Raw genomic sequence first — 113379 nt, 5'->3', positions numbered from 1 at the left:
CGGAAATCCGGCCAGAAGCTTTAGCGGGCTCGACAATAGCCGAACAGCCCGCAAACACTGGCTCGAAACCGGATACGGGAGACTACTGAGTGGCTCGCATCACACTGAGACAATTGCTCGATCATGCCGCCGAATACGGTTATGGCGTGCCTGCCTTCAACATGAACAATATGGAACAGGGCCTCGCCATCATGGAGGCAGCCGAGGAGACCAAATCGCCGGTCATCCTGCAGGCGAGCCGCGGCGCGCGGGCCTACGCCAACGATGTCGTGCTGGCCAAGCTGATCGACGCGCTGGTCGAAATCCATCCTGATATCCCGGTCTGCATGCATCTCGACCATGGCAACAACGAAGCGACCTGCGTTACCGCAATCCAGTACGGCTTCACCTCGGTGATGATGGACGGATCGCTGAAGGAAGACGGCAAGACGCCGGCCGACTACGCCTATAATTCCGGTATCACCCGCCGCGTCGTCGATATGGCGCATTGGGGCGGCGTGTCGGTGGAGGGCGAGATCGGCGTTCTCGGATCGCTGGAGATGGGCGGCGGCGAACAGGAGGACGGCCATGGCGTCGAGGGCGTCATCAGCCACGATCAGCTGCTGACCGACCCGGTTCAGGCCGAACAGTTCGTGCGCGACACCCATGTCGATGCGCTGGCCGTCGCCATGGGCACCAGCCACGGCGCCTACAAGTTCAGCCGCAAGCCGGACGGCGCGGTGCTTGCCATGAACGTCATCGAGGAAATCCACCGCCGCTTGCCGAACATGCACCTCGTCATGCACGGCTCGTCCTCGGTGCCGGAGGAGCTGCAGGAGATCATCAACAAATATGGCGGCCAGATGAAGCCGACATGGGGGGTGCCGGTCGAGGAAATCCAGCGCGGCATCAAACATGGCGTGCGCAAAATCAATATCGATACCGACAACCGCATGGCGCTGACCGGCGCGATCCGCAAGGTGCTGACCGAGAACCCGAGCGAATTCGATCCACGCAAATATCTGACGCCGGCGATGGCCGCCATGCGGAAGCTGTGCAAGGAGCGTTTCGAGCAGTTCGGCACCGCCGGCAACGCTCCCAAGATCAAGCCGCTGCCGGTCTCGGAAATGGCCAAGCGCTACAAGTCGGGCAGTCTCGATCCGAAATTCGGCTGACATATTCCGGTTCTGAGCAGGAGCCGCGTCGGCACCTGCTCATCCCATCATGCTTTCGGCAAAAGACCGGCCCTGCCGGCCTCGATGAAGGGCGCCCAATAGTCGACCGATTCGCGGATCATGGCGACGACCTGGTGGTCGACGGGCTCGCGTTCGCGGAACGACAATTCGAGGCAGATCTCATTGTCGACGCCGCCGCCACGCCGAACAGTGTCCAGCAGCTTTTCGGGCGTGATGCGGCCGTCCTTGTTGTAGGCGGCAATGAACGGCCAATGGCCACCCTTGTTCATTGAGGATTGCTTGACGTGGATGATCGGCGATTCCTTTGGAAAGGCTTCGGCCCAGGCATAGGGGTCGATGTCGTCCGGATTGCTCGACGTCACGTCGCCATGGTCGATATCGACCATCATCTTGAGCGGGATCGCCATGCCGGCCGCATCGATCTCGCTCTGCAGCGTCCGGCAGCTTTCGATCGTATGGCCGAACTCGCGGCCGACCGACATCGGCTCCCAGAACAGGTAGGTCAAGCCGGCCGCTTTGGCGTGCTCGGCGACCGCGCGCCAGCATTCCAGCGCGATCTCGAAAAGCCGCGCGCGACGCTCGGGATCGTCATAGTCACGATGAGTGAAGATCGCGAATTGCGTGCCCATGCCGCGGGCGCCGAGCTCGGCCGAAATTTCGGCAAAGGTCTTGAACCAGTCGACATAATAGCGCCGCACGTCGGCATCGGGATGGCCGAAATGATTGAGCCGGCCGTAGGGGCCGGTCATCGCGGAGGTCACACGCACGCCGGTGCGGTTGAGAGCGGAGCGGAACAGGCGGATGAATTTGGCGATCGTCGCCGCCGGCCAACCGGGATTGACGAATTCATGCGTGAGCTGCACGTCGCGGATGCCGATGTCGTAGGCGATCGCATCGATCAGATCGTCCGGTTCGGCGAAACGATTGACCAGCGGGTTGGTGTTGAGGGACAGCGTAAAGGCCATCAGCCTGCCTTCGCCAGCCGGCTCGAGCACCAGTCTTCGAAGGCGGTTCTTTCTGCGGCGGACAGATGCAGTCCGTGTTTGGTGCGCCGTTCGAGAATATCGGCGGCCGTCTCGGCCCATTCATGCTCGAACAGGTAATTGGCTTCGCGCTCGAACAAATCCTTGCCGAAGCGCCGCCCCAGTTCAGCGAGCGAACCGGCCGCGCCGACCAGATCACGCGTCCTTGTGCCGTAGAGCCGGCCATAATGCTTGACCAGCGAGGCCGGCATCCAGGGATATTCGTGGCCGAGGTCACCGAGGAACTGCTCGAAATCGGCATTGGCGATATCGCCGCCTGGCAGATGTCCTTTCGAGGTCCACGGCTTGCCCATCTTCGGGAAGAACGGGGCGATGCGGTCGAGCGCGTGCTCGGCCAGCTTGCGGAAGGTGGTGATCTTGCCACCGAAGACGGAAAGCAGCGGCGCCTGTCCCGCCGCCACGTCGAGCTCGAAAATATAGTCGCGGGTGACCGCGCTCGGATTGTCGGCATTGTCGTCATAAAGCGGCCTGACGCCGGAAAACGAGTAGACGACGTCGCTGCGCGCAAGCTGGCGCTTGAAGTAGCGGTTGACCACCTTAATCAGGTAGTCGACCTCGCTGGCGTCGGCGGTCACGTCTTCCGGCCGCCCGTCATAAGGAATGTCGGTGGTGCCGATCAGCGCCAGATCGTTCTGGTAGGGATTGATGAAGATCACGCGCTTGTCGCTGTTCTGGACGAGATAGGCTTGCCGGCCTTCCCAGAATTTCGGCACGACGATGTGGCTGCCCTTGACCAGGCGCACGTTGCGCCTGGAATTCTGGCCAGCCACGCGGTTGATGATATCATTGACCCAGGGTCCGGCGGCGTTGACCAGCGCCCGTGCCCGAACCGTGGTCCTGACGCCGGTTCGACCGTCCCGCATTTCCACCGACCACAGGCCGTTTTCGCGGCGGGCGGCGGTGCAGGCAGTGCGGGTGAATATCCTGGTCCCACGCTCCGCGGCGTCGAGCGCGTTGATGACGACCAGGCGGGCGTCGTCGACCCAGCAGTCGGAATATTCGAAGCCGCGTTTGAAGCTGTCCTTGATCGGCGCGCCCTCGGGTGCGGTGCGCAGGTCAAGCGTGCGAGTGGCCGGCAGCCGCTTGCGGCCGCCAAGATGGTCGTAGAGGAACAGGCCGAGCCGGACCAGCCAGGCCGGCCGATCATCCGGGCTGTGCGGCAGCACGAAGCGCATCGGCCAGATGATGTGCGGTGCGGATTCCAGCAGCACCTCGCGCTCGATCAGCGCCTCGCGCACCAGGCGGAACTCGTAATATTCGAGATAGCGCAAACCGCCATGGACGAGCTTTCCTGATCTAGAACTGGTGCCTTCGGCGAGATCGTCTTTTTCGCAAAGAATGACCGACAGCCCCCGGCCTGCCGCATCGCGCGCGATGCCGGCGCCATTGACGCCGCCGCCGATGACGAAGAGGTCGACGATTTCGCTGTCACCGCTCATCTCGCTCTATGCCCTGTCGTCAGCATGGATTGGCCGGAGGCAGGCCGGCGATGAAGCGGCGCACTTCCTCGGCCGCCTGCTCGGCTGCGTAGGTCACGGTGCGTACCGACGCGCCGGCGATATGCGGCGTCAGCGTCACATTCGGGAGCTGCAGCAGCGGCCAGTCGACGGGCACCGGCTCGACGGCGAACGTCTCCAGCATGGCACTGCCGATCTGCCCCGAGACGAGCGCCTCGTAGAGTGCATCGTAGTCGACCAGCGGTCCGCGCGCGGTATTGACGAAGATCACGCCGGGCTTCATCCGGGCGATGGCGTCCTTGCCGATCAGGCCGCGCGTCTCCTCGGTGACCCGGGAATGCAGCGTGACCACATCGGAGCGCGACAAGAGATCGTCCAGCGCAACCAGCTCGACGCCGGCACTGCGATCCTCGGCGCTCAACTGCACATAGGGATCGGAGACCAGGATGCGGCAGCCGAATGCACGCAGCAGCCGAACCAGCCTGGTGCCGATATTGCCATAGCCGATGACGCCGACGGTCATCTCGTTGAGCTCGCGGCCGGTGCGGTCGGCGCGGTAGAGATCGCCGCGCCACTCGCCCTTGCGCAAGGCTTCGTGGCCGACGCGGATCAGCCGCGTCTCGGCGAGAATGGCGCCGATGGTGAACTCGGCCACCGCGCTGGCATTGCGACCGGGCACATTGACCACGGTGATGCCATGGGCCTTGGCGGCAGGCATGTCGATGTTGATCGGCCCGCCGCGCGACACCGCAACCAGCTTGAGCGTCGGCAGGCGCTGCATCATGGCTTCGGAGAGCGGCGCAAGCTGGGTGACGAAGATTTCGGCATCGCCGATGAAATCCACCACTTCGTCGGGATCGCCGAAATATTCCTTGATTTTGTCGAGGCCGAGCGCCGCATTGCCGAATTGCATCGGCTCGTCGGGCCATGCGGTCTCAATGGTGCGGATGTCGAGATTATCGCCGCAGGCCGCTTCGATTTTCTCGCGAAACACTTCCGGAAGCATGAAGCGGTCGCCGATGATCGCAATTTTGTTGGGCATGCTCTTCTCAATTCACGTCAGTTTGTCTGGATGCGGCCAGCGAACGCCAGACCGGCCGCAGCGCCTCATGCGCCAATGTGTAGGACGGAACAATCGCCTCGTAGGCAGCGGCAAGTTTTCGGTCGCTAGGTTCGGCCGCACGGAGCAAAGGCGTGACCCATTCACTGACGCAATCGTCCATTGATGCGTACTGGCCGACGCAGACCGCAGCAATCATCGCAGCGCCCGCAGCACCGGCCTCCTCGCGCTCGCTGGTGCGAATGTCGGCGCCGACCGCAGCACCCAGGATCTTGCGCAGAGCCGGGCTCCTGGCCGCTCCGCCGGTCAGGCGGATTTCCTTGGGCAGCGGCCCCATGGCGGCGTAGCAATCGCGTGCCGCGAAAGCCAGCCCCTCGAACACCGCACGAACCATGTCAGCATAGCCGTGCCTGGACGAAATGCCGACGAAGCCGGCCCTGGCATTGGCATCGACGAACGGCCCGCGCTCGCCCGCCTCCGAGACATAGGGCTGGTAGAGCAGCGACCCTGGCTCGGACGACGATATCCACTGGTCGACCAGCGCGATCATCTCGCCATTGGTCCGCGTGATACCTTGCGAGGCGAGAATGCCGGAGGCGAGGCCGAGAACCCAGTCGATGTTGAGCGTTGCCGCCATGTTCGACTGCATCTGCGCAAAGACGCCTGGCGCCGGCATCGTCATCGTGTAGCCGGTTGCAGCCTCGTTGAGCAGCACCTCGTCCGGCGTCTCGGCAAGCCGCATATGCATGCCCGTTGAGCCGATGATCGAGCAGCCGGACTTGCGCTCGCGATCGAACAGGCCGGCGCCGAGCGCGGTACAGGCGACATCGACATAGGCCAGAACGACCGGCGTGCCGGAGAGCAGTCCGGTCGCCTCTGCCGCTGCCGCCGACAGCCCTGTGCTTTGCCTGGTGCCATCGATGATGGGCGGCAGCAGATGCCTGAGATCAGTGACGCCGAGCACCTCAAGCACATCATCGCAATAGCCGCGCGTGCGGAAATCGCCGAAGGTGAAGGTGCCCTCGGACGGGTCGGTGGCGCGTTGGCCGGTCAACTTGAAATAGAGCCAGTCCTTGCAGTGGAACGCCGTCGCTGCATTGGCAAGCATCGCGGGCATGTGGCGCTTCATGAAGACGAACTGCGATCCCTGCTGGCAGGCAGCAAGCCCGCTGCCGGTCTTTTCGAAGCGCAGCCGGTCCTCGGGCCGCGCGCGGATCTCCTCGACGACCGCGGCAGCGCGCGCGTCGAGCCACAGCCAGCCCTTGGCCACCGGCTCACCATCCTTGTCGATCAGCCAGGTGCCGTCGCCTTGGCCGGTCACGGCAATGGCAATGGTCCGGCTGGCTAGGTCCGGCACCTTGTCGGCGAGTTGGCGCAAGGTCGTCGCGGTATCGGCCCAGGTGCGTGTCAGGTCCTGCTCGGCGCCGCCGCCCGGTAGTGTCTCGTATTTGTTGGGCAGCGCGGCGACCGCGATCTGCCTGCCCGCCGTGTCGAAGGCGACGGATTTGATGACAGACGTGCCGGCGTCGATGCCGATCAGCACATCCCGCATCAGGCAAGCTCCGTACCGTGCGAAATGGCGTTGCCGCTCGCCTGATCGAAGACGTGCAGGTTTTTCGGATCGATGCTGACCTTGATCGGCGCACCGAGCTCCAGGCGGGTCCGGTCATGCTCGACCAGAACCAGCGAACCGCCGGCGAAATCGGCGGCGATATGGGTCTGATCGCCAAGCCATTGATTGGCCGAAACGGTGGCCGGCACGCCATCCTTGGAGCGGCGGACAGCATAGGGCCTGACACCAATGACGACGCGCTGCCGGTTGAGCAATTCGTCGCGAACCGGGCCGCTGAAGGCATCCTTGTCGTAGTCGAGCGAAAGACCGTCGGGCAGCTTGAGATTGATCTTGCCGGCAGCCGTGCCGACATAGGCCTCGAAGACATTCATCGGCGGCTCGCCGATGAAGGTGCCGGTGAACAGGTTTGCCGGCCGCTCCTTGAGCCTGTCGGGCGTGTCGAACTGCTGCAGCACGCCGCCTTCCATGACAGCGATGCGGTCTGCCAGCGCGTTGGCCTCGGTCTGGTCGTGGGTGACCAGGATCGCGGTCAGGCCGCGCTCCTTGATGAAGTGCTTGATGCGGCCGCGCAGCACGGCGCGGAGCTGCGGCTCGAGCTGGCCCATCGGCTCGTCGAGCAGATGCAGGTCGGCTTTGCGGATCAGCGCCCGGCCAAGGCTGGCGCGCTGCTGCTGGCCGCCGGAGATCGAACTCGGATAGCGCTCGAGAATGTCCTCGATCTCGAGCAGCTTGGCGATGCTGGCAACTTTTGCATCGACCTCGCTCTTCGGCAGCCTGGCCGCCTTGAGGGCGAAGGCCATGTTCTCGCGCACGGTCAGCGGCGGATAGAGCGAATAGCCCTCGAACGCCATCGCCACGTTGCGCTTGACCGGCGGCAGTGTGTGCACCTTGCGGCCGGCAACCGAGATCGTGCCACGCGAGACCTCTTCGAAACCTGCGATCATGCGCAATGTCGAGGTCTTGCCGCAGCCGGACGAGCCGAGCAGCGCCACGATCTCGCCCTTGGCGATTTCCATCGTCAGGTTCTTGACGGCGTGCACGCCGCGGTCGATCGGACCGTAGAACTTGTCGACGCCTGAGAGGGTGATTGCGCTCGGGCTCATGCCGCTTCTCCGCTGCGCAAATTGACGACGTTTTTCGAGCCGATACGCTCGCCACGTGCCCGATCGAACAGCAGGGCGCTTTTGCTGTCGACGGCGATATGGGCCCTGCCCTCGGATTGGCCCGGTGTTCCGGACGGACGCGAGACCAGGATTTCACGGCCACGCACGGTGCGCACCAGGGTGACGATCTTCTCGTTGAGCGGCGTCTCAGCCTCGACCGTCACCGGGATGGCGCCGGGCGTGCCTTCATCAACAAACGCCAGAGCCTCCGGCCGCAGGCCGATCACGCAATCACGGCCGACCGCCGCCTCATGCGCGCCGGCAAGATGGACCTGGACGTTGGACAGGCCGACATAGATGCCCTTGGCGTCCCGCGACGGCTTGACGTCCAGAAGGTTGATGGTCGGGTCGCCGAACAGCCGGGCAATCTCGACATTGGCCGGCTCGCGATAGATCTGCTCGGGCGTGCCGAGCTGTTTGACGACGCCTTGCGACATCACCGCGATGCGGTCGCCGAGCGCCATCGCTTCCTTGTAGTCTTGGGTGACGTAGATGACGGTCGCGCCACGATCGGCGAGCAGCCTTGGCAGCTCGAGGCGCATTTCGAAGCGCAATTTGGCATCGACGTTGCGCAAGGGATCATCGAGCAGCAGCAGCGGCGGCGAGCCGACCAACGCGCGGGCAAGCGCGGTGCGTTGCTTCTGGCCGTTGGACAGCGCCCGCGGCTTGTGGCTGAGCACATGGCCGATTTTCAACAGCTTAGCGACGCTCTCGACGCCGGTCTTTATCGTGCCCTGCGATGAGTGCTTCGCCTGCAGAGGCGTGGCTATGTTGTCGAACGCCGTCATATGCGGGAACAGCGCGAAGTTCTGGAATGCCATGCCGACGCCGCGGAACTCGGCGTCGAGATCGGTTATGTCCTCGCCGCCGATGAGGATCTTTCCCTCGTCGGGGTCGATGACCCCGGCCACCAGCCGCAACAGCACCGTCTTGCCGGCGCCGGACGGTCCGAACAGGACCAGCGTTTCGCCGTCGGCGACGGTCAGCGACAGATTGTCGAGAACGGTCTGGCTTTTATAGCGCTTGACGATGTTTCGCAGTTCGAGGCTTGCCATCGGACTATCCTTTCACCGCGCCAAGCGACAGGCCTTCGACCAGATAGCGTTGCGCATAGAGCGCGAGCGCCAGGGTCGGCGTGATCGACAGCACGATCGCCGCCGAAATCTGGCCATACTGGATGCCGGAGGACGTGATGAAGGCGAGCGCGCCGACCGTCACCGGCTGCTTGTCGGCCGAGGCGAGCACCAGCGCAAAAACGAAATTGTTCCAGGCAAAGATAAAGGCGAGCAGGCCGGCAGCGGCAATGCCTGGGCCGGCGAGCGGCAGCGCGATCTTGCGGAAGGTAGCAAACCAGGAATGTCCGGCAATGCGGTAGGCGTATTCGATGTCGGCCGGTATATCCTCGAAATAGCCGCGCACGATCCACAGGATCAGCGGCAGGCAGATCAGCTGGTAGACCCAGATCAGCCCGATATAGGTATTGGCCAGCCCGAGCTTCTGGAAATAGAGGGTGAGCGGCAAAAGCACCAGCAGCGCCGGCGCGAAACGGAACGACAGCAGCGTGAAGGCAATGTCCTCCGAGCCGCGAAACTTATGCCGCGCAAACGCATAGGCGGCCGGCACGCCGAGCAGCAACGCGACGGCAACCGAGGTGACCGACAGGAAGACGGAATTCCAGAGATTGCGCATGAAGGCGATGTCGAGCGTGCCGGCCGCCGTCATCAGCTTGCCGGTGATCAAGGCGGTGTAGTTGGCGAGCGTCGGCTCGAAGACAAGCTGTGGCGGAATCCGCAGGATTGTCTCGTTGGTCTGGAATGACATCATCAGGATCCAGACGATCGGGAACATGAAGAAGATCACGACCAGCGCTAGGGCTATGCCGCGCAGGATGCGTTCGAGAAGGGAGGTATGTTCCATGCCAGCCTCCTATGCCTGGCCGCGGGCGCGTTCGCGCAGCCGCAGCCAGTTCTTGATGAAGATGTTCGAGAGGAAATAGGTGATCGCCCACAGGATGATCATCAGCGCCGCCGAGCGGCCGACATTGGTCGACTGGAAGAAGTTGAGATAGGCCTCGACCTGGAACACGGTCAGCGTGTCGCCCGGACCACCCTGGGTCATGGCGTAGATGATGTCGAACTGCTGGATGGAATCGAGCAGGCGGAACAATGTCGCCGTCAGGATATAGGGGGTTAGCATCGGCAGGGTGATGCGGAAGAACACGAAACTGCGCGGCACGCCGTCAAGTGCTGCCGCCTCGAAGGGCTGCGTCGGCAGGCTGCGCAGACCGGCAAGCAGCAGGATCATGATGAAGGGCGTGTAGACCCAGATGTCGACAAGCACGACGGTGAGCAGTGCCGTCGAGGGCGACGAGGCCCAGCGGAAATCCTGCAGCCCGATCAGGCTGGCGAGATAGCTGAGCACGCCAAAGCCGGGATTGGTCATCAGCTTCCACATCAGCGCGGCGAGCGCTGGCGCCGTCATCAGCGGCATCAACAGCATGATCGAGATGAAGTTGTTCAGCGTCGAGCGCTTTTGCAGCAGCATGGCGATGCCGAGACCGAGAAGCAACTCGAGCACGACGGTGATGCCGGCGTAGAGCAGCGACACCTGCAGCGTGTTCCAGAACTTCGGGTCGGTGAAGAACGAGATATAGTTGTCGCCCCAGTTGAATTGCCGCGCCCAAGGCTGGCTCAATCGGTAGCGCTGGAAAGAATAGACCACCGATGTGAAGAACGGGATCAGGATGCCGATGCAGACCAGCAAGGCCGGCAAGCTAAGGAGATAGGGCAGCACCCGCTTGCTGATCCTGAAGCCCGACGGCCTGTTTCTTTGTATTGTCGCCGCAGTCATCTGCTGCTCCGTCATTCTGTTGCTTCGCCGTCCCGGCCGCCCAAGGGAGCAAGGCGGCCGGTCGGGCGAGCAGGCGGTACCGCTCGGCACCGCGTCGCAAACGTATCACATCTCAAAGGCTGACCCGCGGACGGGCCAGCCTTGGCCGCGGCTTTAGCCGAGCCCGGCTTCCTTGAGCTGGCTGTTGATGCTCTCGGCCAACTTGTCGAGGCCTTCGTCGACCGGCACTTCCTTGGCCACCATCTTCTGCAGCGTCGCCGCCCATTCGGTGGTGAGATCGAAGAACAGCGGCTGCGGTGTGAACTTGATGCTGGCGCCCGGCGCCGAGACGTCGAACATCTCGACGTAGCCCGGATAGCTCTTGTTCAGCTTCTCGCGGAACATCTCGTCGTTCCAGACCGACTGACGAACCGGATTGACGAAGTCCATCTTGGTCGCACCGAACAATGCATGCTCGGGTCCGGATGCCCATTGCATGAAGTACCAGGTGGCGTCCTTGTCCTTCGAGAAGTTGGACATCGACAGCGACCAGATCCAGATATTGGGCGTCGGCGCCTTGGCGGCCGGGTTGGCCTTGAACGCCGAAAAGGCGAGCTTGCCGGCCATCTTGTTGTCGCCGCCATTCATGAAATAGCCGAGGATATCGGCGTCGAAAATCATCGCCGACGCACCTGCACCGAGATCGGTGCCGACCTGATACCAGGTGTAGGTCGACCAGTCCTTGGGGCCGCTCTCCTGGATCATCTGCACCCACTGCTTGTGGAAGGCCTTGGATTCGGCGGTGCTCATGGCGGCTGACAGCTTGCCGTCAGCCGAGACGTTCAGATCCTTCTGGTCGAAATTGGCGTAAGCCGACAGGAACCCCGGGTGGATCGTTGCCCAAGAGCGCGAGCCGCGCACGCCGATGCCGTAGACGCCGCCACCAACATCCTTGGTAAGCTTCGCCGCCGTAGCGACCATTTCATCCATATTGCCGGGAACGCTGACGCCGACCTTGTCGAACATGCCCTTGTTGTAGGTGATGTTGTTCTGCTCGAAACCCCACGGAATGCACCATTGCTTGGCGTCTTCCGAACCGAGCGCGCCGCCCGGCTGGCCGTTCCAGGCGCAAGAATTCTTGACGCCGGGCAGGAAGTCGTCCCAGGCATATTTCGGGTTGGTCTTGGCCGGATCCTTGATCCATTCGTTGAGATCGGTGATCCAGCCGGCCGGGCCGTAGGTCCAGGTCATGTAGGCGCCGGTCATGAAGGCATCGTATTCGGGCGAGCTGGCCGACAGCGCGGCGGTAACCTTGTCGAAATAGACGTCTTCGGGGAACACGTCATAGACGACTTCCATGCCGGTCAGCTTCTTGAAGTTGTCGAGGTTGGCAATCATCGCATCGGCGTAAGGATGCTTGTTGAGCAACAGCTTGATGGTCTTGCCCTTATGCGCCTGCCAGTCGAAATCAGCTGCCAGGGCGCGGGTCTGCCCGAAATTGAGCAGTGTACCGGCGGTGCTGGCGGCAAGGCCCATTGCACCGAGGCCCTTGATCAGCCCACGGCGGTCGACTTGTCCACGCAGGAATGCGTCGATGAGGTCTTTCTCTTTCTCATGCATTTCTCTTCTCCTCCACAGGGTAGTTTCAACGAAATGGTTGCCGGCTACCCGACCGGCGTCTGTTCCACGAGCGATCGCGCCGTCCGCTCGTCGGTTATCAAGCCTTTGAGATAGCGGCCCTCCAGCACTGACTTGATGGCGCGAACCTTCACCTTGCCGCCGGCGACGGCGACAATCCTGCGGTTGCTGATGTCTTCGCGCGCCAGTGCCAGCGCCCGGTCGGAAAGCGTCGTCGCAACGGCCTTTCCGGCATCGTCGAAGAAATGGCCGAGCAGTTCGCCGACGCCGCCATTGCGGCGGATCTCCTCCATCTCGCCCTTCTCGATCATACCGGTAGCGACAAGCGAGGCCTCACGTTCGGCGGTGCCGATGCCGGCGATGAGCAAGTCGGCGGACTTGGCGAGGTCGAAGACATCGCTGACGCCTTTCTGCCCGAGCAACACGGTTCGATCCTCGACCGTGTTGGCGAACATCGGTACGGGCATCACATAGGCTTCCGCACCAGTCCGCTCGGCGACGCGGTGGATGACGTCATGCGGATTGGCCGAGAACTTGCGCGTCAGGCCGCCAAGCAGCGAGACGAAACGGATCCTGCCGGCCGATATGCGCGGCAGATATTCCACGCAGGCGGCAAGCGTGCGGCCGTGGCCGACGCCGATCAGCGCCTCTTCGCCGCGTTCGATCTCGCGCTTGAGAAACTGCGCGCCGGCAATGCCGAGCGCCTTGAGCGGCAGGTCCTCGGCATCGAAGTCCGGGACCACCTCGCAATAGTCGAGGCCGTAACGGCCGGACAACTCGTCCTCGAGCTCCACGCATTCTGAGACTTCGCCGTCGATATAGACTTTGACCAGGCCTTCCTGATTGGCCTTGGTGATGAGGCGATGCGCCTTGAGGCTGGTCAGGCCGAGCCGCTTGGCGACTTCCGACTGGGTCAGGCCGCCGGCATAGTGAAGCCAGGCAGCGCGGGCTGCCATCCCGGTCTCGTCGTCGCGCAGCAGGCCGTTGCCAAAACCAACCATTTCCGCCCTTGATATTTTTATCAGTTGCTGCAAAATTTTTCACAAGGCGTCGCCGGAGTCAAGCAACCGCTGCGTTTAAATCTCCGTCCGGGAGCTTGCCGGCCCGGGGCCGAACAGGGCCGCGCGAACCACGGGCAAGAAGCAACACCGATCGCGCGCATTTAAAACGTTTGCAATTTCGCTTGGACTGATTACAAACGTTTCAAACTTCGTTCGAGAGGAACGATGCCGGGCCGCGTTACCACCCTCAAGGAACTAGCCGCACAGCTCGGCCTGTCGATCACCACCGTTTCGCGCGCCCTTGCCGGCCACGAGCAGATCGCATTGAAAACGCGCCAACGTGTCACCGAGGCCGCGCGCCAGGCCGGCTATGTGCCGAACACGGCAGCCCGCACGCTAGTCTCCGGCCGCAGCGGTTTTGTCGGCATGGTGCTGCCGATCCGCGGCCCCAATCTGGTCGATTCCTTCCTCGGCGAATTCGTCACCGGGCTCGGCGAAGGGTTGGTTTCGCACGGTTCCGACCTGATCCTGGCCGCAGCGGCGCAGGGCCAGTCGGAACTTTCCGTGCTTCGCCATGTTGTCGAATCCGGACGCGCCGATGGGGTCGTCGTCACCCGCATCGCCGAGGTCGACGAGCGGCTTACCTATCTGCGTCAACGCAATTTTCCGTTCGTCGCGCATGGCCGGCTGCTCGACGGTGACTTTGCCTATCATTGGCTCGATACCGATGGCGCGCACGCATTCGGCGAGGCCTTCGACATGCTCTACGATCTCGGACACCGCCATTTCGGCCTGGTGACGATTTCCGAGCCGATGACGTTTCGCCATCTCAGGCAGGATGGGCTCGCTGCCGCGATCGCCCGCCGAGGCGATCCGACGGTCAGGCTCGATGTGGCGACGGCACCGCGGTTCGATCGCGGTGCCCGCATCCAGGCAATCAACCGGCTACTGCACGCCACCGAGCGGCCGACGGCCATTGTCGCGCTGTTCGACGAGCTGGCGCTGACGGTGATGGAAGAGGCTGCCCGAGCCGGCCTTGCCATTCCTCGCGACCTTTCGGTGATCGGCTTCGACAACATAGCCGCCTCAGCCTATGCGCCGCCGGGGCTAACCACTTTCGACGCCTCGATCCGCCAGTGCGCGCGCGAGATCGGCGAGATGCTGCTGACCGTCATCGGCAACAGGCCGGACGCGCCACTGACGCGGCTGGTCCGGCCGACACTTGTCTCGCGGGCAAGCCATGGCCCGGCACCCACAAGACAGAACTGACGCCCGCTTCGCGGCGCAACCCAGGGAGGAAGATGACGATGAATGCTTTGCGGATATTGGCCGGCGCCGTGCTGGCGCTGTCGCTCGCTGCCGGCGCAGCGCAAGCCCAGCAGGTGTTGTTCTGGTCGACACAGGCGCGACCAGTGGAAGAGACACAGAAGATGCGCAGCGAAGTGCTGAAGGGGTTTGACGGCCAGGTCGACTATCAGGTCGCCGAGGACGGGCCCTGGCTCACCCGCCTTCAGGCCGAACTGCAGGCCGGCTCCGGCACCATAGGCGTGCTCGGCGGCCTGCACGGAGACTTCTCCACCGTCGGCGCGGACCTTGTCGATCTCTCTGGCGTCGATCTCGGTGGCGTCAAGGTCAACGAGACCTACAAGAAGCTCGGCATGCTCGGCACCGGCGAGCAGAAGTACCTGCCATGGATGCAGGCCACCTTTCTGATGGCGGCCAGCAAGCAGGCGCTGCAATATCTGCCGGCCGGCACCGATCTCAACACCATCACTTATGACCAACTGATCGAGTGGGGGAAAAACATCGCTGAAAAGACCGGTTCGCCCAAATTCGGTTTTCCGGCCGGCCCGAAAGGGCTGAAGCACCGTTTCTTCGAGGGTTTTCTCCTTCCATCGTATACCGGCTCGATGGTGACCAAGTTCCGCTCGGCGGAGGCCGAGACGGCGTGGAACAAGTTCAAGGAATTGTGGCAATACACCAACCCGAATTCGACCAACTATGCCTTCATGCAGGAGCCGCTGTTGACCGGCGAAGTCTGGGTGGCATTCGATCACGTGGCGCGCCTCGCCGACGCCTTCAACCAGAAACCCGATGACTTCGTCGCCTTCCCGGCGCCGGCCGGCCCGGCAGGCCGCGGCTACATGCCGGTGGTCGCCGGCGTCGCTATCCCGAAGACCTCGCTCGACATGGACAAGGCCAAGGCACTGGTCGCCTATATGCTGAAACCGGAAACCCAGATCGCGGCGCTCAAGGCGACAAACTTCTTCCCCATCGTCGACGTCAAGCTGCCCGACGACATGCCGGCCTCGGTGAAGGCCTTCAGCCCAGTGATCGCCACCATGACCGGAGCCCCGGATGCGCTGCCGGCGCTGCTGCCGATGGGACTTGGCGGCCTCGGCGGCAAGTTCAATCAGATCTACACCGACAGCTTCGAGCGCATCGTGCTCGGCGGCGAGGATGTGCACGGCGTGCTCGACGAACAGGCGACGGCGCTAAAGGCGATCATCGACCAGGCGAAAGCGCCGTGCTGGGCGCCCGACAAACCATCGCAAGGCGCCTGTCCCGTCGATTAAGAATCCTCCCCGGGCGTCCGGATTTCCAGCGCGCCGGGCGCCCACCCCTTTTGAAGCTTCGAATAGAGAGAGCTCCATGCACGGCAAGGCCCTGCCCTATCTGCTGCTGACGCCGGCGACGCTGTTCCTTTGCGTCTTCTTCCTCTATCCGTTTGCGCTGGTCGCCTTCGAGGCGTTCACCCGCGACGGCGGCTTTACGCTCGACAATTTCCGCACCATGACCAGCAGCTGGAAATTTCCGGTCACGGTTCGCAACACGCTGCTTCTCAGCGCCGTCGTCGTGCCCATCCAGCTGGTCATGGCGCTGCTGATGGCAACGATGGTGTCGCGACTTGCGGCCGGGCGCAGCGCCGCGCTTTATATCTTCGCTATTCCGCTCGGCATCTCCGATCTCGCCGCTGGGCTGATCTGGCTCGCCATCTTCGACCAGTCCGGCTTCCTCAACACCTTGCTCTCCAATCTCGGCGTCATCGACAGGCCGGTCATGTTCCTCGGCTACCAGAGCAAGCTGACGATCTTCATCGCCGTGGCGCTGGCCGAGATCTGGCGTGCGACCGCCATCATGATGGTCATTCTGGTCGCCGGCATGGGGCTCATCCCCCGGGAATATTACGAGGCGGCGGAGGTTTTTGGCGCTAGTCCGTGGAAGCGCTTCATCAAGATCACGCTGCCTCTGCTGCGCCCCAGCCTGCAGACGGCGATCATCCTGCGCGTCATCCTTGCCTTTGAGGTCTTTGCGGTGGTTGCAGCACTCGGCGGCACCAATCTGCCGGTGCTGATGGGCGAGACCTACAATTGGCAGTTCACGCTGCAGGACCGCAATGTCGCCGCCGCCATGGCGCTGTTCATCCTCGCCATATCGATCGGTTTCACGCTGTTCTTCCTGCGGGTGCTGCGTGTGCCGAAGGAGGCGCGGATATGAGCACGGTGGAGCTGTCGATCGCCGCGCCTGAGGCCCGCAAAGCCGGCAACTGGTTGCTGGTCGCCACCGTCATCCTGCTTTGCATCTGGGTGCTGCTGCCGATCTATCTGTTGATCGTCAACGCGCTGTCGTCGCCGGAAGAGGTGACCGCCTTTCCCAAGCGCTTCTTCCCGTCATTCGATTTCGGCAGCCTTTCTTTCTTCATCAATTTCGCCGGCGTCGCCAGGGCGCTGTGGAACTCCGTTCTCGTCGCCACGCTGACGATGCTCCTCTCGATCGGCTTCGGCGCACCCGCGGGCTACGCGCTGTCGCGCTTCGAATTCCCGGGCAAGGAAACGTTCCGTTTCCTCGTGCTGATGACCCGCGCCTTCCCACTGCCGCTGCTGGCGCTACCGCTGGCGGTGATGTTCATCCGCACCGGCCTCGACGACACCGCGATCGGGCTGGCGCTGGTCCACACCACGCTGGCGCTGCCATTCGCGGTGCTGATCACGTTCTCGCTCTTCTCCGGCATTCCAGTCGAGCTGGAGGAAGCGGCCTGGACGCTCGGCTGCACGAGATTGCAGGCATTCCGAAAAATCATTCTACCGCTGGCGCTGCCGGGCATCGCGGCGTCGGCGGTATTTGCCTTCACCATCTCCTGGAACGAAGTGTTTGCCGCCGCCGTGCTCACCATCGAGAACCGGACGCTGACCGCCTTCCTGCTGCAGAGCCTCGGCGAATCGCCGCTCTACCTCAAATTCGCCGGTGGCGCGGCACTGGTCATCCCGGCGCTGATCTTCATCTTCGCCGTTCGCAAATATCTGTTCGCCATGTGGGGGATCGCCAACCGATGACGCGCACAAAAGAGAACGCCGATGGCTGAGATCGCCATCAAGCAGGTCGCAAAACGTTTCGGTGGCTTCACCGCGCTGCATTCGATCGACCTGACCATCGCCGACCAGGAATTCATGGTGCTGCTTGGCGCCTCGGGTTGCGGCAAGACCACGCTGCTGAGGATCGTCGCCGGGCTGGAAACGCCAAGCCAGGGCGAGGTCTGGATCGGCGGCCGTCGCGTCGACCATCTGCCGCCGCGCGAACGCGGCATCGCCATGGTGTTCCAGAATTACGCCGTGTTTCCGCACCTGACCGTGTTCGAGAACATCGCCTTCGGGCTGCGCATGAAGAAGCTGCCGCAGCAGGAGGTCGAGGGGCGCGTCAACCGCACCGCGGAGCTCATGCACATCGAGCAGCTTTTGAAGCGCTATTCGGGCCAGCTTTCCGGCGGCCAGCGCCAGCGCGTGGCAGTCGCTCGGGCACTTGCGATGGAGCCGGACGTGATCCTGATGGACGAGCCGCTGTCGAACCTCGATGCGCTGCTGCGGCTCGAAATGCGCGCCGAGCTCAAGGGCGTGCTCGCCGCGTCCAAGACCACCACCATCTATGTCACTCACGATCAGGTCGAGGCGATGAGCCTCGCCGACCGCATCGCCGTCATGCATCAGGGCCATATCGTCCAGGCCGCCTCGCCGGTAGAGGTCTATCGCAATCCGGCCGCACGCTTCGTCGGCTCCTTCATCGGCAACCCGCCGATGAATTTCATCCTGGCGACGAAGGCGGCAGACGGCAGCTGGACCGTCGCCGGGCTGACGCTGCCCGGCCCCAAATCGGACAAGCAGACGATAGAATTCGCCATTCGCCCCGAGGATGTCGACACCGGCACCGAAGGGCTGCACGCCACCGTGCGCGTTGTCGAGCCGCTCGGACCGCACACGCTGGTCACCTGCGATGTCGAGGGCGGCCTGTTCCGCGCCATCCTCGAATCGAATGCCACGGTCGCCGTCGGCGATCACCTGCGGCTCTTGCCCAAACCCGACCGCATCCGCTGGTTCGACCCCGAAACCACCAACGCGCTTTGATCCAAACGCCCTTCGATCCTGAAAGTACGACCGCCCCCATGATATCTCTTGCTGTCGACGAAACCATCGCCCGCGCCGTAGAGGTGCTCAGGGAAAACGACCAAGGCACCTACACCATACCGACCAAGGGCCTCTACCCGTTCCAGTGGAACTGGGATTCCTGCCTGACCGCGCTCGGTCTTGCCCACTACGATGAGGCTCGAGCCTGGACCGAGATCGACACGCTGTTCGCCCACCAGTGGCCGGACGGCATGGTACCGCACATCGTCTTCCATGTCTGGAGCGACGGCTATTTCCCGGGACCGGAGGTCTGGCGGACGGACCGCCCGACCGCCACCTCGGGCATCACCCAGCCGGCGGTCGCCGGCTTTGCCGTGCGCCGCTTGTTTGACCAGGCCAAGGACAAGACGCTGGCGGCCGAGCGTGCCCGGGTGTTGCTGCCGAAAATCGATGCCTGGCACCGCTGGTTCTACGAAAACCGCGACCCGAACGGCGAAGGGCTGGTCGCCATAATCCACCCATGGGAGTCCGGTCGCGACAACTCGATCGACTGGGACGAGGCGTTTGAGCACGTGCCGACCGAAGGCGTCGAGCCCTACACCCGCCGCGACATCCTGCACGCCGATCCGGCGCATCGTCCAACCAAGGCACAGTATGACCGCTATATCTGGCTGCTGCAGCATTTCCGCGGGCTTGGCTGGGATAACGCCAGGCTGCACGATGCCTCGCCGTTCCAGGTCGTCGATCCCGGCTTCAATGCCATTCTGATCCGTTCCGCCGCCGATCTTGCCGATCTCGCCGAGGCACTTGGCGAAACCGAAATCGCAAAAGCCAACCGCGCCCGTGCCGAAAACGGGCTTTCGACGATGGAACGGCTGTGGAGCGACACACATAGCCAGTACATTTGTTTCGACCGAGTGGCCGGAAAGCACGTTGACAGCGCGTCGGTCGGCGGCATTCTGCCGGTGTTTTCGGCTATTCCGGAAAGCCGGGCAGCGGCCATCGCCGCAACGATCGAGCGCATCGCCGGCAAAGCGCGTTACATCGTCCCCTCGCACGATCCTGGCGATGCGCGCTTCGACGCCAAGCGCTACTGGCGCGGCCCGGTCTGGCTGGTGGTCAACTACATGATCGCTAATGGCCTTGCCGCCGCCGGCCACAGCCAAATCGCACAACGGATCACCCAGTCCAGTCTCGACCTGATCGCCGAGAGCGGCTTTGCCGAATATTACGATCCCCTCAGCGGCGAGCCGCTCGGCGGTAACCGTTTCACCTGGACCGCGGCAATGGTGATCGAGTTTTTGAAGGGTCGAGGCTGAAGGCCGGCCACGACTGGCAGTCCCGCGTGGGTTTGACAAACAGCAGTCCGTGTCTATCGTCTGCCTGTTACAGGAGCGGCGCATGACGACACCATCCGTGAGCGCTCTGTCCCCACTGACCGGCGAACTCCTGTCGCGGCTGGAGAAGCGGCTGGACCGGTCGGCGATCGTTTCGGCCGATGAGGCCGGGCCGCGTTACAGGGAAGACCCCGACGGCAAAGCCGGCGTATCGCCGGAGTTCGTGCTGCGTCCACGTACGGCCGGCGAGGTGTCGGACATACTTCGCCTGTGCAACGAGGCCGGACAGAGGCTTGTCATCCAGGGTGGCCGGACCGGGCTCGCCGGCGGCGCTCGCGTCCAACCCGGCGAAGCGGTGCTGTCGCTGGAGTGTATGACTTCCGTTGAAGCCCTCGACCGTGAAGCGGCGACCATCATCGCCGAGGCCGGCGCGCCGCTGCAAACGGTGCAGGAAGCCGCCGATGCGGCCGGCTTGCTGTTCGGCGTCGACATCGGAGCGCGCGGCGCGGCGACCGTCGGCGGTAATGTCGCCACCAATGCCGGCGGCATCCGCGTGCTGCGCTACGGCATGTACCGGGCGCAGGTGCTTGGCCTGGAAGCGGTGCTTGCCGACGGCGGCATCCTGACCTCGCTCAAGGGTTTGGCGAAGGACAATTCCGGCTATGACCTCAGCCAATTGTTCATCGGCAGTGAGGGCACGCTCGGCGTGGTCACCCGCGCATGCCTGCGGCTGCACCCGAAGCCGGCCACCGAGATCAACGCCTTCTGCGCGCTTGCTTCGCTCGACGCTGCAATCGCGCTGCTGGCGCTGCTCAGGCAGAAACTCGGGCCCTCGCTCTCGGCCTATGAGGTGAATTTCGCCCCGCTCTATGGCGCCATGATCGCCGGCATGGACGCGCCGGCGCCGCTGCCCGCGGGCTCGCCCGTCTATGTGCTTGCCGAGATACAGGGCAGCGAGCCCGACCGCGACGGCGAACGCTTTGCCGCGACGCTGATGCAGGCGGTCGAGGAGGGCGTGATCGACGACGTGGTCGTCTCGCAATCGCCGCGCGAATTCCGGGCGCTCTGGGCGGTGCGGGAGGAGGCCAACCGTTTCCTGTTTTCGATGGCAGGCCTGATTGGCGTCGATATCAGCATCCCACTGGCGAGAATGGCGACTTTCCTGGACGAAACAGAAGCCGCCATCAAGGCCGTCGACCCCGGCGCCGACATCTACGTCTTCGGCCATCTCGGCGATGGCAATCTGCATTACCAGATCCGCACGGTGGATCCGGCAGCCGCATACGGCACCGTCTACCGCGGTGTGGCCGCCGCCGGCGGCGGCGTTTCGGCCGAACATGGCATCGGCCTTGACAAGAAGGAGTGGCTGCATCTGGTGCGCAGCGATGCAGAGATTGCGGCCATGCGGCGCCTGAAAGCAGCCTTCGACCCGAACAACATCCTCAATGCCGGGCGCATCTTCGACCTTGCGACGGGCTGAAATCGAAGGCCGGTAGCGCTGGCCGGGTGCTGCCTCTATCTGGTCACGCCTTTCAATTTCGCATGCACCACCGCGATGCGGGCGGCGAGCGCGGCGTTGTTGCGGACCAGCGCGATGTTGGCCTTCAGGCTGCGGCCTTGCGAAAGCTCGTTGATGCGGGCGAGCAGAAACGGCGTCAGTTCCTTGCGCCCGATGCCGCGCTGCTCCGCTTCGGCTACCGCCGCTGCGATCGTGCCGTCGATGAATGCCGGATCGAGCGCGTCCGCTTCGGGGATAGGGTTGGCGACGAGAATGCCGGTGCCGGATTCCATCTCGTCATGCAGCAGCATGGCTCGCGCGATCTCGTCGGGGGTATCGAGGCGATGATCGGCCTTGAGCCCGCTGGAGCGGGTGTAGAAAGCCGGAAAATCATCACTCCCATAGGCGATCACCGGCACACGCTCGGTTTCCAGATATTCCAGCGTCTTCGCAATATCGAGGATCGACTTGACTCCGGCGCAGACGACAGTCGTGCCGGTTTGGCCGAGTTCGGTCAGGTCGGCCGAGATGTCGAAAGTCGCTTCGGCGCCGCGATGCACGCCGCCGACGCCGCCGGTCGCAAAAATGCCGATGCCGGCGAGTGCCGCGATCCGCATCGTCGCCGAGACGGTGGTTCCGGCCGAGCCGCCGTGCACCATGATGGCGGCGAGATCGCGCCCGGAAGCCTTGACCACGCCCTTTGCCGCTGCCAGCTCTTCCAGTTCACGGTCGTCGAGGCCAACCTTGATCTTGCCGGCGACCACCGCGATCGTGGCGGGCACAGCGCCGTTTTCACGCACCACGGTCTCGACACCACGAGCAGTCTCCAGATTGGCCGGATAGGGCATGCCGTGGGTGATGATCGTCGATTCCAGCGCCACCACCGCGCGGCCTTTATCAAGCGCAGCAGCGACTTCATCGTTCAAGTGGACAAGGGAAGGTTTCATATCATCTCGCTTTCAGGCAGGAATGCGGTACGTGCCGGCGGCAAGGAAGCGCGGCGACAGATCGGGGTGGACGCTCGATTCGCTCTCGGTGGTCAGCGTGGCGAGCAGCGCGCCGGTGCGCGCGGCATGAGCGACCGGATCACCCGAAAGCACCTTGTACAGAGTGCCGGCGATCATCGCGTCACCGGCGCCGGTGATGTCGACGGGCTGGGCCGGGACGGAGTGCATGGTCGTCACACCGCTCTCAGTCGCAACGGCAAATCCATGCGCGCCTGCGGTTACGATCACCGCGCTGGCGCCGGCCGCGCGCAGCGCTGCTGCTGCTTCCTCCGGCGTCAGCCGCTTGTCGGCATCCGTTATGCCGAGCATCGTATTGGCCTCGTCATGGTTGGTGAAAAGAAGGTCGATGCCGGTCAGGTCCTTCGGCGGCCGCGCTGATTTCGGCGACGAGACCGTGTCGACGGCGAGCTTGAAGCGCGCGCCCTGCTTGCGCGAGATCAGTGCTGCGATGGTCGAAGCCGGCAGATTGCAGTCGATGAACACCCATGTCGCCGAAGCCAGATGCGGCCAGAAGCGGTCGAGATAGGACGACGAAAACAGATCGAAGATCTCCATGTCGGCAATGCCGAGCACGAGATCATTGTTGCGGTCGAGGATCGCCGCATATTCGGCCGTCGGCCGTTCCGTGGTGGTGATGACCTGGCTGACATCAGCGCCAAGATCGCGCAGGTGCCGCACCAGCGAGCGGCCGGTTTCATCGTCGCCGACGATCGAGACGAAGCTTATGTCGACGCCGAGGCGGGCAAGGTTTTCGGCGACGTTGCGGGCGACCCCGCCGAAGCTGCGATAGCCGTCGACCGGGTTCGACGTCTCGAAAATCAGATCCTTCTTGGCGTGGTATTTGCGGTCGAGCACCGCGCCGCCGACGCAGACCATGCGCTTGGACGTCGGCAAGACGTAACCACGGCCGAGAATGTAGCCCTTGTTGACGAGTTGCACGATGTGGGCCGCGACCGTCGAGCGGGCGATGCCGAGCGCCGTTGCTATGTCCTGCTGGCCGGCGAACGGGTTCGCCGCAATGAGGTCGAGAACCGCTTGTTCCTGTGCTCCAAGGTCGTCCATTGTCCCGCCCGGCCGTCAAATTCGAGGCTGAACGCTTTCGCAACAACAGATGACATTGTCAACATCTGTTTTCGACCGAGTGTCGGCTACGGCACCAGCACCAATGCGCCTGTTGTCCGCCTGGCCTCAAGGTCGCGGTGAGCCTCGCCGGCGTCGGATAGGTTATAGCGCTTGGGCGCTTCGATCCTGACGACGCCCTGTCGCAGCGCGGCAAAGAAACGCTCGACGTGCGGGGCTAGTTTTTCCGGCGTGTCGGTGTAATGCGCATAGTTGGGACGCGATATGGTGATCGACTTCGATGCAAAGCGGCCGATGTCCCAATTGCCGATCGGCCCTGACGCCTGACCGAAACTGACGAGGTGACCGCGAATGCGGAGCGCCGCCAGCGAGCCGCCGAACGTATCCTGGCCGACCGCATCGTAGACCACATCGGCGCCGACGCCTCCCGTCAGCCGCGTGACGGCCTCAGTGAAATTCTCACGCGAGTAGACGATGACATGATGGGCACCGAGGCGTTCGACGATGCGCGCCTTGTCGTCGCTCGACACCGTTGCAATGACCGTTGCGCCGAGATGGCGTGCCCATTGCACCAGAAGCTGGCCGATGCCGCCGGCGCCGGCATGGACGAGAACGACGGAGCCCGGCTGCACCGCATGGATATCATGCAGCAAAAAACTCGCACTGATGCCCTTGAGCAGCCCCGCGGCCGCAATCTCGTCGGGAATATCGTCGGACAGGCGAACCAGCAGATCGGGCACCATGTTGCGCCGCTCGGTATAAGCGCCGACCGGCGGGCAGGCATAGGCGATGCGGTCGCCGACCGAGAAACCGGCAATCTCCGAACCGACCGCTTCGACGACGCCGGCCGCCTCCATGCCAGGCACGCCCGGTGGTTGCAAAAGGTCGAAATAGCCGGTGCGGCAATAGACGTCGATGAAGTTGACGCCGATCACAGTATGGCGGATCCGCACCTCGTTCGGCGCGGGCGGCGGCAAGCCGATCTCCTTCAGTTGCAGCACCTCCGGACCGCCATAGCGCTCGACCACAATAGCCCTGGTTGTTGCTGACTGGCCGAACGATGTTGTTGCGGAAGAGACCGGCGAAGGGATCAGCGGCGGGGCTGACGGAGGTGTCGGCGTTGGCGCTCTTGCCTGGGCAGGCTGAACCCTTCCTCGCAAAAGGCTGCGAATAGCCGCGAAGCCGGCCTGATAGATGCCTTCGGAGACGAGCTTGACCAGTTCCTCGCGGCGGTGCGTAGGTGGATGGAATTCGGAACGCCATTCCCAGAAGGTCGCGTTGCCGTCGGTCACCGGCTTCAGCTGGATCGATGCGACATAACCCATCAGCGGCAGCGGCGCTTCGAGCAGGCAATAGGCGAGCCGAAAGTCCTTGTCGGACAGCGCCAGCAGCTGTTCGCGCAACTCGCCGCCATCGGCCAGGCGGAAATGACGAACCGAACCGACCGCGTCGACCGGGTCGCCACCTTCGATTTCGCTGAACGAGATCGCCGGGTGCCAGCGTTCATGGCCGTTGAAATCGCGCAGAATCGACCAGACATCATCGATAGGCGCATCGATGATGGTGCTCTGGCGGACTTGAACCATCGCGGGAATGTCAGCGCCCGAAGCGCTGCTTGAGTGCGCTCAACGCCGCCTGGAAGACGCCGGTGCCGATCTGATGCATAAGTGCTGCTTCGCGCTCAGGCGCACAGTCGAACTCCGCCTGCCATTCGGCCAGAGTGAGATTGCCGTCGGTGATCGGCGTCAGCGACAGCGTGGCGATATAATTCTCCACCGCCATCGGGCTTTCCAGGATAGCGTAACTGCACGACAGATCGTAGTCGGACAGTGCCAGCAATCTTTCGCGAATCCGCCCGCCATCCCTGAGCACAAAATTTCGGATGCAGCCGATCTGGTCGGCCGGTGCGTTCTGTTCGACGCGGCTCTCCGCAACGAATGGCGCCCAGGCGGGAAGGCCATTGAAGTTGCGCACGATCTTCCAGACTTCCGCAGCCGGCGCAGGGATGACCGAGGACACATAGACCTTGGTCATGCCCCACCGCCGGTATCCAACGAGCGGCCGGTGCCGAGGCATCGCCACTCATTCGCACAGCACACCGCCCACCGGACCTGGTCAGCGGTCGCGGTCGTCATCGTCGTCCTTGCTGACCTTGCCTTTGCCTTTCTTGTCGCGGGTCAGGCTCGATATGTCCTTGGCATCGCGCAGCACGTCGGTCATGCGGCCGAGCGAGCCGCCCTCGATGCCGATCTCCTTCATCAGATTATCGATCATCGGCGCCTGGACCCGGTAGCGCAGCGCTGAATCGATCACCTCGTCGGTGACGTTGCGGTTGCCGCCCTGCCCGCCATTGATGCCGTCGACGTGCAGGATCTTGATGCCGTCGATTTTCTCCATCGGCTTGACGCTTTCGCGGATGATGCCTTCCATGTGGTCGAGCAACTTGCCGCGCAGGCGACCGGCACGAGCCTCGTTGGAGAGCAGATTGTCGGCCTCGTTGAGCTGACGATGGCCGGCGGCATCAACCTCGTAGCGCTGGGCCGCCGCAAGGGCGTGGATCTTCTCCGCCTCGGCCGCGGCAACAGCGGCGATCTTCTGCGCTTCGGCCAGGCTCTTGGCCGCCTTCATCTCGGCATCTGCGGCCGCGGTTATGCGCAAGGCCTCGCGCTCGGCCTCGCGAGCCGCACCGATCAAGTCGGTCAGCTTGCGGCGCTCGGCGATCTCTCGCTCGCGCGCCGTGAAGGCCTGCTCCTCAGCCTGGATGGCCTTGGCGCGCACCGCCTCGGATGCCGCGATAGCGGAGGAACGCTCCTGCGTCTTTTTGGCGATGTCGATGGCCTTCTGGATTTCGGCTATCTCGATCTTCTGGTCGCGCTCGACGCCGAGCTGGCGGATGTCGCGGTCCTTGATCAGCCGCGCCTCCTCGATGCCGCGCTCGGTGGTGATGCGAGCGCGCTCGACCTCTTCGCCGGCCGATATTTCGGCTTCCTCGAAAGCCTGGCGCTTGGCGATCTGCAGCGCCTCGAGGTGACGCTCGCGTGCAATCCTGACCTCGTCGATGGCACGCTCCTGGCCGATCCGCGCTGTTTCGGTCGCCTGGTTCTCGACAATTTCGGCGCGGCGCTTTTCCGCCTCGGCCCTGGTAACCTCCAATGCCTTTTCCGCCAGCGCGATCTGGCGTTCGAGTTCGGCGATTTCGAGGGCTTTCCTGCGCTCGATCTCGAGCTCGCTCTGCGTGCCTTCGCGTTCGATCCTGGCCTTTTCCAGGGCGAGCTCTAGCGCGATCTGCTCGCGCTCGGTCAGTTCGCGCATTTTCATTTCCGTCTCATCGAGGGCGCGGCGGCGCGCAATCTCGCGGCGCTGCGTGTCTTCCTCGCTCTTGATGCGCTCCTCGGTAATGTTGCGCTCCTGGTTGAGGCGCGATTTCTCGACGGCCTCGCGCGCCGACAGTTGCGCCTGCTCGGCCTCCTGGTCGCGGATCGCCCGCTCCCTGGCGAGTTCGGAGCGCTGCGAGGCGCGACGTATCTCGACCTCGCGCTCCTGCTCGAGGCGGGCGTATTCGGTGTCGCGGTCGATCTCCAGCACCTTGCGCTGGGTGTCGAGGTTCTGGTTGCGGATGTCGACCAGCGTGCGCTGCTCGATCTCGTTGCGCATCCTGCGGCGCGTCTCGATCGATTCCGTCAGTTGGGTGAGGCCTTCGGCGTCGAAGGCATTGGACGGATCGAAATATTCGAGGCTGGTCTGGTCGAGGTCGACGATGGCGACGCTTTCCAGCTCCAGCCCGTTGGCGGCGAGCGATTCCGAGGCAAGCTGCCGGACCCTGGCCGCATAGTCGCCGCGCAGCTCGTGCATCTCTTCCAGCGTCATCTGGGCGGCAACGGTGCGCATGGCACCGGCGAACTTGCCCTCCAGCAATTCGCGCAGGCTGTCGGGCTGCAGCGTGCGGCGCCCGAGCGTCTGGGCTGCGGCGGCGACCAGATCGCGGCCGGCGCCGACACGGACGAAGAACTCTGCGACCAGATCAACGCGCATGCGGTTCTTGGTGATCAGCGCAAAGGCATCCTCGCGGCGCACTTCGATGCGCAGGACGTTCATGTTGACCGGCGTGATCTCGTGCAGCACCGGAATGACGAAAGCGCCGCCGTTCACCACCACCTTCTCGCCCATGAAGCCGGTGCGCACGAATGCCGTCTCCTTGGTCGACCGGCGATAAAGCCATCGCAGTATGTAGACGGCGATCACCACGACGATCGCGGCAATGATTAGCCACAAAAGGAAAGCGCCCAAGGTCTGCGCGGCCATCTTTTCTACCCTCCCAAATAGAATGCGGTCAGCCACAGGCTACCGGCACCGATTTTACAATTGCGCGTGCTCGAAGCCATTATGCTCGCCTCTGCAGTTTCGGCGTGATCGCGCGGAACGCATTGACCGCCGCATCGACGAAGAGCGCGTCATTGATGTTCGCACCCACACGCTCGAGATGGCGCTGCGGCGTCTGGCGAACGGTCTTCTCGATCGCCTCGAACAGGGCGTGGTCGGCCTCCGGATCGTGAAACGGCTGGCCTGGTGCATCGAGCGTCGAGACACCGCCCTCCGGCAACAGGAACCGCACCGGGCCATTCATGGCATTGAGCCGCGCACCGATCCATTCGCCAAAGGCGCGGTTCTCGTCGCGGGTTGTCCGCATCAGCGTGACGTTCGGATTATGGATGACGAATTTGCGGCTTCGAAATTTCTCCGGCACGCTGTCGCGCGGGCCGAAATTGACCATGTCAAGCGCGCCGGTCGAGCCGACATAGGGCAAGCCGGTGCGGATTGCGGCGCCAAAGCGGTCTTCAGTCGCCGGAAAAACACCGCCGACGATCATGTCGGCCACTTCCGTCGTGGTCAGGTCGAGGAAGGCCGAGAGCAGCCGCGAATCGCCGAGCTTCTCCATTGCCCGCCCGCCGATGCCGGTGGCGTGGAAAACGAGACAGTCGTAGTCGGCCTCGAGCAGTCTGGTCACCGCCTGCACTGCTGGCGTTGTTACGCCGAACATGGTGATGCCGACTGCGGGGCGCGCCAGCTTGCGCCTGGCCTCCCAGGCTTCGGCATTGGGCAGCTGCGCGACCATGCCCGCCATCGCATACGCGGCGTTTGACAGCACCTGTTCGGTGATCGAATTCAACCCCTGAACGTCGGCGACCGAATGGAACATCATGATATCGGCACCGCCGACATATTTGGCGACGTCGCCGGCTGCCACGGTCGACACCATCAGTTTAGGGATGCCGACGGGCAGCACGCGCATGCCTGCTGTTGCCAGCGTGGTGCCGCCGGAGCCGCCGGCCGAGATGACGCCGCCAATGCGCGGCTCGCGCTCGATCCAGCGCGCGAAGGCTTCCGCCATAGCGCTCACCGAGCCGCCGCGATCATTGGTGAAAACGGCCGCCGATCCCCGCATATGCATTCCGGCTACCTGCATCGCAGGAACGTCGGCGCTCGACGGTTTTCCGGAGGTGGAGAGGTCGACGGTGCGAACCGGAATGCCGAGGGACTTCAGCCGGTCGGCGACGAACCGCAATTCCTTGCCCTTGGTATCGAAAGTGCCGGCGACGAGCACTGTTCTTCCAATGCGTTCGGCGAAAGGAATTGCAAAGACCTTCTTCAAATCGTCCTGTGGCGCGGCCCTCTCGATAGCCGCTTGCCGCATGGCCGTGACCGGCACGTTCCAGCGGTTGGGCAGTTCGGTGACCGGAAGGTAGGTTCCATTCTGGGTCATCGGTTCGGAACCGGTAGCCGTCCGGTCGATGCGGTAGACTTCAGCCAACTGGTCCTTCGCCTGTGCCGCGGCTGCCGGCGTGACGGACGTCTCGTCGGCATGGCGTCCGACACCAAGCAGCCGTTGCTGCAATTCCCGGTCTGCCGCGAGCGCTGCCGCGTCCATCAGCCGATTGATGCGGCCGTTGACCATGATGGCGATCTGGTTGGAAACCGCGGTCGCCACGCCGATATTCTGCTCGATGACGAGGATCGCCATCTCACTTTCCTCGGCCAAGGTGACCAGCATCCGCTCAACCTGGTCGACAATGATCGGCGCAAGGCCTTCGGTCGGCTCGTCCATGACCAGCAGCTTCGGGTCGCTGAGCAGGGCACGCGAGATCGCCAGCATCTGCTGTTCGCCGCCGGAGAGCTGCGAGCCGCCATTGGTGCGGCGCTCGGCGAGGCGCGGAAATGTCTGGTAGATGCGTTCGACGGTCCAACTCGCATCGCGCCGATTGCCGGCAGCGAGACGGAGATGCTCATCAACGCTCAGGCTTGGCCAGACGCGCCGCCCTTGCGGCACATAACCGACGCCGAGGCGATGGATCTCGTGCGGTTCGAGCGCAGTGATCTCGCGGCCGTCGACGCGGATCGAGCCGGAGCGCGCGCGCTTCAGGCCGACGATGGTGTTGCAGAGCGTCGACTTGCCCATGCCGTTGCGGCCGACCACCGACAGCACGCCGCTTTCCAGCGCCAGCGAGACGCCCTGAAGGGCATGGCTTTCGCCGTAATAGACCTGCAGATCCTCTATTTTGAGGATCGCCTTGCCTATTTTGCCGGAAGAGGCTGGGCCAGAAGGGAGCGTTCGGCCGAGGGGAACGGGGCGTTCAGCCATGCTTGCCCCCGAGATAGATCTCCTGGACCTCCGGGTCGGCCTCGATCTCTTGCGGCGTGCCTTCCTTGAACAGGCGGCCGTTGTGCATCATCGACACATATTCCGAAACGCGCAGCGCGACATCCAGATCGTGCTCGATGATAATATAGCCGATATGCTTGGGCAGCGCATTGAGGATCGCCACCAAGTCGCGGCGCTCGGTCGGCGACAGGCCGGCCGCCGGCTCGTCGAACAGGATGAAGCGTGGCGCGCCGGCCAGCGCCAGCGCGATCTCCAACTGCCGCTGCTGGCCATGGCTGAGTGTCGCCACCAGCAGGTCGCGATAGGCCTCGAGATGCACGACATTGAGGATCGATTCCGCCTGCACCATGTTGACGTCGGTGGCCTTTGGGCGGAGCAGCGAGAACCGTCGGCGTGAGACCCCGCGGCAAGCGAGAAAGATCGAGTCGAGAACCGACAAGCCTTTGAACAGCTGCGAGATCTGGTAGGTCCGCCGCAAGCCCCGCCGGATGCGTTCATGCGGCGGCAAGTCGGTGATGTCCTCGCCGAAGAAGCGGATGCGGCCAGCCGTCGGCAGGAAATCGCCGGTCACTGCATTGAACAGCGTGGTCTTGCCGGCGCCGTTAGAGCCGAGAACCGCGCGCCGCTCGCCAGCCGCGATCCTCATATCAATGCCGGAGAGCGCCACCAAAGCGCCGAAATGCCGCGCAACGCCATCGAGTTCCAGCGCAAAGGCGCCGGAGCTCTGGAGACGGTTTGCGGCAAGAGTTTCGGTCACGGGCGGATATACTCGCAAGCCACGCGGTTACGGGCAGCTCGGATTGTCGCGGCTGACAGCCCCAAGCTTGGTGAACTCGTCTTCGGGAATGCCCAGCGTCTGGTTGACCTGCGACACGACTTTGACGAGCTTGTTCAAAAGATTGCCGTCCGGCCCCTCGGTCACCTCGGTCAGGTAGATGTCGGCAACCGCGTTGCGGTTCTTGTCCAGTGACACCTTGCCGGTCGGCGTGTCGAAAGACAGTTTCGAGAGTGCGTCACGCAGTTTGGCGCCGCCATCGGAGACATCGCCGCCGACCTGTTCGAGACCGAGCAATGTCGCCTTCATGTTGACGTAATAGCCGTGGGCGAAGAGCGACGGCGAGGGAAAGGCACCTGGCTGCTTCTTGTAGGCTTCGACGAAAGTTTTCCAACTAGGCGCGTCGTTGGTGTCGGCGGTTGGTCCGGCGGAAGGCGTGCCGACCAGCACGTCGCGCAGCTTGCCCTTCGAGGTCAGCACCGTCTGGTCGACGGTGATCGAGCCACCAATCAAGGGGGCCGCGCCGCCGCTCTGCTGATACTGGGTCAGGAAGTTCACGGCGTCGGCGCCGCCAAGCGCGACGTAGATTGCATCGACGTCATCGGGAATGGCCGCGATAACCGACGAAAAATCCTTGTTGCCGATCGGCACCCAGGATTTGGACGGCACCTTGCCGCCTGCCTTGCAGAACTCGGCCATGAAGCCGAAGACCTGCGTATACGGGAAAGAATAGTCCTCGGCGACCGTAGCGACCCGCTTGTAGCCTTTGTCGTTGAAGGCATAAGTGCCGAGACCGGCCATCCACTGCGCGCCGTCGGTCGAGAAGCGGAAGAAGTTTTCCGCCGGATTGCGCAGCGTCGTGTCCTGCGCCGCCGAGGTGCCATTGATGAAGGTCACGGTCGGCTGGGTCTTGGCATAGTCCTTGACGGCGAGGCCCTCATCGCCCGAAAGCGGGCCGACCAAAACCTTGACACCATCCTGCTCGACCAGCTTGCGCGCAGCGCGCACGGCGCTATCAGGTGAAGCGTCGGACGAGCCTTTGACGATTTCGATCTTCTTGCCGGCAACCATGCCGCTGACCTCGTCGAGCGCCGTCTTCGCGCCACGCTCGCCGTCTTCGCCGAGCACCGTGAACGGTCCCTCGAAAGTGGCGAGCAGGCCGATCTTGATCGTGTCGTCGGCGGCTAGCGCCTGAGACGGAGCTGTCAGCCCGGTGGCAAGCGCCAGCGCAAGCAGTGTGCGTCGATGTATTCTCATTTTTTCCTCCCTTTGATTGATTGATGCAGTTCATTCCGCTCCGGCGTCACGGACCGGAACGCAAGGACTCCTGAGCTAGCTGCGGTCTGATCCTCCCCCACAACCCAAGGATTCCATCCGGCGAGATGAAGACGATCACCAGGAACACCAGCCCGATCAGCGTGTTGAAACGCTCGGCTCCGACAAGGTCGATGGCAAAGGTCTGCATCAGGACAACGACGAGCGCGCCGAGAAAAGGCCCGATCGGGTGGCGCAAACCGCCGATGACGGCGATGATCAGCACGTCGATGGCTGCATCGACGCCGATCGTGCCGGGTGAGACGCGCCCATTGAACCAGACCAAAAGCACGCCTGCGACACCGGCAATGATTCCAGCCAGGAACCATGCGAAGACCTTGTGTGCGGTGACGTGATAGCCGAGCGCGCGCATGCGACGCGGATTGTCGCGGATCGCCTGCACGGTCATGCCGAAGGTCGAGCGGGCGCCGTAGAGTATCCCCGCGTAGGACAGCACCGCCGAACCCAGGCAGAGATAATAGAAGGCCTTCGGGTCGCGCCAGTTGACGCCCCAGAACACCGGCGCGCGAATGCCGGCATAGCCGGAATGGCCGTTGAAGATCGCGTAGTTTTGCTGGGCGAAATAGAAGGTCGCGGTGGCGATCGCCAACGTGATCATGATGGTATAGATGCCTTCGGTGCGCACCGAGATCCAGCCGATCAGCGCCGATGCCACCGCAGCTGCCAGAATGGCGAAGGGTGCTGCGATCCACCACGGCCAGCCGAGGCCGAGCACGTTCGAATTGTTCTCGCCGAGGATGGCGATGGCATAGGCGGCGATGCCGGCGACAGTGATCTGGGCAAGGCTGACCATGCCGCCATAGCCGGCCAGCATCATCAGCGACAGTGCGAGCATGCCGAAGATCAGCGAATAACCGCCGATCTGCGTCAGGAAGAAATCGGATGCCACCAGCGGGTAGAGAACCAATGCTACGGCAAGGATGATGTGACCGGCGCCGAGCTTCTCCAGCCAGTTCTGTCGAGGCGCGGCGCCTACGGCGACGGTCAGGCTCATCGCGCTTTCCCCATGATGCCTTGCGGCCGCACCGACAGCACTACCACCATGATGACGAAGGTGAGCACGATGCCGTAGGTCGGGAAATAGACGAGGCCGATCTGTTCGGCGAGGCCGATCAGCAGCGCGCCGATTGCAGCACCGGTAATCGAACCCATGCCGCCGACGATGACGACGACGAGCGAGGCCAGGAGATAGCGGACGTCCTCGCCGGGCGCAACCGACAATGCCGAGCCGCCGACGACGCCGGCAAAGCCGGCAAGCCCGGCGCCGACGGCAAAGACGATAGCAAAGACCGCGTGTACGTTGACGCCCGAGGCCGACAGCATGGCGCGGTCGTCGACGCCGGCGCGGACCATCATGCCGACGCGCGTCTTGTGCAGCATCAGCCAAAGGCCGATGCCGATAACGATCGCAGCCGCCAGCACGACGACGCGATAAAGCGGGTAGGTGAGAAACACCGAGACGCCGTTAGACCGCACGGCCGTGACCACCGGTAAGGTCAGTGCACCGTCGAGCCATTCCGGCACCGGGATCTGATAGGTGCCGCCGGCCCAGACCGCCAGCATCAGGTCGGCGGCGACGATCGAGATACCGATGCTGACCAGGGTCTGGCGAAGGTCGTCGCCTTCCAGTCGCCGGAAGACGAAGATCTGCATGACGACGCCGACAAGGGCCAGAACGATGAAGCCCGCGGCGACACCCAGCAGCCAGTAGCCGGTGCGGTTCGCCACCTCATAGCCGATATAGGCGCCAAGCAGATAGAGCGAGCCATGCGCCAGGTTGACGTTGCGCATCAGGCCGAAGATCAGGGTAAAGCCGCTGGCGACCAGGAAATAAAGGCCAGCCAGGGTGATGCCGTTGAGGATGGCGCTGACGAATGCCTTCTTGGAAATCAGGATGGCGTTCAGCCAGTCCGGCCAGACGGCAAAGACCAGCCATGCAATGACGGCAGCTGCGAGGAGCCAGAAAAGACCCCACGCCTGTCTGCGCGTCATGCCGCCGCCAGAAATCTCGAGCCCCGAAGTCTTAGGCCGCGAAATGTCGGGCGAAGATGGCCGGTCCAGAATGCTCATGCGGTCAGCCGGCGGCGCTGCTCATTCAAGCGCGGCGCCTTGTGGAACTTGCCGTCCTTCATGATGGCGAGGATGCGGTTCTTGTCCTGCAGGATGCGCACGTCCGATATCGGGTCGCCGTCGATCAACAGCAGATCGGCGAGATAACCTTCCTTGATCATGCCGAGCTCGTCGGCCATCCCCATGATCTGTCCGCCATATTTGGTCCCGGCCTGGATTGCCTCCATCGGCGAAAAGCCAAGCATCTCAACGAAGGTCTGGATGTCCTTGGCGTTGGTGCCTTGCGGCGTCCAGGCAAAGCCGTAGTCGCCGCCGATGCAGACGCGGATGCCGCGTCGATGCATCTTTTTCATCGTCTCGATGCACATTTCGAGCTCGCGCTCATATTCGAGCGAGAGCGGCGAGCCGGGCTTGATGCCCCATTGCTCGGCATGGCGCGCGGTGTTGATCAGCCAGGCGATGCCGGGGGCCACGAAATGCTTGTCCTTGGCCGCCTCGAGCATGTCGAGCGCTTCCTCGTCGGCAAACGAAGCGTGGTAGATGTTCTGGATGCCGTGGCGGACACATTGCTTGACCGAGCCGGATGAGCGCGCATGCGCCGACAGCACCTTGTTGCGGCAGCGCGCCTCGGAGGCGGCCATGGCGACCTCTTCCTCCGACATCGGCGTTTCTTCGGCGCCCATGCCGGTGATGCTTTCGCCGGACAGATTGAGCTTGATGGAATCGACACCGTATTTGATCAGCTGGCGCACCGTGCGGCGGATTTCCTCGGGACCGGAGACAACGATGCCGAGATTGAGGCCTTCATGCGGAATGTGCGAAGGCGCGGAATCGCCGAGGCCGCCGACCGTCGTGATCTCGGGACCGGCGGCGAGGTAACGCGGCCCGGGAAAACGCCCCTGATTGATGAATTTCTTGCACACCACGTCGAGCCGCGGCTTGGCGGCTGCGGCGCCGCGGCCGGCAGTGAAGCCGGCGTCGAGTACCAGCTTGGCCATCTCCATGGTGACCAGCATGTGCTCTTCCACCTCCATCATCTGGATCGGGTCGATGCCGGGCGCGTTGTTCCAGGAGAGATGCAGATGCGCGTCGATCATGCCCGGCATCAGCGTCGCGCCCATGCCGTCGATCGTTGTGACACCGCCTGACAAGCCGCTGTAGGAGGACGACACAGCCGGCGAGCCGAAACGCGACGAGCCCTTGGTGATCTGCTTGATACGGTTGCCCTGAACCAGCACTTCGCCGGTGTAGGGGTATTCGCCGGTCGCATCGAGCACGCGCACATTGGTAAAGAGCGTGCTGCCCGAACCGTTTCCGTTCCAGCCGTCGTCTGCCATCAGAAAACCTCCCAAACTGTCGAGCGCACTGTTTTTACGCCCGAATTCCGATCCTCACCTATCAACGCGTCTCAAAAAATCGGCGAGCCTTTGGCTGCTTTCGCGGGGGCACTCCACCGTGGCCCAATGTCCGCACCGATCGAGGGACAAGAATATCGCTCCCTTTATCCTGTCGGCAAGCGCCTGGCCGACGCTCATCGGATTGATCGTATCGGCGTCGCCGGTAACCAAAAGGGTCGGCCCTGAAATCCGGCGCGTATCCACAGCCGTGGCCTTGGCCAGGGCTTCGCAGGTGCGGGCATAGGCTTCCGGGTCCTGCCTGGTGATGGATTCGCGCACGAAGGCGACGGCGGCCGGCGAGGTCTCCCTGGTATGGGCCGACAGTGCATTGGCAACGATCTGGTCGGCGATGTCGGCGATACCGCCCGATCGCGCCAATCGCGCCCGGTTGGCAAGGCCTTGCCGCGTCGCCTCAGCTGGCTCGGCGAGAGCACCGAACAAAACCAGCGACCTGACCAGCGACGGCTGCATCGCTGCGACCAACTGACAGACGATCGTGCCCATGGAGTGGCCGACGAAATGCGCCCGGGTGACGCCCATGCCCGCCATGGCGCGGATGACGGCGTCGCTCATGACCTCGATCGTCAATGGATCGAGCGGCCGCGGCGAGCGGCCGGATCCAGGCAGGTCGAGGCGGATGACACGGTAGGCCGAGAGCGCCTCCAGCTGCGGCTGGAACATGTTCGAGGTTCCGCCGAGACCGTGGATCATCACCACCGGCTCGCCCTCGCCGGCGACTTCCGCGACAATCGGACCGACGGTGACAGTCGTCATTGCACCCGCTCCACGATCCGGTTCTCCAGCGTCCCGATGCCGTCGATCTCGACCCGCACAATGTCGCCGGCTTTGAGATATTTCGGCGGATCAAAGCCGATGCCGACACCGACCGGCGTGCCGGTGGCGATTATGTCGCCCGGCTTCAAGGTGATGCCTTGCGAAAGCGTCGATATGATCGTCGGAATATCGAAGATGAGCAGCGATATTTTGGAATTCTGGCGGAGGTCGTCATTGACGAAACAACGTACCGAAGCGTTTTCCAGGTCGAGCTCATCCTTGGTGATCGCCCATGGCCCCATCGGGCAAAACGTATCCTGCGACTTACCGATTAGCCATTGGCTATATTTTCCCTGCAGGTCGCGGGCAGTGACGTCGTTGACAATCGTATAACCCCAGACGTGATCGTAAGCCTCGGCTTTCGAAATGCCGCGTCCGCCCTTGCCGATAATGACCGCCAGTTCCGCCTCATAATCGATCGCAATCGATATGGAAGGGTCGATCAGCACGTTCGAATGTGTTGCAACGACCGATTCGGGGACCTTCGAGAAAATGATCGGATGTTGCGGAATGGCGCCGGCACCGGCGCTCGAATCGAAGCCGCTGCGGGCAAACTCGTGGGCGTGTTCATAATAATTCTTGCCGACGCAAAAGATGTTGCGGGCAGGCAAAGGTATCGGCGCCTCGAGCTCGACCTGCGCCAGCGGAACCGGCGACAGCGTGCGCGGCATCCCGGCGCCGTTGCGCCGCAACAGCGCCAGCACGCCAGACAGCGCCTGGTCAACAGGGATATCGAAGGGGGCGACCGACTGATTGTCGACATCGACAACGCCGACGCGACGTTCGCCTGCAATCGAAAACGTCGCGACCTTCATTCGTTCCTCCCTGAACCTTTTATGAGCCAATATAAGCTCTTTCGTTACACGCTATCGCCGATTGGTTTAGGCTGCAAGAGGGTTTTCGTCACTTGTCGCGGTAAATCGGGCCTTGACCTCATCAGGTACTGGACCGGCAGGGCGCCAGCTGATAGTATTGGTTCAACATTGGATCAGATTAAAAGCTCTCAACAAATGCCCAAGCTCGTCGCCAACGACATCGCCACTGTGCTGAAAAAACGGATTTCGGCCGGCGAGTGGCTTCAGGACGGGCGGATGCCGCCCGAGCGCGACCTTGCGGCCGAGTTCGGCGTGGCGCGCAATACGGTGCGTCGTGCCGTCGGCTTCCTGGAGGAGGACGGAACGGTTGTCCGGCATGTCGGGCGCGGCACTTTTCTGACTGCGACCAATCCCGATTCCATCGCGGCGACGGTCACGCGGATGGAAGGCACCAGCCCCGCCGACATGATGGAGATCAGGCAGTTGCTGGAGCCAGCGGCGGCGGCCTTCGCCGCCACAAATGCCAGCATGGCGGAACTAAACGCGGTTCGCGAAGCGCATCAGACCGCATGCGCTGCCGAGGACATGCCGGACTTCGAGCATTGGGACGCCGAGTTCCATCACTGCGTCTTCGCCTGCTGCCGCAATGACTTCCTGAAAGAGATTCACAATCTCATGCGCACGATCCGCAACCAATCGCCGTGGTTCGAAATGAAAAAGCGCTCATTCTCGGAGGAGCGCAGGCGCGTTTATTGCGACGAGCATCAGACAATATTGGACGCATTGCTGCGCCGCGACCCGGAAAGCGCCAACCAGGCGATGCTCGCCCATCTCAAGACAGTCGAGCGCAACCTTCTGGGCCGCTAATAGACGCGCGGCTCAAGGAGAGCGGGTGAGATGCGTCCAACGACTAAGCCTTCAGTACCGAGACGGCCAGTTCGCTGTTGTGGACGTATTCGTTGGCGTCAGGCTGCTTCTGCACGAGCAGGATGAACAGCAGGTCGGTGAGCGTCAGTTGTGCGTCGCGCGCGGTTATCGACGAAGAGCGCGCGCGCTCTTCATCGGCGATCGTGTGGAGGCGAATGTCGGCAACGCGGCTCAGCGGATTGTCGCGAAGTCCAGTGACGGCGATCACGGTGGTGCCACGTTTGCGAGCCAGTTCGGCTATCCGCAGGGTTTCGATGCTCGCCCCGGAATAGGAGAGCGCGAACAGCACGTCGCCTCGTCCAAGCGTCGAGACATTGGCCATTTGCACATGGCTGTCGCTGTCGTGCAGCACGTTGCGGCCGAGCTTCATCAGCTTGTAGGAGAAATCGCGCGCCACGAGCGAGGATGCGCCGACGCCGGCCAGATGAATGCGGCGCGCCCCGTTCAACGCTTCGAGGGCTTTGCCGATTTCCTGCTCGGTGTTGGCTGCGACGGTCTGTTGCATCGACAAGAGCTTGCTGCCGATCAGCTTGCGCAAGATGACCAGATAGATGTCGCCGACCTCGATCGAACCGTGGATCATGCCGGCCGGCACGTGCCATTCCTGCGACTTGGCCTCGCTGACGGCGAGCTTGAGCTCCTGATAGCTGGCATAGCCGAGCTTCTGGCTGAACTTGACGACGCTCGACTGACTGCGGCCGATTTCGGCGGCGAGCGCCGCCGTCGACAGGCGCAGCATCTGGTCGGGATTGTCGACGATGTACCGCCCGATCTCGCGATCGCCGGGCGCCATGATCTCGAGCTTGGCCTCGATCTTCTTCAGGACGGACATGCGTTCCCCTGTTGCCAGTCATCGACAATGCCAAGCCAAGGAATAAATTATTCCGTTCCTGATTGACAGCCAAGAATGATCTATCAAATCTCGACCCGTGCGGTTTCGGCCTAGCCTTTCGCCCACACCAACGATTCGGACATGCACGGGAATTCGGACATGAAAGATCGCCTGCAAGCGCGTAGACTCGCCGACACCTTGGATTAGGGCAGAGCCATGGATAGATTGCGGATCGTCGGCGGGCACAGGCTTGAGGGCGCGGTGACGATCTCCGGCGCCAAGAACGCGGCCTTGCCGCAAATAGCGGCAGCTTTGCTCAGCCCCCACCCGCTGCAGCTGACCAACCTGCCTGAGGTGACCGATGTCGACAACATGCTTGGCGTCGTCGGGCTTCATGGGGCTGAAGTCACCAGATCGGCGCATGCCGCCACAATCGATGCCAGTGCTGCCGTCTCTAGGGAGACAAGCTACGACACAGTCAGGCGCATGCGCGCGACGGTGCTGGTTCTCGGTCCGCTGCTTGCCCGCTTCGGCCATGCCCGGGTCTCGCTGCCTGGCGGATGCACGATCGGCGCACGGCCGGTCGACATGCATGTCGCCGCGCTTGCGGCACTTGGCGCCGACATTGCCATCGAAAACGGGCTGATCGTCGCGTCTGCGCCGGGCGGACTGAAAGGCGCGCGCATCGTTTTGAGCTCGCCGTCGGTCGGCGCGACCGAAACTGCGATGATGGCGGCGACGACTGCACACGGCGAGACCGAGATCCTCAACGCGGCCCGCGAGCCGGAGGTGGCCGATCTTGCCGCCTGCCTGAACGCCATGGGCGCGCGGATCGAGGGCGCCGGCACGCACCGCATCCTGATCGCGGGCAGCACAGACTGGCGCGCCGCCACGCACGACATCATCCCGGACCGGATAGAGGCCGGCACCTATGCCGTCGCAGCGGCTATCACCGGCGGTCAGCTCGAGCTGACCCACGCGCGGCTCGAGCACATGGCATCCGTCGTCCAGCTGCTCGAAGCAGCCGGTGTGAAAATATGGCCGGGCGACCGCGGGCTGATCGTGTCGAGAGACGGGCCACTCGAGGCGGTCGACGTGACGACGGAGCCCTATCCGGGCTTTCCGACCGATCTTCAGGCGCAGTTCATGGCGTTAATGTGCTGTGCCGAGGGCGCTTCGCTGTTGCGCGAGACGATCTTCGAGAACCGTTTCATGCATGTGCCCGAACTGATGCGGCTCGGCGCCAATATCAAGCTGCAAGGCACCATGGCGCTGGTGCGCGGAGGCGAGAAGCTGAAGGGCGCGCAAGTGATGGCGACCGACCTGCGCGCCTCCGTCTCGCTGGTGCTGGCGGCGCTGGTGTCCGAAGGCGAGACAACGATCAACCGGGTGTACCACCTCGACCGTGGCTATGAGCAGCTGGACCGCAAGCTCCGCCTGTGTGGCGCCCAGATCGAGCGGATAAGTGGATGAGTGCCGGCGCGGTGTCTCCGCATTATTTCCTGGGCGTCGATGGCGGCGGAACCGGCTGCCGGGCGCGTATCGAAGACGAGGCAGGAACTGTGCTCGGGCAAGGCCTGTCGGGCCCGGCGACAACGCGGCTCGGTATAGAGGCGGCCTGGGCCTCGATTGCCAAAGCCTTTGGCGCGGCGATCGAAGAGGCAGGGTTCGCGGCGGTGGAAATCGCCAGGATCCGCGCCGGCATCGGTCTTGCCGGCATCGGCCGCAAGGGTGCGCTCGAGGCGTTTCGTGGCATCGAACATCGCTTTGCGAGCATCGACTTCGTCAGCGACGGCGTCGCGGCTTGCCTTGGCGCTCATTCGGGTCAAGACGGCGCCATCGTCATAGCCGGGACCGGTTCGATCGGGCTCGGCTTTGTCGAAGGGCGCGACCTGCGCGTCGGCGGCTACGGTTTTCCGATTTCCGACGAGGGCAGCGGCGCCGATCTCGGACTAAAGGCAGTGCAGCTTGCCTTGCGTGCCCATGACGGCCGGCATGAGCGGACGGCGCTGCTGACCGAGGTGATGCAGCGCTTCAGGGACGATCCGTTCGAGGCGGTGGCCTGGATGGACCGCGCCAGCGCGACCGACTATGCCGCCTTGGCGCCGATGGTGATCCGCCACGCCGACCAGGGCGATCCGGCCGGACGGCGCATCGTGCAAGGTGCTGCCGAGCAGGTCGACACGTTCGTGCGGGTGCTGTTCGAAAAGGGCGCGCCGCGGGTTACGCTGCTCGGCGGTCTGTCCAGCCCGCTAGAGCCATGGCTCGCTCCCGACGTCCGCCGACGTCTGAAGCCGGCCGATGGCGATGCGGTTTCGGGAGCCATAATCCTGGCTAGGAAATCCCTGTGTCAGCGATAGTGCTCCTGCCTGAAGGAATATTATATTCCTAGAATCCGTTGACACGAGGAATATCGAATTCTAAAAAGTTAACCAAGCAGAAGCAAGTTGCCGGTCGCCGGCTGCGGGCACTGGACGTCGCCTGGCACCGCATCACATTCCTGCTCACAGCAGATTGAAAGCAAGCAAGTGGTCGAACACGGGTTGATGTCGGAGCTGGAGCGATTGGTTTCCGAGGACCGGAATCCGAAGACGATGGACATCGATCTGTTGCCGACCCTCGAGGTGCTGCGCAAGATCAATGACGAGGACAAAGGCGTTGCGGCAGCCGTCGAGAAGGTCATTCCCGACATTGCTGCGGCCGTGGACCGGATCGTGAGCGCGTTCCAGAAAGGTGCACGCCTTGTCTATATGGGCGCGGGCACGAGCGGCCGGCTTGGCGTCCTCGACGCCTCGGAATGTCCGCCGACCTTCGGCGTGCCCGAGGACATGGTGATGGGCCTGATCGCCGGCGGCGTCGACGCGCTGGTGCACTCCGCGGAAGGCGCGGAGGACGATCCGAAGCAGGGAATAAAGGCGCTGCAGGACATCAAGCTGACCGCCGGCGACGTGGTGGTCGGCATCGCTGTCAGCGGACGCACACCCTATGTCATCGGCGGCTTGACCTATGCCAAGCAGGTGGGAGCCACCACCGTGGCGCTGTCCTGCAATCCGCGATCGACCATTGCCGGCATTGCCGATATTGCCATCTCTCCGGTGGTTGGCCCGGAGGTCCTCACCGGCTCGACCCGACTGAAATCGGGAACCGCGCAAAAGCTGGTGCTCAACATGCTGTCGACCGCCAGCATGATCCGCATCGGCAAGAGCTATCAGAACCTGATGGTTGACCTCAATCCAAGCAACAAGAAGCTGATCGCCAGGGCGGTCAGGATCGTGATGCAGACGACCGGCTGCGCGGCGCAGCAGGCACGACAGGCACTCGACCAGACCGGCAATGATGTAAAACTGGCAATCCTGGTGACGATCACCGGCATGGGCGTCGAAGAAGCACGTAAGGCGCTTGCCAATGCGGGAGGTTTCCTGCGCAAGGCGATAGGCGAAAAGACGGTGTAAGACCGCATGGATGCTGGGCCGATGTTCCGGGGCGTGTGTCCCTTTGAAGCGGTCCGGGGAACTGCAAGGCATCAGGTTTAACAATAATGGGAGACGACAATGGTACGGCACATTGGCAAGAAACTGCTTTCCGCCATGACGCTCGCGGCAATGCTGGCCATTGCCGCGGCACCGGTGCAGGCGAGCGCGGCGACGCTGCATATGGCCTGGTCGCAGGACGCCACCGGTCTTGATCCGCACAAGCAGACGGCATTCTCCTCGCTGCGCTTGCTGGAGCTGATCTATGAACCGCTGGTACGGCTCGACGCCAATCTGCAGATCACGCCCGCGATTGCCGACTCCTGGCAGTTCTCGGCGGACGGCAAGGAGCTGAGCTTCAGGCTCAATCCGAAAGCAAAATTCCAGAACGGCGCCGCCGTGACCTCGGCCGACGTCAAGGCATCCTTCGAGCGCATACTCGACGAGAAGACCGGTGCGGCCGCCCGCGCCAACTTTCTCTCGATCGCCAGCATCGACACGCCCGATCCAGCCACCGTCGTGTTCCATCTCTCGCAGCCGGATGTGCCGATCCTGACGGCGATGAGCGACGTCAATGCGGCGATCGTCCCGGCAAGCGAAATCACGGCCGGCTCGATCGGCACGACGACGGTCGGCTCGGGTCCCTTCAAGCTCGAAAAGTGGGATCCGAATTCCAAGGAAGTGCTTGTCGCCAACAAGGATTGGGCGGGCGGCGCGACTGGTGTCGACGGCATCGAGATCAGCGTGCTGCCGGACGAGACGGCGATCCTGGCGGCGATGCGCACCAAGCAGATCGATTTTGCCCTGCTCAATGATCCGCTTGTCGCCACGCTGGTGCCCAAGGAGGCCAGCCTGCAGTTGAACCGCGTGCCGGTGCTTGCCTATCACGTGCTGCAGCTCAATCCCTCCCGCAAGCCGATGACCGAACTCAAGGTGCGTCAGGCGATCTCCTGCGCCATCGACCGGCAGGAAGTGCTGGACACCGCCTCGCTCGGCGAAGGCAAGGTCACCGGCCCGCTGACCATCCCGGCGCTGGCGACCGATCCGAACCAGTTGTTCTGCTATAAGCGCGACATTGAGAAGGCCAAGCAGTTGATGGCCGAAGCCGGCTATGCCGACGGCTTTTCGGCGACCGTGATCGGCGCCACCGGCGAGCCGCCGACGGCAGCGGCGGAAGCCCAGGTGATCCAGTCGCAACTCGCAGAAATCGGCGTCAAGCTCGACATCAAAATGATGGAGCTCAACGTCTATGTCGATGCATGGCTGAAGGGCGATTTCGACATGGCCGTCGCGCTGAACGGCGGCAGGGCCGATCCCTACACTATGTATAATCGCTACTGGACCAAGACCGGCAATCTGCAGAAGGTGGCGAACTATATCGACGATACGCTGGACAGCCTGATGCAGAAGGGCCGCACCGAGACCGACCCGGCGGCGCGCAAAGCGATCTTCGCCGACTTCGAGAAGCACATCACTGAGATGTCGCCCTGGATCTGGCTCTACACGTCCTACAGCTACACGGCCCAGCAGAAGAATATCGCAGGATTCGAACCAGTGCCGACAGGTTCGCTGTTCAGCCTCGCCAAGGTGACGATCCAGTAGCTGCTTCGATGCCGGACGAGAGGATATTCTTCGCGTGAACTATCTGATGCGGCGACTGGCGACCTTCCCTCTCGTCCTGCTTGGCGTGTCCATCGTGGTGTTCCTGGCGATCCGGATGGTTCCGGGCGATTCGATCACGGCAATGCTGGGAACCGAAGCCGGCCTGCTGACGCCTCCTCAGCGCGACGCGCTTGCGGCCTATTTCGGCATCGACCAGCCCTGGTTCATCCAGTACTGGCGCTGGCTGCTTGGTCTTTTCCAAGGCAATCTCGGCATTTCGTCCACCTATGGCAGGCCGGTGCTCGGCGTCATCCTCGAACGCTTCCCGCTGACGCTGGAGCTTGCGCTGCTGTCGATGATCATCGCCCTTGTCGTCGGCATGCCGGCCGGGATCTTTGCCGCCACCCACAATGAGAAGCTTTCCGATCTCGGCGTGCGCGTTGTCGCAATGATCGGACAATCGACGCCGAACTTCGTCCTTGCACTGCTGATCATCTACACGCTGTCGGCGGGGTTTGGCGTTTTGCCGGCGATGGGCGAGTTTTCGCCGCTGTGGCGGGATCCGCTGCGCAATCTCAGCCAGCTGTTGCTGCCGGCCGTCACGCTCGGTTTCGCCTTCGCGGCGTCGGTCACCCGTATATCGCGTTCGGCGATGCTCGACGTGCTGAGCGACGATTACGTCAGGACCGCGCGCAGCAAGGGCGTCTCGGCGCGCGGCGTCATCTGGCGGCATGCTTTGCCCAATGCGCTCATCCCGGTCGTGACGCTGAGCGGCATAGAGTTCGGCTATCTCCTGGGCGGGGCAGTCATCGTCGAGCAAATCTATGCACTGCCCGGTCTCGGCCGCATGGTGCTGGATGCCATCCTGCAGCGCGACTACGCGCTGGTGCAGGGAAGCGTGCTGTTTATCGCCTTCAACTTCATGATCGTCAATCTCCTCGTCGACCTCGCCTATGTCGCGCTCGACCCGCGCATTCGGCTAAGCGAACACTGATGGCGACATTGCGGGCTATACTTGCGCACACCAGCGGCCGCATCGGCGGTGCCATCGTTGCGCTTTATCTGCTGCTTGCCGTACTTGGCATGCTGGGGCTGACGCCGCACAATCCGCTGACGCAGCACCGGGTCGAGCGGCTGCATGCGCCTGACAGCACGTACTGGATGGGCACGGATCTGTTCGGCCGCGATGTCGCAAGCCGGCTGATGACCGGGATCGGCCAGTCCTTCCTCGTGGCCTTCTTTTCGGTCGCCTTCGCGACGCTGGCCGGCACCGTGCTCGGGCTGGCGGCAGCCTGGTTCGGACGCCGCTGGGACGGCCTGGTGATGCGCATCATGGATGTGCTGCTGGCATTCCCGGCGATCCTGCTGGCGCTGCTGATCGTCGCGGTTGCGGGACCGGGAACCTGGACCAGTGTCGTCGCCATTGCCATCGTCTACACGCCGATCTTCACGCGCGTGGTGCGCGGCCCGGCTCTGTCGCTGAAAGCGCGCGAGTTCGTCGACGCGGCCCGCACGTTCGGCAGCAGCTCGAGCTACATCTTGACACGGCATCTGCTGCTCAATCTGGTCGCGCCGTTGACGGTTCAGGTGACACTGGCGCTGGCCTGGGCACTGCTCACCGAAGCCGGCTTGAGCTTCCTCGGGCTCGGCACCCAGCCGCCCGCCGCGTCGCTCGGCTTGATGTTGAGCGACAGCCGCAATCTGATGGAGACGGCTCCCTGGTTGATGATCTTCCCGGGGGTGGCGATCATGATCAGCATCCTCGGTTTCAACCTGCTCGGCGATGCGTTGCGCGATGTGCTCGACCCGAAGACGCGGAGATCGATCGCATGATCCCGCTGCTGTCCGTCAGCGGTTTGCGCGTCGGCTTCGGCCGAAAGCCGTCAGCCAATGAGGTCGTGCGCGGCGTCAGCTTCGATCTCGCTGACGGCGAAACGCTGGCCATCGTCGGCGAAAGCGGCTCGGGCAAATCGGTGACGGCGCTCTCGATCAATCGCCTTGTCGATTATGGCGGCGGCCGCATCACCGCGGGCTCGATCAAGCTGAAGCGGGCCGACGGCAGCATGTTCGACCTGACCGCCGCGGCCGAGCCGCAGCTGACGAAGATCCGCGGCGGCGAAATCGGCATGATCTTCCAGGAGCCGATGACCTCGCTCAATCCGGTGCTGACCATCGGCAGGCAGATCGAGGAGTCGTTTCGCCTGCATCGCGGCCTGACCGGCCGGCAAGCGACGGCGGCGGCCAAGGACGCGCTCGACCGTGTGCGCATTCCCGACGCAGCACGGCGGCTGAAATACACGCCCAACCAGCTTTCGGGCGGCATGCTGCAGCGGGTGATGATCGCCATGGCGCTCGCCTGCAACCCGCGCCTGCTCATTGCCGACGAGCCAACGACGGCGCTGGATGTTACGGTGCAGGCGCAGATCATGGCGTTGCTCGCCGAGTTGAAGCAGGAAACCGGGATGTCGATGATCTTCATCACCCACGATATCGGCTTGGTTGCAGGTATCGCCGACAAGGTGATGGTGATGCAAAGCGGAGAAGCTGTCGAGCAAGGCGCGCTGAACCAGATATTGGACGATCCGCAGCATCCCTATACGCGGCATCTGCTTCATGCGGTGCCGCATTTCGCCGGCGGCAGTGCGACACGCAAAGACATGCAACGCGAAAAGCAAAAAGCTACCGAGCCGGCGCTGAAGGTCGATGGCCTCGTGGTGCGATTTCCCGTCAAGGGTGGCTTTTTCAGCCGCGCCAGCGGTGCCGTGCATGCGGTGGACGGTGTGGATTTCGACTTGATGCCGGGCGAAACATTGGCCGTCGTCGGCGAGAGCGGTTCCGGAAAATCCACCGCCGCCCGTGCGATTCTGGGGCTGGTGCGCTCGACGCGCGGCACAATCTTGGCCAGCACGCGCAAGGCCGCCGCCGGGCAGAGCGCCCTTCCCGTGCAGATGGTGTTCCAGAATCCCTATGGCTCGCTTAATCCCAGGCTCGCCATCGAAAGCATTCTTGCGGAACCGGTGATCGCCACGGGCGGGCGGATAACTGCTGAGACGCGAGCGAAAATGGCCGCGCTGCTGAACCGCGTCGGCCTGCCGGAAAACAGCCTGCAGCGTTATCCGCACGAATTCTCCGGCGGCCAACGCCAACGGCTGTGCATTGCCCGTGCGCTGATGCTCAATCCCTCCGTTGTCGTCCTCGACGAAGCGGTTTCGGCGCTCGACGTATCGGTGCAGGCCAGAGTGCTGGAGCTTTTGATCGAGCTGCAGAGTGAATTCGGGCTGGCCTATCTGTTCATCTCGCATGACATGGCTGTGGTCGAGCGGATCGCCCATCGCATCGCGGTCATCTATGCCGGCCAGATCGTCGAGATCGGCGATGCCAGATTGGTGCTCTCGGAGCCGAAGCACTCCTATACCAAACAGCTTATCGCGGCCGTTCCCACCATAGACCGGCGGCATGAACGTTTCGAGCTGGACACGCGCCAGGTTCCCTCGCTCGTGCGTCCGCTGGGATTTGAGCCGGGCCCGGCCAAATGGCAGCAGTTCGGGCCGGATCATAGAGTACGGGTGGAAGTGTGATGATTGTCGCCCAGACGGATGCAAGGCCAGAGGGAGTGGGACGGATCGCTGCTTTTCAGACGGAGGCCGCAATTGATCGACCATGATCTTTTCGACCGGGCGTTTGCCCCACTCGAAGCGGCGGTGGCTGCGTCGCGCATTCCCGGCGGCGTGCTCGGCATGGTCGACCGGGACGGCCAACGCGTCGTCCGGGCAATCGGCTCGGCCCAGCGGGTGCCGAAGGTGCGGCCGATGCATGCCGAAACCTGGTTCGATCTGGCATCCCTGACAAAAATCATCTTCAGCACGCCGCGTATATTGGCACTGGCGGAAGAAGGCGTCATCGACCTCGACGCGCCGCTGATTTCGGTCCTGACCGATCTTCGCCAATATGACGAAAAGGCCTGGGAGCGGACGGTGACGTTTCGCCAGTGCCTCGGCCATCAGACACCGTTTCCCGCCGTCGCGCCGATCTACACCTATGGGCGTGACCCCGAGCTGTTGCGCGCCTTTGTCTTGCAGCGCGAGTGGCAGGTCGGGGAGCCGGTCTATTCCGATATCAACTTCATTCTGCTCGGCTTGGTCCTGGAGCGCCTGTCCGGCAAGACCATTCGCGACATGGATCCCGGTCCGGGCTTCGCGTTCTCCGCCGAACCGGGTCAAGCGGCGGCCACAGAAGATTGCACATGGCGCCATCGCGTGCTGTCAGGCGAGGTCCACGACGACAATTGCTCGGCATTGCAAGGGGCCGGTCACGCCGGGCTGTTCGGAACGGCAGCTTCGGTCCTCGACTTTGCGCGAGGGCTGCTGGACGGGACCGGCGCGTCGCAGCGCTCGATAGCGCTGATGCGCACGCCCTTGTCGGCAACCCGCACCCATGGCTGGGAGCGACCCTACGAAGGCTGGTCCGGCGGCCGGCTGTGCAGCCCCGAAACCATCGGGCATACCGGCTTCACCGGCACCGGGCTTTGGGTCGACTTCGACAAAAGCAGAGCGTGGACCTTGCTCACCAACCGGATCCATCCGACACGTCATTTCAACAGCGGGATCGCAGCGCTTCGCCAAGCGGTCGGCGATCTCGTCAACGGAGCCTGACAATCATGAAAAATGGCGAACCAATGTGGGCCGTCGGCTTGATGACCGGCACCGTGCTGGACGGCAATATCGACGTCGCGCTGATCAAGACCGACGGCGAGCGGATCGCGGATTTCGGCACCTACACGCTGGCCCCCTACCCGCAGTCGATCCGGACCTTGCTGGAAGAGACGCTTAGGCAGGCAAGGAACTGGAATTTCACCGGGCCGGAACCGGCAATCTTCCACGAGGCAGAGGAGGCGCTGACGCGCGCCCAGTCTGCGGCGGTCAAGGATCTTGTCGAAAGCCACGGCCTGACCATGGCCGACATCGGCGTCGTCGGCTTTCATGGCCAGACCGTGCTGCACCGTGCCCCGCAAGTAGGCCGACTGGGCCAGAGTCGCCAGCTCGGCGATGGCGAGCTGATGCATGCCATCCTGGGCACCAAGGTCGCCTATGACTTCCGCTCGGCCGACATGCGCGCCGGCGGCCAGGGCGCGCCGCTGTCGGCGGCCTATCACGCCGCGCTGCTGCGCGAAGCCGACGCCAGCGGCGACACGGCGGTGCTCAATCTCGGCGGCGTCGCCAACATCACCTGGTGGGACGGCAAGGACAATGTCATCGCTTTCGATACCGGACCCGCCAACGCGCCGCTGAACGACTTCATCAAGTCGAAGGGGCTTGGCGAAATGGACCGCGACGGCGCGCTGGCTCGCGTCGGGACGGTCGATGAGGCACGGTTGGCCAAGCTCCTGCAGCACCCGTACTTGACCAAGCCATACCCGAAATCGCTGGACCGTTTCGATTTCGGCGCCTCGATGGCGGACGGGATGAATGCCGAGGATGGCGCTGCCCTGCTGACGGCCTTCACCGCGGCCGCGGTCGGCAAGGCGCTCGATCTTCTGCCGCGCCGGCCGAAGCGGCTGGTGGTCAGCGGTGGCGGTCGCCACAACCCAACGATCATGGCCATGCTTGCCAGCCGCGCCGGCGTCGAAGCCGTGCCGGCGGAGGCGCTTGGCTGGAAGGGCGACGCGGTGGAGGCGGAGTGTTTTGCCTTCCTGGCTGTGCGCGTGCTTAGGGGCTTGCCGATCAGCTTCCCCAGCACGACCGGCGTGCCACAGCCGATGTGCGGCGGACGCCTTGCCGGCTAGTTAAGCCACCAATTTCTTCTGCAGGAAGATACGGCTTCGGCCAATGGGAAAGTCGGCGAGCGCACCGAACGGTCGATAACCTTGGCGCTCATAGGCCTTGGCGGCCTTGGGATTGAACGTGTCGATCCAGGCGCCGTGACAGCCGCGCGCCATCGCCTCCCTCTCGGCTGCCTCGAGCATCCGGCCGGCCATGCGCTGGCCGCGCAGCTTTTCATCGACCCAGAGCCATTGCACATAGAGCCAGCCCCAGGCGGTGTATCCCGAGATGCCGGCGACAATCGCGCCGTGCTCATCGCGCACGAACACGGCCAATGTCTTCTTGCCGGAGGCGCCGACATCACTGTCGTTGAACGCCGTAAGCCGCTCCCCGAGAAAAGCGAGTTCCTGCGGCAAGGGATTGGCGGTTGTCTCAAGCGTTGTATTGTCCATCCAACGAGCATCTATCGAAGGACCGGACCGAGACGCAAGCCTTGCTGCGCTATAGCTTCGGTGAACGCCACGCCGCTGCCGCAGCAGCGATCAGCATGAGCAAGGCTGCAACCACCGCCGACGCCGCAAAACCGAACGTGGAATAAAGCGGTCCGAACGCCGTGGTGCCGACGAAAACGGCGAGATAGGTCACCGCGCTGTTCAAACCCATGATCGTGCCGCGCCGCGCAGGATCGAGCGCCGAGAGGCGCATCACCAGGACGTTCAGCCCGAAATGATTGGCAAGGCCCCAGACGGCTATCATCGCTATGGTCAGGCCGAAGCTGCCACTTGCCGCAGCAATCGCGACATAGACGAGCGCGACGAGCAGGTAGGCAAACGGCATGACCCGCCGCGCACCCAGGCGATCGATGCCGCCGTCAAGAAGTGCCGCCGTGCCAAAGCCGGCGCCATAGGCGAGCGCGGCCAGCCCGTTGGCACTGACCGGTCGTCCCAGGCCGTTGTGAAGGTGATCGCCGAGATAGCCATAGACGCCATAAAACGCCGTCATGAAGGCGGCGCAGGCGACCAGAAGCGGCACTATGCCCGGAACGGCCAGCGCACCCAGCGGCGTCGGTGCCGGACCGCTCTTCCTGACATCGTTCAGCGACGTCAGCGACAGGCTGGCCAATGCGAGTGCTGCCAGCACCGCGACCGCCGCGAACACGGCGCGCCAATGCACCAGGTCGGCAAGTACGGCCGACAGCGAAACGCCGGCGACCATGCTCAGCGTCCAGCCGGTCAGCACGATGCCTATGGTGCCGCTTTCGCGTCCGGGCGGCGCAATCGCGGCGGAGCTGGCGTAGATCGCCGGCATGGCGACACCTGCTGCGGTGCCGGCGAGAAGCTGGGCCGCGACCAGCGCCGTCACTGTCGGCGCAGCGGCGCTGGCGACGAGCGCTATCGCCAGCAGCAGCAACGCCCCTTGCAGCATGCGGCGGGCGCCGAGCCGGTCGATATAGCGCGCCAGGAACAAGGCGCTCGCCGACGTACCGAGCCCGAACGCGGCGGACGCTATCATGACCGCCGGCACGCTTGTGCCGAACGACGCGGCCACCGCCGGTGCGATCGGACCGAGCACCAGCGAATTCGAGCCGATCACGGCAATGCACCCGGTCAGCAGGTAAGCGAGTGCCGGGATTGGCGGCTTGGGGGCCGCTGCGAATGTGGCGACTTGATCACTGTTCGACATACAGCAATAATGGCCGTATTAAATTCTGCATCAATAAGGAATTTCGATATGGATGAAGAAACAGATGGCATTCCGCAGAACAGGCCTGCCGCCCGCGATATCGATGCAATCGACCGAAAAATATTAGGCGTCCTGGTCGACGACGCGACGATCAGCTATGCCGAGCTCGGCGACCGCGTCGGCCTTTCGCCGCCGGCAGTCCATGAACGCGTCAAGCGCCTGCGGCGGAGCGGCGCCATCCGCAACACCGCGATCATCATCGATCCAAAAGCGGTGCACAAGCCGCTGCTTGCCTTCGTCCATATCGACACCAAGGGGTGGGGCAAAACGCCGGAGCTGATGGCGATTTCCGAACATCCCGAAGTCGAGGAGATCCATTCGGTGGCCGGCGACACATGCATGTTGATCAAGGTCCGCACCGAGGACACGCGGGCGCTCGAAGGCCTGCTATCGCGCCTCTACGAAACACCCGGCGTCACCTCGACGCGAAGTTACGTGGTGCTATCGACCTACCTGGAGCGGCCAGTGCAGCCGGGGATTACGACGGAGTGGCCGACGCCCCAGCACATGGCCATGCCGCTCTATTAACTCAAACGATCCTCAAGCGTATCCAAAGTCGAACCGGGAACGTCTTAGGCACTGCATCCTGTGGTCATCCATCGGGCCGGTTCGTTTTGGCCGGTTCTTGGGTCTCACGGGACGCCTGTGCGCAACCGGAGATATGCGATGAGAAAATTGATCGTGGGCAGCTTCATTTCGCTGGACGGCGTCATCGAAGCGCCAATGGAATGGGCCTCGCCCTTCTTCGACGAGGAGATGAAGGAGCACTCCTATGAAAAGGCCGGCGAGGCCGATTTTTTCCTGCTCGGCCGCATCACCTATGAAATGTTTTCGGCGCGCTGGCCGCAGGTCAAAGGCAGCAAGTACATGGACCGCATGAACGGACTGAAGAAGCTCGTTGCGTCGCGCAGCCTCAAGGAGGTGAGCTGGAACGCATCGCTGATCGAAGGCGACGTCGCTGCCGAAATTGCCAGGATCAAGCAACAGGCCGGCGGCAACATACTGAAGTATGGAGTGAGCAATCTCGACCAGACGCTGCTCGCCAACAGGCTTGTCGACGAGTATCAACTCTCGATCGTGCCGACCCGCGTCGGGCATGGCAAACGCGCTTTCCAGGATGTCGACCCATCCCTGGTCAAGCTGGAGCTTATAGATACGCACCGTTTCAAGAACGGCGTCATTACGCTGACCTATGTCCCGCTGTGATCCGCCGCCGAATTGAATGCCCATGAAGATGCAGCCAAGACTTGACCCGACCGGGCTTTTCGACGTCCGCTACGCCGGCTTCCTGGAGACAGTCGCGCATTTGCGTGGGCGGCTGCATCGCTACTGTGCACGCATGACCGGTTCGACGCTCGACGCCGAAGACGTGATGCAAGAGGCGCTGTTCGAGGCCTATCGGAAGATCGAGAAGCTGGACGATGCGAGTGCTCTTCGCCCCTGGCTGTTTCGCATTGCACATAATCGCTGCATCGATTTCCTGCGAAGCCGGCAGGTGCGTCAGCATGCGGAGGCCAATTTCGTCGAAGACGAGATCATCCTGCCGGTCGAGCCGGTGGGCAACGGCGCGGATCGCGCGATCGAACGGCTGGTTATCCACCTGCCGCCCAAGGAACGCGCCTGCGTCCTGCTCAAGGATGTCTTCGACTATTCGCTGGAAGAGATCGCCGATCTCGTCGGCTCGACCGTGGGTGGCGTCAAGGCCGCGTTGAGCCGTGGCCGCTCCAAATTGGCCGCCTTGTCAGGCGAGCCAATCGTCCGTTCGGAGCCCCAGCGCGATCCGGAACTTCTGGAATTGCTCAGCCGCTATGTCGAACTGTTCAATCGCCGCGACTGGGACGGGGTACGGGCGCTGACCAGCGCGGATGCCCAATTGCAAGTCGCGGATTGCTTCAAGGGAAGGCTATCGGAATCACCTTACTTCGTTGAATACGAAAGAGCCTCGACGACCTGGAAAATGGCGATTGGCATAATCGATAGCGAGGCGGTGCTGCTCGTGCTTCACCATGGCGAAGACGGTTGGAAGCCGGCCCATCCGGTTCGGATCGAAGCCGCTGGCGGGATCATAAATCGCGTCACCGATTACTATGCCTGCCCCTGGATCATGCCGGCCGCTGGTGCGGTGGTCGTTTCCGGGCCGGCCTAACCGGCAGCAGGACCTGCAAGTGTCCGGCATCGACCTCAATGAAATGGGATCGATGCCGGACGGGGCATAGGCGCTTACTGAAGTTTCGCCTGCAAGGCGTTGACGTCATCCGTCGTCATTTCGCCGTCGGTCGTCACCTTGCCGTCGACGATCTTCCAGAGCCGGAACGGGCCGGTGATGTCGCCATACTTATCGAAGGCGACCGGACCGATGACGCCTTCGTAGCGGATCGGCTTGCCCTCCTTGATCAGGCCGAGCGCCTTGGCGAACTCGTCCTTGCCGGCATAGATCGGCGTGCCGGCCGGGTCGACCGCCTTGTACATCGCGTCCTTGATCTTGGCCGGATCCTCAGAGCCGGCAATGGCGATGGCCAAGCCGACGATGGCGCCGGCATCATAGGATCGATCGGCCGCCGGGTTCGAGGGTTCGATGCCCGAAAATTCCTTGTAGTTTTTGGTGAAATACTCGGTCGATGCGGTCGGGCTGGTGCCGGAGGAAGTGCCGTACGCATCCTTCAGGTAATCCGCGCCAACGGATTCGATGAAGTCCGGGCTGTTCATGCCGTCATTGAGCAGGAACTTCTGGACACCGCCCTGCGAAATCCAGGTGCGGGCGATGGTCGCGCCGTCGACAGGCGTGCTGACGAGATAAAGCCCGTCCGGTTCGCCGGCCATCGCCGCGGTCACTTCCGAGGCATAGCTCGACTGCTTTTCATTGTAGGGCGTGTCGGAGACGATGGTGCCGCCGAGCGCCTTATAGGCGCGTGAGAATTCCGCCACCATGTTAACGCCGAAGTCGTTGTTGACGTGGATGACCGACAGCTTCTTGAAACCCTTGTCGATGGCGTATTTGGCGGCAGCGACGCCCTGCAGCGCATCAGATGTGATGGTGCGGAAGAAGATGCCGTTGGTCTTGCCGTCGCGCCCAAGCGCCGTCAGCGTCGGCGACGAGGAAGCAGGCGACACCTGGACGATCTTGGCCGGAGCGGTGACCGAGGTCAGGATCGGGATCGACACCGAGGAAATGATGCCGCCGATGATCACCGGCACCTTCTTGACCTGCACGAGTTGTGTCGCGGCGTCGACCGCGATGTTGCCTTGGCTCTGGCTGTCGCGGGTGTCGGTTGCTAGGTCGCAGCCGCGCACGCCGCCCGCCTCGTTGATATCGCGGAAGGCCATTTCGACCGATTTTGCGCCGGCCTGGCCGTATTCGCCGGCGGGACCGGTCAGTTCCATGACGAGGCCGACCGTGATCTTGCAATCCGCGGCCTGCGCTGCACCGGCCGCTGTCACCAGAGCCAGCGCAGTGGTGATCTGAAGTATGGTCTTTTTCATTGTTGTTCCCCTTTCGTTACACGACTCTCATTGACGCCTTGAGCCTGTTCAGTCTTCCGGCATCTGCAGCCAGGTTTCATGCAGATGTCGCCATTCGACGCCGTTGGGCGCCGATGAGCTGGTGGTGAAGACCGCACTCGAGCGGCGGCGGCTGTGCTTGCCCCCGCGCTGCTGTGCTTCGATGTAACAGACGACGATCGTGTCGTCTGACTGCCAGCCGGCCCGGATATCCTCGATCGAGATACTGAAATCGCCATCAGAGGTGGCGCGGCTTGCCCTGACATGGTCGAGCACCGCGTCACGATCGAGGGCCTGACCGTCCGGCGCAACCATGCAGAAGCCTTCGCCCATGACGCGTTCGAAGCGGCTGAAATCTGCATTGTCCGCACTCGCCGCATTGAACCAGTCGACGAAGAAGCGGTGGAGATCGACCACTTCGGCACTGGCGCGGGAAAGCAAGGAGGGCTTCTCGTCCATGGCCGCGCTCATTTCCTGCCTGCATTCAAATTGTAATGCATGATCGAGCCGTGGCGGCCGTGACGGTCGCGTTCCAATGTGTAGACGTCGCCCAGCGGCCCACGGCTTTGCGCGATCACGGCAGCGATCCTCGCCCGGTCGTCGGCATCGAGCGCGATGTCCATGATTCTGGCATTGGCAAGGGCGTGCGCCTGGTTGCGGGCGCCGACGATGACGGCCGCCACTTGCGGCTGCTCCAGCACCCAGGCGCTGGCGATGGTGGCGATGTCGACGCCGTGGTGGTCGGCGACGGCCTTCAGTGTGCGAAGCAACTCCTGGAAAAGCTCCCAACCGCCAAAGTCGTCGATGATCAGCTTGTATTTGACCAGCGACCGGTTTTCGAGTGGCGTTTGTGGCTCGGCAACGCCTAGCCATTTTTCGCTGAGGAAGCCGCCCGCCACCGAACCGTAGCAGAGGAAACTGACGCCGTGCTGGCTGGCGAGCGCCGCAAGGCTGTTGGCCGGCCGCTGGTCGAGTACCGAGTATTGCAGCTGTTGGCTGACCAGCGGCACGCCGGCGGCCAGGATCTCGGCCAGCCGCGGCGTGTCGAAATTGGTGGTGCCGATGTTGCGCACCTTGCCTCGGAGACGCAGGTCGTTGAGCCAGCCCATCGCATCGACGTAGCCCGGCAGCGCATAGTCCCACCAATGGAACTGAACGAGATCGAGCCGCTCGGTCTTCAGCCGCCGCAGCGACTGGTCGACGATGCTGCTGATGTAGTCGCGGCTGATGCTGGAAAGCCTTTCGAGGTCAGGCACCAGCTTGGTGTGCACCTTCATCTTGGCGGCGGCGTCGAGGCCGCGCTCATTGGCAAGCCGCAGGCGCGCGGCACCGATCAGTTCCTCGACGCCGGTATAGATGTCGGCACAGTCATAGGTCCCGATGCCGGCGTCGAACGTGGCGATCAGGTCGGTTACCGCCTGTTGGCGGTCGATCGCGCCGTGCCCGCCGGCAAGCTGCCAGCCGCCACGAATGACGCGCGAGATCGTGTAGCCGGGGCTGAGCTCGAACGCCTTGGCCGTCATCTCTGGTCAGTCTCCTTGGGCAGCGGCACAGCCGTGGTTTCTGAATGACTGAACCGCCGCTTGCCGGTCCTGACGATCCTGAGCCGGCTGGCGCAATTGGGATCTGGACAGGCGATCTCGGCATCCGAAGTCATCCAGTCGTTCCTGTGGGTCGGGCGTTGCTTTGCGGCCAGAAGCGGCAACACTGCCGCAATGGAATAGATCGAGAAGCCCTGCCCCGTCGGCATCGACAGCATCTCGCCCTTCAACTCGAAATAGTCGCCGGCCTTGGCACCGCAATAGATCGGCTTGCCCTCGGGGACGACCGCCTCGACGCGAAGGTCGAAGAGTTCGAAACTGTCGTCGGCCATTCAGATCTCCACCCGGGTGAAGGTGATGTCACAGGCGCCGTTGCGGCGGATCGCGCCACAGGCGGCAGCGAATTGATCGCGCTCTTCGGGACGCACCTGCGCGACGACGCTTCCGGCAAGCCAGCCGATCGGGAACAGCAAGCGCGCGCCCGGTCCATAAAACAAGCCGATGTCGAAGATGGCATTCGGGTTGCCGCCCCACATGCGCGGCGGCACGTAGGACAACACGATGTCACCCGGCTGCGGCGTTAGCGTTGCGTTCTCCGCCGGCAAGGGCCTGGCATAGGTTTGGCCCTCAAGTTCGGCTGATGGAACCGGGCAGGAGATTTCCGGCCCGGTCCACATCGCATGGATGCCGGCAACGACGCGCGGCTGCTCGAGACAGGCCAGCAGGAAGGCGGCGTTGTCGGGCGCCTTTTCAGGCAACAGCAGCGCGGTCACGGAAAGCTTCGAGCGTGGCTCGGTGATCCTGATGCCAGGCGTCGTCATGCCCTCAATCCTTCTTTGCTTGCGGATTGGAGCTTGTCGCGCAGGAAGGCGAAGGGCCGGCTGATGTCCGCCACCAGCGCCTCGCGCGCTGCCTGGGCATCCTGCCTGGAAAGCGCTGCGACGATACTACGATGGTAGTGGGCGGTATCGACTTCACCGGCATCGGAAAATGCGTAAATGGCCACGCGAATGCACGGCCCGGATTGCAGCCACAGGCTCTCGATCATCGGGATCAGCACGGCGGAGCCACAGCATCGGTAGATCTCGAAGTGGAAGCTCTGGTTGAGCGTCGCCTCGCGGTCGATATCCTTCTTGTGCTTCAGCGCCCGCATCTCGTCCCATTGGCCCAGCATGGCTTCGACCGTGGCTATCTGGCGCGAATTCATGCGTGTAGCGGCAAGTGCTATCGCTTCGCCCTCTATGAGGGAGCGGGCGCGCAAGAGGTCGTCGATACGCTCCAGCGTGATAGGCGGCACGCGCACCGAGCGGTTGGGAAGCGCCTCCAGCGCCTTCTCGGTGATCAACCGCCCGAGCGCCTCACGCACCGGCATGGTACTGGTGATCAGCGCGTCGGCGAGGCCACGGATGGTCAGCACCTGACTCGGCTCAAAAAGGCCGCCGATCAAGGCACGGCGCAGCTCCGAATAGACGCGATCCTGCACGGTTTCGCGGCCGACCGGCGTAAGCTGGGCTGCGATCGTTTCGTTATTCCGTTCGATGGCGGCCTTCTGCATGGCGTTCCCGGTGGCCATTCGGCCCGTTTTCGGCTTGCGGAAGAAATTAAAGCCGAATAGCGTGATCAAAGCAAGTGTGATCACAAATCATAGGCGGCGAAGATCGCTTTCGGCCAGAGGGATTGATGGGCGACACGACAGAACGGCAGGAGGAGATCCGCACGCCGGTTCTGACGGCCAGGAACGTCGTCAGACGCTTCGGCGGCCTTGTCGCGGTCAACAATGTCTCGTTTGACGTCCAGCCAGGCGAAATACTCGGCCTTATCGGCCCGAACGGCGCCGGCAAGACGACGATGTTCGACCTGCTGGCCGGCAGCATCCTGCCGACCAGCGGCGAAATCCTTCTCAACGGCGTATCGGTGTCGGGGGAAGCTGCCCATCGCCGCATCGGCCGCGGCCTTGGCCGCACGTTCCAGATCCCCCGGCCCTTGCCCAATCTGACACTGATCGAAAACGTCATGCTGGCCGCGCAGGGGCAGGCCGGAGAAAGACTGCTCGCCAATTTCCTGACGCCGCGGCGGGTCGCCACCGAAGAGCGGGCGGCCGAGACGAGAGCCATCGAATTGCTTGAGCTCGTCACGCTCGCCCGCCTGGCGCACGAGCCGGCGCGCGTGCTTTCGGGCGGCCAGCGCAAGCTGCTCGAGCTGGCCCGCGTCATGATGGCCGATCCGGCAATCATCCTGCTCGACGAACCTGCGGCCGGCGTCAATGCGACGCTTCTTGAAGTCATCATCGACCGCATCCGCGATATTAACAGAAGCGGCATCACCTTCCTGCTGATCGAGCACAATATCGACATGGTGACGCGGCTCTGCCACCGGGTGCTGGTCATGGCAAGCGGCCAGCTGCTGTGCGAGGGCACTCCGGACGAGGTTGCGCGCGACCCGCGCGTCATCGAGGCCTATCTCGGAGGCGCTGCATGAGCCAAACGGTACTCGACGTCCGCGGTCTCGAAGCCGGCTATGAGCCCGGCGTGCCGATCGTGCGCGGCGCTTCGATCACCGTCGACCAGGGCGAGATCGTCGTCGTTCTCGGTCCCAACGGCGCCGGCAAGTCGAGCCTTATCAAGGCCATCGCCGGCCTTGTCCCGATCACCGGCGGCACCGTGCTGCTGGACGGCAGGGACATCACGGCGGCACCCGCCCACACCATGGTCCGCCTAGGCCTTGCCTTCGTGCCACAGACCGAAAACATCTTCCCGCTGATGTCGGTCGAGGACAATCTCAGGGTCGCCTGCGGCATCCTGAGGCCGCGCGAGGTCCCCGCCCGCATCGAGGAAATGTATGCGGCCTTTCCCGATCTCGCCCGTCAGCGCAGAACGGCTGCGAGCAATCTCTCGGGCGGACAGCGGCAGATGCTGGCCGTCGCCCGGGCGTTGATCGTCCATCCCAAGGTGCTGGTGCTCGACGAACCGTCGGCCGGCCTGTCGCCGAAATTCGTGGCGATGGTGTTCGAGATGCTGGCCGGTATCCGCAAATCCGGCGTCACCATTCTGCTGGTCGAACAGAACGCCAAGGCAGCGCTTGCGATCGGCGATCGCGCCTACGTGCTGGTCGAGGGCAAGGACCGGCACCAGGGCATCGCCTCCGAGCTCTGGAACGATCCTGTCGTCGCCGAGCTCTATCTTGGCCAGCGCCGCCCCGACCTTGGGAAAGGAGGCGCGGCATGAACCTGCAATTCGTCGTCGACGGGCTGCTGGCGGGTTCGATGATCGGCCTCGGCGCCATCGGCGTGACGCTCACCTATTCGATCCTGCGCTTCTCGAACTTCGCCCACGGCGACTTCATGGCCTGGGGCGCCTATGCGACGCTCGCCGTCGTTGGCGCTGTCGGCGCGATGTTCGGCAAGATCGCGCCGATCGCTCCCCTCTCCTTCGGCTGGCCGCTGATCGCCGCGCTCATCATAGGCATGGCGGTGACCGGCCTGCTGGCGCTGGCGCTCGACATGGTGCTGTTCGCGCGGCTGCGCGCCAAGGGCCAGGCGATCATCGTGGTGATGGCGAGCTTCGGCGCCTCGATGGCGCTGAGAAGCCTGCTCGAATTCATCTTCACCTCGCGTCCGACCTACTTCAGCCGGGCGATCCAGATCGCCATGCCGATAGGCTTCGGCATTCGCATCACCCCGGACCAAATCGCGCTGCTGCTGCTGACCGCCATTCTGGTGCTCGGCGTGCATCTTTTGATGACCCGCACCCAGACCGGCCGCTCGATGCAGGCGTTGAGCCAGAACGCGGCACTTGCCCGCATTGTCGGTATCGACGTCGCCAGGGTCGTGCGCGTCACCTGGATCATCGGCGGGGGGCTGGCCTGTGTCGCCGGCGTCATGATCGGCATTCTCATTCAGATCCGCCCGTTCATGGGTTTCGAGATGCTGCTGCCGATGTTCGCGGCCGCCATCCTCGGCGGCATCGGCAGTGTGCCCGGCGCCGTTCTCGGCGGCTTGATCATCGGTTTGGCCGAAGCCGGCGCGGTGCAATTGATCGGCGCCGAATGGCGGGCGGCCATCTCCTTCATCATCCTGATGGCGGTGCTGTTCGTGCGGCCCATCGGCCTTTTCGGAGTGGGGGAACGCTGATGGATCTGCTCGGCTACGGCGCTTTCTTCCTGACCACCGCGCTGATTTTTTCGCTCGTCACGCTCGGGCTCAATTTGCAATGGGGGCTGACCGGGCTTTTCAATGTCGGGGTCGCCGGCTTCGTTGCCATCGGCGCCTACACCTCGGCACTGCTGACCACGCCCGACGATGCCGCGCGGCTCGGCGGCTTCGATCTGCCGATCCTTGTCGGCTGGCTCGGCGCCATGCTGGTGGGCGGTGTCGCCGCCGCCATCACCGGCATTGCCACGCTGCGCCTGAGATCGGACTATCTGGCGATCACCACCTTCGGCGTCGCGGTCGTCGTGCAATTGGTGGCGCTCAACGCCCAGAAACTGACCGGCGGGCCATTCGGCATAGGCTTCATTCCGCGTCCGTTCGGCGGCCTTGCCGAAACCCCATTGCTGTTCAACCTGTCGAATCTTGCCGTCGTCTCGGTGGTGACGCTAATCGTCTATCTCGCGCTGGAGCATCTGTCGCGCAGCCCGTGGGGGCGCGTGTTGAAGGCGCTGCGCGAGGATGAGCGGGCCGCGATATCGCTGGGAAAAAGCGCGCGTTTCTACCGCGTCCAGGCCTTTGCCGTCGGCGGCGCCTTCATGGCGCTGGCCGGTGCGCTGCAGGCGCATTTCACCGGCTTCATCGCCCCGGACAATTATTTGCCGGCGCTGACTTTCCAGGTCTGGGTGATGCTGATCGTCGGTGGCTCGGGCAGCAACATCGGCGCCGTCATCGGCAGTATCCTGGTCTGGGCGATCTGGGCCGGATCAGGAGCCTTGACGAGTGTGTTGTTCTCGCCCGAACAGCAGGCCCGCGCCGCCTCGCTGCAGATCGTCGCCATCGGCGTGATGCTGTGCGTCATCCTTCTGGTCAGGCCGAACGGCCTGTTCGGCGACAGGCCGCGACGCGCAAGCTTCGGCAAGGGCGCGAAAGCGGCTCCGGACGAGAGCGCTGCACGGTCATGAGCAACGTTGCCATGCCACGCGGCCTGTCGCTATGGCATGCGGTCGGCCGCAACCGCCGCGACCGGCCCGCTCTCGAAGGTGCACTCGATGTCGATCTGGCGATTGTCGGCGGCGGATTTTCGGGCCTTTCAACCGCGCTGCACACCGCCGAAAAAGGCATCTCGGTTGCCGTCCTCGAGGCGGAAATCATCGCCTGGGGCGCGACCGGCAGGAACGCCGGCTTCGTCGTGCCGAATTTTGCCAAGCGGGACCCGGACGATATCATTGCCCAGCTCGGACCGGAACGCGGCGAACGCCTTGTCGATTTCGCCGCCGGCGGCGCCGACCTCGTCTTCGACCTGATCAGGCGGCACGGCATCGAATGCGATGCCGTCCAGAGCGGCTGGATACAACCCGCCCATTCGCAGGCCGCTTTGGAAAAGACCAGATCGCGCGCCGAACAATGGGCACGACGCGGAAGACCGACTGATGCGCTGGGCAGGCAGGCGGTCGAGGAGTTGACCGGCGTTCGCGGCTATCTCGGCGGCTGGATGGACAGGTCGGGCGGTATCCTCAATCCGGTCGAATATGCGCGCGGGCTCGCCGACGCGGCGGAAAAGGCCGGTGCGCGCATCTTCGAACATACACGGGTTAAATCGATCGACCGGACAGGGGGTGGCTGGGCTCTGAAGACGGCCGCCGGTTCGGTCCGTGCCGAAAAAGTGCTGGTCGCCACCAACGCCTATGGCGGACAGCTCGAGCGCACGCTCCAGCGAACCTACTTCCCACTGAAGATCTTCCAGATCGCGACGGCGCCGCTGCCGCGCGAATACCGCACCCGGTTGCTTCCGGGCGGGCAAAGCGTCGGCGACACCAGGCGCAATCTTTTCACCTTCCGCTTCGATGGCGAAAACAGGCTGATAACCGGCGGCATGCATGTTTTTGGCCCCGGTGCCGACACGCGGGTGCCGCGGGCGATCTGGCGACGGCTTGCCAGGCATCTCGATCTCCCGGGAATGCCGCCGATCGACTACAGCTGGTCGGGCATGGCTGCAGTCGAGCCCGACTTCCTGCCGCACCTCGTCGATCTCGGCCCCGGCCTGGTTGCGGGCTTTGCCTGCAATGGGCGCGGCATCGCCATGACGACTGCCATGGGCAAGGTGCTTGCCGACTGGGCTGATGGAACAAAGCCTCAGGATTTGCCGCTGCCGTTTGGACCGTCGTCGCCGATCCCGTTCCACAGCCTGATGCGGCATGCACCAAACATGGTGCTCCCCTGGAGCATGCTGCGCGACCGGCTGGATGGCTGATCGACGTGCGTGTCCGTCCGTCGTCCTGATACCCGAACTGCTAGACTCGCCCACATCATGTTGTTAACGACAGCGGATGAAGCAGAACTATCTTTATCTCATCATCGGCGCTTTGGTCGTCGCCGTCATTGCCTTGGGCATTTACGTCTATCGCGAGGAGACTAAGCCGAAAGGCGTGGAACTTCGTATCGACGATTCCGGCATCTCAGTTCAGGAAAAATAGATCGCGTATTCGTGTTGCCCGACTTGCGCGCTAGACGCCGGCTTGCACCGTTTCAGCCAAGCTCCAACGTCGTTATCGCAAAAACCCCGGACTGCATGAGCTGCGGCGCCCTTCCCTTGTACATCCGAGCTGTCTCGAAGCCGGGTTGAAGGCCGGCGGACGACAGCAAATCTGCAAATTGCCCGCTGGTCTCGGGCACGTCGAGATGGACGTTTCCGGGACCGGACATGTACGCGAGTGCGGCGAAGAGACGGCTCGCTGCATCCAGGCTGTCGGCAAAGAGCGGGCCGATCTTGCAGCCGTCCCGGCATTGGCGCGCGACGCCATATCCTGCAATGGCGCCGTGCTTGACGATCGCATGGGCCATATGCGGCGGGCGCAGCCAGTGCTCCAGGAAGGATCGCCTCGGGCCGGGAAAGAAGCGGCGGTCATAGTCCAGTATGTCCGGCACGAGTTCCGGCCCTACGGCGCGAATGTCGCTGCCGGCGGCTGCCGGGGCATTCGACGACCCCATGAGCCGTATCGTCCGGTAGGCCGGCGCAAAACCCATGCTGCGGTAGTTGGCCTGTTGTTCGACGACGCCGTCGAGGCCGATCGTGCGGTTGTCGAGCCGCGCCATGCCGGCATCCCAAACGGCCTTACCATGGCCTTGGCCACGCCTGTCCGGCCGGCAGATATACAGGCCGATGAAGCCGAATTCCTCGCCATAGGCAACGGCTGAAATGCCGGCCGCCATCTCGCCGTCGACAAAGGCGCCGATGAAGCCCTGCGGGTCGGCTGCCTGGAACAGCGCGGCGTCGCTGAGGCCGGGATTCCAGCCTTCCGCCGCCGCCCAATCGACAAGGGTTTGCACTTCTTCAAGTGCGAGCGTTCGGATCGTTCGGGGCATTGCGATTACTCGGCGGCATCAGGCGCGAAGGACTTCAACGCACCATGATAGGGCTTTGCCAGAGGGCTTGCATAGGCGCCGCGCTTGGATGTCGTCAGGCCAAGCGCGATCAATGCTTCGGCCTGCTTGACCGCAGCGCCGACGCCGTCGATGACTGGAAGCCCGAATTCCCGCTGCAGCGCGGCCGCCAAGTCGGCCATGCCGGCACAGCCGAGCACGATCGCTTCGGCGCGATCCTCGTCGATGGCGCGCGCAATCTCGTTGCGCAGCTTCAGGAGCGCGTCGGACGCCGGATCTTCGAGGGCAAGAACCGGGATGTCGGCAGCACGCACGCGCGCGCGCCCCGCCATGCCGTAGCGCTGCACCAACCCTTCGACCGGCACGCGCGAGCGTCCGGTCGTGGTGACAACGGTAAAGCGCTGGGCGATGAACGAGGCCGTGCTGAGCGATGCCTCGCAGATGCCGATGACCGGAATATTGGCCATGGCGCGCGCGGCATCGAGGCCGGTATCGTCGAAACAGGCGATGATCGCGGCTTGCGCGCCCGAGCGTTCGCCGGCGGCGATCTCGACCAGCAGGCCGGGCACGGCAAGTGCTTCATCGTAATAGCCTTCGATCGATACAGGTCCCATCGACGAGGTGACGGCAACGATCGTGGTCGTTGCGCCGGCGACCGGTCGCGCGGCGGCCGCGATGGTCTCGGTCATGCTGGCGGTGGTGTTTGGATTGACGACGAGGATCTTCACTGTCAGGCACGCTCGCGGCGGCGGCCGACATAGACGATCGCGCCGAGCGTCAGCAGGATCACCAGGAAGGAAAACACGGTTGTCACTGTGCCCAGCGCATAGAGCACCGGCGTCGTCACATTCGTCGTCATGCCGTAGATTTCGAGCGGCAGCGTGTTGAAGGTTCCCGAGGTCATCAGCGTGCGGGCGAACTCGTCATACGACAGAGTGAAGCCGAACAGGCCGACACCGATCAGGCTGGGAGCGATCATCGGCAGCACGACATGGGCGAAGGTCTGCCACGACGACGCTCCGAGGTCGCGCGCGGCCTCTTCATAGGCCGGCGAGAACCGGTTGAAGACGGCAAACATGATCAGCACGCCGAAAGGCAAGGTCCAGGTCAGATGGGCGCCGAAAGCAGAGGTGTACCAAGCGGGGCGGAAGCCGATCTGCTGAAAGACGACGCCGATGCCGAGGCTGATAATGATCGACGGCACGACGAGGCTGGCGACGGCCAGATAGAACAAGGCAGTTGCGCCGCGAAATTTCTGCCGGAAGGCAAGGCCGGCAAGCAGCGACACGACAACAGTCATCACCATCACCATCAGGCCAAGGACGAGCGAGCGTTTGAAACTGCCGCCGAAATCGCCGACTGCCTGGCGCTCGAACAGATTGGCGAACCAGTGCAGCGAAACGCCGTTCAACGGAAATGTCAGGCCGCCATTCTCGCCTTGGAAGGACAGTATCAGGATCGCCGAAAGCGGGCCGTAGAGGAACAGCACGAAAACCGCGAAGAAGGCCGCCAGCACATAGAATTCGAAGCTGCGCTTGTCGTGGCTCATCGCCTCACAGCTCCTTGCGAATGTCGACGATGCGCAGGATGCCCGCGACCATCAGAAGCACCAGCACCAGCAGCACGACCGCGTTGGCGGCGGCTGCCGGATATTGCAGCAGCGACATCTGGTTCTTCATCATCAACGCGACGGAAGCGCTCTGCCCGCCGGACATCACCTGCACCGTCGAAAAGTCGGCCATCACCAGCGTCACGACGAAGATGGTGCCGATCGCCATGCCGGGCTTGGCAAGCGGGATGACCACGTTCCACAGGATCTGCCAGCCGGAAGCGCCGGCGTCGCGCGCGGCCTCGATCAGCGACTTGTCGATGCGCATCAGCGTGTTGAAGATCGGCGTCACCATGAACAGCGTGTAGAGATGCACCATGGCCAGCACGACGGCGAATTCGGAATAGAGCAGCCATTCGATCGGTTTAGGGATCAGCCCCATCTGCACCAGCGTCGAGTTGACCAGGCCATTGCGGCCAAGCACTGGAATCCACGAGATCATGCGGATGATGTTGGAGGTCAGGAACGGCACGGTGCAGACGAGGAACAGCACCATCTGCATGGCCGTGGTCCGGATATGGAAGGCGAGGAAATAGGCAACCCAGAAACCGATGAACAGCGTCAGCGCCCAGACGATGGCGGCGTATTTCAGCGTGTTCAGATAGGTTTTCCAGGTGACCCAGGAGCCGAGCGTGTCGGCGTAGTTGGTGGTCAGGAAATCCGGATACATCGCCGCGAAATCGTAGTCCCAGAATGAGACCACGGCGATCATCAGGATCGGCAGCAGGAGGAACGCACCGAGGATCAGCGCCAGCGGTGCCGCCTGGAGATAGGGTGCGACGCCGGCAAAGGAGCACCTAGGTCTGGCCGGCTTCGCAGACGTAACGTGCGTGGATTGTTCGAGCGCTACTGCCATCTATCTCTCGGTCCAAGTCGGCGATGCGACTGAGGGGTGTTCCCTTCTCCCCGTGTGGGAGAAGGTGGCCGAGCGAAGCTCGGTCGGATGAGGGGTGTTCCAGCTTGGCACCAACAGTGCTCCGTCCAGCACCCCTCAACCGTCTTGGCGCTGCGCGCCAATCCACCTTCTCCCACAAGGGGAGAAGGCAGAGGGCATCAAGCGGCGATGAACTCGTTCCAGCGCTTTACCATATAGCGGTCCTCGTCCATGACCGAGTTCCAGCAGGCGACCTTGCCCATGCGCTCTTCGAACGAGCCGCCGTCACGCACGGCGCCTGCCTTTTCCATGACCTTGCCGTCCGGCGACAGGATTTCGCCCTTTGCCGGCTTGCCTTCGATCCAGTAGCCCCATTCGTCCTCGGACATGAACTTCTTGGCCGACACCATGTTGGCCGAGTAGTAGCCCTGGCGATTGAGGTAGCCGCCCACCCAGCCGGACGTGTACCAGTTGATGTATTCATAGGCGGCATCGAGTTCGGCGCCGGAGAGATGGGCTGCCAGGCCAAGCCCGCCACCCCAGGACCGGTAGCCTTCCTTGAGCGGCTGGAACCGGCACGCGATGCCCTTGGAGCGGACCGCGGCCACCGCCGGCGACCACATTGACTGGATTACCACTTCGCCTGAAGCCATCAGGTTGACGCTTTCGTCGAAGGACTTCCAGAAGGCACGGAACTGGCCGTCCTGCTTGGCCTTGATGAGGAAATCGATCGTCTTGTCGATCTCCTCCTTAGTCATGTTGCCCTTGTCGGCATATTTGATGTTGCCAGTGGCTTCCATGATCATCGCCGCATCCATGATGCCGATCGACGGGATGTTGAGGATGGCTGTCTTGCCCTTGAAGGCCGGATCCATGATGTCGGCCCAGGTGGTGATGTCACGGCCGACGAGGTCGGGGCGGATGCCGAGCGTATCGGCATTGTAGATCGTCGGCACCATGGTGAACCAATTGGTCGGCGCCTTGGCGAAAACCTTGCTGTCCTGCGCCTCGACGTAACCGACCGTGTGCGGCGCGGTGCCCTGGGCGATGACGCTGTCCGGCGTCAGCTTGCCGGTTTTGAACAGCGGCACGAGCTCGTCGTAGTATTTCAGCTTGGTGACATCCATCGGCTGCAGGACGCCTGTCGGAAACACCTTCTTGCAGATCCAGTATTCGATATCGGCGATGTCGTAGCTGTCGGGCTGCGTTACCGCGCGCTGGGCGGCGGCATCGGAATCGGTTGCCGTCATCTCCAGCGTGATGCCGAGATCCGCCTTGCACTTGTCGGCGATGGCATTGAGGTTGGACACGCCGGTGCCGAACTGGCGCAACGTGATGTTCGATTGCGCCCAGATGGTCGGAAAGCCTGATATGGCGCCGGAACCGGCGGCAAAACCGACGGCGGCGGCGCCTGTCTTGAGCAGCGAGCGACGCGATATTCCAGTCTTCTTGTCTGTGGTGTTGGTCATGTTCAGTTCCCCTGTTTTGGTTGGTTATGCTGGATTTCAGGAATCGAGACGGCCAAGGACGATCGCGTCCTCGGCGTCCCAGGCGATCGGCACTGCGTCGCCGACGGCAACCGGCCTGGCGAAGAAGCTGGTGTCGTCGACGATCACCGTGAAATCCTCGATGCCGGCGCCATTGACCGAGAGCTTCACGGTCGAACCGCGGTACTCGACGTTTGAAACGATGCCGGTGAAGCCGAGCCCCGCCGCCGGCGGCTCTCCGATCCGCACGTGGTCGGTGCGAATGGCGATGTCGATGGGCTCCCCGGTCTCCCTGCCCTGCCCGCTGGCGGCGAGCGTGACGCCGCCGGGCACATCGAAAACGACCATGCCGTCGCGACTACCGGTGACGCGGCCGGAGATGACATTGTGGTCGCCCATGAAACGAGCGACGAAGGCCGTGGCCGGCCGCTCGAACACCGTGCGAGGGTGCGCCGCCTGCTCGATACGGCCGTCGTTCATGACCACGATCAGGTCGGCCAGCGCCATCGCCTCTTCCTGGCTGTGGGTGACGTGGACGAAAGTAATGCCGAGCGACGTCTGCAGCTTCTTCAGTTCGGCCCGCATGCGGATCTTCAGGAACGGATCGAGCGCCGAAAGCGGTTCGTCGAGCAACAGCGCCTCGGGATCGGTGATCAGCGCGCGGGCGAGAGCAACACGCTGCTGTTGGCCGCCGGACAGCTGCGCCGGACGGCGGCTGGCATAAGCCTCCATCTGCATCAGCTTCAGCATGTCGAGTGCCTTGGCGCGGCGCTCCTCCTTGCCGACGCCTTTCATCTTCAGGCTGAACGCGACATTGTCGATCAGGTCGAGATGCGGAAACAGCGCGTAGGATTGGAACATCATTGCAGTGCCGCGCCTGGCCGGCGGCAGGTCGGTGACCACTGTGTTGCCGAGCCGCACATCGCCGCTCGATATGCTCTCGTGCCCGGCGATCATGCGCAGCGTCGAGGTCTTGCCACAGCCGGACGGACCGAGCAGGCAGCAATAGGTTCCCGCAGGGATTTTCAGGCTGATGCCTTCGACGGCAGTCGTCGCGCCATAGACTTTCGAAACGGACACAATGTCGATTTCGGCGGCTTTGGACATCCAGCTTCCCCTTTGGTCGGATTAGCCAAAGCATCATGCGTGCCAGTTGCGCGCCGCCGCACCAACCGACTGAATCCTCGAAGAAATCAGGGCTGCATCGACATGGCTGCCGATATGGCATCCTTGTGCAATGCACAAATTATAGGCGATTGCCGCCGATCCTCGCAAAAATCGCATGCAATCTTTTTCATCCCTGTATTCACTTTGTCTCTCGTCCAAGCGATACGATTCAGGGTAGAAGGACGCAGGATCACCGCCATGAACATTGCCGACCAGACTTTCCCTGCTATCGAGGCCGCCAACGAGGATCGCGCGCAGGCGATCCGCGATCAGTTGCGCGACGCGATCGTCGATCGCCGGCTGGCGCCCGGAACCAAGCTTTCCGAAGGCGAAGTCGGCACGCTGTTCGATGTCAGCCGCACCGTGGCGCGCGCCGCACTGCAGATGCTCTCCTTCGAGGGATTGGTGCGCACCGAGCGCAATCGCGGCGCCTTCGTCGCCAATCCGTCGCCGGAGGAAGCGCGGCAGGTCTTTGCTTCGCGCCGGCTGATCGAACCCGGCATCGCGATTGCCGCCGCCGGGCGGATGACGCCGGCGCATGTCGCCGCGTTCAAAGCCCAGCTCGACGAAGAAGGCCGTTTCATCGCCGAACGCGGACCGAACGCAAGGCGATCGGAGATCAAGGCGTCGGGGGATTTTCACCTGCTTCTGGCGTCGGTCGCGGGAAACGTCATCCTGCAGCGCTTCATGGAGGAATTGGTCGCTCGTTCATCTCTGGTGATCGCACTCTATGGCCGCTCGGGTATCTCGAGCTGCGGCCACAACGAACACACGCAGATCCTCGATGCGCTGGAAAATGGCAATGCCGAACGCGCCAGCGCGCTGATGCTGCACCACATCGACCATATCGAGGCCGACCTCGATCTGCGCGTCAGGAGCGGCCCGGCACTCAGGCAGGCGCTCGAGTTCTGAGAATTGCCGTCCGCGGCAACCTCGCCGGCCCATAATCACCTTTGCCTGACAGTGCGAAGCGCTTGCCTCGCGAAGCGCTTCTGCGGCCGGACGCATTTCCGAGCGCAAGATCCTGCCTGCGGTGGATGCCGTACACGATACGTAAGTCCACCCGCTCAATGATCGCGTCGAGATAAGCGTCACATGCGCACGGGCCGCATGCAGACGCATCGAGGTATCGAGGCGGGGATATCGCAATGCGCAAAGGCCTTGCCGCGGTGTTTGTGGATTTCGTCAGACCTCGTCGGTCCCGGCGAAGCTGCGCCTCGCTGGACCTTTCGATTGGCCGGATTATCTCCGCAATGGCAGCGGTGTCTTTCAGCTTGCTGCCGAGCGTGGGCTTCACCAGCGATCACGCCTGGCGCCTGGGCGCCCGCATCGTCGCCGTCGGGCTGCCGGGCGTGGCCGGCGTGCGCAAGGTGGGGCGTTTTCATAATGGCGGACCGATACCAGGAAATCCGGAATTCCTGCTGACCACGCGCGAAGGACGTGTGCTCGATCCGCTTAGGGTTCTGGTCGCGGTAGGCAGCAATTTCGGCGCCCCGCCAGGCGATCCTGCGTTCGAACCTGGCGCGATCCTGTCGATCGATCCGCGCGGCGACAAATCGGGCACGATCCTGGTTCCGCAGGATCTCACCGATCAAGATCTCACCGACTATGACGGAGCGAGCCCAGTCCAGCTCTACACTGCGCAGAGCGAGCTATTCCTCAACCGGCGCTACAATGGCAAGGCTCGAACGGCGCGGTTGGCGGCGGCATCCGGACCGCGCTACATCTCGATCAACAACGCCTTTGGAAGGCTCTGGATCGCCAACGCGCCGAACGGATTGGCCGGCGAAGGCAGCGTCACCGTCGTCGACCCCGACGGGGCGCCGCTTGACAATGCGCCAAGCCGCGAGGCCGGTGGCGTGTTCGCCGGCCGGTCCACTGATCGCGAACAGGAGCAGATCGCTCAACCCACTGGATGGCTGGCGAGTAGCTGGCTGGCCAACGGATGGCTGGCGAAGCTGCTGAACTACCGGGCAAGCGGCCAACTGACGCCTGGCGGGCTGCACACAGGTGCGCTCGGAACGGCATTTCTCGGCCCATCGCCGGACGGCAGCGGTTTTGCCGTGTTCGCAGCGGTCACTGCGGACGGCAGCGTGGTCCAGGTTCATGTCCAGGACGGTGTCGACGGCCTGGCCGGCCCCGGCACGGTGAGCACGGGCCGCAACAGTGGCGACGATTCCGGTGTCATCGGCATTGTCTTCAAGTGGAACCCGGACCGCGTTCTCTACATCGCCGACCCCGGCCGCGACCGGCTGGTGCTGTTGAAACTGCAAGACGACCGGCGGCATTTCACGGTCGCCGGGACCGACACCATCTCGCTGCCGGAATTCGACCGTCCGGTCGATATCGCCGCAGCTGTTCCCGAGATCGCCAATCCGCAATTTTCAAGCCACACGACGCTTGCCGGCGGGTCGGACCTGTTTGTCGGCAATCGCGGCGACGGCTCGCTGCTGCGCATAAGCCAGGATGGCCGGCTTCTCGCCCGGGCCAGGATCGATATCCCTGGCCTTGGGCCTCTCGGCGGCGATCGCCTACGCGCCATCGCGACGTCGGCGGACGCGCAGCGGATCTGGATAACGATAGGCGGCGAGCTCCCCGGATTTCCCGGCCAAGACGGAGCGCTGCTCGAGGTCCCTGCCTTTGACGAGCACGGCGTGTCGACGACGGCCCAGCAGACGCAAAATGCTGTCGCCAATCCCGATCTCGCCGCTCGCGGAAGGGCGCTGTTTCAGACCGATTTCACGCCGCGGACCGGTCTTGGACCATTGTTCAATGCGACGTCCTGCGTGTCCTGCCATCCCGGCCCCGGCGGTGCGAGTGCCGATGAGAACCGTTTCGCGCGCAGGATAGCCCATATGGATCCGGAATTCGGGCGCACAGTCCCGATCGATCATCCCAACAGCCCGGTCGCCCGGCGCTATATGCTGCGCGATGGTGCCGGCACCACGGCTGAACCGGTTGCACTGCCGCGCCAGGCCAATGTCATCTCGCTGCGCATGCCGCCCAGCCTCTACGGCGTCGCGGGCATCGACGACATACCCGACAGCGTCATCGAGGCGCAGGCGGTCAGCAAGGGCGACGGGATCAAGGGCCGCCCGCACTATGTCCACGATGCCAACGGCGCGACGCGGGTCGGCCGCTATGGCTGGAAGGCCGACATTGCGGTCCTCGAAGAGATGGTCGCCGACGCCTTCACCAGGGAGCTCGGCATCACCAGCGTCGTCTCCGGCCACGGCGGGACGGACACGCAGCCCGTCGAACAAGGGTCCGGAGAGATCGAGGCGGTGGCTGCTTATCTGCGAACGCTCACCCCGGCCGAGGAGGCCAGACGATGAGCATCGCCCTGACGTTTTCGCAGGCGCCGGAAAAAGCGCGCTCGATCTTGCCCGGTATCGCCGTGGCGGCCGCGCTCGCCCTTGCGGGCGGCTGGATTGCCGGCGGATTGGGCGAACCCCTGTCGCGCAATCCGGTCCTCGTCGCCATGCTCTTCGGGCTGCTGATCGGCAACAGCTTTGCCTGTCCCGACCCGCTGCGCCCGGGACTCGACTTCACCAAGCGCTATCTGTTGCGGCTGGCGGTCGTCCTTGTCGGCTTCCGCATCACGACGCGACTGTTCCTCGATCTCGGGCTGATGCCGCTCGCGGTGGCGGCCATCGAACTGATCCTGGTCGCGGCTTTGCTCTACGCTATCGCACGCAAGCTATTCAGGCTGGAGGCCGAGATCGCGTTGCTGGTCGCGGTCGGAAGCGCCGTCTGCGGCGCAGCGGCAATTCTCTCCGTGGCTGCGCTGGTGCGCGCACGCGACCAGAGCGCCGGGGTTGCGATCGCCCTGATCACGCTCAGCGGCACCGCGGCGCTGCTCGTCTATCCCGTGATGTTCCTGGGCGGCTGGCTGCCGCATCTCGACGACCGGCTCTACGGCGTGTTCGTCGGCGCGAGCATCTTCGAACTGGCGCAAGTCTACGGCGCCTCCTTCGCCGTCTCCGACGGGGCGCTGAACACTGCCACTCTCGTCAAGCTCAGCAAGGTGCTGATGCTCATCCCGCTTCTGCTGGTCATCGGCACGTTCTTTCGCAGCCGCAAGAGCACGCCCGGAGCCACGCCGATCCCGTTCCCTTGGTTCATCGTCGCCTTCATCGGCGTGGTGATGCTCAATTCGCAAATCACGCTCGATCCGCAATTGCGCCGCGGCATTCTCGATGTCGACCAGTTCCTGTTCCTGATGGTGATGGTCGCGCTCGGGATCACCACCCGCATCGGCCGTCTTGGCGAAGCCGGCGGTGCGTGGCGCCTGATCGGCCTCGGCTCCACCGGCGTGCTTTTGTCGGCAACCCTGGCCTACGGTGCACTGATCCCGTTCTCGGCCGGCTTCCTGGCCTCGCCCCCGGCATCGAGCGAAAGCGCGATGTTGGGCAGCGATGGCGGAAGGTTCTTCGCTTCCGTCGGCTGCGCCAAATGCCATGTGCCGGCGCTGGCGGGCACAAAAGGCGAAGTCAGGCTCTACTCGGACCTTTTGCTGCACGACATGGGGCCGGCACTCGACGACAAGATCATCCAGGGCGACGCGATCGGCGCCGAATGGCGGACAACGCCGCTGATCGGCATCCGCCTGCGCCAGCGTTTCCTGCATGACGGCCGCGCGACCACACTGCGCGACGCGGTGTTCGCGCATGGCGGCACGGCGCAGATCGTCCGCGACCGCTTCTTCGGCCTGGACGAGGCCGACCGCCAGGCGATCCTCGATTTCGTGAGCAGACTATGAACCGGCCGTGTCACGCCAAACCGGGCCGAATTGCCATGCATGAAGGCGTCATCGCGGAGCTGAACCATCTCGACGGGCCCGAGCTGCTGGCGCCGCTCGTCACCGACTTGTTCCGCGGAAACGTAGCGCTCGTCTCCTCATTTGGCGCGGAATCTGCGGTGTTGCTGCACATGGCCGCGTCGATCGACCGATCCCTCCCCATCATCACGCTCGATACCGGAAAGCTGTTTGCGGAAACGGTCGCCTATGGCACACAATTGACGGCCTTGCTCGGCCTCACAGATGTGCGCATCGTCACGCCCCAGGCAAACGTCCTGCGGGCGCTCGACGGCGCTGGATCGCTGCACCGCAGCGATCCGGACCGGTGCTGCCACATTCGCAAGGTGTTGCCGCTCGAGAAGGCCCTGAGCGGTTTCAGGGCCTGGATTTCCGGCCGCAAGCGATATCATGGTGGAGTTCGCACGGATGTCGCGACGCTGGAAGAAACTGACGGACGCCTGAAGATCGAGCCGCTTGCCCGCTTCACCCGCCAGCAGATCGAGGTCTATCTCGACCATCATCGCCTTCCCCGGCATCGCTCGTTGAAAAAGGCTATTTCTCGATTGGCTGTGCGCCCTGCACAGTCGCGTGCGGCAGCGCGGACAATCCGCGCGCGGGCCGCTGGAGCGGATTGTCGAAAACAGAGTGCGGGATACACCGGTCACCCATTGCCTTGCACAGTCCGGTCCCGTCCGCTTCATGATTTCCGGTTGCGTAAGGCACCGAGGACCCGGGCGCCCAACAAGCCCTTAAAAACTAGGCAAGCTCGCGAAAACTAGGAGATCAATCGCCGAGAAACTAGGTGACCGTACCGATGTGCGCGAATGCCACTGCGCACAGGATGAGCTCGTGAGTTTGGAAAGGACTGTCAGTCAGTCCATGAGCTTGCCAATCGGAGGGAATACCAATGATCAGATCTTCTACCGGATTTGGAGCCGACGGTCGAAGACGGAATGCGAGGTTCACCCGCCGTCCATTGCCCAATTTCAGGTTGCGCAACCATCGAGATCCGCCCCTCACGCTTCATCTGCGAAGCCACTACGAATTGTCGCATGATTACGCTACGCTAACGTCAATCGGGTCGCCGGGACGGTCATGGCAGCACGACCGACGCTCGATAATTGGTCGAGCGGGAGCCCCCATGGCCGCCTTGGACGCCGTTGAAGCCGACGCGAGCCGCCCGCTCTCGGGCACAGGCCGGATCGCCAAGCTGGCGGCGCCGCGCAGCGCCAGGATATTGAGGCGGAACCGCGTTCTCGAAGCGATCGATCGGGTGTCGCGGTCAAGCGTATGCTGGGTGGCGGCGCCGGCCGGCTATGGCAAGACGACGGCGGTCATCGATTACCTCGAAAGCGTCGAGGCGCCGCACATATGGTACCGCGTCGACGAGGGCGACCAGGATATCGCGCGGTTCTTTCAATATCTGGCGCAGTCGCTGGACCCAGCCTCGGCTGGAGACATGCCGGTCTTCGGCGTCGAATATGCCGAGCAGCCGAAGGAGTTCGCCAGGCGCTTCTCCAGAGTCTACTTCGCTCGGCTAAAGCCCGGCACAATTCTGGTGCTCGATGATTTGCACGACGCCGATACCGCAGAATTCCGGGCGGTGCTTTCCGAGATGTTCCGTGAAATCCCTGACACGGTCCGCTGCATCTGTGTCTCGCGCACGTTACCCCAGGAGGAATTGCGCGACCTCATTCTCAAGGGCCAAATGGCTGTCATCGACCGCTACGCGCTCGAATTCTCGACCGCGGAAGCGCGCGAACTCGTCCAACTGCGTTCGAACGATGCCGCTCCGGTCGATGTCGAGGCGGCACGCGGTTGGGCGGTCGGGCTCGTCCTGCTCGCGGATCAAGGTGCGAAAGCCGGACTGGACGGCATAAGCGAGACGGTCCTCGGCGGGCAGAATGCGCTGCCGGACGTTCTCGGCCGTCATTTCTTCCTTTCCCTTCCCGCCGCCGACCAGGACATGCTGCTGAAACTCAATCTGCTGCCCGAAATCAGCGCCGGGTTGGCTGACGAGATGATCGGGTCGGGCGAAGCAGGAAAGCTGCTCGACAGGCATTACAGGCGACAGTTTCTGGTCACGCGCTCGGAAAACAGCCGCGATATCTTTCACCTTCATGACCTCTTGCGCGACTTCCTCGACCGGCGTTTCGCACAACAAGTTGCCAGGGAGGAGCAGCAATCGCTCCGGCGAAAGGCGGCGAAGGTCCTTGCGGAGGCCGGCCGTCATGACGAAGCCATCCACCTCGCCTTACAGGCCGACGACTGGGACCAAGCGAGCGAGCTGCTGCTGAGCCGCGCGGAGGCCTTGCTGGCGCAAGGGAGCCGCGCGACCTTCATCGAATGGTGCGGCCGATTGCCGGAAACCGTCATGAATGGCTGGCATTTCTATTGGCTGGGCGTGGCCCACATGCCCGACGACGCTGCAGCGGAGCGTTGGCTGTCGAAGGCATGGCAAGCCTTTTGCGAGGCCGACGATCTGCGCGGCCTGTGCCTCACGGTGTCGCGGGCGGTCTTGGTCAAAACGGCCAGTTGGCGCACCTACGAAGGTCTGTCCATGTGGACGCGACGGGCGTTCGAGCTGATCGAACGCGGGCTTCCGGAACTACCTTCCGAGGAAGCGATGCTGGTACGCATTGGCATGATGCGGGCGCTGAACTTCGGCGACGACTACTACCGCAGCAGCCCCGCCGGACAGGCACTCGAAACCGAACTCCTGGAGCGGTTGACGCGGAATCCCGAGCACGATCCGAGCGGATTGCGGCTGCTTGCCAGCGAAACGCTGATCGATCTTTCGGCATCGACCATGCGCGCCGATCTGTTCGCCAAGGCCGTCGACAGCGTCGTTGACGATTTGAGTGACAAGAGCGTGCTGCCTTGGATTCTCGGCATGTGGCTGGTCGCCTTTGGTGCGGAAAGTGGACGTTATTTTCCCTACAAGAGAAGGGATTTTCCCTATCCGTCGGCCGAAGCCGCGTTGCGGGCGGCGATCGCGATTGGCGAGCGCGAGTCGCTAAAGGGCGTTGAGTTCGGGGGGCTCTACCATTTGCAAATGCAGATGAAGGTCCGCAACGATTTTGCCGAGTTCCACCAAGTGGTCGAGCGCTTGGCCGAAATCGCCGACAGCCGTTTCACCACACAGGTTGCCGTCGTCGCCGATTGCCACGCCGCGCTCCATGCCAGGCAAAGCGATTTCGCGGCCGCCTACCAGGATTGCGAGCACTTCATGGCGGCCATCGAGGCGGCCAACGAGCCGATGATCGAGCGCTGGCCGCACTACATCACGCAGTTCCAGGTGCTGCTGGCGGATAGGAGGCCGCACGAAGCCGCCGCGCTTCTCAGCGATCTGCTGCCGCGGCTGGACGGCGGCGCCCACAAGCGAACCGAGATATGCATTCTGGCAGCGGCCGCGTTGGAGAGCCTGTGGAACGAGGATCCGCACTATGGCGACCGGCTGAAGGCGTTCGTGGAAGGCCTACGCGACATCAGCTGGCCAATGGTGCTGCTCAACGTTCCGGAGTTGCTCGCCGAACTGCTTGGCGACGCGCTTGAGCGCGGCATCGAGCCCGAGTTCTGCCGGTCGTTGATCCGCGAACGCCGGCTCGAGCCGTCGCCCCGGCGGCCTGCCGCCTGGCCATGGCCGCTCAGGGTCCACGTTCTCGGAGGCTTTCGGCTCGAACTCGATGCAAACCCTCTCCCTCTCGGCGCGAAGCCGCCGACGAAGGCCCTCGACATCCTGCGGGTGCTGGCGATCTCAAAGGAAAATACCTGCTCGCTGGAGACCATTCAGGACTGCCTCTGGCCCAACCTCGATGGCGACCAGGCGCGGGCGGCGTGCGACCAGGCGCTTCATCGGCTGCGCAAGCTGCTGGGACGGACTGACCTCATCGTCCAGCGCGAAGGCAAGCTTCGCCTTGCATCGGACAAGGTCTGGGTCGACCTCGCCGACTGGGAAGCACGGTTCAGGACTGTCGCAGCGATCAATGGGGAAGGATTGCGGCCTGACGCGGAGGCGCTCTTCCATGCATTCCCCGGTCCGTTGTTGTTGCATGAGCGAACCACTTCATGGTCGCTCCCCGCTTGCGAGCGCGTGCGTCGCGAACTGATCGATCTCGGGCTGCGGCTCGGCAAGCGGCTGGAGGCGGCCGACCGGGCCGACAAAGCACGGGCGATATATCTAGGGGTATTGGACTTCTATCCGGATGCCGGACCGATCTGCAAGGCGCTGATAAAGGAGCAACTGTCCCGCAATGATTTCGAAGGCGCAGTTGACGAATATGGGCGCTACGAGCGCGCATTGCGTGCTGCCGGTGATGTAGCAGCCGCAGACATACGCGCGCTGGTGGCTCCCTATCTCGCGCGACAGGCGTTCCGACACCCGTATTGAAACGGGGCGTTCTTATGGCCATGGTGCCGGCGGAATTTCCACCCGCCAGCGCTCAACGCACGATCCTCACGCACATCGGCGTGCCGATGCCGATGGATCGGCCGGTGTCGGTCAGCCGGCCGGTTGCGGCATCACGGGCGAAAATCGAGATGCGGTCGGCATTCTGGTTGGCCGAGAACAGATGGCCGCCCGAGGGCGTCAGTGCCAGATTGCGCGGCGTGGCGCCGCCGCAAGGCGTATAGTCGACAAGGGCAAGCCTGCCGGTTTGCTGGTCGATCGAAAACACCACGATGCTGTCATGACCGCGGTTGGAGCCATAGAGGAAGCGGCCGTCGGGCGAGATCTGGATATCGGCGCAGTGATTGACCTCCCGCGCCTCGGCCGGCACAGCCGGCTTGCTGTCGACCACTGTAAGCTTGCCTGATGCTTCGTCCAGCGCCAGCAAGACGACCGTCGAATCCAGTTCGTTCATGACGAACACGAAGCGGCCGCCCGGATGCAGCGCGAGATGGCGCGGACCTGCGCCGGGCGCAAGCGCCGACTCGGCCAGTTTGGTCAGGCTGCCGTCTGAGCCGATGCGGTAGGACACCAGCCGGTCGATGCCGAGGTCGGCGACGATCGCAACACCGCCGGCAATCGTCTCGGTTACGCTATGGGCATGCGGCCGCTCCTGGCGTGCGAGGTCTGGTCCGGTCCCGCTATGGGCGACGCTCGACAATGGCGCGGTCAGGCCGCCATCGTCGCGCAGTCCGAAGACCACGACCGAGCGATCGGGGCCACCCTCGCCCATGCCGTAATTGGCGACCAATAACTTCGTCCGGTCGCGCGTGATGGTGTTGTGCGCCGTTATGCTGCCCAGCGTCGGCTGCTTATTGATGTAGGACAGCGTGGCGGCCTGCCTGTCGAAACGGTAGGCCGAGACCACGCCTTCGCGCCAGGTGAACACTTCGGAATTGGCGTAGATGTAGGAGCCATCCGGCGTCACCGACAGGAAGGTCGGATTGTCGATGCCTCCCGTCTCGGCCAGTTTCTTCGTCTCCAGCGTCCCCTCGTCGAAATTATAGACGCCCAGCCCGACACCGCGCGCGCCCTGAAAATATGGGGCGTCGCGGTTGAGGCTGCCGACGAAAACCAGACAGGCATTCTGCATCATTTCCTCCTGTTCCGCCGGCGTTGGCCGCCGCGGATCGCAGCAAAATTTCGCCGAGACTCGCTTGCAACACAACCCCATATGTGAAAATACTATTCACAAAAGAAGATTGACGGGAGGATCGATCATGCATTTCGCTGGTCTGCGGCGCGCCCTGATGGACGATTCCCGCTGCCCGGGAAAGTCGTCATGAGCGGTTTCGCGCCAACCGTGGGCGTGGCATCGACACACCCCGCCAACATGCCGAAGGAACACGCCGACCTTCCCGTCTGGAACGCGGAGAACTGGTTCTACGAAGACTGGCCGGTCGGCCAGAAGATCCGTTCGCTGCGCCGGACCATTGCCGAGGGCGACAGCCATCTCTTCAATACGCTGGTGCTCGACATCCATCCATACGTGCAGGACCAGATGTTCGCCGAAACGGAAGGCATCTTCGGCAAGCGGCTGGTCGCCGGCGCCTTCGTGTTCTCGGCCGGGCTCGGGCTCGTCGCCACCAATTGCATCAACGCCTTTTCGTATGGCTACGACAAATTGCGCTTCATCAAGCCGGTGTTCATCGGCGACACGATTTATTCGATCCGCTCCAACCTCGACAAGAAGCCGAAATACAAGGAAATGGGGCTGATCCGCGCCAGCTATGAAGTCTTCAAGGGCGAAGGCGAGCTCGTGCTTTATTGCGAGCACCTGCAGACGGTGAAGTACCGCAATCCGGCCGATTTCGCCGGCAAGACGGAGAGATAGGCAATGGCTGCCATTGCCGAACTGCCGCTGACCGGGCTCATCGTCGTCGATATGAGCCAGTTCCTGTCCGGGCCTTACTGTTCACTCAGACTGCTCGACCTCGGCGCCCGCGTCATCAAGATAGAACGGCCGGATGGCGGCGACCTGTCGCGCCGGCTTTATCTCAGCGACACCGAGATCGGTGGCGATTCCACCATTTTTCATGCCATCAACCGCGCCAAGGAAAGCCTTGCCATCGACTTGAAGGACGAGGCCGATCTTGCGGCGCTGCGCGGCCTGCTGGCCAAGGCCGACGTGCTGATCCAGAATTTCAGGCCCGGCGTCATCGAACGCCTGGGCTTCGATTACGAGGCGGTGCGCAAGATTAATCCGCGCCTGGTCTATGCCTCGATCAGCGGCTATGGCGAGGAAGGCCCCTGGGTCAAGCGGCCCGGTCAGGATCTGCTGGCGCAGGCCCGCTCCGGCGTGATGTGGCTGAACGGCGACGAGGACCAGGGGCCGGTGCCCTTCGGGCTGGCCATCGCCGACATGCTGGCCGGCTCCGCCGCCGCGCAAGGCATCCTTGCCGCACTGGTGCGGCGCGGCGTGACCGGCAAGGGCAGCCATGTCGAGACCAGCCTGCTCGAAGCACTGGTCGACTTCCAGTTCGAGGTGCTGACGACGCATCTCAATGACGGACGCCGGCTGCCGCGGCGGTCATCTTTCCGTAGCGCCCATGCCTATCTGTCGGCGCCCTACGGCGTCTATCCGGCCAAGGACGGTTATCTGGCGATCGCCATGACGCCGATATCGAAGCTGGCCGATCTTCTGGGCCTCGAAGAGCTTGCGCCCTACCGCGATCAGCCGTCGACCTGGTTCACCGCCCGCGACGAGATCAAGGCGATCATCGCGCAAAAAATCGCGACCAGGACGGTGGATGAGTGGCTCGGCATCCTCGAGCCCGCCGACATCTGGTGCGCCAAGGTTTTGACCTGGCCGGAAATGATGGCCAGCGAAGGCTTCCAGGTTCTCGACATGCTGCAGACGGTGACGCGCGAGGATGACGTTTCGATCCTCACCACGCGCTCGCCGCTCAGGGTCGACGGCATCCGCGCCAAGGTCGAGCGGGCCGCGCCACGCATCGGCGAGCACAGCGCAAAAATCCGCGAGGAGTTCGGGCTGTGAGCGACGTGACGCTCAAAGGCATGACCTGGAGCCATCCGCGCGGCTATGATCCGATGGTCGCCTGTTCGGCGCTGTGGACGGAACGCACCGGCGTCGCCATCGAATGGGACAAGCGCTCGCTGCAGGATTTCGAATCCTTCCCGGTCGAGGAATTGGCCCGTGCCTATGATCTGATCGTCATCGACCATCCGCATGTCGGCCAGATCACCGCCGAGAATTGTTTGACGCCGCTCGATGCGGCCGGCCGGGACGCCGAACGTGCAGCACTTGCGACGGGCAGCGTCGGCCGGTCCTATCCGAGCTACAACTGGCAAGGCAGGCAGTGGGCGTTTCCGATCGACGCGGCCAGCCAGGTGGAGGCCTGGCGGCCGGACATGCTTTCGGCTGCACCAGCGAACTGGGCCGATGCGCTCGATCTGGCCCGGCAAGGCCACGTGCTGTTGCCGCTCAGGCCGCCGCATGCGCTGATGGTGTTCTACACGCTTGCCGGCAATCTCGGCCGGCCCGCCGGCGAAGGCCCCGGCGACCATGTGGATCCGGCAACGGGCAAGCAGGTTTTCGAGATGATGCGCGAGATCGCGGCCCTCGTCGATCCGGCATGCCTTGGCATGGATCCGATCGCGGTTCTGGAGCAAATGGCCGGATCGGGATCACGGATCGCCTGTGCACCGCAGATCTATGGCTATGTCTCCTATGCCATCGCCGGGTTTCGACCCAACCGCCTGGCTTTCGCGGATATCCCGGCCGCGGGCAATGCCGGCCCCAAAGGCTCGGCGCTCGGCGGGACCGGCATTGCGGTGTCAGCTTTTTCGAAGGCCAGGCAGGCGGCCATCGACTTCGCCTACTGGATCGCCAGCGGTGACGTGCAGCGCGGCCCTTACGCCTCGGCCGGCGGCCAGCCCGGCCATGCGGCAGCCTGGGAGGATGCCGCCGTCAACGCTGCCACCGGCAATTTCTACAAGGACACCCGAGCCACGCTCGAAGGTGCCTGGGTCAGGCCGCGGCACGACGGCTACATGTCCTTCCAGCAGGCGGCGTCAGATCGCATCAATCTCGGCCTGAGCGAAAGGCACAATGCCGCTCGCGTCGTTGCCGATCTCAATCGCCTGTTTCGGGAAAGCCTTTCGACGCAGGTGTCCGGCGTTGCCGGCGGAGGAGCCTGAAAACAACCGAACGGAGGAGAACATGAACAGCCTGATCCGCGGCCTTATGGCCGCAACCGCACTTGCATCGGTCACGACCATAGCCTGCGCACAGGACGTGTCCTGATCGGGCTCGGCTTCCGGCCTTCGACCGTGCAGGCGGCACTTGGCCTGGTCATCGTGCTCCTGGTTTCGCTCTACGGCCGCGAGCGGCACGTGTCGGCGACGATCTGAGCCGCTTACAACCTCCACAGCCGCTTGGCGTTGCCTGACAGCAGTTTTTGCCGCTCATCGGCGCTGGCACCGCTGAGCAGCGCGTGCGTTGCCGCAATCCAGGTCGCAAGCCCGCCGCCGAGCGTGCAGACCGGCCAGTCGCTGCCCCACACGACGCGGTCCCAGCCGAAGCATTCGATCGTGTGCTCGACGTAGGAACGCAGCGTTTCGACAGTCCAGGATCCGGCATCCGCATACGCGACCACACCAGAAATTTTGCCGACGACGTTCGGGCGCCGCGCGATCTCCGCCATATGCTCGCGCCAGGGGTGCTCGGCACCGCCCTTGATGTCGGGCACGCCGCAATGGTCGAGCACGAACTGCACATCCGGCGCGAGATCGGCGAGTGCGATCGCCTTGGGGATCTGGTGCGGCAGAACGACAAGATCGAAGGTCAGGCCGCTGCCGGCTAGCCGCTTGATGTTTTCACGAAACAGCGCGCCCTCCGACAGCTCATCGGGCATGACGTGCAGCACACGGCGAAAGCCCTTGACGAAAGGATCTGCGCGCTGCGTTTCCAAATAAGCGGCAAAGCCGGGCTCCTCCGGACGGCAGGAGGCAATCGCTCCCCTCAGCAAACTGCCCTTTTGCCGCGAGAGCGCTTTGACATGGCCGGTTTCGGCCTCGATATCGGCTGGATCGACATCGACCTCCATATGGAACGCGCCGTCGATGCCTGCGCGACGGGCCTGGACTGCATATTCGTCGTAGGGGAAATCGCGGTTGAGCGCCGGCACGCCGGCCAGCCATGGATAGCGCAGGGCGGACTGGTCGATCAGGTGCAGATGGGTGTCGAAGATCATGGCGGCGCGCTCCTCCTTGGCGACTTCGAGATCATCTCACGGAGAAATTCTTCATTCAAATAAGAATTCATCGCGATTGCTTGACAGTCGATCCCGCCAGTTGCGACAGCTTTTCGGTCGCTGCCAGCAACAGCTCTATGGTCCTGGTGATGTCGGGCGCCTTGGGTGCGTTGACCAGGGTTATGTACGGGATCGACAGTGCGGCGATCGCCTTGCCGTCCGAGCCGAGAACGGGCGTCGACAGGTTGAACACGCCGGCCGTCTGCATCGACGCCATCATCTCGTAGCCGCGTTCACGAATCTGGTCGAGGCGGGCGAAAAACTCTGGCGATTGCGGTGGCTTGTCGGTGCTGCGCAGATGTTCGGAGATCATCATCTGCCGCTCTTCCGACGGGCGGAACGCCAGCAACACATGGCCGGACCCGGTGTCGAACAGGCTGATGTGCGAGCCGACGCGGATAGAGATGCCCCAGTAATCCGGCGCCTCCTGCTGGGCAATAACCACCGCGGAGCCGCGATCGAAGACGACGAGCTGGTTTGCCTGCTGTGAGGTTTCGGCCAGCTCGCGCATCAGCGGCGTCGCATAGGAAACCAGCCGGCGCACCGGCGCGTGCAGCTGCGCCAGGCCAAACAGCTTGAGCGTCAGCGAATAACGGTCGCCATCAGGACGCGTGACGTAGCCGCGCCGCACCAGCCGATCCAGCATGCGATAGAACTCATTCGGGCTGCGGTCGAGTTTCTTGGCGATTTCCGCCTGCGTCAGGCCGCCGTCGACGCCGGCCAGCAGCTCGAGGATGTCGAGCCCCTTGTCCAGCGCCGGGGCTCGATACCGGTCGTCTTCCTCGTCCTCTGCCATTGCGCCTCTCCAGTGAATTTCACTTTTCATATACGCAACAGCCTTGCTTCCGAAAGAACTTTCGGCTTGACGATCCTATAAATGTTTTGTTTGTATATGAATGAAGCTGCCGATCGACCTCGCTACGCGATCGATGCAGGCTCTTTGGGAGGATACCAATGACGAAACTGTTTTGCGGCCTGTCGGCCGGCGTAACGCTACTCGCGTTTGGTGCTAGTGCTGCCCTTGCTGCCGAACTGCCCGGCAAATTCGACGGCGTCACCATCGACGCCAAGCTGATCGGCGGCCAGCAATATGAAGGGCTCTACGCGCGGATCGGCGAATGGGAAAAACTGACCGGCGCCAAGGTCAACGTGATCTCGAAGAAGAACCACTTCGAGCTCGACAAGGAGATCAAGTCGGACATCGCCTCCGGCAGCATCAACTGGTGCGTCGGCTCGAACCACTCGTCCTTCGCGCCGCAATATCCTGATATCTACACCGACCTGAACAAGCTGCTGCCGAAGGAGGAGATCGACGCGTTCGTGCCGTCGACGATCAAGGCCTCGACGCTCGACGGCAAGCTGGTAATGCTGCCGCGCGCGCAGTTCGATGTCTCGGCGCTCTATTACCAGAAGAGCCTCTATCAGGATGAAGCCAAGAAGGCCGCCTACAAGGCCAAGTACGGCAAGGAACTGACACCGCCCGACACCTGGGACGAGGTCGCCCAGCAGGCGGAATTCTTCGCCAGCCCGCCCGATTTCTATGGCACCCAGTTCGCCGGCAAGGAAGAGGCGATCAACGGCCGTTTTTACGAGATGCTCATCGCCGACGGCGGCGAGTACCTCGACAAGGACGGCAGGCCCGCTTTCAACTCGGAGGCCGGCGTGCACGCGCTCGACTGGTTCGTCAATCTCTACAAGGCCAAGGCGGTGCCGGCCGGCACCACCAACTATCTGTGGGACGATCTCGGCCAGGGTTTTGCCTCGGGCACCGTCGCCATCAACCTCGATTGGCCTGGCTGGGCAGGCTTCTTCAACGATCCAAAGTCGTCGAAGGTCGCCGGCAATGTCGGCGTGAAAGTGGCGCCGAAGGGATCGGCCGGCATTCGCACCGGCTGGTCGGGGCACCACGGGTTTTCGGTCACCGAAAACTGCGCCAGCAAGGAAGCGGCCGCTTCGCTGGTCTGGTTCCTGACCAATGAGGACAGCCAGAAGCTCGAGGCGGCAAGCGGACCTCTGCCGACCCGCACGGCGGTGTGGGACTGGGACATCCAGCAGGCGGCAAACGATCCTTACAAGAAGGAAGTGCTGGCGGCTTTCCAGGAAGAGGCAAAGCACGCTTTCGCCGTGCCGCAGACACCTGAATGGATCGAAATCTCCAACGCCGTCTATCCCGAATTGCAGGCCGCCATCCTTGGCGACAAGACCTCCAAGCAGGCGCTGGACGACGCTGCCGCCAAGGCCACCCAGATCCTCGAGGACGCCGGCAAGCTTTGACCATTCTCCCAAGGGGGCGCCGCGCTCATTGAAGAGCGGCGCCCCCGAACTTTTTTCGAACCATGCGCAACCCGCTTTGTCTTGATCCCAGCTCGCCGATGGCGGGCTTCGGTGTCCGGGCACCAACCAGAACCGGATCGCCATGAAAGGCTGGAGACCCTCGCCACCATTGCTGCTCCTGCTGCCGGCGGTGATCGTGCTGGCGGCCGTGGTGGTGGTGCCGTTGCTGCTGTCGCTCTACTCCAGCTTCACGCCGTTCCGGCTGACCAGGCCTGAGACGTTCTGGGTCTTCATCGGCGTCCGCAACTACGTCACCATCCTGACCAGCCGCGATTTCTGGATCGCCTTTGCCCGTACTGTGGTGCTGCTGACGGTGGCGCTCAACCTGGAAATGCTGATCGGGCTCGGGCTGGCCCTGCTGGTGGAAAAAGCCTCGCGCGGCCAGCGGGTCCTGCGCACCATCATGATGTTTCCGATGATGTTTTCGCCGATCCTCGTCGGCTTCCAGTTCAAATTCATGTTCAACGACAATATCGGCCTGGTGAACAACGCCCTGCAGGCGCTCGGCCTGACCGATCGCGCCATCCCGTGGCTGATCGACGGCAATCTCGCCTTCATCGCCATCCTGACCGCCGAGATCTGGTCGTCGACTTCGGTGTTCGCGATCCTCATCCTAGCCGGGCTGCTGGCGATGCCGCGCGAACCGGTCGAGGCGGCCCGCGTCGACGGCTGCACGCCATGGCAGACATTCCGCTATGTCACCTGGCCGTTCATCATGCCGTTTGCCTTCATCGCCATGACCATCCGCTCGCTCGACGTCGCGCGCGCCTACGACATCGTCAAGATCATGACCGACGGCGGCCCTGCCGGCCGCACCGAGCTGGTCTGGACGCTGGTCGCCCGCACCGCCTATGGCGATGCCAGAATGGGCATGGCCAATGCCATGGCCTATTTCTCGATCCTGCTGTCGATCCTGTTCACCGTCTATTTCTACCGCAAGCTCGCCGCGGCGCGCACGCAGATCGCGGCGGAGTGGTGAGGATGGACCAGAACAGCCTGCATCGCGCCGGCAACAAAGCGCTTCGGATTGTCCATGGCATCGGGCTGTTCCTGGCCATGCTGGTCATCTGCCTGCCCGGCATCTGGATCGTGCTGTCGTCGCTGCGGCCGACTGTCGAGATCATGGCCAAGCCGCCGGTGTGGATTCCGCAGCAACTCTCGCTCGATGCCTACGTCGCCATGTTCAGCGGCGTCGGCAAGGGCGGCATTCCGGTGCTCGACTATTTCCGCAATTCGCTGATCATCTCGGTGACCTCGACGCTGATCGCCATCGCCATCGGCATGGCGGGCGGCTATGCCTTTGCGCGCTATCGCTTCCACGCCAAGTCGGCGATGTTTCTCGGCCTGATGCTGACGCGCACGGTGCCCGGCATCGCACTGTCCCTGCCGCTGTTCTTCGTCTTTGCGCGGCTCGGCATCATCGACACGCATTTCGGGCTGATCCTGGTCTATGTCGCGCTCAATGTGCCCTTCACCATCTGGCTGATCGACGGCTTTTTCCGCCAGGTACCGAAAGACCTTGCCGAGGCGGCGCAGATCGACGGCTGCACGCGCTGGCAGGCCTTCTGGCAGGTCGAGTTTCCGCTCGCCGGGCCCGGCATCGCCTCGGCCGGAATCTTTGCCTTCCTCACCTCGTGGAACGAGTTCGCGCTGGCCTCGCAGCTGACACGCTCGATTAACTCCAAGACCCTGCCGGTTGGCCTGCTCGACTATACGGCCGAATTCACCATCGACTGGCGCGGCATGTGCGCGCTCGCCGTGGTCATGGTCATACCGGCGCTCACGCTTACCTTCATCGTCCAGAAACACCTCGTCGGCGGCCTCACTTCCGGCGCGGTGAAAGGCTGACATGGCAACCGTATCGCTCAAGAATCTCACCAAAAGCTACGGCCCGGTGGCGGTGGTGCACGGCATCGATCTCGAGGTCGCCGACCGCGAGTTCATCGCGCTGGTCGGGCCGTCCGGTTGCGGCAAGTCGACAACCCTGCGCATGATCGCCGGCCTCGAGGCGATCAGCGACGGCGTCATCGAGATCGGCGGCCGCATGGTCAACGACCTGCCGCCGCGCTCGCGCAACATCTCGATGGTGTTCCAGTCCTACGCGCTCTATCCGCATATGACGGTGCGCGAAAACCTCGGCTTCTCGCTCAAGATCGCGGGCGCCGCGAAAGAAGAAATGGACCGTCGCGTCGCCGAAGCGTCCGGCATTCTCGGCCTCGACCAATTGCTCGACCGCCGGCCGTCGCAGCTGTCCGGCGGACAGCGCCAGCGCGTGGCCATGGGCCGCGCCATCGTGCGCGATCCCGATGTCTTCCTGTTCGACGAGCCACTTTCCAATCTCGACGCCAAGCTTCGGACGCAGATGCGCACCGAGATCAAGAAGCTGCACGCCAAGGTCAAGTCGACGGTGATCTACGTCACCCATGACCAGGTCGAAGCGATGACATTGGCGGACCGCATCGTCATCATGCGTGACGGTTTTATCGAGCAGGTCGGCACACCCGACGAGGTCTTCCGCCGGCCGCAGACACGCTTCGTCGCGGGCTTCATCGGCTCGCCACCGATGAACCTGCATGAGGCGGTTGTCGACGACGGACAGCTGCTGTTCGCCAGCGGCGAGAAGCTGCCTCTGCCCAGCCAGTTCAAAGCCAATGTCGAAACCGGCGACAAGGTCGTGTTCGGCCTCAGGCCCGACGACATCTATCCGACCGGACACGGCATCAGCTCCGGCGAAGATGTCGACGTCCACCAGGTGGAATTGCCGGTGACCGTCACCGAGCCGCTCGGCAACGAGACGCTGGTGTTCGCCGAATTCAACGGCAGCGACTGGGTATCGCGAATGCTCAATCCAAAGCCGCTCAAAGCCGGCGACCGGGTCAAGATGAGCCTGGACCTATCGCAGGCCCATCTGTTTTCTGCTGAAACGGGCAAGACATTGCGAGGTTAAAATCATGGCAAAGATCGAGAAAGTCGAACTGCGCATGGTCGACCTGGTGCCTAAGGTCAAGCGCACCGATGCCATCCAGAGTTTTGTCTCGCAGGAAACACCGATCGTCACCATTACCGATGCCGACGGCGCGGTTGGCACCGGCTACAGCTACACGATCGGCACCGGCGGCTCGTCGGTGATGCGGCTGCTGGCCGACCACCTTGCGCCGCGGCTGATCGGCCGCGACGCCGACATGATCGAGGCAATCTGGCACGAGCTGGAGTTCGCCACCCATGCCACGACGATCGGCGCGATCACGGCAATCGCGCTGGCGGCCATCGACACTGCCCTTTGGGATCTGCGGGCGAAGAAACAGAGGCTGCCGCTGTGGAAGCTGGCCGGCGGCGCCAAGGACCGCTGCCCGCTTTACACGACCGAAGGCGGCTGGCTGCATATCGAGACCGAGGCGCTGGTCGCGGATGCGCTGGCCGCCAAGGCCAAGGGTTTTCGCGGCTCGAAAGTCAAGATCGGCAAGCCGCACGGTTCCGAGGATCTTGCTCGGCTGACGGCGGTGCGCCGGGCGGTCGGAGACTCCTACGAGATCATGACCGACTGCAACCAGGGCTTTTCGGTCGACGAGGCAATCCGCCGGGCCGAGCGCCTGCGTGAGCTCGACCTCGCCTGGATCGAGGAGCCGCTGCCGGCCGACGACGTTGACGGCCATGTGCGGCTGTCGAATGCCACATCGACGCCGATCGCCATCGGCGAGTCGCTCTATTCGATCCGGCATTTCCGCGAGTATATGCAAAAGGGCGCGTGTTCGATCGTGCAGGTCGATGTCGGCCGCATCGGCGGCATTACGCCGTGGCTGAAGGTCGCGCACGCGGCCGAGGCGTTCGACATCCCCGTCTGCCCGCATTTCCTGATGGAACTGCATGTCAGCCTGACATGCGCCGTTCAGAACGGCAGATATGTCGAGTATATTCCCCAGCTCGACGAGCTGACCGGCAAGAAAATGCGTATCGAGGACGGGCACGCATTGGCGCCGGACGAGCCCGGCATCGGCATCGACTGGGACTGGGATGCGATCAAGGCGAAGAGCATCGCGGAATTCACGAAGACGATAGTGAAATAGGAGGCGGATATGCAGCGAATGGGAATGGTGCTCGGCCTCAAGCCGGAGAAAGTCGCTGAATATGTGCGGCTTCACGCTGCCGTCTGGCCGGACGTCCTCAAGATGATTTCCGCCTGCAACATCAAGAATTATTCGATCTATCTGAGGGAGCCGGAGCACCTTTTGTTCAGCACCTTCGAGTACCACGGCACCGATTTCGCCTCCGACATGGCCAAGATGGCGGCCGATCCCACGACGCAGGAATGGTGGGCGCTCTGCATGCCATGCCAGGAGCCGCTGCCGACCAGCAAGGAGGGCGAGTGGTGGGCGTCGATGGACGAAGTCTTCCATTATGACTGATGACATCTTCGATCCTGCCTCGCTTTCCCAGGCCTGGGCACAGCCGTCAAAGCCCAGGCCGATCGTGATTTTCGGCGCCGGCTCGATCGTCGGCGATGCGCATTTCCCGGCCTACGGGAAAGCCGGTTTCCCGGTTGCCGGGCTTTTCGACCCCGACTTGGCCAAGGCCGAAAAACTGGCGCAGAAATGGGGCGTCACCGCTTACCGGTCGGTCGAGGAAGCTGTGTCGATCAAGGACGCCGTCTTCGATCTGGCGACGCCGCCGGCCTATCATGCCGGCGTGCTCAGGGTGTTGCCCGATGGTGCGGTGGCGCTGATCCAGAAGCCTATGGGCAGCAATCTCAGCGAGGCGACCGACATCCTCGAAATCTGCCGCTCCAAAGACCTCAAGGCCGCGGTGAATTTCCAGCTGCGCTTCGCGCCGATGATGTTGGCGCTCAGGGATGCTATCGCCAAGGGCTGGTTGGGCGACGTGGTCGATTTCGACGCATGGCTGGCGCTGGCGACACCCTGGCAGCTCTGGGAATTCCTGTTGCAGGCGCCGCGCGTCGAGATCGCCATGCATTCGATCCATTATCTCGACCTGATCCGGCAATTGCTCGGCGACCCAAGGGGGGTTCACGCCAAGACACTCGGCCATCCCGGCCATAAGGTTGCGCAAACGCGCACCAGCGCGATCCTCGACTATGGCGACACCGTGCGCTGTGCACTGTCGATCAACCACGATCACAAATTCGGTCGAAAACACCAGGCCTGCGAATTCCGCATCTGCGGCACCGAAGGCGCCGCCTACCTCAAACTGGGCGTCAACCTCGACTATCCGCGCGGCGAGCCGGACATCCTCGAAATCTACCCCAAGGGCGGCACGGACTGGATTGCGGTTCCACTCGTCGGCGCATGGTTTCCGGACGCCTTTGCCGGCCGCATGGCCAATGTCCAGCGCTACGCATCGGGCGAGGACGCCGAGCTTGTCAGTTCCGTCGAGGACGGCTGGAACACCATGGCGCTGGTCGAAGCCGCCTACCAATCGAGCGCGGCGCCGGCAACACCGATATCGGCAAGGCCCTGACATGGAGCAGACTGTCTATTTCGAGGACTACCAGATCGGCTCGTCGCGCACGACCAGCGGGCGCACCATCACCGAAACCGACTTCGTCGTCCATGCCGGCCATACCGGCGATTTCTTTCCCCATCACATGGACGCCGAGTTCATGAAGACGACGCCGTTCGGCCAGCGTATCGCCCACGGCACGCTGGTCTTTTCGGTCGGCGTCGGGCTGACGGCAAGTGTCGTCAACCCGGTCGCCTTTTCCTATGGCTACGACCGGCTGCGCTTCATCAAGCCGGTGTTCATCGGCGATACGATCAGGACCCGCACCACCATCTCGGCCAAGGAAGACGACCCGAAGCGACCCGATTCAGGCCGCGTCGTCGAGCGCTGCGAGGTGATCAACCAGCATGGCAACGTGGTGCTGGTCGCCGACCACATCTACATCGTCGAGCGCCGCGACAAGCCGAGCAGAGCCTCGACGGATGGCGCTGAAACCTAAAAACAAAAAAACCGCCTTACGGCGGGTCCTCGGCGCGAATCAGCACCATACGCAAATTGGTAGCATAGCTGCCGGCACAAAGCAAGAACAAAATGTGGCGCTGTCGGCAAAAACTGCGAATTCACTTCACCCGTTCCCGTCTTATCCGCTTGCCGAGATCGCGCTCAAGGCTGCCTGCCCCGGAACGTTTAAGGTGGAACTGTCGGCAGGCAGCCGATGGTGCCGACATCGGGAATTGGTCATATCCGGTTGACCGGATATACCGGCTTGCCGCCGCGCAGGACCGCTGCGACATCGGCAAACACCTTGTTGCGAACCTCGGCGTAAGACTGGGTCGAGTAGTGCGCCGCGTGTGGACTGACCAGGACGGTGTCCAGCGCCAGCAGCGGATTGTCGGGCGAAGGCGGCTCCCGCTCGAACGTGTCGATGCCGGCGCCTGCCAGATGGCCGCTCCGTATCGCGTCCGCCAATGCGACTTCGTCGACCAGGCCGCCGCGGGACACGTTGATAAGTATCGCCCCTTCCTTCATCCGCGACAGGGCATCCGCCGACATGATGTTTCTGGTCTCGGGTGTCGCCGGAACATGGAGCGAGACGATGTCGGCCCTGGCCAGCAGCTCGTCGAAGCCGACCGGTTCAGCACCGCCGGCCGTGATGCGCTCGACCGGCATATGCGGGTCGTAGGCGATGATATGATAGCCGAAGACCCGCGCCCGCTCGGCAGTCAGCCGTCCGATCTGGCCGAAGCCGATCAGACCTAGAATCTGCCTGTCCGGCCGCGTGATGCCGGCACCGTCGGTCATCGCCGCCCAGCGGCCGGCGCGCACCGCGCTGTCGAACTGCTTCAGCCTGCGCGTCAAGGCCAGGATCAGGGCCATGGCGTGGGTGCTGACTTCCACCAGATTGGCATCCGGCACGTAGGTTACCTGAACACCGGCACGGCTGGCGGCCTCGACGTCGATCGAGTCGAGCCCTACGCCGAACCGCCCGATGACCTTGAGGTTCTTCAGTTCCGCCAGAACGCGAGCCGTGATTGGCTCTCGCAATACCATCAATGCGTCGGCGTCGCGGCAGTGTTCGATCAGGGCATCTTCCGTGAGCAGCGTGTTTTCGACAAACTGGGCGTTCAAGCCGTCGAGGTAGCGCAGCTGCTCTTCCTCGACTGACAATACGCCGTCGGTCTTGATGATCTTCATGCCAAACTCTTGCTATGAGGCGTTGCGCGCCGAGACGACACCGGCGGCAAGGCCGGCGCCGAGAAACATCGTGTCGCTGGCCAGCATGTAGAAGCTGATGCCGTGCCGCGACCATTTGCCGATATCATCCGCCGAAGGGCGAAAGATGCCGACGGCCTTGCCGGCCGCGCGCGCCGCAGCCGCGATCCTGACAATCGCGGCATTGAGCTTGTCCTGGCCGGCAGGCCCCATCGCATCGATCGAGACCGACAGGTCGCCGGGGCCAATGAAGACCACGTCGACGCCGTCGACCTGGACGATGTCGTCGATATTGGCGAGGCCGTCGGCCGTCTCGACCTGGATGGCGACCGTCAGGACCTCGTTGGCCGATTTGAGGTAGTCCGGAATCCTGTAGCCATAACCGGCGGCGCGGCCCGGGCCGACACCGCGTGCGCCAACCGGCGGATAACGGCAGGCCATGACCGCCATGCGCGCTTGCTCGGCCGTGGAGACGCGCGGCACCAGCACGCCCGACGCGCCGGCGTCGAGCGCGGCCGCCATCCACTCCGGCGTGTGGCCGGGAACGCGCACCATCGCGGGAACCTTGTGGACATCGGCGGCGCGAACCAGATCCTCGAGCCGTTCGCGGCCGATCTGCGAATGCTCCCAGTCGATGCACAGGAAATCGACCCCGCTGGCGGCCGCCACTTCGACCGCCACCGGGTGCGGGATGGCGCAGAACGTGCCGATGAGGCGATCGAGAGAGACACATTTCTTGCGAAAGTCGTACATGAAATCTCCAGAGATTTTTCGGCGTCGGCAAAACCTGTTTGCGCTATGTGGCCCGCGGCAAAGGATGCACGGCTTCCGTCGACATCGGGAAATGCCGGCTGCCGCCTGAAAACGGCGGGAAAGTCTTGTAGTCGGCGCGCATCTCCAGCCGCGCCGGCGATTGCAGCGCGTGCGTCAATGCCGCGGGACTGTCGAACATGACGCGATTGCGCTGCATATGGTCGATGCGCGGCCAGGGCAGCGAGCCGCACCAATCCAGTCGCGACAGAACCTCGATGTGGCGAATGCCGGGAAAGCCGCGCATCAATTGCGGATGATGCGTCACATAGTGGTAGAGCCAGACATTCATGTCCTCGGCCGGCCCGGGATAGTGGACAAGATAGCTGCAGGGGAGCCCCGACGTCTTGACGCCAGCGTCGTCGACGGGAAACGGACGCACGCACATAGCCTGTTGCGTCGGCCTCGAACCGGCGACGCTCGACAGCATACCCGGTGCGGCAAGCGCCTGCAGATGGCCGGACGGCGCCAGCGCCGCCTCCATGTCCGCCAATTCGTCGAAATAGAGCTGGAAGCCAAAGACCGGCGGTGGGCCATCCTTGTTGAACATGTCCGTCGCCACTTCGGGCAGATAGATGTTTGCAAGCGCAAGGCCCGGCGTCGATGCAATCACCCGCCGCACGGCATCAACGTCTTCACCGGCGATGGCCAAATTTGCCTCGCGGTCATCATGGAAGAAAGCAAGATAGGCAAAGCGCATTTGGACACCTGCTGGATCGAGTTCGACTAGATCAAATTCGGAAGAAAGAGAGCGATCTGCGGAAAGAGGACAATCAGCAGGATCAGCAAAAGCGTCAGCGCGATGTAGGGTGCCGCTGACATGGCAACCGTCTTGAGCGATGTGCCTTTCGGCGCAACACCGATCATGATGAACAGCAGCAGACCAAACGGCGGCGTGGTGAAGCCGACCTCGTAGGCGAGCAGCAGGATCAGCCCGAACCATACCGGCTCGTAGCCGAATTGCTGGGCGATCGGCAGGAAGATCGGCAGCGTGATCAGCATCATCGAGACCTGATCCATGAACATGCCGAGCAGCAGGATGACGAGCACCATCATGAGCAGCATGGAATACGGTCCAAGATCGTAGCCGACGATGAACTGGATAAAGCCGTTGGAGGCGCCGGAGAAGGCGAATATCTGTGAAAACGTCGTCGAAGCCGAGATGATCAGGAAGGTCATGCCGGTGACCTTCATCGCATCGTCCAGCGACTTCCAGACAACCGACCAGCTGAACCGCCGGTAGACAAACAACAAGGCGAAGACGGCGGCACAGCCGAGCCCCGCCGACTCGGTCGGCGTCGCTATTCCAAGGATGATCGTGCCGACCACCATGAACACGATGACGCTCATCGGAATGATGTTGACGGCAACCGCCCTCACCTTCTCGGCCGCAGGAACGGCGGGTACCGGATAGTGCGGAGCGGCGTCCGGATCGATCTTCGTCTGTGCAAAAATCAGCGCCGCGTACATGACAACCAGAAGCAGTCCGGGCAAAGCCCCCGCGATGAGCAGCGCGCCGACGTCGATCTGGGCCAGCGAGCCGAGCAAGACGGCCAGCGAGGATGGCGGGATAATGACGGCAAGGCTTCCGGCACCAAGCACCGGGCCGTAGGCCATATGCGGCTTGTAACCCCGCTTCAGCATCTCGGGCACCATCAGCGAGCCCATCATGCCGGTATTTGCGAGGCTCGAGCCTGATAGCGCGGAAAAGATGGTGCCGGCGGCGAGAACGACATAAGCGAGGCGTCCGCGCAGATTGCCGATGCACAGGTCGAGCGCGTAGATGACTTTCTCGCCGAGGCCGGAGCGGAAGAACAGGCTGCCCATGACGAGAAACATCGGCAGCGGAGCAAGCGCATAGGTCGAGACGGCGTCGGAGAAGTTGGCGACCATCTGCGTCACGCCGATCGAACCGCCGAAGAACAGGTACAGCCCGATCACATTGGTGACGAAGAACGCGAAGGCGACCGGCAGCCCAAGCCCCATCAACACGAGGATGGTGCCAACGAGCACGGCGAATGGATACAGCCAGGCCACCGTTCAGAGCCCTTCCATTTCCAGAGGATCCAGCGTGTACAGCGTGTCACGGCCGAGCAGATATCTGAGCCATTCCAGCGCGGAGAGGTAGAAGGCGAGCATGATGGGCAGAAAGACCAGCCATTTCGGCATGTCGAAACTGCGCGTTTCATATTCGCCGCCCGCCACGGCGCTTGTCAGGGAAAACAAGGCGACGCTGCCAAGGTAGAGGCTGACGCCGATGCAGGCGAGATAGACCAGTTTTTCAAGCACCGCCCGAGCCCGCATCGGCAGCGCCTTGCGCAGGAACTCGACGAAGACATGGCCCTTGCTGTGGACCAGCCAGGGCATCGGCAGGAATGCCGCGTAAAGCAGGCCGTATTCCGTCGCCGATACTGCCCAGGCAAGCGGCCTCAGGCCCAGATTGCGGACGCATACATCAGCAACCACCGCGACGATGATGAGGCCAAGCACCACTTTTGCCGTCGCCGCCAACGCAAGGCTCAGCTTCGCAATCGCTGCAAACAATCTGTCCATGTCCGACGACCCTCATGTCCACCGTTGCCCCGCTTTTGCCCAGCTTTGATGGAGGGCTTACAAGGCAGCCTCCGCTCGGCTACTGGAAGAATTTCTTCAACTGATCGATGTTGGTGGGATCGCGTTTGGCCATTCTCGCCCAGCTCGCCTGCGTGGCAGCCGCCAGGAATTTGTCGCGGCCGGCACCGGTCAAGCTGATCACCTTCTGCCCGCCGTCGATCATCGCCTGTGCCTGCTTTTCCGACTCGGCAAGATTGGCGTCATAGCTCGCGCGCTCGTATTCGACGGCCGTGTCGGCAAGCAGCTTCTGCGCCTCGGGCGACAGCGTGTCCCATTTGGCCTTGTTGATCGAGATCAGCACGTCGGTTTTGAAGAATTGCGGGTCGACACGGTATTTGGTGAACTTGTCCCAGCCGAACGACGCATAGCCAAACACGGTATAGGCGTTGGCATTGACGACGCCGCGCTCGAGCGAGGTGTAGACGTCCCCTGGCGCTTGCACGATCACCGTTGCGCCCAGGGATTCAAGGAAATCGCGATAGAGCGGCGACGAGCGGATCTTCAGGCTGCTCCAGTCGATGCTGCCTTCGCTGTTGAGCCTGGGTTCGTCGATGGTGAAGACGTTGAAGCCCGAGCCCGCGTCGACATGCGCCAGCAGATGGGCATTGGCCTTCTTCTCGAAAATTCCGCTGATGAAGTCCCAGCCGCCATTCTCGCGAACCTCCCACGGCGTCTTTGTCGATGCGGAGAACACCTCGCCTTCGGGCACGAGCTCGAGGAACTGCCCTGCCGGCGTGTCGATCACGTCGATCAGGCCGCTCCTGAGCGCCGCGCCCTGCTGGATCGGCGGAATGACCTCCGGCCCGCCACGCACGTTGATCTGGACCACGCCCTTGCCCTTTTCGTTCACCTTCTGAACGAACTTCAGGAAGCTCTGGGCGTAGCCGTTCTGCGTCGGCGTAAAATGCACCGCGTTGAGGACGACCTCGTCGGCCGTGGCGATACCCGCCACACCCGACATGAGTGCAGCCAGAACAAGGGATTTCCAAATGCGCATTGCCGTACTCCCTTTGATAGTTCGCCCATGATCCGGCCCATGATCGGGCCGATCTGAAATTGCAATCGCTGCGCCGCCACGCGAACGGCGGTTAACTGGCATCATCTGCTACTGTCAGGAACCGTCCATGCGCGTAGAAGACCGGCGATCGGTGAGCGCGATCCAGCGCGACGCCTGAGACGACGCCGATGACGATTATGTGCGACGCCCGCACGATGGTTTCGGCCACCCGGCATTCGAACATTGCCCGCGCGCCGACAAGCAAGGGCGCGCCGGTTTCGCCACGCACCCATGATCCGGACGAGAACCGCGCGGCGCCCTTGGCTTTGGTCATGCCGCCAAAGGCACGCACAACGTTCTCCTGATCGCCGGCGGGAAGATTGACCGAAAAAGGCAAGCCTTCGCGAATGGCCGAGGCAAAGGTGCTGCCGCGGTTGACGCAGGCCAGCAGCGACGGCGGCTCGGCACTGAACGAGCAGAGAGCCGTCGCCGTGATGCCGCAAAAACCGATCTCGTCATGTTCCGACGCGAGAATGGCGACCGAGCCCGCCACGGCCCGCATCGCCTGCTTGAACGCGCGCGGATTGATGGCGTCGTGCCCATCCACCCACGGCGTCGGAATGTTGGTCGCCGGCATCAATTCACTCGAAGCCCGGCCTGGCGCATCAGCGGCAGCACGCGGTCGCAGAAGAAGGGCAGTTCGTAGGTGTAGTTGACGAATGTGAGGGCGGCGCCGGAATAACCCTGGTCCATGATCGCAGTGAGGTCGTCGACGATCTTTTCCGGCGTGCCGATGAGCGGGAAAGTTCCAGCACCGCCGGCGAACCTTTGCCGATATTCGGTGAAGGCCTTCGCATCATGCGAGTTCGCGAATTCCTTCTTCTTGCGCATATGCTCGTCGACGGCGCCCTCGTCCGCGCATTCCAGCGCGTAGTGCCGGTAATAATCCTCGGCTTCCTGCTGGGTTTCCCGGCAGACGACGTGACAAACCGTATAGACGCCGACTTCGCGTCCGACTTCGGCCGCGCGGTTGGTGATGTCGACCACATGCGCACGGCCGTCGGCAATTTCGGAAAAGGTCGAAAACAGGTGGTCGCAGTGGCGCGCCGCATAGTTGCGCCCCGGCGCGCCGAAGGCGGCGTTCATGGTCACCGGCCGTGGCGCCTGCAGGCTTGGCGGGCGGCTGACGACCCCCTTCAGATCATAGAACTCGCCGCTGAAGTCGAACGGCTCCCTCGATTGATAGGCACGCACGATGATGTTGATCCATTCCTCGGCCTGATCATAGGTCCGCTCGCCGACCGTCTGCCCGAACATGGCGAACTCGTCCGGGTTCCAGCCGCACACAATGTTCAAGCCGGCACGCCCGTTGGAGATGTGGTCGACCGTCGCCAGCGCTTTTGCAGCCTGCAGCGGATGAACCAGCGGCACATGCACCGTCATGAACAGGCCGATGTTTTCGGTGGCGACAGCAAGACCCGCCGCCCAGGTGAAAGTCTCGAACGACCATTCCCGCACATGCGTCAAACCGCCGAATCCGCGCCAGCGGGCGATCGGCAGCAGAAACTCGAGGCCGGCGCGATCGGCGATGCAGGCGGAATTGAGGTTGTCTTCCCAGCGGGCACGCCAGCGCTCGGGGACGGTAGTCATTGCCAGGCCGCCATCGGCGTTCATGGAAAAGACGCCGAGCTTGAACCTGTTCGGCCCTTTCAGCGGGTGCTGTTTCCTGATCATGATTTCCCCCGCCGTGACATGCTCTTGCCCTCGCCGTCGGAGTTTTGAAACGGTGGGCTCAGCTTCATGAAACGCTCCTCGGCGTTCTGAATGAAGTGGGTCATGCGGTCGTAAGCGGCGACGGCGTCGCGCTTGACGAATGCCTCGTAGATGGCGCGCATGCCGGCCACGATAACGGCCTGCGTCGGCTGGTGCGACAGCGTCCTTAAACGGACGACGAGTACATGGTCGGCGAAGCGGGCAATCGTTTGTGAAAGACGCTCGTTCGCGACCGCGCCAAGCCAACAATTCCTGAATGCCGAATTGGCCTGGAAAAAGCGGTCGGCATCGCCATCTGCGGCCGCAGCCTCTGCCTCCCGGAGCGCGGCTGCCAGGGTCTTGAGGCCAGCGGCGTCAAGTGTCCGTGCGGCGTGCGCGGCGGCCCGCGGCTCGAGCAACCGGCGGACCTCGAAGATGTCGGCGACATCCGTTGCAGTAAGCGTGGGCAGCGTGAAGCCGCGTGTGGTGCCGACGAGATAGCCCTCATGCACCAACTGCATCAAGGCGTCGCGGACAGGCATTCTGGAAATGCCGAGCCGGGCGGCAATATCGACATCCACCAGCTTCTGGCCAGGCGCCAATTCGCCATGCTGTATCGTCAGCCGGACTTGTTGATAGACCTGGGCACGCAGATTGCCATCGCCAACCCGTTTGAGCTCTATCGTTTCCGTCATCCACGCCTTCCCATGCGAAGATTTCGTATATCGTTTGAGGCTGTGATCTCGCAGTCGTGCCGTTGAAATGCAGCCATATATCGGCAGAAATCGACCTGTCAGCCATTGTTCCCGGCTCAAGTGGAGCACAGGCTGGATCACCTGGCAAGATATTTCAAGTCTATAATGTATACTGTTTGAGCTCGCTGTCCGGAGGACAGAGGATCGCCCGTCTGTGCTGCCGCGCCGCGCGACGGCGGGGACAGCTAACGATCCGCGCGGTTCGGTAAAAAACGTACAGACGTTTTTCCGTGACACATCGAAGTTGGCGGATTTAACTAAAATTACTTGCGATCTGCGCGCGCCGGCACGCCCACCCCCGATCCCCTCGCCGGTGCGCATTACTGGATCGCCCGCCGTATCGAAAGGTGCGGCGGGCTTTTCGTTTCGTTTGGCGGGGAGGCGCTTATGCGAGACTTGCCCAGGAATATCGACGCCGACGTCGTGATCGAAATCAGCAAGTTGCTCGACGACCGGGCGAAGTCCGTGCCGGTGCCGGTGCACAAGCTGGCGGCGATGATCCGGCTGGGCGTCGAAACCCTTCTGACCGATCACTCCATCGAGGAGCTGATCGTGGAAATGGCCGCGACGCGGGGGCTTCCGATGCTGTTCGATTTGCCGGTGGTCAATGTCGACAACGTCGTGCCGATTGCCTTGGCGCGCCGTCCCCGCTGACATTTCGCTCGAGCCCCATCGGTCGTCGCGTCGCCGCCCGACTTCACTTGTCCTGATGCGCCGGCCGAGTGTCGCCTTTCTTTTCGGGGTCATGGGTATGGTGGCTGTCGCGTTCGCCGCCGCCGCCGGAGACCTTGCTGTGGCTGCGCAGGTCTGAATCGGCCGGCGGCTTTTCGACGCTCAGCAGCTTCTTGGCGTTTTCGTGCGCAGCGCCGGGACCGCCCTGGCGGATGCTGGCAGGAGTTTTCTTCGACGTGGACATGGCCTAGCGATCCTGGACGTTGCGTTGATGAGTGGTGTTGACCTTCGTATTGCCTTGCTGACCCTGCTTGTCGGGATCGGGGACGGTGGATTGCGGTGCCTGGTCGGCTGCTACCGATTTTTTGTCACCGGCGCCCTTTGGGCTCAGATTCTTCGGCGGCACAGGGGGAGGTTTCGTGCTCATGGCGTTTCTCCTTCCGCACCCAAACAAGCGGCTCGGGAGAAAGGTTCCCGAGGGTCCGATACGAACGGCGATTGCCGCAACGACCCGGGTCCACAGGCCGTAGCTTGGGGCCGGCGGGGTGCCCGCACAATCCAGGATTATTTCTTGATGATGTTTCCGTTGTTCAGGTCGAAGGCCTGGGCACCGAACGCCTGCCTGAAGAAATCCTCCTGCAGATCGCCCCATTCGCCGAGATAGGCGCCGCAATTGCTGCAATAGATCGGTGTGGAATCCTTCGGGTTGTCGGGAATCTCCATCAGGATCGTCCCGCACGCCTTGCAATCGAGCTTGTCATCCAAACGGCGGCCCATTGACACATGATCGCGCGTTTTCAGCCGCGCGCCAATTGTCGTTTTCGTACGAAGCCCGAATGGGCACGTTTTCCAACCAGCGAGGGGATCGAAAGCTAGCGTTCCGCCGGATTTCCGAAGGCCGAATCTCGCCGCCTCGAATACGTCCCCACCCGCGGCAGCTCGTCTGGAAAGGCGACCCAGGGCAACCTCATGTCCCAGTATGCGTGGGCCTGTGGCGGAAACCGTTCCGGATTATCTAGGAAGCCGATCGCCAGATAGAATTCGTCAGGCAGGCCCTGGTCGACATAGCCGATCGATGTTCCGCAATCCGCGCAGAAGGACCGGAGCACACCGGGGGTTTTCGAAAAGGTCTTCGGTATGCCGGTGAGCAAGGTGAATTCAGAAGGCCGATAACCGACCCACACCGTTAGCGGGCTTCCTATCGCCTTGCGACAGTCGTCGTCGTGATCGGAGCAAACCCAGAACGGCTCGCCGCGCATTTGCGCCGTTATGGCGCCGCAAAAACAGGAACCCGTTTCAGTTCGTGGCATTGGCTAACTTCATGGCTGGACTCGCCTTCACTGCTGGCCCGGCATTTCGGTATTTTCCTTGGGGTTCTTCTTGATGCCGGCGGCAGGCGAGGTATCGGCCGGAGCATTGCCACCCTGGTTCTGTTCAGCGGCTCTTTTGAGCGGCGAAGTCTGCCAGCCCATATCGCCGTACAAAAAGCCTATGAGGAAGCCGACGATGATGATGGCCGAAATCACCATTGCAATTAACGCGTTACGTCGCTCCATTTCGCACGGCTCCTTTCTTTGAACCGAACAAACGATGGCGGAAATGGTTCCGGTTAGACGGACGGCGTGACGGGACGGAGCCGGCCGGGAACATTCAGCCTCACGGCGGGTTCGTGTGAGTGCTCTTCTACAGGGAGTGGCTTGCATGAAACCCGCGGTAACCGATCGCATTGAAACCAAGAAATACGACCACCCGACAGGCGGCTGGGGATCGCTCAAATCGCTGGTCCGCAAGGCGCGTGGCGAAGGCCTGCTATTGTCCGGGATATGGAGCACGCTGCTCAAGCAGAACAAGGCCGACGGCTATATGTGCGTGTCTTGCTCATGGGCAAAGCCAGCTCAGCCGAGGCCTTTCGAATTCTGTGAAAACGGCGCCAAGGCGACGATGTGGGACCAGACCAAGCTGCGCTGCGAACCCGCTTTCTTCGCCGAGCATTCGGTGGCGGAATTGCTCGATTGGCCGGACCACGATCTGGAGAAACAGGGCAGGCTTACGGAGCCCATGCGCTACAATGCCGCCGTCGACCGTTACGAACCGGTTTCCTGGGACGATGCATTCCGCGACATAGCTGCCGAATTGCGACGGCTCGATCCCAAATCGGTGGTATTTTACACGTCCGGCCGCGCCTCGCTCGAGGCCTCGTTCATGTATCAGCTTTTTGCGCGGATCTACGGGTCTTCGAACCTGCCCGATTCGTCCAACATGTGTCATGAATCGACCTCGGTCGGCTTGCCGGAATCGATCGGTTCGCCGGTCGGGACCGTGCAGCTCGAAGACTTTGCGAAATGCGACATGATGCTCTTCTTCGGGCACAATACCGGGGTGACGGCGCCGCGCCTGTTGCATCCGCTGCAAGAGGCACGTCAACGCAACGTGCCCGTCTTCACTTTCAATCCTTTGCCCGAGCGGGGACTGAAGCGCTTCAAGAATCCGCAAAACTCCATCGACATGCTGTCGCCCGGACCGGGCACCAAAATGTCCAGCGACTTCTTCCAGGTCCGTTCGGGCGGCGACATCGCCGCGATAACGGGCATCGCCAAAGCGTTGCTGGCGCTCGACGATGCCGCCCGCGAAAGCGGCAGGACGCGTGCCCTCGATACGGCTTTCATCGCCGAGCACACGCATGGCTTCGCCGAGTTCGAAGCCTTCCTGCGCAACACCCAGTGGAGCGATATCGTCGCACGATCGGGCATTGCGCAGGCCGATCTGGAGCATGTCGCCGAGGTCTACAGCCATGCCAACGCGGTGATCGGCAATTACGGCATGGGCCTGACCCAGCATCGGCACGGCACCGAGAACGTCCAGATGCTGTGCAACCTTTTGATGATGCGCGGCAATATCGGAAAACCCGGCGCCGGTATTTCGCCGCTGCGCGGCCATTCCAATGTCCAGGGACAGCGCACCGTCGGCATATCGGAAAAACCCGAGCTCGTCCCGCTCGACAAGTTCGCCGAATTCTACGCCTTTGAACCGAAGCGTGAGAAAGGTCTCGATACGGTCGAGACCTGCGAAGGCGTCATCGACGGATCGGTCAAGGGCTTCGTCGGGCTCGGCGGCAATTTCGTGCGGGCCGTGCCGGAAACCGGCCTGGTCGAGAAAGCCTGGCGTGGGCTCGACCTGCATGTCGAGATCGCGACCAAGCTCAACCGCAGCCACCTCATCGCCGGCCGGACAACCTATCTGCTGCCTTGCCTGTCACGGCTGGAAAGAGATCATCAGGCGAGTGGCGATCAAAGGGTGTCGATAGAGGATTCCACTGCCTGTATCCATGGTTCGTTCGGATCGCGACCTCCGGCTTCGCCGCATCTGCTTTCCGAGCCCAGGATCGTCGCCGAACTTGCCAAGGCGACGGTGCCGGGCAGGAGTTCGATCCCTTGGGATGAATGGGGTGGCGACTATTCCCGCATCCGTGACGAGATCGAGCGCTGCTACCCCCAGCATTTCCGCGACTTCAACAAGCGCTTTCTGACGCCCGGCGGGTTCCATCGCGACATCAAGGCGAGCAAGCGGGTGTGGGAGACGCCGAACAAGAAGGCCAATTTCAAGCTGCCAAGTGGCCTTGAAACCGATCCTGACATCGATGTCGCCGGCCGCGATGTGCTGACACTGATCACGGTGCGCTCCAACGATCAGTTCAACACGACCGTCTACGGCTACAACGACCGGCTGCGCGGCATCAGCGGCACACGCATGGTGCTGTTGATGAACGAAAAGGACATCCAGCGCCTCGGCTTGAGCGCGGGACAGGAGGTCGATCTCGAAGCCAATGCGCAGGATGGCGTGGAGCGCCGCGTGCGCGGGCTGCGCATCACGCCTTTCTCAGTGCCGGAGGGAAATTGCGCCGGTTATTATCCCGAGCTCAACCCGCTGATTCCTCTCTGGCACAGAGCCGAGAAGGCTCATGTCCCGGCCGCCAAATCGGTACCGGTGCGGATCTTGCCATAGGCGTTCGTTGTTAGCGGCAGGCACGCACTATGCTGATGTGACTTGGTTCAAAATCATGACCTCAGCCGGCTCGCGCGAGTTCATCCACGGCATTCAGGATCGCACTCTGGCTCGCCGGCTTCTGCACGATCCTGCAAGTGCGGAAACCTGCCGGAATTTCTCGTTCGCCATACCCGGAGAGGAAAGCGAACGGCACGCCTCGCCCCCGCAATGCCTCCGCGACCGGATAACTGGTTTCATCGTTCAGCTGGATATCCAATAGCGCCGCGTCGATCCCGCCTTCGCCAACGAGCCGGAGGGCCGCCGTCACCGACGAAACCGGCCCAACCACCTGATGGCCGGCCTTGCGCAGGTAAGCCGCCGCGTCGTCGGCGATCAGCCATTCATCCTCGACGATCAGCACACGCACCTTTCCGGTCACGACGAGCCCTCGCGGGTCAGAGGGAATGCAATTTCCACCTCCAAACCATTTGAGCGGAAGCTTGTTTCAACTTTTCCGCCCAGCCTGTAACCGATTTCTCCACGCAGAAGGGTAAGGCCGAAGCCGCTGTCGGTTGGCTCCTTGATGCGGGGGCCGCCCTTCTCGCGCCAGACGAGCTTGAAGGTGCCATCCGCCACCGACCATTTGACAACTATCCGCCCGGCAGGTTTCGACAGTGCGCCATATTTGGCGGCATTCGTCGCCAGCTCATGAATTGCCATGCCGAAGGAGAGCCCTTGCACAGGCTTGAGGCTTACCCGCTTGCCATCGAGCTCGAACCGTTCGGCCCCAAAGGGATCGAGTTCCTGGCGCAGCAGTTCCTCGACGGAGGCTTCCGTCCAGCTTTCTCGCGAGAACAGACTGTAGGCTCGTGACATCGCCTGCAGCCGGCCGATCAAGGCTTCGGCGAACTCGTCTTTCGACGCCGAGTTTTCACGCGTCCGGTTGGTGATGCTGGCGACGACCGCCAGCATGTTCTTGACGCGATGGTTCAGCTCCGAGATGAGCACCTGCTGACGCTCTTCCGCCTGCGCCAGCGTCGTCACGTCGATCAGGGTCACGACCACGCCCTGGATGCGGCCGCCTTTGTCCCGGTAAGGGTTGATGCGAACCAGGTAGAACCGGCCCTTGTCGTCGCGCGCAAGGTGATGGTTCAGGGTCTCTCCCGTCTCGAACACCGCCTGGATGTGCCGCTTCAACTCGGGGTAGTCGAGCTGGCTCGAAAGATCGGTCAGCGGTCGGCCGACATCGGACGAACGCAAGTTGAAGAACGACGACGCGGCGGGAGTGAAGGTCCGCACCACAAGATTGCGGTCGAGGAAGATGGTGGCGATTTCCGTGCTTTCGAACAGGTTTCTGAGATCGCTGTTGGCGCGGTCGAGTTCCTCTATCTTGCCAGTCAGCTCTGCGTTGATGGTGTTGAGCTCTTCGTTGAGCGACTGCATCTCCTCCTTCGAGGCCTCGAGCTCCTCATTGGTCGACTGCGCCTCTTCATTGACGGAGACGAGTTCCTCGTTCGAAGACTTTACTTCCTCCAGCGCGGTCTCGTATTCCTCGATGGTCGACTGCAGCCGATCGCGCGTGTCGCGCAACTCCCGTTCGAGATCGGTCGCATCTTCGGCGCCGCGGCTTTCGCGTGCCGGATCGGAGCGGATCTGGGCCTGTCCCACCGGATTGAACAGGACGAGGTAGAGGGGCTCGCCATTGCCGCGTTCCGTGTACGGCTCGACCATCAGTGTAATGAACTGAAGCTGTCCGTCGTCTTCTTCGACCGCTATGTTCTCCCGAACGACCGTGCGGCGCGTCGTGGCTGCCTCCCGCAACGCGGCGCGCAGCTCAAGTCTCAGCCCGCGGCGGGCCAGTGTCAGCAACTGCCGGCTCGGGGCGCCTTGCGGTGCTTCCAGATATTTGCCCGTCCTCGCCGAATAGTAGACGATGTCGCCATCGCCATTGACCAGAACGTGAGGCGGGGCGAACCGCTCCAGCACCTGAGCCTCGATCGCCTGGCGTAGTGAATGGCTGGCGGCATCCTTCGTCGAGCCGCCGCGTCCGACCGGAAGGGCACCCGTGGGGCCATTGCCGATCAGAACCAGCGGCCGCGGCGTGGAATGTTCCCGCGCCTGGAAAATCCGATGCTTCTTGTCGACCGTGGCAAAAAGGTCGCCGTGCTGACCGACGCTTTCCGAGGTGCCGAGGAACAGATAGCCGCCCGGCCTCAGCGCGTAATGGAAGATTGGAATCACCCGGTTCTGGATCTGCGGGCCGAAATAGATCAGCAGGTTGCGGCAGGAAATCATATCCATGCGCGAGAAGGGAGGATCGCGGATAATGCTGTGCGGCGAAAAGATGCACAGTTCGCGCACCTCGTTGCCAAGCACGTAGCTCGCGCCGTCGCTGTTGAAAAAGCGTTGCCTACGCTGTGGCGAAAGCCCGTGCAGCAGCGCTTCGGGATAACGCGCCGCACGCGCCACCGCGAGCGCCGGCTCGTCGATGTCGGTCGCGAATATCTGGACGCGCGGCGGCGCGGAAAGCTTCTCGATGCGCTCGCGCATCAGCATGCCGATCGAGAACACCTCCTCGCCGGTGGCGCAGCCGGGCACCCAGACACGCACCGCATCGGAGGCGTTCTTGCCTTCGAAAATCTGCGGTATGATCTTTTCCTCCAGCAATTTGAACGCTTCGGCGTCGCGAAAAAAGCTGGTGACGTTGATGAGCAGGTCGCGAAACAGCTTCGCCACCTCGTCGGGATCCCTCTTCAGCCGCTCTATGTAGGTGGTGACCGACTGCAGTTGCGTGATCTGCATGCGCCGCTTTACGCGACGCAGGAACGTCTTGGTCTTGTAGCCGGAAAAGTCGTGACCGGAATGGCTGCGCAAAATGGCGTAGATTTCATCGCGGGCCCGATCCATCCCGGCCTTGTGTTCGTCGTCCGCCTCGGTCAGTCCGTGCAGCACATCGAAGCCGCGGGCAAACGCCTGAAGCTTTGCACCGATCTGCTCGGCGGGCGCCGCTATGTCGATCAGGCCGCTCGAAATCGCGCTCTGCGGCATGTCCGGATTGCGTGGGGCGGAACCGTTGGACGCCTGGGCAATGGTCAGCCCGCCATGCTCCTTGATTGCCCTGGCGCCGAGCGTGCCGTCCGAATCACCACCCGACAAGATAATGCCGACGGCATACTCGCCCTGGTCCTCGGCCAATGCGCTGAAGAAGATGTCGATCGGCTTGCGCTCGCGGTTGAGCGTGTTCGGCCTGCGCAGCGAAAGCGCGCCCTTGCGGATGGTGAGGACGACGTTTTGCGGCATCACATAGACCTGGTCGGGTTGGACCGCTGCGCCCTCCTCGGCCACGACGACCGGCATTTCGGTATAACGTCGGATGACCTCGTGCAGCAGGCTTTCCCGCTCCGGGCTGAGATGGGTGACGACGACGAACGCCATGCCGGTGCCGCCGGTCAGTCCTTTGAACAGGCCCTCCATCGCGGGAATGCCGCCGGCCGATGCGCCGACACCGACAATGGGAAATCTTCCATTCTGGGATGCCACGCCACGCCCCTGACAACCGCCGCGAACACAAAGCCGCCAAATCGGGCCTTAGACTAAGACCGCGCCGAGCCTCCGGCCAGCGAATAGTCTACCAACGGAACAAAGCACCGTCGGTGGGCATTAACATTTGACTTTGGAGGCGGTTCCAATGGCAAAACGACCACCTGAAATAAAGCCGGCCAAGCGCATCCTGTTGCCCTCGCCGGACCTGACCAAGTTCCCGGTGTCTGAGAACATTCCGCCTCGCCTGCTCGCGCTCGCGGAACGGTTGCAAGAGGTTCTGGCCCGTCACTTTGAACAAGTCTGCGCCGACAGCCGTAAAACCCGCAGGAAGAAGGATCAATGAGGTGCGCGACCTGCAAGGCTTGCATATCCTGATCGTCGAGGACGAATGGATGCTGGCGGGCGATCTTGCACGTTATTTCAGCAAGATGGGCGCCGTCGTACTTGGCCCCGTGGCGACGGTCGAACAGGCGTCGAAACACACGGAGGAGGCGGAAGCTGCGATCCTGGACGTCAATCTCAACGGAAGACGGGTATTCCCGATAGCGGACGAACTGATGCGCCGTGGCGTGCCGTTCGTGTTTTTCAGCGGCGATGAAGACATCGTTATTCCTGAGCGCCTTCGATATGCCAGCAGTCTCAGAAAGTCCTCGGACGGCCAGGCTGTTTTCGACGCTCTTTTTCCGGCCGAGACGTCGGCATCGAAAGGAGGCCGAGCGTCCGAGCCCTCAGACGACGTATTTTCGCTTCTGCCTAAGCTCCGGCTCGCGGCACGTCTGCTGCTGGGAGACATGGATGCTTCCGACCGGCTGGTCGAGCGAACGCTCGAGCAGGCCATCGGCGAAATCGACAACAGACGATCTGGTTCCTCGACAGAGGATTGGCTCAACGGCATCATGCGAAACATCGTCAAGGCACGTGGAGCAAACCTGCTGCACTAACCACGGCCGCCGCCGGCAACTAGACGATGTTAGCTTTTCCGGCTGCGCTCGACGAATTTGTTGAAGCGGCTGGTCTTTCCGCCGCTGGTCTCATCCTGGTAGAGGAAGGCCAGTTCGTTCTCATCGAAGATCCTGAAGAACTCGTCCCATTCAACGGGCTCAAACGTCTCTTCAGGCTCGCCGAAGTCGATGCGCAATATGCCGCCCTCGCCCTTGGTGCGCACCACCGCCGGCCGCCCGTCGCGGTCCTCGGCCCAGCGGCGGATTTCGTCGTGATCGGTGGTCGTCTTCGATTCAGACATCGCAATCTCCCTTCGATTCCACCGCGAGATCCCCCGCGTTGCACAACCAGCAGATGCATCGCTGCCCGGCATGTGCGCGCGGTTGGTCGAACATGGCTCCTAACACCAAGCAGCCTTCGATGTTCCCACGCCTGGTTGAAACCTACCCCGGCGAGCCTCCTGAACTTTGTTGAAGCAAGGGAACAAACCTTTCGCCCGGAAGTTTGGGGCGGCAAAGCCATTCGTATGAGGAGCTGTCGTGAAACGTATACTGGTCACGGGAGGCTGCGGTTTCATCGGCCGCCACGTCGCCCAGGAACTCGTTGAACATGGCTATGGGGTTTCAATTCTCGATGCGCTGCTGGATCAGGTGCATGGCGGCGAGGCAATCAGCCTGCCGCCAGGTGCCAAGCTGATCAAAGGCGACGTTCGTGATCGCGACGCCATCGCCGAAGCCGTCGAAGATGTCGACGCGATCATTCACCTGGCGGCTGAAGTGGGCGTCGGCCAGTCCATGTACGAGATCGCCCGTTATGTCGGCGCCAACGACCTCGGCACTGCCACGTTGCTGGAGGCGCTGATCAAACGCCCGATCGAACGGATCGTCGTTGCGTCATCGATGAGTGTCTATGGCGAGGGTCTCTATGCCACGCCGGACGGCCGGCGCATCGACAATGTAAAACGGCAGCCGGACGACATCCGCAGCGGCCAATGGAATCCCCTGTCGCCGGAAGGTGAAGTCCTGTCGCCGTTGCCCACCGACGAGCAAAAACCGGTCGACCTCGCCTCGATCTACGCGCTGACAAAATATGCCCAGGAACGTGCCGTGCTGATCTTCGGCGAAGCCTATGGCGTCGACGCGGTGGCGCTGCGCCTGTTCAATGTCTTCGGCGCCGGACAAGCGCTCTCGAACCCATATACCGGCGTGTTGGCGAACTTCGCCTCCCGCATCGCCAATGGGCAGCGGCCGCTGATTTTCGAAGACGGCGAACAGCAGCGCGATTTCGTTCATGTACGCGATGTTGCCCTCGCCTTCCGGCTGGCGCTGGAACAGCCCCAGGCGTGCGGCCACGTCATCAACATCGGCAGCGGGCGCGCCTACGCGGTCAGCGAGGTCGCCCGGCTGCTTGCCGAGGCGATGGGCGTGCCTGGCCGCCAGCCGGAAATCCTCGGCAAGGCACGCGCCGGCGATATCCGCAACTGCTTTGCCGATATCTCGAAGGCGCGCGAACTGCTCGGCTTCCAGCCGCAGTACCGGCTGGAGCATTCGCTCGGCGATTTCGTCGCATGGGTGCGTAACACGGTCGCCATCGATCGCAGCGCCGAGATGAAGCGGGAACTCGAAGCGCGAGGGCTGGTATCATGAGACCGGATTCACGCAATTTTCGCGAAGCGCCCATCGCCATTGTCGGCGGCAGCGGCTTTATCGGCTCGAACCTCGCCGACAGCCTGTTGTCGGACGGCGAGCCGGTGCTGGTCATCGACAATCTGAGCCGTCCCGGCGTCGAGCAGAACCTCGAATGGCTGACGCAAAAGCACGGCAACCGCCTCGCCGTCGAAATCGCCGATATCCGTGACGCAAAGGCGCTCACGCCGCTGGTCGCAGGTTCGAAGGCGGTTTTCCACTTTGCCGCGCAGACCGCCGTCACCACCAGCCTGGTTCGGCCGGACGAGGATTTCGACATCAACCTGCGCGGCACGTTCAACGTCCTGGAAGCCGCTCGCCGCAGCGGCAAGCGCATACCCGTCGTTTTCGCCAGCACCAACAAGGTCTATGGCCGCCTCGCCGATCTCGCCATGCGCGAAGAGGACGGCAACTACGCGCCTTGCGATGCGGGCATCCGTGCGCACGGCGTCGACGAGACGCGCGGCCTCGATTTTTGCACGCCCTATGGATGCTCCAAGGGCGCGGCGGACCAGTATGTCCTCGACTACGCCAAGTCATACGATCTGCCGACGGCGGTGCTGCGCATGAGCTGCATCTATGGACCGCGCCAGTTCGGGACGGAGGATCAGGGCTGGGTCGCCCATTTCCTGCTTAGCGCGTTCTCCGACCGGCCCATCACGATCTATGGTGATGGCAAGCAGGTGCGCGACATCCTCCATGTTGCCGACGCGGTAGCGGCTTACCGCGCGGTGCTGGACCGGATCGAGGCGGTCAAGGGGCAAGCATTCAATCTCGGCGGCGGACCGGAAAACGCCGTCAGCCTGCGCATGCTGCTGAAGGAGATTCGCGACGTAACGAAACGGGACGTTCCGATCCGTTACGACCGCGAACGCACCGGTGACCAACCGTTCTTCGTCGCCGACACGCGCGCGATCGAGGCGGCGCTGGGGTGGAAAGCGCACGTCTCATGGCAAAACGGCATCCGCGACCTCGCCGACTGGCTGCAGCGTCATCGCCTCGACCCGCATCCCGAACCGGCGAGGTACGTGGCATGAAGGTCGCCCTGGTCAATCCGTCCTGGACCTACCAGGACAGCATCTATTTCGGCTGCCGCCAGCCGCATCTGCCGCTCGAACTCGGCTATTCGAAAGCCTTGCTCGAAGCCGCCGGCCACGAGGTGCTGATGCTGGACGGGCAGATCCAGAAGCTCGACAACGCCGCGCTCGCCGATCGCGTCGGCTCCTTCGAGCCCGATATGACCGTCGTCAGCACCGCGCCGACCTACCTGTTCTGGCGGTGCGCACCGCCCGAGTTGCGCGTGCCGGCCGATTTCCTCAACCATCTTGCCGGGCGCGGCGGCCGCACCGTCGCTGTCGGTCCGCATGGCTCGGCGACACCGGCGCCGACTTTGCGCAAGCTTGACGTCGACATCGTCGTGCGCGGTGAATGCGAGGAAGTGGTCGCGGAACTTGCCCGGCGCGACGACTGGAGCGCAGTGCCGTCCACCGCCCGTTTCGAGGATGGAAAACTGGTCTCGAACGGCGGCGTCCATGCGAGCTCGTTCATCGATCACCCAGCGCTCGAATGGCCATCGGACTGGATTGCCGCCCATTCGCACCATCATCACCGCTTCGACGACGACCAGGTTGGTTTCGGGGCGGAGGTCGAGGCGTCGCGCGGCTGCCCGTACAATTGCAGCTTCTGCGCCAAGATCGATTTCCGCGATGCCTATCGCCGCCGGAACCATGACGCAGTGATCGCCGAGATCGACCGGCTGATCGCACAGGGTGTCGGCTACATCTACTTCATCGACGAGATCTTCCTGCCGCAAAAGGCATTGCTGGAGGCGCTGGTCGATCGCGATGTGAAGTTCGGCGTGCAGACCCGTATCGACCTCTGGAAACCGGAACTGCTGAAACTGCTCGGCGCTGCCGGCTGCGTCTCGATCGAGGCAGGGCTCGAAAGCCTGACGGTGGAAGGCCGCGCCATGCTGGCAAAACGCTGCCGGTTGGGCACCGAGGAACTGGCCGCGCTGCTGGTCGACGCAAGGCGCCACGTGCCGTTCGTGCAGGCCAATCTGATCGGCGTGGTCGAGGACGATCCTGCGCTGGTCGACTATTGGCGAAAGCACCTGATCGACAACGGCGTTTGGGCCAACGAGCCGGTGCCGCTTTATCCCTATCCGAGTTCGCCCAGCTATCGCGAACTTTGGGGCGAGCCGGACGACCTCGCCTGGGAGCGCGCGCATGAACATTACCTCGCATCCTTCCGAACGTTCAGCGACATCCAGGAGAAGCGTCCGCGTCCGCTGGCCGAATTGGAGGCTACATGTTGCGGACACTGAGCCCGCCACGGCGCATCCTGATGACTGTCGATGCGGTTGGCGGCGTCTGGCGCTATGCGCTCGATCTGGCCAGGCAACTGGTCGCCAGCGGCGACAG

The 113379-nt window shown here is 63.0% G+C and carries 110 protein-coding genes (1 of these 110 only partly in view); 52 read left to right on the top strand and 58 right to left on the bottom strand.

All coding sequences use genetic code 11. From position 1 onward, the window contains the following. Window positions 1-89: 89 nt before the first annotated feature. On the top strand, window positions 90-1154 hold the full coding sequence (gene fba / locus NKH01_RS14010; RefSeq protein ID WP_353020610.1) for a class II fructose-bisphosphate aldolase: 1065 nt from the start codon (window positions 90-92) through the stop codon (window positions 1152-1154). A 47-nt stretch (window positions 1155-1201) separates the two neighbouring features. Here fba and NKH01_RS14005 read toward each other — a convergent pair whose 3' ends face one another. The 10 genes from NKH01_RS14005 to NKH01_RS13960 form a co-directional block, all read right to left on the bottom strand. Beyond that, window positions 1202-2140, bottom strand: coding sequence for a sugar phosphate isomerase/epimerase family protein (locus NKH01_RS14005; protein ID WP_023716731.1), 939 nt, complete (start codon window positions 2138-2140; stop codon window positions 1202-1204). Then, on the bottom strand, window positions 2140-3657 hold the full coding sequence (locus tag NKH01_RS14000) for a glycerol-3-phosphate dehydrogenase (RefSeq protein WP_023716730.1): 1518 nt from the start codon (window positions 3655-3657) through the stop codon (window positions 2140-2142). The genes NKH01_RS14005 and NKH01_RS14000 overlap by 1 nt, the downstream gene beginning before the upstream one ends. 19 nt (window positions 3658-3676) lie before the next feature. Continuing rightward, window positions 3677-4717 carry a 2-hydroxyacid dehydrogenase gene (locus tag NKH01_RS13995; RefSeq protein WP_353020608.1) on the bottom strand — a complete coding sequence of 347 codons (1041 nt, stop codon included), beginning with the start codon at window positions 4715-4717 and terminating at the stop codon, window positions 3677-3679. A gap of 7 nt (window positions 4718-4724) precedes the next feature. Further along, window positions 4725-6287, bottom strand: a complete 1563-nt coding sequence (locus tag NKH01_RS13990; protein WP_353020606.1) for an FGGY-family carbohydrate kinase — start codon at window positions 6285-6287, stop codon at window positions 4725-4727. Beyond that, a complete protein-coding gene (locus tag NKH01_RS13985; protein ID WP_353020604.1) occupies window positions 6287-7411 on the bottom strand; it encodes an ABC transporter ATP-binding protein in 1125 nt (374 codons plus the stop codon). The genes NKH01_RS13990 and NKH01_RS13985 overlap by 1 nt, the downstream gene beginning before the upstream one ends. Beyond that, window positions 7408-8526, bottom strand: coding sequence for an ABC transporter ATP-binding protein (locus NKH01_RS13980; protein WP_353020602.1), 1119 nt, complete (start codon window positions 8524-8526; stop codon window positions 7408-7410). The genes NKH01_RS13985 and NKH01_RS13980 overlap by 4 nt, the downstream gene beginning before the upstream one ends. 4 nt (window positions 8527-8530) lie before the next feature. Continuing rightward, the gene (locus NKH01_RS13975; protein WP_023676025.1) at window positions 8531-9388 is read right to left on the bottom strand and encodes a carbohydrate ABC transporter permease; all 858 of its coding nucleotides are present in this window, start codon (window positions 9386-9388) and stop codon (window positions 8531-8533) included. Between the two features lie 9 nt (window positions 9389-9397). Continuing rightward, window positions 9398-10321 (bottom strand): carbohydrate ABC transporter permease, encoded by a 924-nt coding sequence (locus tag NKH01_RS13970; RefSeq protein ID WP_023716724.1) that lies wholly within the window; start codon window positions 10319-10321, stop codon window positions 9398-9400. 153 nt (window positions 10322-10474) lie between these two features. After that, a complete protein-coding gene (locus NKH01_RS13965) occupies window positions 10475-11920 on the bottom strand; it encodes an ABC transporter substrate-binding protein (protein WP_352493964.1) in 1446 nt (481 codons plus the stop codon). 44 nt (window positions 11921-11964) lie between these two features. Further along, window positions 11965-12939, bottom strand: coding sequence for a sugar-binding transcriptional regulator (locus NKH01_RS13960; protein ID WP_023676028.1), 975 nt, complete (start codon window positions 12937-12939; stop codon window positions 11965-11967). Window positions 12940-13164: 225 nt separating this feature from the next. Between NKH01_RS13960 and NKH01_RS13955 the strand changes: the two genes are divergently transcribed. From NKH01_RS13955 to NKH01_RS13925, 7 genes are all read left to right on the top strand, one after another. Then, a complete protein-coding gene (locus tag NKH01_RS13955) occupies window positions 13165-14208 on the top strand; it encodes a LacI family DNA-binding transcriptional regulator (protein WP_353020598.1) in 1044 nt (347 codons plus the stop codon). A 38-nt stretch (window positions 14209-14246) separates the two neighbouring features. Next, window positions 14247-15515 carry an ABC transporter substrate-binding protein gene (locus NKH01_RS13950; RefSeq protein WP_353020595.1) on the top strand — a complete coding sequence of 423 codons (1269 nt, stop codon included), beginning with the start codon at window positions 14247-14249 and terminating at the stop codon, window positions 15513-15515. Window positions 15516-15591: 76 nt separating this feature from the next. Next, window positions 15592-16437: a carbohydrate ABC transporter permease gene (locus NKH01_RS13945; protein WP_023716719.1), complete on the top strand. Its 846-nt coding sequence runs from the start codon at window positions 15592-15594 to the stop codon at window positions 16435-16437. Further along, on the top strand, window positions 16434-17273 hold the full coding sequence (locus NKH01_RS13940; RefSeq protein WP_352493961.1) for a carbohydrate ABC transporter permease: 840 nt from the start codon (window positions 16434-16436) through the stop codon (window positions 17271-17273). Before NKH01_RS13945 ends, NKH01_RS13940 begins: the two co-directional genes overlap by 4 nt. Before the next feature lie 21 nt (window positions 17274-17294). Continuing rightward, window positions 17295-18335: an ABC transporter ATP-binding protein gene (locus NKH01_RS13935; RefSeq protein WP_023716717.1), complete on the top strand. Its 1041-nt coding sequence runs from the start codon at window positions 17295-17297 to the stop codon at window positions 18333-18335. 38 nt (window positions 18336-18373) lie between these two features. After that, a complete protein-coding gene (locus NKH01_RS13930) occupies window positions 18374-19654 on the top strand; it encodes an amylo-alpha-1,6-glucosidase (RefSeq protein ID WP_023716716.1) in 1281 nt (426 codons plus the stop codon). An 82-nt stretch (window positions 19655-19736) separates the two neighbouring features. Continuing rightward, entirely contained in the window at window positions 19737-21152 is a 1416-nt protein-coding gene (locus tag NKH01_RS13925) for an FAD-binding oxidoreductase (protein ID WP_352493960.1), read from the top strand. Between the two features lie 35 nt (window positions 21153-21187). Here NKH01_RS13925 and NKH01_RS13920 read toward each other — a convergent pair whose 3' ends face one another. The 13 genes from NKH01_RS13920 to NKH01_RS13860 all read right to left on the bottom strand — a co-directional run bounded on the left by NKH01_RS13920 (window position 21188) and on the right by NKH01_RS13860 (window position 37141). Then, on the bottom strand, window positions 21188-22117 hold the full coding sequence (locus tag NKH01_RS13920; protein ID WP_353020591.1) for a pseudouridine-5'-phosphate glycosidase: 930 nt from the start codon (window positions 22115-22117) through the stop codon (window positions 21188-21190). A gap of 12 nt (window positions 22118-22129) precedes the next feature. Continuing rightward, the gene (locus NKH01_RS13915) at window positions 22130-23239 is read right to left on the bottom strand and encodes a carbohydrate kinase (RefSeq protein ID WP_023716713.1); all 1110 of its coding nucleotides are present in this window, start codon (window positions 23237-23239) and stop codon (window positions 22130-22132) included. Window positions 23240-23325: 86 nt separating this feature from the next. Next, window positions 23326-24843 (bottom strand): zinc-binding dehydrogenase, encoded by a 1518-nt coding sequence (locus NKH01_RS13910; protein ID WP_353020588.1) that lies wholly within the window; start codon window positions 24841-24843, stop codon window positions 23326-23328. 10 nt (window positions 24844-24853) lie between these two features. After that, on the bottom strand, window positions 24854-25291 hold the full coding sequence (locus tag NKH01_RS13905; RefSeq protein WP_352639001.1) for an SRPBCC family protein: 438 nt from the start codon (window positions 25289-25291) through the stop codon (window positions 24854-24856). A gap of 81 nt (window positions 25292-25372) precedes the next feature. Further along, window positions 25373-27559: a flotillin family protein gene (locus NKH01_RS13900; protein WP_352856087.1), complete on the bottom strand. Its 2187-nt coding sequence runs from the start codon at window positions 27557-27559 to the stop codon at window positions 25373-25375. A gap of 79 nt (window positions 27560-27638) precedes the next feature. Next, window positions 27639-29894, bottom strand: a complete 2256-nt coding sequence (locus NKH01_RS13895) for an ABC transporter permease (RefSeq protein ID WP_353020584.1) — start codon at window positions 29892-29894, stop codon at window positions 27639-27641. Then, entirely contained in the window at window positions 29887-30672 is a 786-nt protein-coding gene (locus NKH01_RS13890; RefSeq protein ID WP_353020581.1) for an ABC transporter ATP-binding protein, read from the bottom strand. Before NKH01_RS13890 ends, NKH01_RS13895 begins: the two co-directional genes overlap by 8 nt. A gap of 27 nt (window positions 30673-30699) precedes the next feature. Next, window positions 30700-31947: an ABC transporter substrate-binding protein gene (locus NKH01_RS13885; RefSeq protein WP_353020578.1), complete on the bottom strand. Its 1248-nt coding sequence runs from the start codon at window positions 31945-31947 to the stop codon at window positions 30700-30702. Window positions 31948-31993: 46 nt separating this feature from the next. Further along, the gene (locus NKH01_RS13880; RefSeq protein WP_352638996.1) at window positions 31994-33019 is read right to left on the bottom strand and encodes a branched-chain amino acid ABC transporter permease; all 1026 of its coding nucleotides are present in this window, start codon (window positions 33017-33019) and stop codon (window positions 31994-31996) included. After that, entirely contained in the window at window positions 33016-34017 is a 1002-nt protein-coding gene (locus tag NKH01_RS13875; protein WP_023716705.1) for a branched-chain amino acid ABC transporter permease, read from the bottom strand. Before NKH01_RS13875 ends, NKH01_RS13880 begins: the two co-directional genes overlap by 4 nt. Before the next feature lie 74 nt (window positions 34018-34091). After that, window positions 34092-35432: a metal-dependent hydrolase family protein gene (locus tag NKH01_RS13870; RefSeq protein WP_023716704.1), complete on the bottom strand. Its 1341-nt coding sequence runs from the start codon at window positions 35430-35432 to the stop codon at window positions 34092-34094. A 54-nt stretch (window positions 35433-35486) separates the two neighbouring features. Next, window positions 35487-36266, bottom strand: a complete 780-nt coding sequence (locus tag NKH01_RS13865) for an alpha/beta fold hydrolase (RefSeq protein WP_353020574.1) — start codon at window positions 36264-36266, stop codon at window positions 35487-35489. Next, window positions 36263-37141: a fumarylacetoacetate hydrolase family protein gene (locus tag NKH01_RS13860; RefSeq protein ID WP_023716702.1), complete on the bottom strand. Its 879-nt coding sequence runs from the start codon at window positions 37139-37141 to the stop codon at window positions 36263-36265. The genes NKH01_RS13865 and NKH01_RS13860 overlap by 4 nt, the downstream gene beginning before the upstream one ends. 21 nt (window positions 37142-37162) lie before the next feature. Between NKH01_RS13860 and NKH01_RS13855 the strand changes: the two genes are divergently transcribed. Further along, window positions 37163-38008: a FadR/GntR family transcriptional regulator gene (locus NKH01_RS13855; RefSeq protein ID WP_245278491.1), complete on the top strand. Its 846-nt coding sequence runs from the start codon at window positions 37163-37165 to the stop codon at window positions 38006-38008. Window positions 38009-38051: 43 nt separating this feature from the next. Here the strand turns inward: NKH01_RS13855 and NKH01_RS13850 are convergent, their stop codons facing one another. Then, entirely contained in the window at window positions 38052-38900 is an 849-nt protein-coding gene (locus NKH01_RS13850) for a MurR/RpiR family transcriptional regulator (protein ID WP_353020570.1), read from the bottom strand. A gap of 216 nt (window positions 38901-39116) precedes the next feature. On the opposite strand from NKH01_RS13850, the gene murA reads away from it, so the two are divergent. The 9 genes from murA (at window position 39117) to NKH01_RS13805 (ending at window position 49754) form a co-directional block, all read left to right on the top strand. Then, window positions 39117-40373, top strand: a complete 1257-nt coding sequence (gene murA / locus NKH01_RS13845; RefSeq protein ID WP_353020567.1) for a UDP-N-acetylglucosamine 1-carboxyvinyltransferase — start codon at window positions 39117-39119, stop codon at window positions 40371-40373. Then, window positions 40370-41260, top strand: a complete 891-nt coding sequence (locus NKH01_RS13840; RefSeq protein WP_352789794.1) for a glucosamine kinase nucleotide-binding domain-containing protein — start codon at window positions 40370-40372, stop codon at window positions 41258-41260. Before murA ends, NKH01_RS13840 begins: the two co-directional genes overlap by 4 nt. 186 nt (window positions 41261-41446) lie before the next feature. After that, window positions 41447-42352, top strand: a complete 906-nt coding sequence (murQ, locus tag NKH01_RS13835; RefSeq protein ID WP_502896899.1) for an N-acetylmuramic acid 6-phosphate etherase — start codon at window positions 41447-41449, stop codon at window positions 42350-42352. Window positions 42353-42451: 99 nt separating this feature from the next. Further along, a complete protein-coding gene (locus NKH01_RS13830) occupies window positions 42452-43972 on the top strand; it encodes an ABC transporter substrate-binding protein (protein ID WP_353020564.1) in 1521 nt (506 codons plus the stop codon). A gap of 34 nt (window positions 43973-44006) precedes the next feature. After that, on the top strand, window positions 44007-44966 hold the full coding sequence (locus NKH01_RS13825) for an ABC transporter permease (RefSeq protein WP_352789786.1): 960 nt from the start codon (window positions 44007-44009) through the stop codon (window positions 44964-44966). After that, window positions 44966-45805 (top strand): ABC transporter permease, encoded by an 840-nt coding sequence (locus tag NKH01_RS13820; RefSeq protein ID WP_353020561.1) that lies wholly within the window; start codon window positions 44966-44968, stop codon window positions 45803-45805. Before NKH01_RS13825 ends, NKH01_RS13820 begins: the two co-directional genes overlap by 1 nt. Then, the gene (locus tag NKH01_RS13815) at window positions 45802-47550 is read left to right on the top strand and encodes an ABC transporter ATP-binding protein (RefSeq protein WP_352493946.1); all 1749 of its coding nucleotides are present in this window, start codon (window positions 45802-45804) and stop codon (window positions 47548-47550) included. Before NKH01_RS13820 ends, NKH01_RS13815 begins: the two co-directional genes overlap by 4 nt. Window positions 47551-47622: 72 nt before the next feature. Next, entirely contained in the window at window positions 47623-48624 is a 1002-nt protein-coding gene (locus tag NKH01_RS13810) for a serine hydrolase domain-containing protein (RefSeq protein ID WP_353020558.1), read from the top strand. 5 nt (window positions 48625-48629) lie between these two features. After that, window positions 48630-49754 carry an anhydro-N-acetylmuramic acid kinase gene (locus NKH01_RS13805; RefSeq protein WP_352547484.1) on the top strand — a complete coding sequence of 375 codons (1125 nt, stop codon included), beginning with the start codon at window positions 48630-48632 and terminating at the stop codon, window positions 49752-49754. Here the strand turns inward: NKH01_RS13805 and NKH01_RS13800 are convergent, their stop codons facing one another. Then, window positions 49755-50183, bottom strand: coding sequence for a GNAT family N-acetyltransferase (locus NKH01_RS13800; RefSeq protein WP_353020555.1), 429 nt, complete (start codon window positions 50181-50183; stop codon window positions 49755-49757). It abuts the gene before it with no gap. A gap of 49 nt (window positions 50184-50232) precedes the next feature. Then, on the bottom strand, window positions 50233-51414 hold the full coding sequence (locus NKH01_RS13795) for an MFS transporter (RefSeq protein ID WP_353020552.1): 1182 nt from the start codon (window positions 51412-51414) through the stop codon (window positions 50233-50235). A gap of 48 nt (window positions 51415-51462) precedes the next feature. Between NKH01_RS13795 and NKH01_RS13790 the strand changes: the two genes are divergently transcribed. The 3 genes from NKH01_RS13790 to NKH01_RS13780 all read left to right on the top strand — a co-directional run bounded on the left by NKH01_RS13790 (window position 51463) and on the right by NKH01_RS13780 (window position 53620). Continuing rightward, window positions 51463-52002 (top strand): Lrp/AsnC family transcriptional regulator, encoded by a 540-nt coding sequence (locus NKH01_RS13790; protein WP_353020549.1) that lies wholly within the window; start codon window positions 51463-51465, stop codon window positions 52000-52002. A gap of 138 nt (window positions 52003-52140) precedes the next feature. After that, window positions 52141-52680 (top strand): dihydrofolate reductase family protein, encoded by a 540-nt coding sequence (locus NKH01_RS13785; protein WP_023716688.1) that lies wholly within the window; start codon window positions 52141-52143, stop codon window positions 52678-52680. 22 nt (window positions 52681-52702) lie between these two features. Continuing rightward, the gene (locus tag NKH01_RS13780; protein WP_352482747.1) at window positions 52703-53620 is read left to right on the top strand and encodes a sigma-70 family RNA polymerase sigma factor; all 918 of its coding nucleotides are present in this window, start codon (window positions 52703-52705) and stop codon (window positions 53618-53620) included. Between the two features lie 74 nt (window positions 53621-53694). Here NKH01_RS13780 and NKH01_RS13775 read toward each other — a convergent pair whose 3' ends face one another. The 6 genes from NKH01_RS13775 to NKH01_RS13750 are packed head-to-tail and all read right to left on the bottom strand — an operon-like array spanning window position 53695 to window position 58068. Beyond that, complete coding sequence (locus tag NKH01_RS13775) at window positions 53695-54954, bottom strand: ABC transporter substrate-binding protein (protein WP_023716687.1); 1260 nt, start codon at window positions 54952-54954, stop codon at window positions 53695-53697. A 48-nt stretch (window positions 54955-55002) separates the two neighbouring features. Continuing rightward, window positions 55003-55431 (bottom strand): DUF4440 domain-containing protein, encoded by a 429-nt coding sequence (locus tag NKH01_RS13770; protein WP_353020544.1) that lies wholly within the window; start codon window positions 55429-55431, stop codon window positions 55003-55005. Between the two features lie 8 nt (window positions 55432-55439). Further along, a complete protein-coding gene (locus NKH01_RS13765; RefSeq protein ID WP_352482750.1) occupies window positions 55440-56495 on the bottom strand; it encodes an aldo/keto reductase in 1056 nt (351 codons plus the stop codon). Next, window positions 56492-56845 carry a TIGR04076 family protein gene (locus NKH01_RS13760; protein WP_023716684.1) on the bottom strand — a complete coding sequence of 118 codons (354 nt, stop codon included), beginning with the start codon at window positions 56843-56845 and terminating at the stop codon, window positions 56492-56494. Before NKH01_RS13760 ends, NKH01_RS13765 begins: the two co-directional genes overlap by 4 nt. Continuing rightward, the gene (locus NKH01_RS13755; RefSeq protein ID WP_353020540.1) at window positions 56846-57334 is read right to left on the bottom strand and encodes a DUF3830 family protein; all 489 of its coding nucleotides are present in this window, start codon (window positions 57332-57334) and stop codon (window positions 56846-56848) included. Further along, window positions 57331-58068, bottom strand: coding sequence for a GntR family transcriptional regulator (locus tag NKH01_RS13750; RefSeq protein WP_084642406.1), 738 nt, complete (start codon window positions 58066-58068; stop codon window positions 57331-57333). The genes NKH01_RS13755 and NKH01_RS13750 overlap by 4 nt, the downstream gene beginning before the upstream one ends. A 125-nt stretch (window positions 58069-58193) precedes the next feature. Between NKH01_RS13750 and NKH01_RS13745 the strand changes: the two genes are divergently transcribed. The 6 genes from NKH01_RS13745 (at window position 58194) to NKH01_RS13720 (ending at window position 63134) form a co-directional block, all read left to right on the top strand. After that, the gene (locus NKH01_RS13745; RefSeq protein ID WP_352482755.1) at window positions 58194-58991 is read left to right on the top strand and encodes an ABC transporter ATP-binding protein; all 798 of its coding nucleotides are present in this window, start codon (window positions 58194-58196) and stop codon (window positions 58989-58991) included. Next, window positions 58988-59737 (top strand): ABC transporter ATP-binding protein, encoded by a 750-nt coding sequence (locus NKH01_RS13740; RefSeq protein ID WP_353020537.1) that lies wholly within the window; start codon window positions 58988-58990, stop codon window positions 59735-59737. Before NKH01_RS13745 ends, NKH01_RS13740 begins: the two co-directional genes overlap by 4 nt. Then, window positions 59734-60642 carry a branched-chain amino acid ABC transporter permease gene (locus NKH01_RS13735; protein ID WP_353020534.1) on the top strand — a complete coding sequence of 303 codons (909 nt, stop codon included), beginning with the start codon at window positions 59734-59736 and terminating at the stop codon, window positions 60640-60642. The genes NKH01_RS13740 and NKH01_RS13735 overlap by 4 nt, the downstream gene beginning before the upstream one ends. Continuing rightward, window positions 60639-61622, top strand: coding sequence for a branched-chain amino acid ABC transporter permease (locus tag NKH01_RS13730; protein WP_353020651.1), 984 nt, complete (start codon window positions 60639-60641; stop codon window positions 61620-61622). The genes NKH01_RS13735 and NKH01_RS13730 overlap by 4 nt, the downstream gene beginning before the upstream one ends. After that, window positions 61619-62911 carry an NAD(P)/FAD-dependent oxidoreductase gene (locus tag NKH01_RS13725; protein WP_353020531.1) on the top strand — a complete coding sequence of 431 codons (1293 nt, stop codon included), beginning with the start codon at window positions 61619-61621 and terminating at the stop codon, window positions 62909-62911. The genes NKH01_RS13730 and NKH01_RS13725 overlap by 4 nt, the downstream gene beginning before the upstream one ends. A gap of 76 nt (window positions 62912-62987) precedes the next feature. Next, window positions 62988-63134 carry a hypothetical protein gene (locus tag NKH01_RS13720; RefSeq protein ID WP_023716676.1) on the top strand — a complete coding sequence of 49 codons (147 nt, stop codon included), beginning with the start codon at window positions 62988-62990 and terminating at the stop codon, window positions 63132-63134. 52 nt (window positions 63135-63186) lie between these two features. Here the strand turns inward: NKH01_RS13720 and NKH01_RS13715 are convergent, their stop codons facing one another. The 6 genes from NKH01_RS13715 to NKH01_RS13690 form a co-directional block, all read right to left on the bottom strand. After that, window positions 63187-64023 (bottom strand): GNAT family N-acetyltransferase, encoded by an 837-nt coding sequence (locus NKH01_RS13715; RefSeq protein ID WP_353020528.1) that lies wholly within the window; start codon window positions 64021-64023, stop codon window positions 63187-63189. 5 nt (window positions 64024-64028) lie between these two features. Continuing rightward, a complete protein-coding gene (locus tag NKH01_RS13710) occupies window positions 64029-64769 on the bottom strand; it encodes an aspartate/glutamate racemase family protein (RefSeq protein ID WP_353020525.1) in 741 nt (246 codons plus the stop codon). Between the two features lie 2 nt (window positions 64770-64771). After that, complete coding sequence (locus NKH01_RS13705; RefSeq protein WP_352638976.1) at window positions 64772-65590, bottom strand: ABC transporter permease; 819 nt, start codon at window positions 65588-65590, stop codon at window positions 64772-64774. Between the two features lie 4 nt (window positions 65591-65594). Beyond that, complete coding sequence (locus NKH01_RS13700; protein ID WP_352850504.1) at window positions 65595-66506, bottom strand: ABC transporter permease; 912 nt, start codon at window positions 66504-66506, stop codon at window positions 65595-65597. Between the two features lie 197 nt (window positions 66507-66703). Then, a complete protein-coding gene (locus NKH01_RS13695; protein ID WP_352638972.1) occupies window positions 66704-67993 on the bottom strand; it encodes an ABC transporter substrate-binding protein in 1290 nt (429 codons plus the stop codon). A 36-nt stretch (window positions 67994-68029) separates the two neighbouring features. Then, window positions 68030-69118 carry an ABC transporter ATP-binding protein gene (locus tag NKH01_RS13690; protein ID WP_352451580.1) on the bottom strand — a complete coding sequence of 363 codons (1089 nt, stop codon included), beginning with the start codon at window positions 69116-69118 and terminating at the stop codon, window positions 68030-68032. Between the two features lie 258 nt (window positions 69119-69376). Here NKH01_RS13690 and NKH01_RS13685 point away from each other — a divergent pair, with 258 nt between their 5' ends. The 5 genes from NKH01_RS13685 to NKH01_RS13665 all read left to right on the top strand — a co-directional run bounded on the left by NKH01_RS13685 (window position 69377) and on the right by NKH01_RS13665 (window position 78369). Continuing rightward, window positions 69377-70090 (top strand): GntR family transcriptional regulator, encoded by a 714-nt coding sequence (locus NKH01_RS13685; protein WP_352493939.1) that lies wholly within the window; start codon window positions 69377-69379, stop codon window positions 70088-70090. 341 nt (window positions 70091-70431) lie between these two features. Continuing rightward, window positions 70432-72513 (top strand): di-heme oxidoredictase family protein, encoded by a 2082-nt coding sequence (locus NKH01_RS13680; protein WP_353020519.1) that lies wholly within the window; start codon window positions 70432-70434, stop codon window positions 72511-72513. Then, complete coding sequence (locus NKH01_RS13675; RefSeq protein WP_353020517.1) at window positions 72510-73940, top strand: putative sulfate exporter family transporter; 1431 nt, start codon at window positions 72510-72512, stop codon at window positions 73938-73940. The genes NKH01_RS13680 and NKH01_RS13675 overlap by 4 nt, the downstream gene beginning before the upstream one ends. Before the next feature lie 35 nt (window positions 73941-73975). After that, the gene (locus tag NKH01_RS13670) at window positions 73976-74758 is read left to right on the top strand and encodes a phosphoadenylyl-sulfate reductase (RefSeq protein ID WP_353020515.1); all 783 of its coding nucleotides are present in this window, start codon (window positions 73976-73978) and stop codon (window positions 74756-74758) included. Window positions 74759-75120: 362 nt separating this feature from the next. After that, window positions 75121-78369 carry an AfsR/SARP family transcriptional regulator gene (locus tag NKH01_RS13665; RefSeq protein WP_353020513.1) on the top strand — a complete coding sequence of 1083 codons (3249 nt, stop codon included), beginning with the start codon at window positions 75121-75123 and terminating at the stop codon, window positions 78367-78369. 52 nt (window positions 78370-78421) lie between these two features. Here the strand turns inward: NKH01_RS13665 and NKH01_RS13660 are convergent, their stop codons facing one another. Continuing rightward, window positions 78422-79519, bottom strand: a complete 1098-nt coding sequence (locus NKH01_RS13660; protein ID WP_353020510.1) for a lactonase family protein — start codon at window positions 79517-79519, stop codon at window positions 78422-78424. A 189-nt stretch (window positions 79520-79708) separates the two neighbouring features. Between NKH01_RS13660 and NKH01_RS13655 the strand changes: the two genes are divergently transcribed. From NKH01_RS13655 to NKH01_RS13645, 3 genes are read left to right on the top strand one after another with little or no spacing between them, the layout of a single operon-like run. Continuing rightward, window positions 79709-80260 (top strand): MaoC family dehydratase, encoded by a 552-nt coding sequence (locus NKH01_RS13655; RefSeq protein ID WP_352590334.1) that lies wholly within the window; start codon window positions 79709-79711, stop codon window positions 80258-80260. 3 nt (window positions 80261-80263) lie between these two features. Then, on the top strand, window positions 80264-81424 hold the full coding sequence (locus NKH01_RS13650; RefSeq protein WP_352590337.1) for a CaiB/BaiF CoA transferase family protein: 1161 nt from the start codon (window positions 80264-80266) through the stop codon (window positions 81422-81424). A gap of 20 nt (window positions 81425-81444) precedes the next feature. Then, complete coding sequence (locus NKH01_RS13645) at window positions 81445-82587, top strand: extracellular solute-binding protein (protein ID WP_353020649.1); 1143 nt, start codon at window positions 81445-81447, stop codon at window positions 82585-82587. Between the two features lie 218 nt (window positions 82588-82805). Here the strand turns inward: NKH01_RS13645 and NKH01_RS13640 are convergent, their stop codons facing one another. Beyond that, window positions 82806-83642 (bottom strand): amidohydrolase family protein, encoded by an 837-nt coding sequence (locus NKH01_RS13640; RefSeq protein WP_352482773.1) that lies wholly within the window; start codon window positions 83640-83642, stop codon window positions 82806-82808. A gap of 67 nt (window positions 83643-83709) precedes the next feature. Continuing rightward, window positions 83710-84498, bottom strand: coding sequence for an IclR family transcriptional regulator (locus NKH01_RS13635; RefSeq protein WP_352482774.1), 789 nt, complete (start codon window positions 84496-84498; stop codon window positions 83710-83712). A gap of 158 nt (window positions 84499-84656) precedes the next feature. On the opposite strand from NKH01_RS13635, the gene NKH01_RS13630 reads away from it, so the two are divergent. The 9 genes from NKH01_RS13630 to NKH01_RS13590 all read left to right on the top strand — a co-directional run bounded on the left by NKH01_RS13630 (window position 84657) and on the right by NKH01_RS13590 (window position 92242). Further along, window positions 84657-85976, top strand: a complete 1320-nt coding sequence (locus tag NKH01_RS13630) for a type 2 periplasmic-binding domain-containing protein (protein WP_352715849.1) — start codon at window positions 84657-84659, stop codon at window positions 85974-85976. Between the two features lie 142 nt (window positions 85977-86118). Beyond that, window positions 86119-87015 (top strand): carbohydrate ABC transporter permease, encoded by an 897-nt coding sequence (locus NKH01_RS13625; RefSeq protein WP_353020505.1) that lies wholly within the window; start codon window positions 86119-86121, stop codon window positions 87013-87015. A gap of 2 nt (window positions 87016-87017) precedes the next feature. Continuing rightward, the gene (locus NKH01_RS13620) at window positions 87018-87884 is read left to right on the top strand and encodes a carbohydrate ABC transporter permease (protein ID WP_023716656.1); all 867 of its coding nucleotides are present in this window, start codon (window positions 87018-87020) and stop codon (window positions 87882-87884) included. Window position 87885: 1 nt separating this feature from the next. Next, on the top strand, window positions 87886-88983 hold the full coding sequence (locus NKH01_RS13615) for an ABC transporter ATP-binding protein (RefSeq protein WP_023716655.1): 1098 nt from the start codon (window positions 87886-87888) through the stop codon (window positions 88981-88983). A gap of 4 nt (window positions 88984-88987) precedes the next feature. Next, window positions 88988-90100, top strand: coding sequence for a mandelate racemase/muconate lactonizing enzyme family protein (locus NKH01_RS13610; RefSeq protein ID WP_353020503.1), 1113 nt, complete (start codon window positions 88988-88990; stop codon window positions 90098-90100). Between the two features lie 9 nt (window positions 90101-90109). Next, on the top strand, window positions 90110-90439 hold the full coding sequence (locus NKH01_RS13605) for an L-rhamnose mutarotase (RefSeq protein WP_352590351.1): 330 nt from the start codon (window positions 90110-90112) through the stop codon (window positions 90437-90439). Then, the gene (locus NKH01_RS13600) at window positions 90432-91508 is read left to right on the top strand and encodes a Gfo/Idh/MocA family protein (RefSeq protein WP_353020501.1); all 1077 of its coding nucleotides are present in this window, start codon (window positions 90432-90434) and stop codon (window positions 91506-91508) included. The genes NKH01_RS13605 and NKH01_RS13600 overlap by 8 nt, the downstream gene beginning before the upstream one ends. Before the next feature lies 1 nt (window position 91509). Further along, the gene (locus tag NKH01_RS13595; RefSeq protein WP_353020500.1) at window positions 91510-91989 is read left to right on the top strand and encodes a MaoC/PaaZ C-terminal domain-containing protein; all 480 of its coding nucleotides are present in this window, start codon (window positions 91510-91512) and stop codon (window positions 91987-91989) included. After that, the gene (locus NKH01_RS13590) at window positions 91973-92242 is read left to right on the top strand and encodes a hypothetical protein (RefSeq protein ID WP_353020499.1); all 270 of its coding nucleotides are present in this window, start codon (window positions 91973-91975) and stop codon (window positions 92240-92242) included. The genes NKH01_RS13595 and NKH01_RS13590 overlap by 17 nt, the downstream gene beginning before the upstream one ends. Here the strand turns inward: NKH01_RS13590 and NKH01_RS13585 are convergent. The 9 genes from NKH01_RS13585 to NKH01_RS13545 form a co-directional block, all read right to left on the bottom strand. Further along, a complete protein-coding gene (locus NKH01_RS13585) occupies window positions 92229-93185 on the bottom strand; it encodes a C-terminal binding protein (RefSeq protein WP_353020498.1) in 957 nt (318 codons plus the stop codon). The two genes, NKH01_RS13590 and NKH01_RS13585, sit on opposite strands and share 14 nt — an antisense overlap. 12 nt (window positions 93186-93197) lie before the next feature. Beyond that, the gene (locus tag NKH01_RS13580) at window positions 93198-93956 is read right to left on the bottom strand and encodes an HpcH/HpaI aldolase family protein (RefSeq protein WP_353020496.1); all 759 of its coding nucleotides are present in this window, start codon (window positions 93954-93956) and stop codon (window positions 93198-93200) included. Window positions 93957-93999: 43 nt separating this feature from the next. Then, window positions 94000-94713 carry a hypothetical protein gene (locus tag NKH01_RS13575; protein WP_353020494.1) on the bottom strand — a complete coding sequence of 238 codons (714 nt, stop codon included), beginning with the start codon at window positions 94711-94713 and terminating at the stop codon, window positions 94000-94002. A gap of 26 nt (window positions 94714-94739) precedes the next feature. Further along, a complete protein-coding gene (locus NKH01_RS13570; protein WP_353020492.1) occupies window positions 94740-96050 on the bottom strand; it encodes a TRAP transporter large permease in 1311 nt (436 codons plus the stop codon). Window positions 96051-96053: 3 nt separating this feature from the next. Then, the gene (locus NKH01_RS13565; protein ID WP_023716647.1) at window positions 96054-96566 is read right to left on the bottom strand and encodes a TRAP transporter small permease; all 513 of its coding nucleotides are present in this window, start codon (window positions 96564-96566) and stop codon (window positions 96054-96056) included. A gap of 79 nt (window positions 96567-96645) precedes the next feature. After that, window positions 96646-97623, bottom strand: coding sequence for a TRAP transporter substrate-binding protein DctP (gene dctP, locus NKH01_RS13560; protein ID WP_353020490.1), 978 nt, complete (start codon window positions 97621-97623; stop codon window positions 96646-96648). 91 nt (window positions 97624-97714) lie between these two features. Further along, window positions 97715-98260 carry a flavin reductase family protein gene (locus NKH01_RS13555; protein ID WP_353020488.1) on the bottom strand — a complete coding sequence of 182 codons (546 nt, stop codon included), beginning with the start codon at window positions 98258-98260 and terminating at the stop codon, window positions 97715-97717. Then, window positions 98260-99354: an LLM class flavin-dependent oxidoreductase gene (locus NKH01_RS13550; protein WP_353020647.1), complete on the bottom strand. Its 1095-nt coding sequence runs from the start codon at window positions 99352-99354 to the stop codon at window positions 98260-98262. The genes NKH01_RS13555 and NKH01_RS13550 overlap by 1 nt, the downstream gene beginning before the upstream one ends. Continuing rightward, the gene (locus NKH01_RS13545) at window positions 99354-100211 is read right to left on the bottom strand and encodes a GntR family transcriptional regulator (RefSeq protein WP_353020486.1); all 858 of its coding nucleotides are present in this window, start codon (window positions 100209-100211) and stop codon (window positions 99354-99356) included. Before NKH01_RS13545 ends, NKH01_RS13550 begins: the two co-directional genes overlap by 1 nt. A gap of 342 nt (window positions 100212-100553) precedes the next feature. On the opposite strand from NKH01_RS13545, the gene NKH01_RS13540 reads away from it, so the two are divergent. Beyond that, entirely contained in the window at window positions 100554-100784 is a 231-nt protein-coding gene (locus tag NKH01_RS13540) for a hypothetical protein (protein ID WP_352884728.1), read from the top strand. 43 nt (window positions 100785-100827) lie between these two features. On the opposite strand, the gene NKH01_RS13535 is transcribed toward NKH01_RS13540, so the two are convergent. From NKH01_RS13535 to NKH01_RS13515, 5 genes are all read right to left on the bottom strand, one after another. After that, window positions 100828-101046 (bottom strand): hypothetical protein, encoded by a 219-nt coding sequence (locus NKH01_RS13535; RefSeq protein ID WP_353020484.1) that lies wholly within the window; start codon window positions 101044-101046, stop codon window positions 100828-100830. A gap of 3 nt (window positions 101047-101049) precedes the next feature. Beyond that, window positions 101050-101229, bottom strand: coding sequence for a hypothetical protein (locus tag NKH01_RS13530; protein ID WP_353020482.1), 180 nt, complete (start codon window positions 101227-101229; stop codon window positions 101050-101052). Between the two features lie 137 nt (window positions 101230-101366). Then, window positions 101367-101525, bottom strand: a complete 159-nt coding sequence (locus NKH01_RS13525) for a hypothetical protein (protein WP_023716639.1) — start codon at window positions 101523-101525, stop codon at window positions 101367-101369. 149 nt (window positions 101526-101674) lie between these two features. Beyond that, the gene (locus tag NKH01_RS13520) at window positions 101675-102112 is read right to left on the bottom strand and encodes a GFA family protein (RefSeq protein ID WP_502912623.1); all 438 of its coding nucleotides are present in this window, start codon (window positions 102110-102112) and stop codon (window positions 101675-101677) included. 27 nt (window positions 102113-102139) lie between these two features. After that, window positions 102140-102358, bottom strand: coding sequence for a hypothetical protein (locus NKH01_RS13515; protein WP_352482798.1), 219 nt, complete (start codon window positions 102356-102358; stop codon window positions 102140-102142). 145 nt (window positions 102359-102503) lie between these two features. On the opposite strand from NKH01_RS13515, the gene NKH01_RS13510 reads away from it, so the two are divergent. Further along, window positions 102504-104804 carry an FdhF/YdeP family oxidoreductase gene (locus NKH01_RS13510; RefSeq protein ID WP_353020478.1) on the top strand — a complete coding sequence of 767 codons (2301 nt, stop codon included), beginning with the start codon at window positions 102504-102506 and terminating at the stop codon, window positions 104802-104804. 61 nt (window positions 104805-104865) lie between these two features. Here the strand turns inward: NKH01_RS13510 and NKH01_RS13505 are convergent, their stop codons facing one another. Together NKH01_RS13505 and NKH01_RS13500 are read right to left on the bottom strand one after the other, a co-directional pair. Next, window positions 104866-105225 (bottom strand): response regulator, encoded by a 360-nt coding sequence (locus tag NKH01_RS13505; RefSeq protein ID WP_353020476.1) that lies wholly within the window; start codon window positions 105223-105225, stop codon window positions 104866-104868. Beyond that, a complete protein-coding gene (locus NKH01_RS13500) occupies window positions 105222-108326 on the bottom strand; it encodes a CheR family methyltransferase (protein ID WP_353020475.1) in 3105 nt (1034 codons plus the stop codon). Before NKH01_RS13500 ends, NKH01_RS13505 begins: the two co-directional genes overlap by 4 nt. A 148-nt stretch (window positions 108327-108474) precedes the next feature. Between NKH01_RS13500 and NKH01_RS13495 the strand changes: the two genes are divergently transcribed. Both NKH01_RS13495 and NKH01_RS13490 read left to right on the top strand, forming a co-directional pair. Next, the gene (locus NKH01_RS13495; RefSeq protein ID WP_352493915.1) at window positions 108475-108672 is read left to right on the top strand and encodes a hypothetical protein; all 198 of its coding nucleotides are present in this window, start codon (window positions 108475-108477) and stop codon (window positions 108670-108672) included. A 49-nt stretch (window positions 108673-108721) separates the two neighbouring features. Continuing rightward, on the top strand, window positions 108722-109270 hold the full coding sequence (locus NKH01_RS13490; protein ID WP_352547433.1) for a response regulator: 549 nt from the start codon (window positions 108722-108724) through the stop codon (window positions 109268-109270). A 29-nt stretch (window positions 109271-109299) separates the two neighbouring features. Here NKH01_RS13490 and NKH01_RS13485 read toward each other — a convergent pair whose 3' ends face one another. Further along, the gene (locus tag NKH01_RS13485) at window positions 109300-109572 is read right to left on the bottom strand and encodes a hypothetical protein (RefSeq protein ID WP_023716631.1); all 273 of its coding nucleotides are present in this window, start codon (window positions 109570-109572) and stop codon (window positions 109300-109302) included. Window positions 109573-109810: 238 nt separating this feature from the next. Between NKH01_RS13485 and NKH01_RS13480 the strand changes: the two genes are divergently transcribed. The 4 genes in view from NKH01_RS13480 to NKH01_RS13465 are tightly spaced (each overlapping or abutting the next) and all read left to right on the top strand, a layout consistent with a single transcriptional unit that may run on beyond the window. Further along, window positions 109811-110917 (top strand): NAD-dependent epimerase/dehydratase family protein, encoded by a 1107-nt coding sequence (locus NKH01_RS13480; RefSeq protein ID WP_353020472.1) that lies wholly within the window; start codon window positions 109811-109813, stop codon window positions 110915-110917. Beyond that, complete coding sequence (locus NKH01_RS13475; RefSeq protein ID WP_353020471.1) at window positions 110914-111993, top strand: NAD-dependent epimerase/dehydratase family protein; 1080 nt, start codon at window positions 110914-110916, stop codon at window positions 111991-111993. Before NKH01_RS13480 ends, NKH01_RS13475 begins: the two co-directional genes overlap by 4 nt. Continuing rightward, entirely contained in the window at window positions 111990-113282 is a 1293-nt protein-coding gene (locus NKH01_RS13470) for a TIGR04295 family B12-binding domain-containing radical SAM protein (protein WP_353020470.1), read from the top strand. Before NKH01_RS13475 ends, NKH01_RS13470 begins: the two co-directional genes overlap by 4 nt. Continuing rightward, window positions 113267-113379, top strand: the 5' end (the start) of a protein-coding gene (locus tag NKH01_RS13465) for a glycosyltransferase family 4 protein (protein WP_353020469.1). The gene runs 988 nt beyond the window's last position; only the first 113 of its 1101 coding nucleotides appear in the window; the start codon lies at window positions 113267-113269; its stop codon lies off the right edge, out of view. Before NKH01_RS13470 ends, NKH01_RS13465 begins: the two co-directional genes overlap by 16 nt.

The organism is Mesorhizobium sp. M1403, assembly GCF_040317695.1.
Taxonomy (GTDB): Bacteria; Pseudomonadota; Alphaproteobacteria; order Rhizobiales; family Rhizobiaceae; genus Mesorhizobium.
The sequence above is the reverse complement of the archived record's forward strand: the minus strand, read 5'-3'. Positions and strand labels throughout refer to the sequence as shown.

Bases quoted from the DNA above. Each gene is read 5' to 3' on its own strand.
- NKH01_RS13470 (WP_353020470.1), top strand. From the start codon at position 111,990: ATGAAGGTCGCCCTGGTCAATCCGTCCTGGACCTACCAGGACAGCATC.
- NKH01_RS13700 (WP_352850504.1), bottom strand. From the start codon at position 66,506: ATGGCAGTAGCGCTCGAACAATCCACGCACGTTACGTCTGCGAAGCCG.
- NKH01_RS13870 (WP_023716704.1), bottom strand. From the start codon at position 35,432: ATGGCAGACGACGGCTGGAACGGAAACGGTTCGGGCAGCACGCTCTTT.
- NKH01_RS13675 (WP_353020517.1), top strand. From the start codon at position 72,510: ATGAGCATCGCCCTGACGTTTTCGCAGGCGCCGGAAAAAGCGCGCTCG.
- NKH01_RS13535 (WP_353020484.1), bottom strand. From the start codon at position 101,046: ATGTCCACGTCGAAGAAAACTCCTGCCAGCATCCGCCAGGGCGGTCCC.
- NKH01_RS13690 (WP_352451580.1), bottom strand. From the start codon at position 69,118: ATGTCCAAAGCCGCCGAAATCGACATTGTGTCCGTTTCGAAAGTCTAT.
- NKH01_RS13510 (WP_353020478.1), top strand. From the start codon at position 102,504: ATGAAACCCGCGGTAACCGATCGCATTGAAACCAAGAAATACGACCAC.
- NKH01_RS13755 (WP_353020540.1), bottom strand. From the start codon at position 57,334: ATGACGACGCCTGGCATCAGGATCACCGAGCCACGCTCGAAGCTTTCC.
- NKH01_RS14005 (WP_023716731.1), bottom strand. From the start codon at position 2,140: ATGGCCTTTACGCTGTCCCTCAACACCAACCCGCTGGTCAATCGTTTC.
- NKH01_RS13905 (WP_352639001.1), bottom strand. From the start codon at position 25,291: ATGACCAAGGTCTATGTGTCCTCGGTCATCCCTGCGCCGGCTGCGGAA.
- NKH01_RS13815 (WP_352493946.1), top strand. From the start codon at position 45,802: ATGATCCCGCTGCTGTCCGTCAGCGGTTTGCGCGTCGGCTTCGGCCGA.
- NKH01_RS13805 (WP_352547484.1), top strand. From the start codon at position 48,630: ATGAAAAATGGCGAACCAATGTGGGCCGTCGGCTTGATGACCGGCACC.
- NKH01_RS13475 (WP_353020471.1), top strand. From the start codon at position 110,914: ATGAGACCGGATTCACGCAATTTTCGCGAAGCGCCCATCGCCATTGTC.
- NKH01_RS13580 (WP_353020496.1), bottom strand. From the start codon at position 93,956: ATGTACGACTTTCGCAAGAAATGTGTCTCTCTCGATCGCCTCATCGGC.
- NKH01_RS13600 (WP_353020501.1), top strand. From the start codon at position 90,432: ATGACTGATGACATCTTCGATCCTGCCTCGCTTTCCCAGGCCTGGGCA.
- NKH01_RS13800 (WP_353020555.1), bottom strand. From the start codon at position 50,183: ATGGACAATACAACGCTTGAGACAACCGCCAATCCCTTGCCGCAGGAA.
- NKH01_RS13950 (WP_353020595.1), top strand. From the start codon at position 14,247: ATGAATGCTTTGCGGATATTGGCCGGCGCCGTGCTGGCGCTGTCGCTC.
- murA (WP_353020567.1), top strand. From the start codon at position 39,117: ATGGATAGATTGCGGATCGTCGGCGGGCACAGGCTTGAGGGCGCGGTG.
- NKH01_RS13715 (WP_353020528.1), bottom strand. From the start codon at position 64,023: ATGCCCCGAACGATCCGAACGCTCGCACTTGAAGAAGTGCAAACCCTT.
- NKH01_RS13555 (WP_353020488.1), bottom strand. From the start codon at position 98,260: ATGCCGGCGACCAACATTCCGACGCCGTGGGTGGATGGGCACGACGCC.
- NKH01_RS13620 (WP_023716656.1), top strand. From the start codon at position 87,018: ATGGACCAGAACAGCCTGCATCGCGCCGGCAACAAAGCGCTTCGGATT.
- NKH01_RS13865 (WP_353020574.1), bottom strand. From the start codon at position 36,266: ATGACGACTGTCACCGTCGGTCCGATTGTCGCGGAAGTCGCCGGCGAG.
- NKH01_RS13635 (WP_352482774.1), bottom strand. From the start codon at position 84,498: ATGGCAGAGGACGAGGAAGACGACCGGTATCGAGCCCCGGCGCTGGAC.
- NKH01_RS13640 (WP_352482773.1), bottom strand. From the start codon at position 83,642: ATGATCTTCGACACCCATCTGCACCTGATCGACCAGTCCGCCCTGCGC.
- NKH01_RS13840 (WP_352789794.1), top strand. From the start codon at position 40,370: ATGAGTGCCGGCGCGGTGTCTCCGCATTATTTCCTGGGCGTCGATGGC.
- NKH01_RS13590 (WP_353020499.1), top strand. From the start codon at position 91,973: ATGGCGCTGAAACCTAAAAACAAAAAAACCGCCTTACGGCGGGTCCTC.
- NKH01_RS13705 (WP_352638976.1), bottom strand. From the start codon at position 65,590: ATGAGCCACGACAAGCGCAGCTTCGAATTCTATGTGCTGGCGGCCTTC.
- NKH01_RS13915 (WP_023716713.1), bottom strand. From the start codon at position 23,239: ATGGACGACCTTGGAGCACAGGAACAAGCGGTTCTCGACCTCATTGCG.
- NKH01_RS13975 (WP_023676025.1), bottom strand. From the start codon at position 9,388: ATGGAACATACCTCCCTTCTCGAACGCATCCTGCGCGGCATAGCCCTA.
- NKH01_RS13615 (WP_023716655.1), top strand. From the start codon at position 87,886: ATGGCAACCGTATCGCTCAAGAATCTCACCAAAAGCTACGGCCCGGTG.
- NKH01_RS13920 (WP_353020591.1), bottom strand. From the start codon at position 22,117: ATGAAACCTTCCCTTGTCCACTTGAACGATGAAGTCGCTGCTGCGCTT.
- NKH01_RS13765 (WP_352482750.1), bottom strand. From the start codon at position 56,495: ATGACGGCCAAGGCGTTCGAGCTCAGCCCCGGCTACACGATCTCGCGC.
- NKH01_RS13485 (WP_023716631.1), bottom strand. From the start codon at position 109,572: ATGTCTGAATCGAAGACGACCACCGATCACGACGAAATCCGCCGCTGG.
- NKH01_RS13850 (WP_353020570.1), bottom strand. From the start codon at position 38,900: ATGTCCGTCCTGAAGAAGATCGAGGCCAAGCTCGAGATCATGGCGCCC.
- NKH01_RS13720 (WP_023716676.1), top strand. From the start codon at position 62,988: ATGAAGCAGAACTATCTTTATCTCATCATCGGCGCTTTGGTCGTCGCC.
- NKH01_RS13945 (WP_023716719.1), top strand. From the start codon at position 15,592: ATGCACGGCAAGGCCCTGCCCTATCTGCTGCTGACGCCGGCGACGCTG.
- NKH01_RS13940 (WP_352493961.1), top strand. From the start codon at position 16,434: ATGAGCACGGTGGAGCTGTCGATCGCCGCGCCTGAGGCCCGCAAAGCC.
- NKH01_RS13775 (WP_023716687.1), bottom strand. From the start codon at position 54,954: ATGAAAAAGACCATACTTCAGATCACCACTGCGCTGGCTCTGGTGACA.
- NKH01_RS13970 (WP_023716724.1), bottom strand. From the start codon at position 10,321: ATGACTGCGGCGACAATACAAAGAAACAGGCCGTCGGGCTTCAGGATC.
- NKH01_RS13985 (WP_353020604.1), bottom strand. From the start codon at position 7,411: ATGAGCCCGAGCGCAATCACCCTCTCAGGCGTCGACAAGTTCTACGGT.
- NKH01_RS13910 (WP_353020588.1), bottom strand. From the start codon at position 24,843: ATGGTTCAAGTCCGCCAGAGCACCATCATCGATGCGCCTATCGATGAT.
- NKH01_RS13520 (WP_502912623.1), bottom strand. From the start codon at position 102,112: ATGCCACGAACTGAAACGGGTTCCTGTTTTTGCGGCGCCATAACGGCG.
- NKH01_RS13855 (WP_245278491.1), top strand. From the start codon at position 37,163: ATGAGCCAATATAAGCTCTTTCGTTACACGCTATCGCCGATTGGTTTA.
- NKH01_RS13595 (WP_353020500.1), top strand. From the start codon at position 91,510: ATGGAGCAGACTGTCTATTTCGAGGACTACCAGATCGGCTCGTCGCGC.
- NKH01_RS13605 (WP_352590351.1), top strand. From the start codon at position 90,110: ATGCAGCGAATGGGAATGGTGCTCGGCCTCAAGCCGGAGAAAGTCGCT.
- murQ (WP_502896899.1), top strand. From the start codon at position 41,447: ATGTCGGAGCTGGAGCGATTGGTTTCCGAGGACCGGAATCCGAAGACG.
- NKH01_RS13625 (WP_353020505.1), top strand. From the start codon at position 86,119: ATGAAAGGCTGGAGACCCTCGCCACCATTGCTGCTCCTGCTGCCGGCG.
- NKH01_RS13995 (WP_353020608.1), bottom strand. From the start codon at position 4,717: ATGCCCAACAAAATTGCGATCATCGGCGACCGCTTCATGCTTCCGGAA.
- NKH01_RS13695 (WP_352638972.1), bottom strand. From the start codon at position 67,993: ATGACCAACACCACAGACAAGAAGACTGGAATATCGCGTCGCTCGCTG.
- NKH01_RS13685 (WP_352493939.1), top strand. From the start codon at position 69,377: ATGAACATTGCCGACCAGACTTTCCCTGCTATCGAGGCCGCCAACGAG.
- NKH01_RS13780 (WP_352482747.1), top strand. From the start codon at position 52,703: ATGAAGATGCAGCCAAGACTTGACCCGACCGGGCTTTTCGACGTCCGC.
- NKH01_RS13725 (WP_353020531.1), top strand. From the start codon at position 61,619: ATGAGCAACGTTGCCATGCCACGCGGCCTGTCGCTATGGCATGCGGTC.
- NKH01_RS13830 (WP_353020564.1), top strand. From the start codon at position 42,452: ATGGTACGGCACATTGGCAAGAAACTGCTTTCCGCCATGACGCTCGCG.
- NKH01_RS13925 (WP_352493960.1), top strand. From the start codon at position 19,737: ATGACGACACCATCCGTGAGCGCTCTGTCCCCACTGACCGGCGAACTC.
- NKH01_RS13790 (WP_353020549.1), top strand. From the start codon at position 51,463: ATGGATGAAGAAACAGATGGCATTCCGCAGAACAGGCCTGCCGCCCGC.
- NKH01_RS13895 (WP_353020584.1), bottom strand. From the start codon at position 29,894: ATGGCTGAACGCCCCGTTCCCCTCGGCCGAACGCTCCCTTCTGGCCCA.
- NKH01_RS14000 (WP_023716730.1), bottom strand. From the start codon at position 3,657: ATGAGCGGTGACAGCGAAATCGTCGACCTCTTCGTCATCGGCGGCGGC.
- NKH01_RS13820 (WP_353020561.1), top strand. From the start codon at position 44,966: ATGGCGACATTGCGGGCTATACTTGCGCACACCAGCGGCCGCATCGGC.
- NKH01_RS13955 (WP_353020598.1), top strand. From the start codon at position 13,165: ATGCCGGGCCGCGTTACCACCCTCAAGGAACTAGCCGCACAGCTCGGC.
- NKH01_RS13565 (WP_023716647.1), bottom strand. From the start codon at position 96,566: ATGGACAGATTGTTTGCAGCGATTGCGAAGCTGAGCCTTGCGTTGGCG.
- NKH01_RS13515 (WP_352482798.1), bottom strand. From the start codon at position 102,358: ATGGAGCGACGTAACGCGTTAATTGCAATGGTGATTTCGGCCATCATC.
- NKH01_RS13930 (WP_023716716.1), top strand. From the start codon at position 18,374: ATGATATCTCTTGCTGTCGACGAAACCATCGCCCGCGCCGTAGAGGTG.
- NKH01_RS13935 (WP_023716717.1), top strand. From the start codon at position 17,295: ATGGCTGAGATCGCCATCAAGCAGGTCGCAAAACGTTTCGGTGGCTTC.
- NKH01_RS13740 (WP_353020537.1), top strand. From the start codon at position 58,988: ATGAGCCAAACGGTACTCGACGTCCGCGGTCTCGAAGCCGGCTATGAG.
- NKH01_RS13575 (WP_353020494.1), bottom strand. From the start codon at position 94,713: ATGCGCTTTGCCTATCTTGCTTTCTTCCATGATGACCGCGAGGCAAAT.
- NKH01_RS13900 (WP_352856087.1), bottom strand. From the start codon at position 27,559: ATGGCCGCGCAGACCTTGGGCGCTTTCCTTTTGTGGCTAATCATTGCC.
- dctP (WP_353020490.1), bottom strand. From the start codon at position 97,623: ATGCGCATTTGGAAATCCCTTGTTCTGGCTGCACTCATGTCGGGTGTG.
- NKH01_RS13530 (WP_353020482.1), bottom strand. From the start codon at position 101,229: ATGAGCACGAAACCTCCCCCTGTGCCGCCGAAGAATCTGAGCCCAAAG.
- NKH01_RS13665 (WP_353020513.1), top strand. From the start codon at position 75,121: ATGGCCGCCTTGGACGCCGTTGAAGCCGACGCGAGCCGCCCGCTCTCG.
- NKH01_RS13680 (WP_353020519.1), top strand. From the start codon at position 70,432: ATGGCAGCGGTGTCTTTCAGCTTGCTGCCGAGCGTGGGCTTCACCAGC.
- NKH01_RS13760 (WP_023716684.1), bottom strand. From the start codon at position 56,845: ATGGCCGACGACAGTTTCGAACTCTTCGACCTTCGCGTCGAGGCGGTC.
- NKH01_RS13750 (WP_084642406.1), bottom strand. From the start codon at position 58,068: ATGCAGAAGGCCGCCATCGAACGGAATAACGAAACGATCGCAGCCCAG.
- NKH01_RS13645 (WP_353020649.1), top strand. From the start codon at position 81,445: ATGACCTGGAGCCATCCGCGCGGCTATGATCCGATGGTCGCCTGTTCG.
- NKH01_RS13960 (WP_023676028.1), bottom strand. From the start codon at position 12,939: ATGGTTGGTTTTGGCAACGGCCTGCTGCGCGACGACGAGACCGGGATG.
- NKH01_RS13885 (WP_353020578.1), bottom strand. From the start codon at position 31,947: ATGAGAATACATCGACGCACACTGCTTGCGCTGGCGCTTGCCACCGGG.
- NKH01_RS13630 (WP_352715849.1), top strand. From the start codon at position 84,657: ATGACGAAACTGTTTTGCGGCCTGTCGGCCGGCGTAACGCTACTCGCG.
- NKH01_RS13490 (WP_352547433.1), top strand. From the start codon at position 108,722: ATGCTGGCGGGCGATCTTGCACGTTATTTCAGCAAGATGGGCGCCGTC.
- NKH01_RS13875 (WP_023716705.1), bottom strand. From the start codon at position 34,017: ATGACGCGCAGACAGGCGTGGGGTCTTTTCTGGCTCCTCGCAGCTGCC.
- NKH01_RS13880 (WP_352638996.1), bottom strand. From the start codon at position 33,019: ATGAGCCTGACCGTCGCCGTAGGCGCCGCGCCTCGACAGAACTGGCTG.
- NKH01_RS13650 (WP_352590337.1), top strand. From the start codon at position 80,264: ATGGCTGCCATTGCCGAACTGCCGCTGACCGGGCTCATCGTCGTCGAT.
- NKH01_RS13770 (WP_353020544.1), bottom strand. From the start codon at position 55,431: ATGGACGAGAAGCCCTCCTTGCTTTCCCGCGCCAGTGCCGAAGTGGTC.
- NKH01_RS13745 (WP_352482755.1), top strand. From the start codon at position 58,194: ATGGGCGACACGACAGAACGGCAGGAGGAGATCCGCACGCCGGTTCTG.
- NKH01_RS13585 (WP_353020498.1), bottom strand. From the start codon at position 93,185: ATGAAGATCATCAAGACCGACGGCGTATTGTCAGTCGAGGAAGAGCAG.
- NKH01_RS13735 (WP_353020534.1), top strand. From the start codon at position 59,734: ATGAACCTGCAATTCGTCGTCGACGGGCTGCTGGCGGGTTCGATGATC.
- NKH01_RS13980 (WP_353020602.1), bottom strand. From the start codon at position 8,526: ATGGCAAGCCTCGAACTGCGAAACATCGTCAAGCGCTATAAAAGCCAG.
- NKH01_RS13795 (WP_353020552.1), bottom strand. From the start codon at position 51,414: ATGTCGAACAGTGATCAAGTCGCCACATTCGCAGCGGCCCCCAAGCCG.
- NKH01_RS13655 (WP_352590334.1), top strand. From the start codon at position 79,709: ATGAGCGGTTTCGCGCCAACCGTGGGCGTGGCATCGACACACCCCGCC.
- NKH01_RS13525 (WP_023716639.1), bottom strand. From the start codon at position 101,525: ATGGAGATTCCCGACAACCCGAAGGATTCCACACCGATCTATTGCAGC.
- NKH01_RS13965 (WP_352493964.1), bottom strand. From the start codon at position 11,920: ATGCATGAGAAAGAGAAAGACCTCATCGACGCATTCCTGCGTGGACAA.
- NKH01_RS13785 (WP_023716688.1), top strand. From the start codon at position 52,141: ATGAGAAAATTGATCGTGGGCAGCTTCATTTCGCTGGACGGCGTCATC.
- NKH01_RS13660 (WP_353020510.1), bottom strand. From the start codon at position 79,519: ATGCAGAATGCCTGTCTGGTTTTCGTCGGCAGCCTCAACCGCGACGCC.
- NKH01_RS13610 (WP_353020503.1), top strand. From the start codon at position 88,988: ATGGCAAAGATCGAGAAAGTCGAACTGCGCATGGTCGACCTGGTGCCT.
- NKH01_RS13990 (WP_353020606.1), bottom strand. From the start codon at position 6,287: ATGCGGGATGTGCTGATCGGCATCGACGCCGGCACGTCTGTCATCAAA.
- NKH01_RS13495 (WP_352493915.1), top strand. From the start codon at position 108,475: ATGGCAAAACGACCACCTGAAATAAAGCCGGCCAAGCGCATCCTGTTG.
- NKH01_RS13860 (WP_023716702.1), bottom strand. From the start codon at position 37,141: ATGAAGGTCGCGACGTTTTCGATTGCAGGCGAACGTCGCGTCGGCGTT.
- NKH01_RS13670 (WP_353020515.1), top strand. From the start codon at position 73,976: ATGCATGAAGGCGTCATCGCGGAGCTGAACCATCTCGACGGGCCCGAG.